At 73.6% G+C, this 110,365-nt stretch carries 109 protein-coding genes and 2 pseudogenes (1 of these 111 cut by a window edge); 54 read left to right on the forward strand and 57 right to left on the reverse strand.

The annotated features are described in order from the left end of the window. Positions 1–383: argininosuccinate synthase domain-containing protein (locus ACZ50K_RS28905; protein WP_468908262.1), on the reverse strand; the 383-nt coding region annotated here is incomplete at its 3' end. Between the two features lie 500 nt (positions 384–883). Here ACZ50K_RS28905 and ACZ50K_RS28910 point away from each other — a divergent pair. Continuing rightward, positions 884–1,675, forward strand: coding sequence for a CAP domain-containing protein (locus ACZ50K_RS28910; RefSeq protein WP_468908263.1), 792 nt, complete (start codon positions 884–886; stop codon positions 1,673–1,675). Between the two features lie 51 nt (positions 1,676–1,726). Here the strand turns inward: ACZ50K_RS28910 and ACZ50K_RS28915 are convergent, their stop codons facing one another. Beyond that, positions 1,727–2,428 (reverse strand): GAP family protein, encoded by a 702-nt coding sequence (locus ACZ50K_RS28915; protein WP_468908265.1) that lies wholly within the window; start codon positions 2,426–2,428, stop codon positions 1,727–1,729. A 212-nt stretch (positions 2,429–2,640) separates the two neighbouring features. Here ACZ50K_RS28915 and ACZ50K_RS28920 point away from each other — a divergent pair, with 212 nt between their 5' ends. Next, positions 2,641–3,282 (forward strand): hypothetical protein, encoded by a 642-nt coding sequence (locus tag ACZ50K_RS28920; RefSeq protein ID WP_468908267.1) that lies wholly within the window; start codon positions 2,641–2,643, stop codon positions 3,280–3,282. 141 nt (positions 3,283–3,423) lie between these two features. Further along, positions 3,424–4,461 (forward strand): spherulation-specific family 4 protein, encoded by a 1,038-nt coding sequence (locus ACZ50K_RS28925; RefSeq protein ID WP_468908269.1) that lies wholly within the window; start codon positions 3,424–3,426, stop codon positions 4,459–4,461. Positions 4,462–4,527: 66 nt separating this feature from the next. Here ACZ50K_RS28925 and ACZ50K_RS28930 read toward each other — a convergent pair whose 3' ends face one another. Together ACZ50K_RS28930 and ACZ50K_RS28935 are read right to left on the reverse strand one after the other, a co-directional pair. Then, positions 4,528–5,541, reverse strand: coding sequence for a hemolysin family protein (locus ACZ50K_RS28930; protein ID WP_468908271.1), 1,014 nt, complete (start codon positions 5,539–5,541; stop codon positions 4,528–4,530). Then, entirely contained in the window at positions 5,538–6,878 is a 1,341-nt protein-coding gene (locus tag ACZ50K_RS28935; protein WP_468908273.1) for a hemolysin family protein, read from the reverse strand. The genes ACZ50K_RS28930 and ACZ50K_RS28935 overlap by 4 nt, the downstream gene beginning before the upstream one ends. A 248-nt stretch (positions 6,879–7,126) precedes the next feature. Here ACZ50K_RS28935 and ACZ50K_RS28940 point away from each other — a divergent pair, with 248 nt between their 5' ends. The 4 genes from ACZ50K_RS28940 (at position 7,127) to ACZ50K_RS28955 (ending at position 11,694) form a co-directional block, all read left to right on the forward strand. Next, complete coding sequence (locus ACZ50K_RS28940) at positions 7,127–7,582, forward strand: tellurite resistance TerB family protein (RefSeq protein ID WP_468908274.1); 456 nt, start codon at positions 7,127–7,129, stop codon at positions 7,580–7,582. Between the two features lie 106 nt (positions 7,583–7,688). Beyond that, positions 7,689–9,752, forward strand: coding sequence for a PE-PGRS family protein (locus ACZ50K_RS28945; protein WP_468908276.1), 2,064 nt, complete (start codon positions 7,689–7,691; stop codon positions 9,750–9,752). Between the two features lie 284 nt (positions 9,753–10,036). Next, a complete protein-coding gene (locus ACZ50K_RS28950; protein ID WP_468908277.1) occupies positions 10,037–10,240 on the forward strand; it encodes a cold-shock protein in 204 nt (67 codons plus the stop codon). Between the two features lie 158 nt (positions 10,241–10,398). After that, entirely contained in the window at positions 10,399–11,694 is a 1,296-nt protein-coding gene (locus ACZ50K_RS28955; RefSeq protein WP_468908279.1) for a sulfite oxidase, read from the forward strand. Between the two features lie 22 nt (positions 11,695–11,716). Here ACZ50K_RS28955 and ACZ50K_RS28960 read toward each other — a convergent pair whose 3' ends face one another. Further along, complete coding sequence (locus ACZ50K_RS28960) at positions 11,717–13,861, reverse strand: MMPL family transporter (protein ID WP_468908281.1); 2,145 nt, start codon at positions 13,859–13,861, stop codon at positions 11,717–11,719. 108 nt (positions 13,862–13,969) lie between these two features. Here ACZ50K_RS28960 and ACZ50K_RS28965 point away from each other — a divergent pair, with 108 nt between their 5' ends. Then, entirely contained in the window at positions 13,970–14,695 is a 726-nt protein-coding gene (locus ACZ50K_RS28965) for a TetR family transcriptional regulator (protein ID WP_468908283.1), read from the forward strand. Continuing rightward, the gene (locus ACZ50K_RS28970; protein ID WP_468908285.1) at positions 14,692–15,468 is read left to right on the forward strand and encodes an LmeA family phospholipid-binding protein; all 777 of its coding nucleotides are present in this window, start codon (positions 14,692–14,694) and stop codon (positions 15,466–15,468) included. Before ACZ50K_RS28965 ends, ACZ50K_RS28970 begins: the two co-directional genes overlap by 4 nt. 64 nt (positions 15,469–15,532) lie before the next feature. Here ACZ50K_RS28970 and ACZ50K_RS28975 read toward each other — a convergent pair whose 3' ends face one another. The 5 genes from ACZ50K_RS28975 to ACZ50K_RS28995 all read right to left on the reverse strand — a co-directional run bounded on the left by ACZ50K_RS28975 (position 15,533) and on the right by ACZ50K_RS28995 (position 19,708). Continuing rightward, positions 15,533–15,850 carry an SH3 domain-containing protein gene (locus ACZ50K_RS28975; protein ID WP_468908287.1) on the reverse strand — a complete coding sequence of 106 codons (318 nt, stop codon included), beginning with the start codon at positions 15,848–15,850 and terminating at the stop codon, positions 15,533–15,535. Positions 15,851–15,985: 135 nt separating this feature from the next. Then, positions 15,986–16,129, reverse strand: coding sequence for a hypothetical protein (locus ACZ50K_RS28980; RefSeq protein WP_468908288.1), 144 nt, complete (start codon positions 16,127–16,129; stop codon positions 15,986–15,988). A 38-nt stretch (positions 16,130–16,167) separates the two neighbouring features. Continuing rightward, positions 16,168–16,824 carry a 2OG-Fe(II) oxygenase gene (locus tag ACZ50K_RS28985; protein WP_468908290.1) on the reverse strand — a complete coding sequence of 219 codons (657 nt, stop codon included), beginning with the start codon at positions 16,822–16,824 and terminating at the stop codon, positions 16,168–16,170. A 200-nt stretch (positions 16,825–17,024) separates the two neighbouring features. Further along, entirely contained in the window at positions 17,025–19,109 is a 2,085-nt protein-coding gene (locus ACZ50K_RS28990; protein ID WP_468908292.1) for an ATP-binding protein, read from the reverse strand. Positions 19,110–19,204: 95 nt separating this feature from the next. After that, on the reverse strand, positions 19,205–19,708 hold the full coding sequence (locus ACZ50K_RS28995) for a hemerythrin domain-containing protein (protein ID WP_468908294.1): 504 nt from the start codon (positions 19,706–19,708) through the stop codon (positions 19,205–19,207). Positions 19,709–19,953: 245 nt separating this feature from the next. On the opposite strand from ACZ50K_RS28995, the gene ACZ50K_RS29000 reads away from it, so the two are divergent. Further along, positions 19,954–20,280, forward strand: a complete 327-nt coding sequence (locus ACZ50K_RS29000; RefSeq protein ID WP_468908475.1) for a PRC-barrel domain containing protein — start codon at positions 19,954–19,956, stop codon at positions 20,278–20,280. Between the two features lie 108 nt (positions 20,281–20,388). On the opposite strand, the gene ACZ50K_RS29005 is transcribed toward ACZ50K_RS29000, so the two are convergent. Continuing rightward, entirely contained in the window at positions 20,389–20,610 is a 222-nt protein-coding gene (locus ACZ50K_RS29005) for a hypothetical protein (RefSeq protein WP_468908296.1), read from the reverse strand. A gap of 354 nt (positions 20,611–20,964) precedes the next feature. Between ACZ50K_RS29005 and ACZ50K_RS29010 the strand changes: the two genes are divergently transcribed. The 9 genes from ACZ50K_RS29010 (at position 20,965) to ACZ50K_RS29050 (ending at position 27,486) form a co-directional block, all read left to right on the forward strand. Continuing rightward, positions 20,965–21,366 carry an ATP-binding protein gene (locus ACZ50K_RS29010; protein ID WP_468908298.1) on the forward strand — a complete coding sequence of 134 codons (402 nt, stop codon included), beginning with the start codon at positions 20,965–20,967 and terminating at the stop codon, positions 21,364–21,366. A gap of 177 nt (positions 21,367–21,543) precedes the next feature. Beyond that, positions 21,544–22,464, forward strand: a complete 921-nt coding sequence (locus ACZ50K_RS29015; RefSeq protein ID WP_468908300.1) for a SigB/SigF/SigG family RNA polymerase sigma factor — start codon at positions 21,544–21,546, stop codon at positions 22,462–22,464. Between the two features lie 107 nt (positions 22,465–22,571). After that, positions 22,572–22,994: an STAS domain-containing protein gene (locus ACZ50K_RS29020; protein ID WP_468908301.1), complete on the forward strand. Its 423-nt coding sequence runs from the start codon at positions 22,572–22,574 to the stop codon at positions 22,992–22,994. 59 nt (positions 22,995–23,053) lie between these two features. After that, on the forward strand, positions 23,054–23,533 hold the full coding sequence (locus ACZ50K_RS29025) for an ATP-binding protein (protein WP_468908303.1): 480 nt from the start codon (positions 23,054–23,056) through the stop codon (positions 23,531–23,533). A gap of 257 nt (positions 23,534–23,790) precedes the next feature. Further along, entirely contained in the window at positions 23,791–24,105 is a 315-nt protein-coding gene (locus ACZ50K_RS29030) for a hypothetical protein (protein WP_468908305.1), read from the forward strand. 264 nt (positions 24,106–24,369) lie between these two features. Beyond that, entirely contained in the window at positions 24,370–25,041 is a 672-nt protein-coding gene (locus ACZ50K_RS29035; protein ID WP_468908307.1) for a response regulator transcription factor, read from the forward strand. A gap of 91 nt (positions 25,042–25,132) precedes the next feature. Beyond that, positions 25,133–26,566, forward strand: coding sequence for a carotenoid oxygenase family protein (locus ACZ50K_RS29040; RefSeq protein ID WP_468908309.1), 1,434 nt, complete (start codon positions 25,133–25,135; stop codon positions 26,564–26,566). A gap of 215 nt (positions 26,567–26,781) precedes the next feature. Then, positions 26,782–26,985, forward strand: coding sequence for a cold-shock protein (locus ACZ50K_RS29045; protein ID WP_468908310.1), 204 nt, complete (start codon positions 26,782–26,784; stop codon positions 26,983–26,985). A gap of 255 nt (positions 26,986–27,240) precedes the next feature. Continuing rightward, complete coding sequence (locus tag ACZ50K_RS29050) at positions 27,241–27,486, forward strand: hypothetical protein (protein ID WP_468908312.1); 246 nt, start codon at positions 27,241–27,243, stop codon at positions 27,484–27,486. A gap of 80 nt (positions 27,487–27,566) precedes the next feature. Here ACZ50K_RS29050 and ACZ50K_RS29055 read toward each other — a convergent pair whose 3' ends face one another. After that, the gene (locus ACZ50K_RS29055) at positions 27,567–29,093 is read right to left on the reverse strand and encodes an MFS transporter (protein ID WP_468908313.1); all 1,527 of its coding nucleotides are present in this window, start codon (positions 29,091–29,093) and stop codon (positions 27,567–27,569) included. 139 nt (positions 29,094–29,232) lie between these two features. Between ACZ50K_RS29055 and ACZ50K_RS29060 the strand changes: the two genes are divergently transcribed. Both ACZ50K_RS29060 and ACZ50K_RS29065 read left to right on the forward strand, forming a co-directional pair. After that, entirely contained in the window at positions 29,233–29,682 is a 450-nt protein-coding gene (locus tag ACZ50K_RS29060) for a MarR family winged helix-turn-helix transcriptional regulator (RefSeq protein WP_468908315.1), read from the forward strand. Beyond that, positions 29,679–30,344: a HutD/Ves family protein gene (locus ACZ50K_RS29065; protein WP_468908317.1), complete on the forward strand. Its 666-nt coding sequence runs from the start codon at positions 29,679–29,681 to the stop codon at positions 30,342–30,344. Before ACZ50K_RS29060 ends, ACZ50K_RS29065 begins: the two co-directional genes overlap by 4 nt. A gap of 6 nt (positions 30,345–30,350) precedes the next feature. Here the strand turns inward: ACZ50K_RS29065 and ACZ50K_RS29070 are convergent, their stop codons facing one another. From ACZ50K_RS29070 to ACZ50K_RS29095, 6 genes are all read right to left on the reverse strand, one after another. After that, on the reverse strand, positions 30,351–31,358 hold the full coding sequence (locus tag ACZ50K_RS29070) for a BtrH N-terminal domain-containing protein (protein ID WP_468908319.1): 1,008 nt from the start codon (positions 31,356–31,358) through the stop codon (positions 30,351–30,353). 78 nt (positions 31,359–31,436) lie between these two features. Next, positions 31,437–31,868: a pyridoxamine 5'-phosphate oxidase family protein gene (locus ACZ50K_RS29075; RefSeq protein WP_468908321.1), complete on the reverse strand. Its 432-nt coding sequence runs from the start codon at positions 31,866–31,868 to the stop codon at positions 31,437–31,439. A gap of 95 nt (positions 31,869–31,963) precedes the next feature. Further along, on the reverse strand, positions 31,964–34,468 hold the full coding sequence (locus tag ACZ50K_RS29080) for a glycoside hydrolase family 3 C-terminal domain-containing protein (RefSeq protein WP_468908323.1): 2,505 nt from the start codon (positions 34,466–34,468) through the stop codon (positions 31,964–31,966). 99 nt (positions 34,469–34,567) lie between these two features. Further along, entirely contained in the window at positions 34,568–35,656 is a 1,089-nt protein-coding gene (locus ACZ50K_RS29085; RefSeq protein WP_468908476.1) for a DUF1996 domain-containing protein, read from the reverse strand. An 80-nt stretch (positions 35,657–35,736) separates the two neighbouring features. Then, on the reverse strand, positions 35,737–37,917 hold the full coding sequence (locus tag ACZ50K_RS29090) for a discoidin domain-containing protein (protein ID WP_468908325.1): 2,181 nt from the start codon (positions 37,915–37,917) through the stop codon (positions 35,737–35,739). 109 nt (positions 37,918–38,026) lie between these two features. Continuing rightward, complete coding sequence (locus tag ACZ50K_RS29095; protein WP_468908327.1) at positions 38,027–40,228, reverse strand: discoidin domain-containing protein; 2,202 nt, start codon at positions 40,226–40,228, stop codon at positions 38,027–38,029. Between the two features lie 208 nt (positions 40,229–40,436). On the opposite strand from ACZ50K_RS29095, the gene ACZ50K_RS29100 reads away from it, so the two are divergent. Next, a complete protein-coding gene (locus ACZ50K_RS29100) occupies positions 40,437–41,468 on the forward strand; it encodes a LacI family DNA-binding transcriptional regulator (RefSeq protein WP_468908329.1) in 1,032 nt (343 codons plus the stop codon). Positions 41,469–41,549: 81 nt separating this feature from the next. Here the strand turns inward: ACZ50K_RS29100 and ACZ50K_RS29105 are convergent, their stop codons facing one another. The 5 genes from ACZ50K_RS29105 to ACZ50K_RS29125 are packed head-to-tail and all read right to left on the reverse strand — an operon-like array spanning position 41,550 to position 46,282. Beyond that, a complete protein-coding gene (locus ACZ50K_RS29105) occupies positions 41,550–42,203 on the reverse strand; it encodes an HAD family hydrolase (RefSeq protein ID WP_468908331.1) in 654 nt (217 codons plus the stop codon). Next, complete coding sequence (locus ACZ50K_RS29110; RefSeq protein ID WP_468908333.1) at positions 42,200–43,300, reverse strand: ABC transporter ATP-binding protein; 1,101 nt, start codon at positions 43,298–43,300, stop codon at positions 42,200–42,202. The genes ACZ50K_RS29105 and ACZ50K_RS29110 overlap by 4 nt, the downstream gene beginning before the upstream one ends. A 5-nt stretch (positions 43,301–43,305) precedes the next feature. After that, a complete protein-coding gene (locus ACZ50K_RS29115; RefSeq protein ID WP_468908335.1) occupies positions 43,306–44,226 on the reverse strand; it encodes an ABC transporter permease in 921 nt (306 codons plus the stop codon). Continuing rightward, complete coding sequence (locus tag ACZ50K_RS29120; RefSeq protein WP_468908337.1) at positions 44,214–45,116, reverse strand: ABC transporter permease; 903 nt, start codon at positions 45,114–45,116, stop codon at positions 44,214–44,216. The genes ACZ50K_RS29115 and ACZ50K_RS29120 overlap by 13 nt, the downstream gene beginning before the upstream one ends. Further along, positions 45,116–46,282, reverse strand: a complete 1,167-nt coding sequence (locus tag ACZ50K_RS29125; protein ID WP_468908338.1) for an ABC transporter substrate-binding protein — start codon at positions 46,280–46,282, stop codon at positions 45,116–45,118. The genes ACZ50K_RS29120 and ACZ50K_RS29125 overlap by 1 nt, the downstream gene beginning before the upstream one ends. A 233-nt stretch (positions 46,283–46,515) precedes the next feature. Between ACZ50K_RS29125 and ACZ50K_RS29130 the strand changes: the two genes are divergently transcribed. Next, the gene (locus ACZ50K_RS29130; protein WP_468908340.1) at positions 46,516–47,262 is read left to right on the forward strand and encodes a GntR family transcriptional regulator; all 747 of its coding nucleotides are present in this window, start codon (positions 46,516–46,518) and stop codon (positions 47,260–47,262) included. Between the two features lie 12 nt (positions 47,263–47,274). On the opposite strand, the gene ACZ50K_RS29135 is transcribed toward ACZ50K_RS29130, so the two are convergent. The 4 genes from ACZ50K_RS29135 to ACZ50K_RS29150 are packed head-to-tail and all read right to left on the reverse strand — an operon-like array spanning position 47,275 to position 51,866. Then, entirely contained in the window at positions 47,275–48,630 is a 1,356-nt protein-coding gene (locus ACZ50K_RS29135) for a GH1 family beta-glucosidase (RefSeq protein ID WP_468908341.1), read from the reverse strand. A gap of 29 nt (positions 48,631–48,659) precedes the next feature. Then, positions 48,660–49,499: a carbohydrate ABC transporter permease gene (locus tag ACZ50K_RS29140; protein ID WP_468908478.1), complete on the reverse strand. Its 840-nt coding sequence runs from the start codon at positions 49,497–49,499 to the stop codon at positions 48,660–48,662. A gap of 40 nt (positions 49,500–49,539) precedes the next feature. After that, positions 49,540–50,535: a carbohydrate ABC transporter permease gene (locus tag ACZ50K_RS29145; protein ID WP_468908480.1), complete on the reverse strand. Its 996-nt coding sequence runs from the start codon at positions 50,533–50,535 to the stop codon at positions 49,540–49,542. Between the two features lie 14 nt (positions 50,536–50,549). After that, a complete protein-coding gene (locus ACZ50K_RS29150) occupies positions 50,550–51,866 on the reverse strand; it encodes an ABC transporter substrate-binding protein (protein ID WP_468908343.1) in 1,317 nt (438 codons plus the stop codon). A gap of 184 nt (positions 51,867–52,050) precedes the next feature. Between ACZ50K_RS29150 and ACZ50K_RS29155 the strand changes: the two genes are divergently transcribed. Continuing rightward, on the forward strand, positions 52,051–53,373 hold the full coding sequence (locus ACZ50K_RS29155) for an ROK family protein (protein WP_468908345.1): 1,323 nt from the start codon (positions 52,051–52,053) through the stop codon (positions 53,371–53,373). A 107-nt stretch (positions 53,374–53,480) separates the two neighbouring features. On the opposite strand, the pseudogene ACZ50K_RS29160 reads toward ACZ50K_RS29155, so the two are convergent. Further along, a pseudogene (locus ACZ50K_RS29160) lies at positions 53,481–53,915 on the reverse strand (TOBE domain-containing protein); the annotation flags it as partial. Between the two features lie 294 nt (positions 53,916–54,209). On the opposite strand from ACZ50K_RS29160, the gene ACZ50K_RS29165 reads away from it, so the two are divergent. The 4 genes from ACZ50K_RS29165 (at position 54,210) to ACZ50K_RS29180 (ending at position 57,755) form a co-directional block, all read left to right on the forward strand. Then, on the forward strand, positions 54,210–54,365 hold the full coding sequence (locus ACZ50K_RS29165) for a hypothetical protein (protein WP_468908347.1): 156 nt from the start codon (positions 54,210–54,212) through the stop codon (positions 54,363–54,365). 98 nt (positions 54,366–54,463) lie between these two features. Next, on the forward strand, positions 54,464–55,249 hold the full coding sequence (locus tag ACZ50K_RS29170; RefSeq protein ID WP_468908348.1) for a TSUP family transporter: 786 nt from the start codon (positions 54,464–54,466) through the stop codon (positions 55,247–55,249). A 161-nt stretch (positions 55,250–55,410) separates the two neighbouring features. Further along, positions 55,411–56,898 (forward strand): rifampin monooxygenase, encoded by a 1,488-nt coding sequence (gene rox / locus ACZ50K_RS29175; RefSeq protein ID WP_468908350.1) that lies wholly within the window; start codon positions 55,411–55,413, stop codon positions 56,896–56,898. Then, the gene (locus ACZ50K_RS29180) at positions 56,895–57,755 is read left to right on the forward strand and encodes an MBL fold metallo-hydrolase (protein WP_468908351.1); all 861 of its coding nucleotides are present in this window, start codon (positions 56,895–56,897) and stop codon (positions 57,753–57,755) included. Before rox ends, ACZ50K_RS29180 begins: the two co-directional genes overlap by 4 nt. On the opposite strand, the gene ACZ50K_RS29185 is transcribed toward ACZ50K_RS29180, so the two are convergent. Further along, positions 57,733–58,533 (reverse strand): TetR/AcrR family transcriptional regulator, encoded by an 801-nt coding sequence (locus tag ACZ50K_RS29185; RefSeq protein ID WP_468908353.1) that lies wholly within the window; start codon positions 58,531–58,533, stop codon positions 57,733–57,735. The two genes, ACZ50K_RS29180 and ACZ50K_RS29185, sit on opposite strands and share 23 nt — an antisense overlap. A gap of 154 nt (positions 58,534–58,687) precedes the next feature. Between ACZ50K_RS29185 and ACZ50K_RS29190 the strand changes: the two genes are divergently transcribed. Further along, positions 58,688–59,935: a saccharopine dehydrogenase family protein gene (locus ACZ50K_RS29190; RefSeq protein ID WP_468908355.1), complete on the forward strand. Its 1,248-nt coding sequence runs from the start codon at positions 58,688–58,690 to the stop codon at positions 59,933–59,935. Positions 59,936–59,982: 47 nt separating this feature from the next. Here the strand turns inward: ACZ50K_RS29190 and ACZ50K_RS29195 are convergent, their stop codons facing one another. Then, the gene (locus tag ACZ50K_RS29195) at positions 59,983–61,131 is read right to left on the reverse strand and encodes an epoxide hydrolase family protein (protein ID WP_468908357.1); all 1,149 of its coding nucleotides are present in this window, start codon (positions 61,129–61,131) and stop codon (positions 59,983–59,985) included. Positions 61,132–61,193: 62 nt separating this feature from the next. Here ACZ50K_RS29195 and ACZ50K_RS29200 point away from each other — a divergent pair, with 62 nt between their 5' ends. The 4 genes from ACZ50K_RS29200 (at position 61,194) to ACZ50K_RS29215 (ending at position 66,452) form a co-directional block, all read left to right on the forward strand. Next, positions 61,194–62,189 (forward strand): helix-turn-helix transcriptional regulator, encoded by a 996-nt coding sequence (locus tag ACZ50K_RS29200; RefSeq protein ID WP_468908359.1) that lies wholly within the window; start codon positions 61,194–61,196, stop codon positions 62,187–62,189. Positions 62,190–62,323: 134 nt separating this feature from the next. Continuing rightward, a complete protein-coding gene (locus ACZ50K_RS29205) occupies positions 62,324–63,064 on the forward strand; it encodes a FadR/GntR family transcriptional regulator (protein WP_468908361.1) in 741 nt (246 codons plus the stop codon). After that, on the forward strand, positions 63,061–64,515 hold the full coding sequence (locus tag ACZ50K_RS29210) for a hypothetical protein (RefSeq protein ID WP_468908363.1): 1,455 nt from the start codon (positions 63,061–63,063) through the stop codon (positions 64,513–64,515). The genes ACZ50K_RS29205 and ACZ50K_RS29210 overlap by 4 nt, the downstream gene beginning before the upstream one ends. Next, the gene (locus ACZ50K_RS29215) at positions 64,515–66,452 is read left to right on the forward strand and encodes a GMC family oxidoreductase (RefSeq protein ID WP_468908365.1); all 1,938 of its coding nucleotides are present in this window, start codon (positions 64,515–64,517) and stop codon (positions 66,450–66,452) included. The genes ACZ50K_RS29210 and ACZ50K_RS29215 overlap by 1 nt, the downstream gene beginning before the upstream one ends. A 78-nt stretch (positions 66,453–66,530) precedes the next feature. Here the strand turns inward: ACZ50K_RS29215 and ACZ50K_RS29220 are convergent, their stop codons facing one another. Continuing rightward, entirely contained in the window at positions 66,531–67,268 is a 738-nt protein-coding gene (locus ACZ50K_RS29220; protein WP_468908367.1) for a VOC family protein, read from the reverse strand. Positions 67,269–67,354: 86 nt separating this feature from the next. On the opposite strand from ACZ50K_RS29220, the gene ACZ50K_RS29225 reads away from it, so the two are divergent. Then, a complete protein-coding gene (locus ACZ50K_RS29225; RefSeq protein ID WP_468908369.1) occupies positions 67,355–68,353 on the forward strand; it encodes an SDR family oxidoreductase in 999 nt (332 codons plus the stop codon). On the opposite strand, the gene ACZ50K_RS29230 is transcribed toward ACZ50K_RS29225, so the two are convergent. The 4 genes from ACZ50K_RS29230 to ACZ50K_RS29245 form a co-directional block, all read right to left on the reverse strand. After that, a complete protein-coding gene (locus ACZ50K_RS29230) occupies positions 68,344–69,450 on the reverse strand; it encodes a helix-turn-helix transcriptional regulator (protein WP_468908371.1) in 1,107 nt (368 codons plus the stop codon). The two genes, ACZ50K_RS29225 and ACZ50K_RS29230, sit on opposite strands and share 10 nt — an antisense overlap. Positions 69,451–69,595: 145 nt before the next feature. Beyond that, positions 69,596–70,810 (reverse strand): alpha/beta hydrolase family protein, encoded by a 1,215-nt coding sequence (locus ACZ50K_RS29235; protein WP_468908373.1) that lies wholly within the window; start codon positions 70,808–70,810, stop codon positions 69,596–69,598. Positions 70,811–70,964: 154 nt separating this feature from the next. Then, a complete protein-coding gene (locus ACZ50K_RS29240) occupies positions 70,965–72,407 on the reverse strand; it encodes a cellulose binding domain-containing protein (protein WP_468908375.1) in 1,443 nt (480 codons plus the stop codon). Positions 72,408–72,479: 72 nt separating this feature from the next. Then, positions 72,480–74,039 carry a beta-N-acetylhexosaminidase gene (locus ACZ50K_RS29245; protein WP_468908377.1) on the reverse strand — a complete coding sequence of 520 codons (1,560 nt, stop codon included), beginning with the start codon at positions 74,037–74,039 and terminating at the stop codon, positions 72,480–72,482. A gap of 240 nt (positions 74,040–74,279) precedes the next feature. On the opposite strand from ACZ50K_RS29245, the gene ACZ50K_RS29250 reads away from it, so the two are divergent. Continuing rightward, entirely contained in the window at positions 74,280–75,119 is an 840-nt protein-coding gene (locus ACZ50K_RS29250; protein ID WP_468908379.1) for a GntR family transcriptional regulator, read from the forward strand. A 22-nt stretch (positions 75,120–75,141) separates the two neighbouring features. Here ACZ50K_RS29250 and ACZ50K_RS29255 read toward each other — a convergent pair whose 3' ends face one another. Further along, complete coding sequence (locus ACZ50K_RS29255; protein WP_468908381.1) at positions 75,142–76,110, reverse strand: VanZ family protein; 969 nt, start codon at positions 76,108–76,110, stop codon at positions 75,142–75,144. 128 nt (positions 76,111–76,238) lie between these two features. Here ACZ50K_RS29255 and ACZ50K_RS29260 point away from each other — a divergent pair, with 128 nt between their 5' ends. Continuing rightward, positions 76,239–76,931 carry a DUF4230 domain-containing protein gene (locus tag ACZ50K_RS29260; protein WP_468908383.1) on the forward strand — a complete coding sequence of 231 codons (693 nt, stop codon included), beginning with the start codon at positions 76,239–76,241 and terminating at the stop codon, positions 76,929–76,931. Here ACZ50K_RS29260 and ACZ50K_RS29265 read toward each other — a convergent pair. Then, positions 76,922–78,343 carry a purine-cytosine permease family protein gene (locus tag ACZ50K_RS29265; protein WP_468908385.1) on the reverse strand — a complete coding sequence of 474 codons (1,422 nt, stop codon included), beginning with the start codon at positions 78,341–78,343 and terminating at the stop codon, positions 76,922–76,924. The genes ACZ50K_RS29260 and ACZ50K_RS29265 overlap by 10 nt on opposite strands. A 72-nt stretch (positions 78,344–78,415) precedes the next feature. Here ACZ50K_RS29265 and ACZ50K_RS29270 point away from each other — a divergent pair, with 72 nt between their 5' ends. Continuing rightward, positions 78,416–79,045, forward strand: coding sequence for a TetR/AcrR family transcriptional regulator (locus ACZ50K_RS29270; protein WP_468908386.1), 630 nt, complete (start codon positions 78,416–78,418; stop codon positions 79,043–79,045). An 86-nt stretch (positions 79,046–79,131) separates the two neighbouring features. Continuing rightward, positions 79,132–80,847 carry an amidohydrolase gene (locus tag ACZ50K_RS29275; RefSeq protein WP_468908388.1) on the forward strand — a complete coding sequence of 572 codons (1,716 nt, stop codon included), beginning with the start codon at positions 79,132–79,134 and terminating at the stop codon, positions 80,845–80,847. A gap of 55 nt (positions 80,848–80,902) precedes the next feature. Here the strand turns inward: ACZ50K_RS29275 and ACZ50K_RS29280 are convergent, their stop codons facing one another. From ACZ50K_RS29280 to sigK, 6 genes are all read right to left on the reverse strand, one after another. Next, the gene (locus ACZ50K_RS29280) at positions 80,903–81,166 is read right to left on the reverse strand and encodes a hypothetical protein (protein ID WP_468908390.1); all 264 of its coding nucleotides are present in this window, start codon (positions 81,164–81,166) and stop codon (positions 80,903–80,905) included. 128 nt (positions 81,167–81,294) lie between these two features. Then, positions 81,295–83,025: an ABC-F family ATP-binding cassette domain-containing protein gene (locus ACZ50K_RS29285; protein WP_468908392.1), complete on the reverse strand. Its 1,731-nt coding sequence runs from the start codon at positions 83,023–83,025 to the stop codon at positions 81,295–81,297. Between the two features lie 324 nt (positions 83,026–83,349). Then, entirely contained in the window at positions 83,350–84,135 is a 786-nt protein-coding gene (locus tag ACZ50K_RS29290; protein WP_468908393.1) for a class I SAM-dependent methyltransferase, read from the reverse strand. Between the two features lie 252 nt (positions 84,136–84,387). After that, on the reverse strand, positions 84,388–85,074 hold the full coding sequence (locus ACZ50K_RS29295) for an alpha/beta hydrolase (protein ID WP_468908395.1): 687 nt from the start codon (positions 85,072–85,074) through the stop codon (positions 84,388–84,390). 60 nt (positions 85,075–85,134) lie between these two features. After that, positions 85,135–85,896: an anti-sigma factor gene (locus ACZ50K_RS29300; RefSeq protein WP_468908397.1), complete on the reverse strand. Its 762-nt coding sequence runs from the start codon at positions 85,894–85,896 to the stop codon at positions 85,135–85,137. Continuing rightward, positions 85,893–86,483 carry an ECF RNA polymerase sigma factor SigK gene (gene sigK / locus ACZ50K_RS29305; RefSeq protein WP_468908482.1) on the reverse strand — a complete coding sequence of 197 codons (591 nt, stop codon included), beginning with the start codon at positions 86,481–86,483 and terminating at the stop codon, positions 85,893–85,895. The genes ACZ50K_RS29300 and sigK overlap by 4 nt, the downstream gene beginning before the upstream one ends. 528 nt (positions 86,484–87,011) lie before the next feature. On the opposite strand from sigK, the gene ACZ50K_RS29310 reads away from it, so the two are divergent. The 5 genes and pseudogenes from ACZ50K_RS29310 to ACZ50K_RS29330 all read left to right on the forward strand — a co-directional run bounded on the left by ACZ50K_RS29310 (position 87,012) and on the right by ACZ50K_RS29330 (position 89,912). Beyond that, entirely contained in the window at positions 87,012–87,323 is a 312-nt protein-coding gene (locus tag ACZ50K_RS29310; RefSeq protein ID WP_468908398.1) for a hypothetical protein, read from the forward strand. After that, a complete protein-coding gene (locus ACZ50K_RS29315) occupies positions 87,320–87,982 on the forward strand; it encodes a fasciclin domain-containing protein (protein ID WP_468908400.1) in 663 nt (220 codons plus the stop codon). The genes ACZ50K_RS29310 and ACZ50K_RS29315 overlap by 4 nt, the downstream gene beginning before the upstream one ends. A 285-nt stretch (positions 87,983–88,267) precedes the next feature. Beyond that, positions 88,268–88,711, forward strand: a pseudogene (locus tag ACZ50K_RS29320) (cytochrome P450); the annotation flags it as partial. A 15-nt stretch (positions 88,712–88,726) separates the two neighbouring features. After that, on the forward strand, positions 88,727–89,368 hold the full coding sequence (locus ACZ50K_RS29325) for a TetR/AcrR family transcriptional regulator (RefSeq protein WP_468908402.1): 642 nt from the start codon (positions 88,727–88,729) through the stop codon (positions 89,366–89,368). 100 nt (positions 89,369–89,468) lie between these two features. Further along, a complete protein-coding gene (locus tag ACZ50K_RS29330; protein ID WP_468908403.1) occupies positions 89,469–89,912 on the forward strand; it encodes an SRPBCC family protein in 444 nt (147 codons plus the stop codon). 118 nt (positions 89,913–90,030) lie between these two features. On the opposite strand, the gene ACZ50K_RS29335 is transcribed toward ACZ50K_RS29330, so the two are convergent. Beyond that, on the reverse strand, positions 90,031–90,429 hold the full coding sequence (locus tag ACZ50K_RS29335) for a hypothetical protein (protein WP_468908404.1): 399 nt from the start codon (positions 90,427–90,429) through the stop codon (positions 90,031–90,033). 200 nt (positions 90,430–90,629) lie between these two features. Between ACZ50K_RS29335 and ACZ50K_RS29340 the strand changes: the two genes are divergently transcribed. Further along, on the forward strand, positions 90,630–90,884 hold the full coding sequence (locus ACZ50K_RS29340; RefSeq protein WP_468908406.1) for a hypothetical protein: 255 nt from the start codon (positions 90,630–90,632) through the stop codon (positions 90,882–90,884). 15 nt (positions 90,885–90,899) lie between these two features. Here the strand turns inward: ACZ50K_RS29340 and tsaD are convergent, their stop codons facing one another. Then, the gene (gene tsaD, locus ACZ50K_RS29345; RefSeq protein WP_468908484.1) at positions 90,900–91,958 is read right to left on the reverse strand and encodes a tRNA (adenosine(37)-N6)-threonylcarbamoyltransferase complex transferase subunit TsaD; all 1,059 of its coding nucleotides are present in this window, start codon (positions 91,956–91,958) and stop codon (positions 90,900–90,902) included. Between the two features lie 118 nt (positions 91,959–92,076). Here tsaD and ACZ50K_RS29350 point away from each other — a divergent pair, with 118 nt between their 5' ends. Next, positions 92,077–92,442: a hypothetical protein gene (locus ACZ50K_RS29350; RefSeq protein WP_468908408.1), complete on the forward strand. Its 366-nt coding sequence runs from the start codon at positions 92,077–92,079 to the stop codon at positions 92,440–92,442. On the opposite strand, the gene ACZ50K_RS29355 is transcribed toward ACZ50K_RS29350, so the two are convergent. After that, a complete protein-coding gene (locus ACZ50K_RS29355; RefSeq protein WP_468908409.1) occupies positions 92,421–93,395 on the reverse strand; it encodes an ADP-ribosylglycohydrolase family protein in 975 nt (324 codons plus the stop codon). The genes ACZ50K_RS29350 and ACZ50K_RS29355 overlap by 22 nt on opposite strands. A 186-nt stretch (positions 93,396–93,581) precedes the next feature. Between ACZ50K_RS29355 and ACZ50K_RS29360 the strand changes: the two genes are divergently transcribed. Continuing rightward, a complete protein-coding gene (locus ACZ50K_RS29360; protein ID WP_468908411.1) occupies positions 93,582–94,763 on the forward strand; it encodes a serine hydrolase domain-containing protein in 1,182 nt (393 codons plus the stop codon). 78 nt (positions 94,764–94,841) lie between these two features. Beyond that, a complete protein-coding gene (locus tag ACZ50K_RS29365) occupies positions 94,842–95,099 on the forward strand; it encodes a serine protease inhibitor (protein WP_468908413.1) in 258 nt (85 codons plus the stop codon). Positions 95,100–95,189: 90 nt separating this feature from the next. Here ACZ50K_RS29365 and ACZ50K_RS29370 read toward each other — a convergent pair whose 3' ends face one another. The 7 genes from ACZ50K_RS29370 to ACZ50K_RS29400 all read right to left on the reverse strand — a co-directional run bounded on the left by ACZ50K_RS29370 (position 95,190) and on the right by ACZ50K_RS29400 (position 102,989). Next, positions 95,190–97,172 (reverse strand): glycosyl hydrolase family 28-related protein, encoded by a 1,983-nt coding sequence (locus tag ACZ50K_RS29370; protein WP_468908414.1) that lies wholly within the window; start codon positions 97,170–97,172, stop codon positions 95,190–95,192. A 98-nt stretch (positions 97,173–97,270) separates the two neighbouring features. Then, on the reverse strand, positions 97,271–98,188 hold the full coding sequence (locus ACZ50K_RS29375; protein ID WP_468908416.1) for a DUF7916 family protein: 918 nt from the start codon (positions 98,186–98,188) through the stop codon (positions 97,271–97,273). 193 nt (positions 98,189–98,381) lie between these two features. After that, positions 98,382–99,299, reverse strand: a complete 918-nt coding sequence (bla, locus tag ACZ50K_RS29380) for a class A beta-lactamase (RefSeq protein WP_468908417.1) — start codon at positions 99,297–99,299, stop codon at positions 98,382–98,384. Between the two features lie 40 nt (positions 99,300–99,339). Then, positions 99,340–99,957, reverse strand: a complete 618-nt coding sequence (locus ACZ50K_RS29385) for a response regulator (protein WP_468908419.1) — start codon at positions 99,955–99,957, stop codon at positions 99,340–99,342. Beyond that, positions 99,954–101,228 carry a sensor histidine kinase gene (locus ACZ50K_RS29390; protein ID WP_468908420.1) on the reverse strand — a complete coding sequence of 425 codons (1,275 nt, stop codon included), beginning with the start codon at positions 101,226–101,228 and terminating at the stop codon, positions 99,954–99,956. Before ACZ50K_RS29390 ends, ACZ50K_RS29385 begins: the two co-directional genes overlap by 4 nt. Positions 101,229–101,232: 4 nt before the next feature. Next, complete coding sequence (locus ACZ50K_RS29395; protein WP_468908422.1) at positions 101,233–101,988, reverse strand: ABC transporter permease; 756 nt, start codon at positions 101,986–101,988, stop codon at positions 101,233–101,235. Beyond that, positions 101,982–102,989, reverse strand: a complete 1,008-nt coding sequence (locus ACZ50K_RS29400; protein WP_468908423.1) for an ABC transporter ATP-binding protein — start codon at positions 102,987–102,989, stop codon at positions 101,982–101,984. Before ACZ50K_RS29400 ends, ACZ50K_RS29395 begins: the two co-directional genes overlap by 7 nt. A gap of 93 nt (positions 102,990–103,082) precedes the next feature. Here ACZ50K_RS29400 and ACZ50K_RS29405 point away from each other — a divergent pair, with 93 nt between their 5' ends. Further along, positions 103,083–103,436 carry a hypothetical protein gene (locus ACZ50K_RS29405; RefSeq protein WP_468908425.1) on the forward strand — a complete coding sequence of 118 codons (354 nt, stop codon included), beginning with the start codon at positions 103,083–103,085 and terminating at the stop codon, positions 103,434–103,436. Positions 103,437–103,469: 33 nt separating this feature from the next. On the opposite strand, the gene ACZ50K_RS29410 is transcribed toward ACZ50K_RS29405, so the two are convergent. The 3 genes from ACZ50K_RS29410 to ACZ50K_RS29420 all read right to left on the reverse strand — a co-directional run bounded on the left by ACZ50K_RS29410 (position 103,470) and on the right by ACZ50K_RS29420 (position 104,899). Further along, positions 103,470–103,778 (reverse strand): hypothetical protein, encoded by a 309-nt coding sequence (locus ACZ50K_RS29410; protein ID WP_468908427.1) that lies wholly within the window; start codon positions 103,776–103,778, stop codon positions 103,470–103,472. 79 nt (positions 103,779–103,857) lie between these two features. Beyond that, positions 103,858–104,385 carry an NUDIX hydrolase family protein gene (locus ACZ50K_RS29415; protein ID WP_468908486.1) on the reverse strand — a complete coding sequence of 176 codons (528 nt, stop codon included), beginning with the start codon at positions 104,383–104,385 and terminating at the stop codon, positions 103,858–103,860. A gap of 175 nt (positions 104,386–104,560) precedes the next feature. Then, a complete protein-coding gene (locus ACZ50K_RS29420; protein WP_468908429.1) occupies positions 104,561–104,899 on the reverse strand; it encodes an avidin-fold protein in 339 nt (112 codons plus the stop codon). A gap of 250 nt (positions 104,900–105,149) precedes the next feature. On the opposite strand from ACZ50K_RS29420, the gene ACZ50K_RS29425 reads away from it, so the two are divergent. The 6 genes from ACZ50K_RS29425 to ACZ50K_RS29450 all read left to right on the forward strand — a co-directional run bounded on the left by ACZ50K_RS29425 (position 105,150) and on the right by ACZ50K_RS29450 (position 109,405). Further along, positions 105,150–105,311, forward strand: a complete 162-nt coding sequence (locus tag ACZ50K_RS29425; RefSeq protein ID WP_468908431.1) for a hypothetical protein — start codon at positions 105,150–105,152, stop codon at positions 105,309–105,311. A gap of 180 nt (positions 105,312–105,491) precedes the next feature. Next, a complete protein-coding gene (locus ACZ50K_RS29430; RefSeq protein ID WP_468908433.1) occupies positions 105,492–106,073 on the forward strand; it encodes a helix-turn-helix domain-containing protein in 582 nt (193 codons plus the stop codon). A 98-nt stretch (positions 106,074–106,171) separates the two neighbouring features. Then, the gene (locus ACZ50K_RS29435) at positions 106,172–107,083 is read left to right on the forward strand and encodes a class I SAM-dependent methyltransferase (protein ID WP_468908434.1); all 912 of its coding nucleotides are present in this window, start codon (positions 106,172–106,174) and stop codon (positions 107,081–107,083) included. A gap of 108 nt (positions 107,084–107,191) precedes the next feature. Continuing rightward, entirely contained in the window at positions 107,192–108,193 is a 1,002-nt protein-coding gene (locus ACZ50K_RS29440) for a virginiamycin B lyase family protein (RefSeq protein ID WP_468908436.1), read from the forward strand. A gap of 31 nt (positions 108,194–108,224) precedes the next feature. Then, positions 108,225–108,593 carry a hypothetical protein gene (locus ACZ50K_RS29445; protein WP_468908438.1) on the forward strand — a complete coding sequence of 123 codons (369 nt, stop codon included), beginning with the start codon at positions 108,225–108,227 and terminating at the stop codon, positions 108,591–108,593. Between the two features lie 41 nt (positions 108,594–108,634). Beyond that, complete coding sequence (locus ACZ50K_RS29450; protein ID WP_468908440.1) at positions 108,635–109,405, forward strand: class I SAM-dependent methyltransferase; 771 nt, start codon at positions 108,635–108,637, stop codon at positions 109,403–109,405. 31 nt (positions 109,406–109,436) lie between these two features. Here the strand turns inward: ACZ50K_RS29450 and ACZ50K_RS29455 are convergent, their stop codons facing one another. Beyond that, on the reverse strand, positions 109,437–110,365 hold the 3' portion of the coding sequence (locus ACZ50K_RS29455; RefSeq protein ID WP_468908442.1) for a DUF5954 family protein. 157 nt of this gene lie beyond the right edge of the window; 929 of the gene's 1,086 nt are visible here — the last part of the coding sequence; its start codon lies beyond the right edge, outside the window — the gene reads right to left on this strand; its stop codon occupies positions 109,437–109,439.

Genomic DNA, 110,365 nt, shown 5'->3' on the forward strand with positions numbered 1-110,365 from the left:
TCTCCCCAGATCTGGACGTTGTCCTCAAGCATGGCGCGGACCAGGAGGGTGCCGGTGACGGCGCGGCCCAGGGGGGTGGTGTTGAAGTAGGCGCGGCCGCCGGAGCGGATGTGGAACGCGCCGCAGGTGAGTGCGGCCAGGCCCTCTTCGACCAGTGCGGCGCGGCAGTCGACGAGGCGGGCGATCTCGGCGCCGTAGGTGTTCGCGCGGGCGGGTACGGAGGCGATGTCGGGTTCGTCGTACTGGCCGATGTCGGCGGTGTAGGTGCAGGGGACGGCGCCCTTGTCGCGCATCCAGGCGACGGCGACGGAGGTGTCGAGGCCGCCGGAGAAGGCGATGCCGACGCGTTCGCCGACGGGCAGGGAGGTGAGGACCTTAGACATAGGAAGAGTATGCATCGAACCGCATGGTCATGCAAAAGGATGTGACACGCGCATCACATGGGCCCCAGTGGTCGCCGAGGGGTCGGATGTCGGTGTGCGTACGAGCCTCTCGCGCGCGGGAAACGGTGACATGCATCACAGGGGAATCCCGGATCACGGAACCATTACGACCGCTCCCGGCTCGCCGATATGTCGAGATTTGTCGCTCGGGCGTCGACATTCCCCCTCTCCCATGAATTGCCCGTCCCGAGGAATGAGACGCCCGGCGCCAACAGGGCAGGCCAGGTTCTGTTCTGATGATCCGTCAGCAGTGTTGCGGGGGTGGGCCGCTGGGCCTCCGGCACGACCGGACCCCGTTTTCAAGTCCGGTCGCGCGGCGCCGAAGCGGAGCCGGGGGAGGTGACTTGCCAGGCCGTTGGGGGACTTCTAAGAATGGCGGCTCGCCCGGAGCCGGCGCGGCAAGGGCGCCGGCGCTTCGCAGAAACCGAGTGAGGTCCCGCATGCAGAAACACCGCAAGAACACGCGTTACCGGAAGCTGGCCATCGGCGCGGTCGCGGTCGGGATCGTGGGCATACCCACGGCCGCGATGGCATGTCTGGACTCGGACGGACCCGGCACCGGGAAGGTCAACGCCCAGCAGGACCCGCGGCCCGCGCACAGCGCCTCCCCCCTCGGCATCCGGCCCGGCGGCGAGAAGGGCCCGGAGAGCCATACGACCGGCACCGACCGCACCCCCGGCGCCCGGCCCACCTCCGGACAGGCCACCCGCGGCCCGCAGAAGCCCAAGCCGCCGGCCCCCACCCTCACCAAGAAGCCCACCAAGCCGGCCAAGCCCAAGCCGACCAAGACCACCAAGCCCAAGCCGCCGTCCCCGACGGCCACCAAGAAGCCCACCACCCCGCCCGCCCCGCCGACCGGCACGGCCGCCCAGGTGCTGGCCCTGGTCAACAAGGAGCGCGCCAAGGCCGGGTGTTCGCCGCTCAAGTCGAACGCCAAGCTGAACACCGCGGCCCAGAACCACAGCAAGGACATGGCCGCCCACGGCAACATGTCGCACACCGGCTCCGACGGCTCCAACCCCGGCCAGCGCATCACCCGCGCCGGCTACGCCTGGCGCACCTACGGCGAGAACGTCGCCTACGGCTACAGCACCCCCGAGAAGGTCATGACGGGCTGGATGAACAGCTCCGGCCACCGGGCCAACATCCTGAACTGCTCCTTCAAGGAGATCGGCATCGGCCTCGCCCAGCCGAACTACTACTGGACCCAGGTCTTCGCCGCCGCCGGCTGACCCTGACCCGCACCCCCGGCCCGCGCGCCCCCCGCCGGCCCCCCCACGCGTTCAGCCTGCCCCCATCAGCCCCTCGGCCAGCAGCAGTACGCCGATCGCGCCGATCACCCAGGCCATGACCGCCGCGGCGTGGGCCTCCAGCCACCGTTTGGCCCGGCCCAGCGGTCCCAGCACCCGGGGCCCCCACACCAGGTGCAGCAGGACCGGCAGGGCCACGGTGCTGGCGGCCCCCGCCGTGAACAGCGCCACGGCGGCGGCCGCCACCGGGGCCGAGTCCGCCGCCGACCCGATGGCCAGCCCGGCCGCCCCGGCCAGCAGGAAGATCTTCGGATTGGCCAGCGCCAGCAGGATCCCCAGCCGGAAGGCCTTGGCCGGGCCCGCCTCGCCCAGCAGCCGCATCCACCGCGGCGCCGGTTTGCCCCGCCGCACCAGCCACTGCCGGACCCCCAGCAGTACCAGGGCCGCACCCAGACCGACCCGCACCCAGTCCACCCAGGGCCGGTCCTGGGAGGCCCCCGGCACCAGACCCGCCAGTACGGTCCCCAGGGCCGCCGGAACGGCCACGCCCAGGATCCAGCCCATCAGGAAGGCGCTGCCGGTGGCCCGGCCCCGGGGCGTGAACTGCATGAACACCGCCGGGATCACGGTGAACGGGGAAACGGCGATCGCCACGGCCAGCGGCGCGATCTCGGCGATCACCGTCGGGCCCGGAACCGGGCCGGCCGCCGGCCCTGCACTCTCGCGGTCATGCACCCACTGTCCCCGCCCGCCCGTACGCCTCCGGTAAGGGACCGCGGCGGACCGCCCACCGGACACCCGCCGACCACCCGTCCGGCGGCCCACCGCCCGCTCGCCACCGGGCCCGCCGCCCCGTCCGGCCGGGACCCCGGCCGACCGCCGGAGCCGAGGATTCCCGACCCCCGGCGCGGGCGCCCCCCTTACCGCTACGGTCGTCGGGGTCCTCGGTGACCGCGACCAGACGCACCGCTTCCCGGGAGGAGTTGGGGATCATGATGTGGCGGGTGGAGGAGTTCGGGGCGTCCCACGAGGGCACGGTGGGGGTGCTGCTGGCCGACGGCGCCGAACCCGGCCCGGTGTACCTGGACCTCGGCAGCGGGTCCAACGTCCAGCAGACCTCCGACTGGGCGGTCTACGACGGCCGGCACGGCCGGCCGCGGGCCCACTCGCTGCGCGCCGCCTGCTCCTGCGGCTGGCGGGGGCACCGCCCGTACCCGCTGGACTGGGCCGGGATCGGCGAGCGCCGGCTGTACGAGGCGGAGGTGGACACCAGCGGCCCCTACGCGGACTGGGCGGAGCACTCCCGGGAGGTGGAGGCCCGCTGTGAGCCGCTGCCCGAGCGGCTGCGGGAGACCCTGGACCGGCTGGAGCGCCAGCTCGGCGAACTGTCCGTCGACGCGCCCGTGGCCACCCTGCGGGCCGTGGCGGCCCTGGAGCGGATCGTCCAGGCGGCCGGCCGGGAGGCGGCCCGGGGCACGGAGGTGGACGGGCTGGATCCGGCCGCCGTCGGCCGGGGCCTCGGACTGTCCGAGAAGGCCGCACGCGCCCGGCTGACCCGCTACGGCCGGGGCGGCGGATCCGGGCTCTGACCGCCGGGCCACCCGTCGCATGACAAGGTGATGACTCGCTTGTCTGTTCTTCCGACCGAAGCGGGGGATTCGGCCTGCCCCGGCAGGCCGCCCGTCTACTGTTCCTGAGGTCGCCCCTGCCGTCCCGCCGGAGGAACAGCCATGCCGTCCGCCAGAGCCCTGAGACCGCTGTACGCGGTCCTGCTGGTCCTCCTGCTCGCGGCCCCGGCGCCCTCCCTCACGGCCTCGGCCGACACCTCCGCCGACCACGCCGGCGCCGACCGCGCCCCGGCCCGTACGGCACGGCCGGTTCCGATCCCGGCCCCGTCGACATCCCCTTCCCCGGACTTCGTCCCCAGACCCCGGGCGGCCGGTGTCCGCGGACTGGAGATCGCGGTACCCGCCTACGTCTGGGCCGACGACGCGATGATCGCCGACCTGACCGGGCCCGGCCCCGCCCCCTCGATCGTGGTCCTCAACCCGGGGAACGGGGACCTGCCCTTCGACGGGCCCTGGCGGGCCGCCGCCGACGCCCTGCGGGCCCGTACCACCGCGACCGGCGAGCGGACCAAGATCCTCGGCTATGTGCACACCGACCACGGGAACCGCCCGGCCGCCGAGGTGAAGGCCTCCGTGGACAACTACCTGCGCACCCCGGACGGCCGGCTGCACGTGGACGGCATCTTCTTCGACGTGGTGGCCCGCGACTGCGGGCCCGGCAACTCGGTGCGCGACCACTACACGGCCCTGCGCCGCTACGTCCGGGAGGAGATGGCCCGGATCGACCCCGGTGCCGAGGACCTGGTCGTCAACAACCCGGGGACCGCCATCGCGGACTGCTTCCTGGAGCGCGGCAAGCGCACCGCCGACGTCTTCGTCACCTACGAGGACACCTACCAGCGGTACCTCGCTGGTGACGGCGGCCCCGGCGGCGACCTCCGCGCCTGGCACGGCGGCAACGTGTTCGACCATGCCACCGGCTACCGTCCCGGCGCCGAACTCGACCCGGACGGCACCGCCTTCTGGCACCTGGTGCACAACGTCCCCGACGAGGACGCCATGCGCACCATCCTGCGGACCGCCTTCGAGCGAGGCGCCGGATACGCCTACGCCACCAGCGCCACCATGCCCAACCCGTGGAACACCGGCCCCTCCTGGGCCTTCACCCGGCAGACCGTCCACGCCGCCACCCTGGGCTGACGGCCGGAGCCGGCCGGGCCCGTGCGGGCCCGGCCGGCTCCGGTGGGCCCGAAGGCCCGGACCGGCTCAGGCGGCTTCGCCGACGAGCTCCTCCAGGACGTCCTCCATGGTGACGAACCCGATGACGGCCCCCTGGTCGTCGGTGACGGCGGCCAGATGGGTACCGGCCTCCCGCATCGCGTCCATGGTGTCGTCCAGCGGGGTGTCCCGGCCGATCCGGGTCACCGTGTGCAGGGCCGAGGACGGGAACGGCGCGTTCCGGTCGGTCGCCGCCAGGGTGTCCTTGATGTGCAGGAAGCCCAGGATCTCGTCCCGCGGACCGGTGACGACCAGCCGGGAGAACCCGTGGTCGGCGGCGGTGCGCTCCAGCCCCCGCGGGGTGATCCCGGCGTCGACCGTGACGAATCCGGCGCGCGGGATCATGATCTCGCCGACCGGGCGCTTGCCGAGCTCCAGGGCGTCCCGCAGCCGCTCGCCGTCCTCCGGGGCCAGCAGGCCGGCCGCGGAGGAGTCCCGGACCAGCCGGCCGAGCTCGTCGTCGGTGAAGACCGCGCCGACCTCGTCCTTCGGTTCCACCTTGAGCAGGCGCAGCAGCGTGTTCGCGAAGGCGTTGATGCCGAACACGAACGGGCGCAGCGCCCGGGTCAGCGCCACCAGCGGCGGACCGAGCAGCAGCGCGGTCGGCACCGGCGCGGCCAGCGCGATGTTCTTCGGGACCATCTCGCCGATCAGCATGTGCAGGTACGTGGCCGCGGCCAGGGCGATGACGAACGCGATCGGGTGGACCAGCGCCTCGGGGACGCCGACCGCCGCGAACGGGGGCTCCAGCAGGTGGGCGATGGCCGGTTCGGCGACCGCGCCCAGGACCAGCGAGGACACGGTGATGCCGAGCTGGGCGGTGGCCATCATCGCGGAGAGGTGCTCCAGCGCCCACAGGGTGGTGCGGGCGCGCCGGCTGCCCTTGACGGCGGCCGGTTCGATCTGGCTGCGGCGGACCGAGATCAGGGCGAACTCGGCGCCGACGAAGAAGGCGTTGGTGATCAGGGTGAGGGCACCGATCAGCAGCTGGATCGCGGTCATCGGTCCTCCCCCCGGGTTCCGGCCGTCTCTTCGGCGGCGGCGGGCGCCGTGACCGAGACCCGGTCGGCGCGGTGGTGGTCTATGTCGAGGACGGTGAGTTCCCAGCCGTCGACGACCAGGGTGTCGGACTCGACGGGGATCCGGGCCAGCCGGGTGGCGATGAGACCGGCCAGCGTCTCGTACGGGCCCTCGGGGACGGTGAACCCGATCTCCGCGAGCTCGTCGAGGCGGACGCTGCCGTCGGCCTCCCAGACCGGCCGCCCGTTCTGCCGGGGGCCCTCGATGAGGTCGGGGACCTCGATGGGGTCGTGCTCGTCGCGGACCTCGCCGACGACCTCTTCCACGATGTCCTCGACGGTGACCACGCCGGCGGTGCCGCCGTACTCGTCGATGACCACGGCCATGGTCCTGGCCTTGCGCAGCCGGCCCAGCAGGGTGTCCACGGGCAGCGAGTGCGGCACCAGCAGGGGGGCGGTCATCAGCTCGGACACCGGGGTCACGGGCCGCTGGTCCTCGTCGAGTTCGAGGACGTCGCGGATGTGGACGGTGCCGACCACCTCGTCGAGTGAGTCGCGGTAGACGGGGAACCGGGACAGGCCGCCGGCCAGGGTCAGGTTCGCGGCATCGGCCGCGGTGGCGCGCAGTTCCAGGGCCTGGACGTCGATCCGCGGGGTCATCACGTTCTCCGCGGTGAGCTCGGCCAGGTGGAGGGTGCGGACGAACAGCTCGGCCGAGTCGGCCTCGATCACGCCCTCCCGGGCGGAGTGCCGGGCCAGGGCGACGAGCTCCTCGGGCGTACGGGCGGAGGCCAGCTCCTCGGCCGGCTCCAGCCCGAAGCGGCGCACCAGCCGGTTGGCGGTGTTGTTCAGGTGCCGGATCAGCGGGGCGAACGCGGCCGTGAAGGTGCGCTGCGGACCGGCCACCACCTTGGCGACGGCCAGCGGCCGGGAGATCGCCCAGTTCTTGGGGACCAGCTCGCCGATCACCATCAGCACCACGGTGGACAGCGCCACGCCCAGCAGGGTCGAGGTGGTGGGCACCGCGCCCGCGGGCAGGCCCACGGCTTCCAGCGGTCCGCGCAGCAGCAGGGAGACGGAGGGCTCGGCGAGCATGCCGATCACCAGCGAGGTCACCGTGATGCCCAGCTGGGCACCGGACAGCTGGAAGGTCAGCCGCTTGGCGGCCTTCAGGGCACTCTCGGCGCCCCGCTCGCCGGCCTTGGCGGCGCGTTCGAGCTCACCGCGCTCGACCGTGGTGAGCGAGAACTCTGCGGCGACGAACACCGCGCACGCCAGCGTCAGAGCCAGCGCGAGGAGCAGCAGCAGGACTTCGGTCACCGTGCCACCTCCGCTCCCGGCTCGGGGTTCTGCGGGCGGGCTGTGGCACGGCTCGTACTGGGAGGTTCACCCATTGCGGGTCCTGCACTCCATTCGCTTCTCGGCGGACTCGGGTGGTCCGGACTGCTTTTCGGTCACGGACAGTATCCGCATCCCGATGGTAAAGGGCAAGTAAATTCCCCTGCCGGTCCGGTGCTGCGGGTCTGATACGTTCTACAGCATTGTAGAAACAACTGAGGGAGAACGGTATGGCCCTGTGGGACCGCATCAAGGAATCCGCGTCGACGATGCAGGCGCAGCTCGTGGCCACCAAGCACGACCTCAAGAGCGGCGCGTTCCGGGACGCCGGCATGGCGATGTGCGCGCTGGTCGCCGCCGCCGACGGCACGATCGACCCCGCCGAGCGCCGCCGGGTGGCCCAGCTGATCGCCACCAACGAGGTGCTCGCCAACTTCGACGCCGCCGACCTCCAGCGGCGCTTCGACGCCAACCTGGAGAGGCTCGCCGCCGACTTCGACTTCGGCAAGGTCGGGGTGCTCCAGGAGATCGCCAAGGCCAGGAAGAAGCCGGCCGAGGCCCGCGCCGTCATCCAGATCGGCATCGTGATCGGCGGCGCCGACGGCGACTTCGACAAGACCGAGCAGGCCGTGGTCCGCGAGGCCTGCTACGCCCTGGGGCTGCCCCCGCACGAGTTCGACCTGTAGCGGCCCCCGCGGCGGCCGTCCCCGGGCCCGCAGGGGCCGCCACCAGGTGCGGAACCCCCTCCGGGGAGGATGGCGGTACGCACCACACGGAGGGGGACGCACGGACATGAGGGACCACGGACCGCCCCACGGCAGACCGCACCACGGCAGACCGCAGGACGGCAGACCGCGGGACGACCGGCTGCGGGACGAGGAGGGCTACCGGGAGCTGCTCGGGTCCATGGGGCTGGAACCCCTGGGCACCTGGTGGCTGCCCGGCATACGGAAGAGCGCCACGGCGGGCCGGCTCCTGGCCCGGGCGGGAACGGCGCCGGACGCTCCCGCGGCCACCGCTCCGGCCGAGGCGGCCCGGCTGCTGCTGGCCGGCGGCCGGGAGTTCCTGCTCGCGTTCGAGGGCCCGTACGCCCCGTCCGGCGGCCGGGGCCGGGCCTGGCGCCGGGTGCGGCTGGAGGCACCCGACCCGGTGGCCGCCCTCGCCGCGCTGTTCACCGCCGCCGACCCCGACCCGCGCGGTCTGCTGGCGTCCGGTGTGGACGGCGAGACCGTCGCCGGTGTCCTCGACCGCGCCGAGGGCCCCCGGCTGCTGGTGCTGACCGGGGTCGGCGCCCGGATCGAGCGGGCCGCCGAGACCGCGGCCCGGGAGGACGGGGGCCGGGCGGAGGCGGTCTGGGAGGAGTTCCTGGACGCCCCCGCCCCGGACCCCCGGGTGCTCGGCGACTGGGCCGAGGGGCTGGTCCGCAACCCGGCCACCCCCGAGGACCACCGGCGGGAGCTGCTGTCCGGCTCGCCCCGGCTGATGCGGCTCCTCCCGCCGGACGAGCGGGTGGCGGCCGCCCTGGCCCACCCCGACCCGAAGGCCGGACTCGGCGCCGCCGAGCTGGGGGAGGACCTCGGCCCGGACCACTGGGCCCGGCTGATCGCCGCGGCGGGCACCGAGCGGGAGCGGTGGCTCCTCGCGATGCTGGCCGCCGACCGCCGGGCCGAACTGCCCCCGGAGACCTGCGCCCTGCTGGCGGCCGACCCCTCGACCCGGGTGCGGGCCGAGACCGCCCGGCTGGCCGGCCTGCCGGCCGCGGTCGCCGGCGCCCTCGCCGGGGACCCCGAGGCGACCGTACGGGCGGCCGTCTGCGGAACCTCGTGGCCCCTGCTGTCGGAGGACCGCCGCCGGGCCCTGCTGGCGGACCCGGCGCCCGCCGTACGGGCCGCGGCCCTGCGGCCGCACACCGCGGACCGGCCGGTCTCCCCGGCGGAGTACGAGCGCGCGGGCTTCCCGGACTGGATCCTGGAGAGTGCTCCGCCGTCCCCCGAACTGGTGGAGAAGGTGCTCGCGGCCGGAGATCCGGACCGGCGCCGGCTGCTCGCCGGGAACCCCCGCCTCGATCCGAAGACCGTGGCCCGGCTCGCCGGGGACCCCGACGCCGGGGTGCGGCACACGGTCTCGGTCCGCGCCGACCTCACCGAGGCCCAGCGCGCCGCGATCCCGGTGGACATCGGCCGGTCCGGCACCTCCCGCACCCTGGAATGGGTGGCGGACCGGCACGGGGACCCGGAGGCCATGCGGGAGCTCGCCGCCTCCTCGCACGTCCTGGTGCGCCGCAGCGTTGCCCGGGCCCGCCGGCTGCCGCCGGACGTGGTCGGGCGGCTGGCCTGGGACCCGGACCCGGTCGTCCAGCTGTTCCTCGCCGAATCCTGCGAGGACGCCCCGGCCGAGATGCTGCTCCGCGTCTGGACCTGGTGGACCGGCAGTCTGTCCTTCCCGGGCCGTCCTCGTACGCACCCGAACTTCCCGCGCGCCGGCCTGCTGGGGTACGTGGGCGATCCGCACGGCCGGATGCGGCGGCTGGCCCTGGACGACCCGGAGTCCACTCCGGAGCTGGTCGCCCGCTTCTCCCGGGACCCGGACCCGGAGGTGCGGGGGCGGGCGGCCGAGGACCCCCGGCTTTCCGCCGCCGACGCGGCCCGGCTGGCCGAGGACCCGAGCGACACGGTCCGCGCCGCCGTGCTCGGTGCGCGCCGGCTGCCCGCGAGCGTGCTGGCGGCCTCCCTCCGGGATCCGGACACGGCCTCCCGGGCCGCCCGTAACCCGGGGATCCCGCCGCGGGTCATCGCCGGCATGGTGGCCCGGTCCCGGGGGGTGCGGGACCGGGCCGTGATCGGGGGCACCGGGTGAGGGGGTGCGCGGCGCCGCGCCCGTCCCCGGGGCGGGGCGCCGCGCGCTGCGGTTCCCTGATGTGTTCGAACGTAGCGGTGCCCGCGGTCCCCGGTGGGGGTTTCGGTGCGGCTTACGGCCTCCTTAAGGCCCCGTTGAACCGAACATGTGCGCGGAGGTCCACGACCGGCCCCTCCCGCCTTTCACATCAGGTCACGGAGCGCGTACATTCCGTCACGTGCGCCGCACGAAGGCGCGCTCGGAAGGCCGGGGGATCCCCGGCACAGAACAGAAGGATCAAGGGCATGGCAACAGGCACCGTGAAGTGGTTCAACGCGGAGAAGGGCTTCGGCTTCATCGAGCAGGACGGCGGCGGCCCCGACGTCTTCGCGCACTACAGCAACATCGCCACCCAGGGCTTCCGCGAGCTCCAGGAAGGCCAGAAGGTCACCTTCGACATCACCCAGGGCCAGAAGGGGCCGCAGGCCGAGAACATCGTGCCGTCCTGACCTGACCCCGATACCCGGGGCCCGCTCCCCACCTCGCCGGAACCACCGCGCGTTGCGGCCGCGTTGCAGGTTCGTGGCCATCATGCCGAGGAGGTTCCGGCAGGTGGGGGCGGGGTCCTACGGTCCGACGGAACATCGCGACCGAGGAGTGTCCCGCCATGCCCGTCGATCTGTCGGACGAGAGCCGCTACGACCGTGCCCGCCTGCGCCAGTGGGCGGGCGGCCGTGCCCGCTCGGCCGGAGTGGACCGCCGCGACCTGCTCCGGCTGTTCGCGGCCGGCGCCGCCGCCGGCCCGCTGGGCCTGGCGGCCGCCGACCCGGCCACCGCCGCACCCGCGGCCGTCGACGGCCCGGCCGCCGCCGCACCCGCGGCCCTCCCCGGGATCGTCAAGCCGCTGCCGCCCGAGCTGTTCACCATTCGGGGCACCAACGCCGAAACCAACTTCGCCGCCCTCGCCGGCACCGGTCCCCTCACCCCCCTCGACCGGTTCTTCGTCCGCAACCACACCACCACACCGCGCCTGGACCCCGCCGACTGGCGGCTGGAGGTCTGGGGCGACGCCCTGCGCGGCGGTCCGGTGGAGTTCTCGTACGACCGGCTGCGCGCACTGCCCGCCGTCGAGCGGACCCTGTTCATCGAATGCGCGGGCAACGGCCGCAGCTTCTACACCACCCAGCAGGGCCAGCCCGTCACCGGCACCTCCTGGACGCTCGGCGCGATCGGGGTGGCCCGCTGGCGCGGCGCCCGGCTGTCCGACGTGCTGCGCCGCGCCGGGGTCACCCGTCGTGCCGTGGACGTGCTGCCCCGCGGCCTGGACGACGAAGTGGTCGGCAACGGGGTCCGGTTGGGCCGGGTCCGGCGCCCGCTGCCCGTCTCCAAGGCGCTGGACGACGTCATCCTCGCGTACGAGATGAACGGCGAGCCGCTGCCGCCCGACCACGGCGGCCCGGTCCGGGTGGTGGTGCCCGACTGGATCGGAATCTCCTCCATCAAATGGGTCGGCGACATCGAGGTGAGCGCACAGCCGCTCTACACCCCCTGGAACACCGACCTGTACCGGCTGTTCGGCCCCGACCACCCGCCGCAGGGCAGCGCCCCGCTCACCCGGCAGACCCTCAAGAGCGCCTTCGAACTGGAGCAGGGCGCGACCGTACCGGTGCACCGGACCCGGCTGCTGACCGGCCGTTCCTGGTCGGGCGCGGCCCCCGTGCACCGGGTCGAGGTCAGCACCGACGGCGGGGACCGATGGCGGCGGGCCCGGTTCCACGACGCACCGCGCCGGGGTTCCTGGGTGCGCTGGTCGGTGCCGTGGACCCCGCGCAGCACCGGGCCGACCGCCCTGCTGGCCCGGGCCACCGACGCCACCGGCCGCACCCAGCCCGTCACCGCCGCCCACAACACCCAGGGCTACCTGTTCGACGCGGTGGTCCGGCACCCGGTCACCGTGATCTGACCGGGCCGACCGGCGGCGGGCCTCAGGCCTTCCAGTGCGGCAGCAGCCGCTCCAGCGGGCCGGGCAGCCACCAGTTGGCCCGGCCGGTCAGGAACATCACCGAGGGCACCAGCACCAGCCGGACCACGGTGGCGTCGATGATCACGCTGACCGCCAGGCCCACGGCGAGCATCTTGATGACCACCGAGGGCGAGGCGGCGAAGGACAGGAAGACCACGGTCATGATCAGTGCCGCGCCGGAGATGACCCGGCCGGTCACGGCCAGTCCGGTGCCCACGGCCCGCTGGTTGTCGCCGCCGGCGCGCCAGTCCTCGGTGATCCGGGAGAGCAGGAAGATCTCGTAGTCCATGGACAGCCCGAAGGTGATGGCGAACATCATCATCGGCACGTAGGACTCGATCGGGACCGGCTCGGACAGGCCGAGCAGTCCGTCGCCCCAGCCCCACTGGAACACCGCGACCAGCACCCCGTAGGAGGCCGCCGTGGTCGCCAGGTTGAGGAGCACCGCCTTCAGCGGGATGACCAGGCTGCGGAACACCGTCATCAGCAGCAGGAACGAGGCGAGCAGCACCAGGCCGATGATCACCGGCAGCCGTTCGGTGACCGTGTCGCGGAAGTCCAGCTGGCCCGCGGTGCTGCCGGTGAGGTAGCCGGTGGCCCCGGTGCCGCGCAGGCCGTCCGGGAGGGTGTGTTCGTTCAGGGCGGTGAACAGGGAGCCGGTGGCCGCGTCCTGCGGACCGGACGCCGGGGTCACCGTGGACAGCAGCACCTTCCCGTCGGCGCTCGGCCGCGGCGGGGAGAACCGGGCGATGCCGGGGGTGTTCCCCAGGGCCTCGCCGAGCCCGGCGCCGATCCGGTCGGCGGGCGCCCCGGCCCCGGCCAGGTCGACCACGACCAGGAACGGGCCGTTGGCGCCCGGGCCGAACCCGGGACCCCCGGCCTCGGAGATCCATGTGTAGGCGTCGCGGGTGCTGCTGCCGGCCGGGTCCGCGCCGGCGTCCACGTGCCCCAGCCGCATGCTGAACAGCGGTACGGCGCACAGGGCCAGCAGCAGCGATCCCGCGGTGAGGAACTTCAGCGGGTGGCGGGCCACCAGGGCCGCGTACCGGTGCCAGCCGTCCCCAACCCCGGAGGTCTCGGCGACCGGACGCCGCACCCGCACCCGGTCGATCCGCCGCCCCACCAGTGCGAGCGCCGCCGGTACGAGGGTGACCGCGGCGGCGGCCGTCATCACCACGGCCGTGGTCGCCGCCAGCCCGAGCTTGCCGATGAACGGGAGTCCGCAGGCGTACAGGGCGAGCAGTGCCACGCCCACGGTCATGGCGGCGACCAGGACCGCGTGCCCGCTGGTGGCGGTGGTGCGTCCGGCGGCGGCGACCGGGTCCCCGCCCTCGATCAGGTCCTGCCGGTAGCGGGTGGTCAGGAACAGGGCGTAGTCGATGCCGACCCCGAGCCCGATCATCGCGGCGAGGGTGGGCGCGGAGGTCGCGAAGGTGACGGCCCCGGCGACGATGCCGACCACGCCCAGTCCGACGCCCACGCTGATCAGTGCGGTGACCACCGGGAGCAGGGCGGCGGCGACGCTGCCGAAGGCGAGCAGCAGGACCAGCAGGGCGGCGGCCAGGCCGATGGCCTCGCTGGTGGCGTTGCCGGCCGGGGGCCGGACGATCTGCTCCAGGTCCCCGCCGTAGCCGACGCCGACTCCGGCGGCGCGGGCCGGCCCGGTGGCCTCGTCCAGGTGTCGCGTGTAGTCGTGCCCGAGGGCCTTCAGGGGTTCGTCGAAGGATATGACGGTGTAGGAGGTCCGGCCGTCCGTGCTGGTCACCGGCTCGGAGGCGGCGGTGACGTGGGGGAGGGCGGCCAGCCGGTCCACCGTGTCGCCGACCTCCTGGCGGTACCGGCCGTCCAGGGTGCCGGAGTCCACGTGGAAGACCACCTTCCCGCTGGGCGCCCCGGCGGCCGGTTCGGAGACCGCGAGCAGCTTGGCCCCGGTGTCGGTGCGGGAGCCGGGCAGGGTCACCTGGTCGCTGTAGACGGGCCCCACCGCCTGGCGGCCCGCGAAGGCGGCGCAGAGGACCAGCAGCCAGGCCCCGATCACCCACCAGGGGTGCCGGGCGCAGAAGGATCCGGTCCGGGCCAGCCGGGTGGGAGGGGGGTCGGAGGGCACGGCGACTCCAGGGGATGCGAAAAGTGTCAGGACTGACAGGTGAGGTTAGAGCAGAAGTGGCAGCGCTGCCAATTGACATGCCTGCCGGGAATGCGGAGGATGGCGGCCATGGCATCACCCGAACCCGCACCGGGCCCCGCACCGGCATCCGAACCGGGCCCCGCACCGGCATCCGCACCGGAGCCCGCGCCGGGCCACGCGCCCGCGTCCCCGCCGGAGGCCGCTCCGCCCGGGCTGCGCGAGCGCAAGAAGGAGCAGACCCGGAACGCCCTGCGCGCCTGCGCGGCCGAACTGTTCGCCGCACGCGGGTTCACCGCCACCACCGTCACCGACATCGCCGCCGCGGCGAACGTCTCGGAGCGCACCTTCTTCCGCTACTTCGAGAGCAAGGAGTCCCTGCTCCTGCCGGACAGCGCGGAACTGTTCGCCTTCATCGAGACCGCCCTGGCCGCCCGGCCGCGCGAGGAGGACCCGCTCGACGCGGTGTGCCACGCCCTGCTGGAGGCCGCGGTCCCGTTCGCCCGCAGCACCCTCACCGGACTCACCCACTCGCTGGCCGGCACCGAGGGGCAGGACCTCATCCGGTCCCGGCTGACCCAGGCCTTCGCCGAGTTCGAGGACCGGCTCACCCTGCTGGTCCTGGACCGGCTCCCAGCCGATCTGCCCGACGCCGACCTGCACGCCGGGGTCATCGCCTGCTCGGCGCTCTCCGCCGCCCGCGCCGTACTGCGCACCCAGCGGGCCCGCCGGGAAGCCGGCACGGCCGGCGACGCGGCCCCGCTCCTGCCCAAAGCCTTCGCCATCCTCGCCCGGAACGGAACTCCCGCACAGTGAAGCCCCGCCGCAAACCGCTCCTGCTGACCGCCGCCTCCCTGGTCGCGGTCATCGCCGCCGCCACCGTCACCGACAAGGTGGTGGAGAACAAGGTGGAGGACCGGGTCATATCGGCCGCGAGCTGCCGCCTGGATCCCACCGGGCCGGTCACCGCCGAACTGGACAGCCCCTTCGCCGGGCTCCAGGCCCTCACCGGCAGCATCGGAACCGTCCGGGTGAAGGCCGAGGGCGTCCGGCGCCAGGGCACCACCGTGGACGTGGAGGCCGAACTCAAGGACGTCACCGACGACGGCACCGGCAGCGGCGGGACCGCCACCGCCACCGTCCCCTACAGCGGGGTCCGGGACCGGGCCGCCGCCGAGAACAAGGGCCTGGGGGAGGGGATGACCGTGGGCAACGACGGCGGGGACCTCGTGCTCAACGGGACCGTCGGATCCCTGGGGCTGCCCGTCACCGTGCGGACCGAACTGTCCACCACCGCCGACACCCTGACCGTCACGCCCTCCACCGTCAGCGTCCTCGGCCGGGACGTCCCGGTGGACCAGCTGGCCGGCCTGCCGTTCGGCGGTGCGCTCGCCGACGGCCTGAAGCCGCGCACGGTCGCCATCGAGGACCTCCCCACCGGAGCCGCCCTGACCGGCGCGCACGCGGGCGCCGCAGGACTCGTCCTCGCCTTCAGCCTCACCGCGGACTCCCTGGGCCCCGCCGCGGACAGCACAGCGCCCTCGTCCCGGAGCAGTGCTCCGGGACGAGGGCGGTGTTCCGACCTGTGAGCGGTGCTCCGAACCGTGAGCGGGGGCCACGAGGGCCGCGGCGGCTCCGGGGGCGAAGGCTCCGTCAGCAGTAGGGGACCGGCTGGTGGTTGTGGACGAACCGGGCCGACACCCAGCCCCTGATGCCGTCCAGCCGGTACCAGACCGGGTTGCCGTCCACCCATCCGCCGCGGATCTGGCAGTCGAGCTCCACCCGCTGACCCGGCTTCAGCACCTTGACCGTGTCCGAGTAGATGGTGGCCCGCTCACGGACGTTGAGGGTGGACTTCGAGACCACCTCTCCCACCGGGTACGAGGGCGACGGCGCGGCCCACCCCGACGCGGCGGCCGGACCGATCAGCAGGCTCGCCGCCATCGTGCACACCAGTACGGTCTTCTTCATCCTCGGCCTCTTTCCTCGCGCGTCAGTGTCCGGGCACGACTATCCGCGCGGTACGGGCCGCCGCCCGCGGGACACGCCCGGGGGTCAGCCGGACGGAGTCCCCGCGAGGCCCCCCCGAGCCTCGCGGGGCCCGGCTCAGGTGGCCCGCAGCGGGTCCAGCACCCCGGCATCCGGGGCCGGCAGCTCGAACACGGCGGGCTCACGGCCGTAGCCGTGACGGTCGGCCTCCGCGGCCCGGTGCAGCAGCTCCAGCACCGGGCTGCTCTCTGACACCTCCACGGGAGCACTCCTTTCGGACGGGAAGGGTCGCGGGTCCATCAGGAGATCCAGGCGTTGACGGCGAACCGGTAGTCGCGGAACTCCCCTGACGGACACCGGATCGGCAGCACCTGGTGGTAGGCGGTCCCGGGGAACAGGATCAGCGTGTCGAAGGCCGGCTCCAGATCCCGGTGGCCGTCCGCCCGCCACGCCCGGCCCCCCTCGGCGGCCACGTCGTACAGGCGCAGCGCCCCGCCGGTGAACCGCTTGGGGCGGCGGTGGAAGTAGTAGAGGGCGGTGAGCTGGTGGACCGGGTCGAAGCCTAGTTCCCCCGCGTCGGTGTGCGCGGTGAACCCGGCGGCGTCCCCGTACGCGGTGATCTGGGTGGCCACCTTCACCCCCGGCGCCCGGATGCCGAGCACCGAGCGGGCCAGCGGCAGGCAGTTGGCCAGCGCCTGCCGGAAGAACGGGCTGTCGATGGGCAGATAGGCCGCCTGCCGGCCGTACTCGGAGGTGTCCCCGGCCAGGAACTCCGCCCGCCGGTCGACGGCGAAGGCGTGCAGTCGCTCCGCGTCGGCGGCGCCCAGGAACCCGTCGATCCGCAGGACCGGAGCGGGCACCACGACCGTCGGACGGGCCCCGCCGGAGAAGACCTCCGGGCCGACCGGGGTGTCCGCAGGGGCCGCCGGCCGCTCGTCGTTCAGGACTTCTGTCATGCCCCGCAGCCAACGCCAACGGCCGCGGGCCCGGCAGGGCGCGCACCCGGCGCACCAGGGCGTACGCCCCGGTGACGGCACCGGCCGGAACCCTCCCGTGCATCCGCGTCCCCCGGACGGTCCCGCCGGACGCCTGGCCGGGAACCCCACGGCCGGTTCCGGCCCCCCGCGCCCGGGGGAGCGGGCCGGCGCTCCCGCGGTCAGCCCGCCGGATCCTCCGGGGCCTCGTCCAGCGCCCGGGCCAGCAGCAGGGCCGGCTCCTCGCCGCCCGCGGCGTCCAGCGCCCGGTCCAGCCCGTGCTCGCCCAGCAGGGCGCGGACCGCCGCCTCGCAGTCCTCCCGTACGGCGGCCAGCTCGGGCGTGCCGCGCTGCGGGTGGCCCACCGAGCGCCAGTGGACCAGCCCGGCGGCGTAGATCCTGGCCGCCGCGGCCCCGTCCCCCTGGAGGGCGACGGCCGCGGCCAGCAGGTCGAGGCCGAGGGCGATCCCGAAGCTGTCCCCGATCCTCCGCTTGGCGAACAGCATGGCGCGGGCCCGCCGGGCCGCCCGCCCCGGCCGCTGCTGGAACAGCGCTATCAGCGACAGCTGGTACTCCAGGTAGGAGCGGGTCCAGTACTCCCCGAGGCGCACGCACTCGGCCAGCACGGTCCGGGCCTCCCGCTCGGCGTCTTCGAGGCGACCGGCACCGGTGAGGGCGAACACCGTCACCAGCCGGCAGAACATCCGGGCCTGGGACTCGAACGGCCCGCCCGGGACCTGCCGCAGGGCGCGGGCCGCCACCCGGTAGGCGAGATGGGGGTTCCCCGACATCAGATGGACCAGCCCGTTGAGATAGGCGGCCCGCAGGACTCCCTCGGGATCGGCCGCCGGGTCCGCGGCCTCGGCGCAGCGCCGGGCCAGTTCCAGGGCCCCGTCGTGATCGCCCTGGAGCAGCAGGGTCACCCCGAGCGCCCACAGCGCCTGCCGACGGGCCGGCCCGACCTCCGCCGGCCCGCCCTCCGCCGACCCGCTCTCCTGCCCGTCGTCCAGACAGCGCTCCAGATAGGCCCGGGCCTCATGGAGATGACCGGTGCACGCCCAGAAGAACCCGAGCCGGCCGGCCTGCTCCACCGCCCGCTCCGGGGCGGTCGCCATCAGATGCTCCAGCGCCGCGCACTGGTCGGCGTGGGACTCCTCTACCCTGGTGTACCCCGCCACCTGCCCCGGTCCCAGCCAGTCCCGTTCCGCCCGCGCGGCGAGCTCGCCGAAGTGGGCGGCGTGCCGGTCCGCCGAGGATCCTCGTTCCCCCAGCTCGGAGAGCCACATCCGGCCGTAGTCCCGCAGCGGCTGCAGCAGCCGGTACCGGTCCCCGGAGCGGGTCAGCACGGACTTGCGGGCCAGCGACTCCAGCAGCGCCGGGATCCGCGCCGCGTCCAGCGGGCCGCCGGCGCACACGGACACCGCGTCGGACCGGTCGAACGGCGCGCGGAACTCGGTCAGCCGGGCCCACAGCAGCCGCTCCGGCGGATCGCACAGCTCATGGCTCCAGCCCATGGCGGTCCACAGGCTCCGGTGGTGGCCGGGACGCCCCGCCGGCCCGGCCGCACCCGGCGACCGCAGCGGATCCTCCGCGGGCCGGGTCCGCAACCGGGCCGCGAGATCCGCGGCCCCGTCGTGCGCCAGCCGGACGGCGGCCAGCTCCAGCGCCAGCGGCAGCCCGTCCAGCATCCGGCAGATCTCGGCCGCCGCGGTCCGCTCGGCCGGCCCCGGCCGGACCGCTCCGGCGGCGACCGCCCGGTCCCGCAGCAGCTCCAGTGCCACCCCGTCGGCCAACGGGCCCACGGCCAGGACGTGTTCACCGGGCAGTCCGAGCGGCTCACGGCTGGTGGCCAGCACCCTCAGCCCGGGCGCCGTGGTCAGCAGGTCCGCGACCAGGTCGGCGACCGCGTCGATCAGGTGCTCGCAGGAGTCGAGGACCAGCAGGGTCGGCCGTCCGGCCAGCCAGCGGCACAGCCCCTCCAGGGGCATGTCGGGCCGGTGGTCGGAGTATCCGACGGCGTCGGAGACGGCCGCCACCAGCAGCCGCTGGTCCTGCAACGGCCAGAGGTGCGCCCAGCACACGGCGGGACCGCCGCCGCCCCCGGTCGGGGTCACTGCGATCGCCCGGAGGGCCAGCCGGGACTTGCCGACCCCGGCCGGGCCGGTCACCGTGGTCAGCCGGTGCGCCGCGAGCGCTGCCCGGAGCTCCGCGGTCTCGGCCTCCCGGCCGATGAAGGTCGTCGCCGCTTCGGGAAGATGGGAGATCACCAGAGCATTCTCGACCCTCATCGGCCCCGGCGCACCGGAATGGCAACCGCGTTCGGTCCGACCGCCGTCAACCGGCCGGTATCGGCCGGCCGCCGTCAACGACCCAGGAGCGCACGCACGTTCGCGATCCGGCCGCAGTCGGCGTCGAGCTGCCGTCCGCGCTCGGCCCAGAACGCCGCCCCCAGTTCGGCCCGGCGTTCGTCGGGCACGTTCTCCCGGGCCCCGTTCAGGATGGTCCGCTCCTCCTCGTCCAGGTGGTGGGTGACCGCCTTGACGAGCTCCTCCAACTTCTCGTCCCAGGCCTCGGATCCGACCTCCTCCACCTCCAGCAGGGCGAGCAGTGCCTCGTTGCCCTCGGCGTGCTCCTCCGTACCGTGGTCCACCTCGTCGTCGTCCACGTTCTTGAAGCGCTTCAGCGCCCCGTACACCTCGGCCTCCTCCGCCTCGCCGTGGGCGACGAGCAGCGCGGAGAACTCCGTCAGCGCGCCCGCGCGGTCCGCCTCCACGCTCCGCATCCGGCGGAAGAGCTCCTCCATCGTCCGGTGGTCCTTGAGGATCAAAGCGACGACGTCCTGGTTCTGCTGCCGGTCCTCGGCCATGCCCGTCTCCTCCTCGATGCGATTCCTCCGTCCCCCGGCGCCTGCTCACCCGGGGGCCGTCCAAACATCCGGGGTGTGTGGGCTCGCGGTGCCGGGGCAGGCGCGGAACACGGCAGACCGTACGGGGGCGGCCGGGAAGCGCCACCGCCCCCGCCGACCCGAGGAGTTGTTCCCGCGTGACCGAACACGTCGAGCGTGCTGAGCATGTCGAGCCCGTATGGGGCTATCGGACGACCGCCGGACGGATGACGGACATCGACCTGACGGGTTTCCGGGTCGAGGCGGCCGACGGCGGCATCGGCAAGGTGGACAAGCACTCGGACGAGGTGGACGACTGCCACCTGGTGGTGGACACCGGCGTCTGGATCTTCGGCAAGGAGGTGCTGCTGCCCGCCGGCACGGTGACCCGGATCGACCCGGACAACCGGACCGTCCATGTGAGCTGCACCAGGGAGCAGGTCAAGGACGCGCCCGAGTTCCACCGGGACCGCCATCTCGGCGACCCGGGATACCGGGAGGAGCTGGTCGGCTACTACTACGGCCCGGGCTTCTTCGGCGGCCGCATCATCTGAACCGTTCGAACCGTTCGAACCGGCTGAACCCTCCGCACCGTCCGACTCCGCCGTGGACGGGACCGTCCCGGTCCCGTCCACGGCGGAGTCGCCGGTCCGTGCCGCCGGTTACGGGCGGAGGTCCCGGCGCGTCTCGTCGACGACCGGGAGCGCCGCGGCGGTGCGGCGGCGCTTGAAGACGCTCGAATAGACCGCGAGACCGATGGCCCCGCACACCATCATGATCACGCCGACGACGTCCAGGTTGACCCCGTCCATCGTCCAGTCGCTCGCGAACGTGAGGATCGCACCCACCGCGATGAGCACGATGCAACCGGCTATGCCTCCCATGGATTTCGCCTCCGAAGTAGGGGCGGCCGCATGGGGCTGCGGCCACGTAGAGGCGCGGCTACCCCCGACCGGCCCACGGAAACGGTGCGGACGGCGGTGTGTTCCTCACCCGTACGGGGGCGGTTCGGCGGGGCTTGAACGCGGCCGGGCCGGGCACGCGGGCGGTATGACCTTCCCGATGGCCGACCCGCTCCCCGCCCTGTCTCCCGCCGTCCTCGCGGTGCTGCTGGCCTGCCGGCCGCCGCCCGGAGTTCGGACTTCGGCCCCGTACGGGACCGCCGGGGATAGGATGTGAGGCCTTATGCCCAACCCCGACGGCGCATGACGGGCGCGAGGAATGGGGGACGCCCCGAGATGACGCACGGCGCAGCACGCGAGCTGACGGCGGCGCGTGCCCGTGAGGAGGCCCTGGCCTTCCTCGACCGGCACGGCCTGTCCGGCGCACCCCACCAGGTGGAGGACCTGCTGCTGGTGACCTCCGAGCTGGTCACCAACGCCACCCGGCACGGCGGCGGGGTCGTCGGGTTCCGTCTCGCGCGCGCCGACCGGGGAGTGTCGGTGGAGGTCGAGGACCGGAGCCGGACGGTCCCGGTGGACGTCGGCTCGCCGGCCTGGCAGCCGGGCGGATTCGGCTGGCCGCTGGTGACCACCCTCGCCGAGCGGGTCGAGGTGCGACTGCACCCCGCCGGGAAGACGATCACGGCGACCGTCGTGTGCGGGGACGAGGACGGTCCGGAGGGCCCGGACACCGTCTGAAAGTCGGGATGTGGGAGTCGTCACCCCCATTTCTTTGTCCGCTATGTCCCACCTGATGATGGATTGCCGGGTGGCACTTCGGCATGGTGAGAAAAAATTACGGCACAGGTTGTGTAGCCGCCCGGAAGGCGGGCAAGCGAGGCGACGTCAGTCATCCGTCGCGAGGGAAGGTCCCCCATGTCTCGCTCTGCCGCAGTCGTAGCCCCCGTCCGCCGGACCGGCACGGAGTCCGTGCCGAACGCGGGCGCCTCCGAGAGGCCGTCCGAGACCCTGCCGTACATCACCGACGCGCGGGAAGTCGCGCCCGCCGACGCCAGGGCGCTGTCCCGGCTCTTCCTGGAGCGGCTCCAGTGCCTGGAAGAGGGCACCCGGGAGTACCAGTACACCCGCAACACGCTCATCGAGATGAACGTCTCGCTGGTGCGCTTCGCCGCCCGTCGTTTCCAGGGCCGGTCCTCCGGGGGCGGCAGGACGCCGACCGAGGACATCGTCCAGGTCGGCATCATCGGACTCATCAAGGCCATCGACCGGTTCGACCCGGAGCGGGAGGTCGAGTTCGTCACCCTCGCGCTCCCCTTCATCACCGGTGAGATCAAGCGCTACTTCCGCGACACCACCTGGGCCGTCCACGTGCCCCGGCGCCTCCAGGAGCTGCGGACCGACCTGGCCAAGAGCCAGGAGGGCCTCACCGACCTGCTCGGCCGGGCGCCGAGCGTCAAGGAGCTCGCCGCCGACCTCGACCTCACCGAGGACCAGGTGATCGAGGGGCTGATCGCGGCCAACGGCTACACCAGCGACTCCCTGGACGCGGCCGCCGAGTCCGAGGAAGCGGCCTCGACCGCCCGCAGGACCCGGTCCCTCGCCGACACCATGGGCGACGTCGACCCGGCCATGGAGCTCTTCGAGGACTTCCACACCCTGGCCCCGCTGCTGGCCGAGCTCACCGAGCGCGACCGCTGGATCCTTCAGATGCGCTTCGGCCAGGAGCAGACCCAGGCGGAGATCGGCGCGGCCCTGGGCATCTCCCAGATGCAGGTGTCCCGGATCCTCTCCCGGACCCTCGCCCGGCTCCGCGCCGGCATGCTCGACGAGTCCTAGACAAGGATCCGGCCGCAGGTCACCGGCCGCCAGGACCCGCCGCGTCCGTCGCCTGTAGAGTCGAACATGCCGGACCGAAGTGCGACCGCTGCGACAGAAGGACAGACGTGGGAACTGGGTACCCGGAACACGCGGACGCGGAGGGCGGGACGGGAGCCGTCGGCGGGTCCGACGGCGCCTCCCGCGCTCCGAGAACGTCGGCGGACCTCCGCACCGGGGGAGAGGGCGTGGTGATCTGCGCGCTCAGCGGAGACCTCGACCTCGACGGCCTGGACTCCGTGCGCCCCACCCTGGTGGAAGCGCTGCGGAACCGCCCGGCCCTGCTGGTCGTGGACGTGGAGAACCTGGGCTTCTGCGACTCCTCCGGGCTCAACCTGCTGCTGAACCTTCGCCTGGACGCCCAGGAGGCCGGGGCGGAACTCCGGCTGGCGGCCCCCACCAGACAGCTGGAGCGGCTCCTTCACATCACCGGCGCGGGCGACATCCTCACCGTCCGTCCCACCGTCGCGGACGCGCTCTCGGCTCCGTGAGCCGGGCCGTGCCACCTGATGAGGAACGAGACAGCTCGGACGGCGGGAGCCAGGCCACAGTGAAGACCATCGGACCGGACACCGGCGACCCCGTGCCCTCCCGTCGGCCCGTGACGGTCCAGCGGCGGCGCTTCGCCCTGCGCGGCACCCGCAGGCAGGTCGCCCGCAGCCGCGAGTTCGCCCGCGAGGCCCTGGCCGACTGGGGCTGGGACGGCAACGAGACCGGCGAGGACGCCCTGGTCCTCATCTCCGAACTGGTCACCAACGCCAACCTGCACGCCGGCGGCTGCGAGGAACTCGTCCTCGCCTCCGGGGAGGTCCTCCGCGTCGAGGTGTACGACGCCGAGCGCACCCTGCCCGAGCCGCTGACCGACAGCCGCCGCGGCATGCCCGGCGGCCACGGGCTGTTCATCGTGCGCCGGCTCGCCGACCGCTGGGGAGCGGAGGCCCACGAGCACGGCAAGGTGGTCTGGGCCGAGATCGACGCCGCCCGCCTCACCGCGGACCCTTCCGAGGACCCCACCCACCCGTCCGTCTGAACTCCCCTTCACCGAAGGGGAGTCGACGGGGAGTCAAGGGCGAGCCGAGCGGGAGTCGCAGGGCGGTCGAGGGTGTCGGCCGCCCGATCCGGGGCATGCGCGGAACATGACACCCCACATGTACCTGGCCGGTCCGGCCGCCCCGCCGGGGCCCGCCTGGATCCATCTGCTCGTCATGGCCTTCGCCCTCGCCATCCTGCTGCGCAGCCTGGCCCGGCACCGCTGACCCCGTCGCGACGTACGAAGGGACCAAGGAGATGAAGAACGCACAGCTCGAAGCCGCCCGCGCCAACCTCGGCAAGGCCGTGGACGCCCTGCCCGGCGCCCCCGAGGCCGGTGCCAAGGCCCGGGAATGGGCCTCCGTGGTCGCCGGCCGGCTCAAGCACCGTACGACCCGGACCGGCCGGCTGCGGGCCCGGCTGCCGGCCCATCTGCCCGCCCGCACCAAGCCCTCCGGGACCGCCCGGGCGCTGCACACCCTGCGGACCCGCCCGGCCCTGCTCCTCGCGGCCGCCGGCCTCGCCGCCGCCGGCGCGGTCACCGCGGCCCGCCGCCGCGGCACCCGGAGCTGACACCCGGGCCCCCGGGCCGGGCTCCCGGGCCGGGGCCGCGGCGACGGCCGGGAAAGTATCGGCCAAAGAATCCCGGCGGACCCGACCGCGGATTGTCCGGGGTACCGGGGCGGGCAACAATCGAGGCCGGTACCTGCACGGCCGGCGCCCGCCCGGACGGCGGGTCGCGAGGCGCACCGCGCGCCGTGCCCGTACCCCACAGCGATCGACCGCGCCGCCCCGGCCACGCGCCGGGCGTCGCGCGGCGGGGGGAGCAGTCGCCGGATGCCCAAGGTGCTCGTGGTAGACGACCAGGTGCTCATCAGGTCCGGGCTGGTCGCCCGGCTCCGGGCCGCACCGGGCCTGGAGGTCGTCGGCGAGGCCGACAGCGGGGAGTCGGCGGTCCGGTCGGCGGCCGCCCACCACCCCGAAGTCGTCCTCATGGATGTGCGCATGCCCGGAATGGGCGGGATCGCCGCCACCGAGGAGATCATCGCGCAGAGCCCGCCGGCCTCCCCGGGCAGCCCGGGCCCGCCCAAGGTCCTCATGCTCACCACCTTCGACCTCGACGCCCACGTCCATGACGCGCTCCGGGCCGGGGCCAGCGGCTACCTCCTCAAGAACACCCCGCCGGACCGGCTGGTTTCGGCCATTCACTCGGTGCACGCCGGGGACGTGCTGTTCAGCCCGGAGGCCATCCGGGACCTGGTCGGCGCCAGCAGCCCGGACCGCCCCCCGGCCGCCCCGCACCCCGGTCTGCGCACCCTGACCCGCTGCGAGCGGGAGGTGCTCTCCCTGGTCGGGGCGGGCCTGTCCAACACCGAGATCGCCGAACGGCTGCTGCTCAGCCCGATCGCCATCAGGGCCCATGTGCACCGCTGCCTGACCAAGCTCTCCCTCCGCAACCGCGCCCAGGCCGTGCTCTTCGCCCAGGCGTCCGGCCTGGTCGCCCGCTGACCGGCAGCGGTCCGCCTGGCGGCCCGGGCCGGCCCGCGTTTCACTGGAACGGACGGGCCCCTCCGCTCCGGGGCACGTGCCGGGAGGCCCCGTGAACACGCACACACCACCCCGATTCGACCCCACCCGGGTGCCCCACCTGCTGGGTTCCTTCGCGCCGGTGTCCGAGGAGGTCGACGCGGCGGACCTGGAGGTCATCGGCGAGATCCCGGCCTCCCTGGACGGCCTCTACCTCCGCAACGGCCCCAACCCCCGCTTCACGCCCATCGGTTCGTACCTCTACCCGCTCGACGGGGACGGCATGCTGCACGGGGTCTGGCTCTCCGGGGGGCGGGCCCGCTACCGCAACCGGTTCGTGCGGACCCCGGCCCTGGAGGCCGAGGAACGGGCCGGCCGGGCCCTGTGGGGCGGCCTGGAATCGATGATCATGCCGGATGCCGGGCAGGTCGGGCCGGAGCTCGCCGGCACCTTCCGCGACCTGCCCGACATCAACGTCGTACGGCACGCAGGCCGGCTGCTGGCACTGGCCGAATCCGCCCGCCCCTTCCGGGTCGGCGCGGGCCTGGAGACCATCGGACCGGAAACCTTCGGCGGTGCCCTGCCGGCCGGCATCACCGCCCACCCCAAGACCGACCCGCTCACCGGCGAGATGGTCGCCTTCTGCTACGGCCTGGAACCGCCCTACCTCACCTGGTCGGTGATCGGCCGGGACGGGGCCGTCACCCGGGGCCCCACCCCCGTGGACGGGGTCGACGAGCCCATGATGATCCACGACATGGCCCTCACCCCCCGCCACGTGGTGCTCGTCCTCGCCCCCGCCTTCTTCGACCTGCCCGGGGCCATGGCCGGCGGCTCCTTCCTCAGCTGGCGGCCCGAACGCGGCACCGAGGTCCTGCTGATCCCGCGCGACGGCGGACCGCCCCGCCGGGCCGCCGACGAGGCCTTCTGGATGTGGCACACGGTCAACGCCTACGAGGACGGCCCCGGAGCGGACGCCCCGGTGGTCCTCGACTACGTGCAGTGGAGTCGGCTGACCGTCGGCGGACCCGCGGACGGTGCCGCCGGACCGGTCACCGGCGGCCTGGTGCGGGCCCGGGTGGATCCGGCCACCGGCACCATGACCCGCACCCCGCTGGACGATTCCCGGGTGGAGTTCCCCCGGATCGACGACCGGCTCCTCGGCCGCCCGCACCGGTACGCCGCCCTGGCCGCCGAGACCGGCCGCACCGACCTGCTGCCCGGCGAGTACGACGCCGTCCGCTGGTACGACACCGAGACCGGCGGCTCCAGGATCTGGGCGGCCGGGGACCTCTCCGTCGGCGAGCCCGTCCACGCCCCCGAACCCGGGTCGGAATCCGACGGATCCGGCTACTGGCTGACCTTCGCCACCGACCGCACCGACGGGACGAGCTGGTTCCTCGTGCTGCCCGCGGAGGACCCCGGATCCGGTCCCGTGGCCCGGGTCCGCATCCCCGTCCGGGTCCCGCTCGGGCTGCACGGATGCTGGTTGCCGACGGAGGAATGACCCGACCGGAAAGGAATCCGGACAGAAGGCTTTCACCCAATGATCGTTGCTCTCTGGTGACGCGGCGCTCCGCCGTGTAGCGTCTACGGCAGCTGTCGTGGTTCGCAGTACCTGCCCGCGCCCTGGCGTGGGCGTTTTGCTGTGCAGTGCTGGACCAGGGCGATCACCTCCGGGTCCGCGCGGTGCGGACCCGACATCGACTGAGAGGCACGATTATGGCCAGCGGAACCGTGAAGTGGTTCAACGCCGAAAAGGGTTTCGGCTTCATCCAGCAGGACGGTGGAGGCCCGGACGTCTTCGCCCACTACTCCAACATCAACTCCACCGGCTTCCGTGAGCTCCTGGAAGGCCAGGCCGTGACCTTCGACGTCACCCAGGGCCAGAAGGGCCCGCAGGCGGAGAACATCACCGTCGCCTGATCCGAGGCCGGTTCGACGGAGCCCCCGGAGCATCTGCTCCGGGGGCTCCGTCCCGTTTCCGGGCCTGCCCGCGGGAACCCGCGATGCCGAGATGCCGACTAGGCCATCCGTGGCTAGCGTGTGAGTGTGAGAGCCGCGACTGCGGGGCCCTGCCCCCGGTGGCTACGAACCTATCCGCGCCGCTGTTCTCCTGCGGCAGCGGGACCACCCCTCTCCGCTGTGAGGGCCCTGAGAGGTGGAGGAAGGGCAATTCTCATGCGTTCACAGAGAGCGAAGCGTCTTTTCGCGGCGTCCGCCGCGGGCCTGCTGCTGGCCGGTGGTGCCGCCCTCGGCACGGCCGGATCGGCATCGGCGGCAACCCCGACCCACTCCGTCAGCTATGTCACCGGCGATGACTGCGGTGGCGGCGGAGGCCACGGCGGCGGCTGGTACCACAACGGCGGCGGCTGGGACGACGATGACGACTACGGCTACGGAGGCCACGGCCACGGCGACTACTGACCGACCCCGCTGACACACGGTGCGCGGCCCCCACGGGGGAGCCGCGCACCGTGCTGTGCGGACAGCGGGCCGGAGCGGGATCAGACGGTCTTCCCCGCGGCGGCGGCGGCCGGCTGCGGCTCCGGGGCTGCCGGGGCTGCCGGGGCGGTCGCGGCGCCGGTGACCGCACGGGTGCCCGTACCGGTACCGCGCAGGCCCAGCCAGCCGATCAGCGCGACCAGGGCGAAGGCGGCGGCCCCGATCCAGAAGGTGAGGGTGAACCCGGACTCGGCGGGCAGCGCGGGCACACCGGCGGGCAGGTGCTCGATGGTCTGCGAGGCGAGGATCGTGGTGACGATCGCACTGCCGATCGCGCTGCCGGTGGACCGGGAGATCGAGTTGATGCCGTTGGCGATGCCGCTCTGGTGGTGCGGCACGTTCGCCATGATCACGGCGGGCATCGCGGCGTAGCCGAAGCTCACGGCCGCGCCGACGACCAGACCGGCCCCGATGACGGAGAGGGTGTGGCCGTGGTCCAGGGCCAGCCAGCCGAAGCCCACGGATCCCAGTGCGGCGGCCATGGCCAGGGCCACGCGCGGGCCCCGGTGGCGGACGATCTGGCCGCCGATCGGCGAGGCCAGCAGCGAGACGATCGCGCCGGGGAGCAGGAACTGGACGGAGGCGCGGAGGATGGAGGCGTCGAATCCGTAGCCGGTGAGGGCCTCGGGCATCTGCACCAGGTAGGAGACGCCCAGGAAGTTCGCGAACATCCCGAACCCGACGAGCACACCGGCGAGGTTGGCCATCAGCACCGGCCGGTGGACGAACATCCGCATGTCGACCAGGGGTTCGCGCACCTTGAGCTCGGTGAACACCCAGACGGCGGTCATCACGGCGGCGCCGGCGAAGCTGCCCAGCGTGCGGCCGGAACCCCAACCCCACTCATGGCCCTGGGAGATGGGCAGCAGCAGGAGCAGCAGGGCCAGACCGAGGGTGAGCGCGCCGAGGAAGTCGGTGCGGCCGCCGGTCTTGTGCCGGGTGGCGGGCACCAGGGTGACCACCGCCAGCAGGGCGATGACGGCGAAGCCCGTGGCCATCCAGAAGGCGTTGCGGTAGTCGGCGTCGGAGCCCGAGGTGAGCAGACCGGTCGCGACCAGCGCGAGCCCGCTGCCGAACGCCAGCGTGCCGCTGACCAGGGCCATCGCCCCGGGCAGCTTCTGCGGCCGGACCTCCTCGCGGAGCACGGACAGGGCCAGCGGGAAGATCGCGGTGGCGGCTCCCTGGAGCACTCGTCCCAGGATCAGCAGGGGCAGCGAGGTGGCCAGCGCGGCGATCACCGAACCGGCGACCATCACCCCGAGCACGGCCACCAGCGTGGGCTTCTTGCCGTGCTGGTCACCGAAGCGGCCGAGGAGCGGGGTGAAGACGGCCGCCGACAGCAGGGTCGCGGTGGTCACCCAGCTGACGTTGGCGGTCGTGGTGCCGAGGTCGTTGCGGATGAGGCCGAGGATGGGGACGGGGAGCGTCTGCATCATCGACACGACCATGGCGGCGAGGCTCAGGGCGAAGACGATGACCGTCTCGTTCCGGTGCCCGGCTGCCGGAACGGCGGGGGACTGGGTGCTCATGGGTGACAGGGCCTTCTCGGTTGCTTCAGATCGTCGATGTTTCATGTCATCAAGTAACTCGGACGACGGTAGAGGTCAATGGTTAAGGTGGTCAAGTAAAAGGTTGATAATGTCAATGTTCCTGAGTACGCTCCGAAGCATGAGCGCCCCCACCCCGCACGCCCCCGCCAAGCTCCAGCTGCTGGAGCTCCTCGCCGCCATCGGCACCGCCCAGTGGCGCGACTTCGCGGGCGCCGCCGCCGGCCACGGCCTCACCTCCACCCAGGCCAAGGTGCTCGCCCAGCTCAAGGGCCCGATGCCGATGCGCGGCCTGGCCGCCCTGCTGGTGTGCGACGCCTCGAACGTCACCGGGATCGTGGACCGGCTCGAAGCCCGCGGGCTGGTGCGCCGGGAACCCGACCCGACCGACCGCCGGGTCAAGAACGTGGTCGCCACCGAGGCCGGCCGCGAGATCATGCGCCGGGTCCGCGAGGAGATGCAGGCCACCCACAGCGCCCTCGACACCCTGGACGCCGAGGACAGCGCCACCCTGTACGCCCTGCTGGAACGCCTGCGCCCCACGATGGAACGCCAGGGGACCGCCGGATGACCCTCCGCCCGCTGCCGGCCGCCGGGCGCCCGGCGTCGGCCTGGAAGAACGGCGGGGGAGTGACACGGGAGATCGCGGCCCGCCCCGAAGGCGCCGGCACGGAGGAGTTCCTGTGGCGGGTGAGCCTCGCCGAGGTCGCCGCCGACGGCCCGTTCTCCGTCTTCCCCGGGGTGGACCGCATCCTCACCCTCGCGGAGGGGGCCGGGATGGACCTGACGGTGGGCGGCGCCCACCGTCGCGTCGACGAACCCCGCGCACCCCGGGAGTTCCCCGGGGACGCCCCCACCGACTGCCGGCTCCTGGCGGGACCGGTGGTCAACTTCAACGTGATGTACCGCAGGGACGCCGTCCGGGCCGACACCGCGGTGGTCCGCGGCCGGCTCGCGCTCACCGCCGGCCCCGACGAGACCCTCCTGGTGGTCGCCCTCGACGGAGGCGCCACCCTCACCCCCGCCCCCGGCGGGACGTCAGCCCCCGGCGGCGGCCCGGACACGTACCCGGACCCGGACGCGCAGCCGGACGTCGAACAGCCCCTGGCCCTCGGCCGTCATGACGCCGCCCTGGTCACCGGGCCGGTCACCCGGGCGCTGACCCTGACCGCCACCGGGCACACGGCGGTCGTCTTCCTGCGGACCCGGCCCACCCCCGTCACCGGCGGGTGACCCGGTTCACTTGGTCAGCGCACGGACCGCCTGCTGTTCCAGTTCGAGGCAGCGGTCCACGTGCCGGGCACAGGCCTCGAAGAGGTCACGGCGTTCCTCGGTACCGGCCTGGGGGTCGGCGGCCCGGGCCAGTGAGGCCAGTGCGGACCAGGAGCGGCCGGACTCCCGGAACAGGTCGGCCGCCTCCGGCCGGTCGGCCAGGTCGAGGAAGTCCGCGTAGAGCGGCCGGGTGCCGCCCGGGGCGGTCCATTCCCGCTCCAGGCAGGAGTGCAGCCGCCCGGTGCCGGCCCGGAAGGCCCCCGGGGAGCCGCCGAAACGGTGCTCCCAGCCCGAGTCGGTGGTGCCGTCGCGGAGCTGGGCGGCCAGCTTCTCCATCCCGGTGAAACCGAAGTTCACGTCGAACCGGTTGCCCAGCACCGGGCCGGTCAGCCGGGTGACCGTGGCGGCCACCGCACCCGCCACGTCCGGATCCGACTCGGCCGGCCCGGTGGGCACGATCAGCTGGTGCCGGCCCTTGCGGTGCGCGGTCCAGGCGGCCCCGAACTCCTCGCGGTCGATCCGGTACGGGGTCGGCGCCCCGTCCTCGATCAGCAGCTCCTCGCCCTCGTATCCGGCGATGACCACGGTGTGCGCGTCGGTGCCGGTCAGCTCGGCGTCCGGATCGGCCTCGTGCCAGGGCAGCGAGGACCGGTCCACCACGCAGAACGCGGGCTGCCCCTCGTCGAGCGCGGCCCGGACCCGGCCCCAGCGCGGCTTCATCGCGCGCGTCGCGTCGTAGGGGATCCCCAGACGGCGGAGCGCCACCTGCACCCAGGGCTCCGGGTGCGCCTGCGCCACGACGGTGGGGATCGGGGCCCGGCCCGGGTACTCGAACACGAAGTACATGAAGCCGATGCCGCCGGCCAGCCCGGCGACCAGCTCCTCCTCATGGGCGCTGCCCAGGGCATGCCGGATGAGGGAGGCCTCGCGGTGGCGTCCGGTCCCGAAGTCTTCGTACACGAGCACAGCAGTCATACGGCCAGCCTAGGCCGTCCGGCCACCGGCGGATCACCTTCGGACCACGGGCGGTGGAACGGCCCGCGGTTCCCCGGCTCAGATCCGGCCGAGGTCCGAACTCACCCAGTGCTCCGGGCGCATCCGGACCACCAGCTGTTCGCCGTGCTCCTTCTCGGCGAACTCCACATAACCGGCCACCTTCTCGGCGGGCAGGTACCGGGATGCCATCTCCACCAGGTGCTCCCGCGTCGCCTCCTCGGTCCCCACGACCGGGCCCTCGACCGACACGTACCTGATGGTCGGCTCCAGACGGTCGACCAGCAGGCTGAACCGGCCCGCCTCGCCGATCAGCCGTGCCTTGCGGGAATCCCGGCCCGTCATGATCCAGATGTCGCCGCCCGGGGCGTACTGGTACCAGATGGGGACGGTCAGCGGGGCGCGCTCCTCCGGCGCCGGAGTGCTGACGGCGATGGCCGCCACATGCGGCTCGGCGAGGAACTGCTCACGTTCGGTGCGGTCCAGGGCCATGACGTCTCCTCCGGCGTGCATCGGGAAGGCGGGTACAACGGCGTACACAGGGGCCAACGGGGCGGCGCCGCCCGCTGTTCCCGTCTTTTCGGCCATCACCCGAACGGACCTCGGGCGGCCCCGGCCCCCGGCCGGACCTCCACGGCCCCGGACCAGAGGATCTCTCCGGCCGAGCGGCCCACCATCACCCGGTACCCGCCGGGCTCGGTGCGCCAGCCGCCCCCGGCCTCCGACCAGTGCCGCAGCGCACGGGCCGGCACCTCCACCGCCGCGGTCGCCCGGCCGCCCGGGTCGGCCCGGACCGACGCATGGCCGGCGAACCAGCGGACCGGCCGCTCCACGGCCGAACCCGGGCGGGCCAGATACACCTGCACCACCTCGCGGCCGCTCCGGGCACCGGTGTTCCGCACCCGCACCCGGACCGTGAACGGCTCCCCTTCGAGGACCTCCGCCGGGACCTCGACCTCCCCGTACTCCCAACTGGTGTAGCCCAGGCCGTGACCGAACCAGTAGGCCGGTTCGCCGCCCGCCCGCAGCCAGCCGCGGTGACCGACATGGAGGCCCTCCGCGTAGTCGAGGCGCCCCTCGACCGGCCGGCAGCCGGTGACCGGGGCGTCCGTCAGACGGGCCGCCCAGGTGGTGGGGAGCCGGCCGCCGGGCTCGGCCAGCCCGAACAGGACGTCCGCGAGCCCCGAACCGGTCTCCTGCCCCGGGAACCAGCCCAGCAGCAGCGCACCCACCTCCTCCCGCCAGGGGAGCTCCACCGGCCCGCCGCTGTTCAGCACCGCCACCGTCCGCGGATTGACCGCCGCCACGGCCCGGACCAGGTCGTCCTGATGCCCTTCGAGGGCGAGGCCGGTCCGGTCGTGGCCCTCCGTCTCGGAATGCTCGGTGGTGCCGACGACCACGACCACCGCGTCGGCCGCCCGGGCCGCCGCCACCGCCTCCGCGAGGGCCGCCGCCGGCTCCCGTACGGGCGGGGCCGCCGCGAGCACGGTGGCCCGGCCGGCCCCGGGCACCAGCTCCCGCCGCGCCACCAGCAGGACCGGCCGCCCCGCCTCCAGCACCGCCCGCGCCGTGTGCAGCGGCGGGCCCACGTGCACGACGGCCGGATCATCGGTGGTGCACGGGAACTCCCCGTCCAGGACCGTCCGTTCGTCGACCGCGAGGTTCAGCCGGCCGAACCCGGCGATCCCGAGGGTCCAGGAGCCGGAGCTCTCCGGCCGCAGCAGCGCACTGATCTCCACGGTGTGCGCACCGGGCGGCACCGGCGGCTCCAGCTGGCGGCCGGACAGCCGGTGCTCCGCGTGGAGTTCCCGTCCCGCCGCGTCCAGCACCCGCAGCAGCACCCCCGGCGCCCCCGACCTCGGATCCCGGCAGCACGCGGTGTCCAGCGGGGCCGGGAGGACGTCGAGGGCCGGCCCCGGCACGTGCACGACCCGGGCCCGGCCGCGCAACCGGGCCCGGATCCCGTCCAGCGGGGTGACGACCCCCGCCGGGAACACCCCGGCGCTGCCGCCGCCCTGCACCCGGGGCGCGTCGGCGTGCGCCCCGATCACGGCCACGGTGTCCAGGGCCGTCGGGTCCAGCGGCAGCACCCCCCGGTTGTGCAGCAGCACCGAACCCGCGGCCACGGCCCGGCGCAGCAGGGCCCGGGCCTCCCGTGCGCCGGGCGCCGCGGGCCGCCGGGGCCGGGCCGGCCCGAGGGCCCCCACCCGGCCCGCCAGTCTCAGCAGCCGCCGCACCTTCTCGTCCACGGCGGCCTCCGGGACCCGGCCGTCCCGTACCGCGCCCACCAGCTCGGCCTCCCAGGGGCCCTGCGGTCCCGGCATCGCCAGATCGAGGGCGGCCAGCGCCGGACCCTCGGCGGAACGCAGCGCGCCCCAGTCCGAGACCACCACCCCGGAGAAGCCCCAGTCGCCCTTCAGCGGTTCCCGGAGCAGCGGGCTGGCCGTCATGGTGCTGCCGTTCACCCCGTTGTACCCGGCCATGACCAGCCAGACGCCGGCCTCCACGGCGGCCTCGAAGGGGGCCAGGTACACCTCGCGCAGGACCCGCTCGGAGACCCGTACGTCCAGGTGCATGCGGCCGGTCTCGGAGTCGTTGGCCACATAGTGCTTGGCGGTGGCGGCCACGCCCCCGGCCTGGATGCCGCGGATCAGCGCGGCGCCGGTCCGGCCGGTCAGCCCGGGGTCCTCGGAGAAGCACTCGAAGTGGCGTCCGCCCAGCGGGGTGCGGTGCAGGTTGAGGGTCGGGGCGAGCACCACGTCCACCCCCTTGCGGGCCGCCTCCGCGGCGAGCAGCCCGCCGAGCCGTTCGGTGAGCTCCTCGTCCCACAGCGCGCCGATCGCCGAGGCGGAGGGCAGCAGCGCGGAGGTGCGCCGTTCGTCCCAGGATTCCCCCCGGATCCCCGCCGGACCGTCGGACAGCACCATCTGCCGCAGTTCCACGGCTGGTTGGGCGGCCGTGCGCCAGGTGGTGGCGCCGGTCAGCAGCCGTACCTTCTGCACCAGGTCCAGCTTCCCCAGCAGCCGGTCCAGCGCCTCCTCGTCCGTCCCCGCTCCGTGCGTCTCCAGCCGGTCCATCCCCACCCCGTTCATGTGATCGCCCCCATCTCGCGCCCTCGCGCCGTCGTACGGGAGGGCCCGGCCGCCCCGTGGTGCGGTGGGGCGGCCGGGCCCGTGCGGTTGCCGGCCGGATCAGGGCAGCCGGTACTCCGCGTTCAGGACCGCGCCGCGCTGCGGTTGGTTCTGGTCGTAGCCGCGCGGGTCGCACTGGAGGCCGCCCACGATGCAGTGGTCGACCATGGCCTTGAGGGTGCGTTCCTCCCACGCGTTGAAGAAGTCGTAGTGGAAGGAGTAGCCGCGGCCGCTGGCCAGCCGGACCTGGCTCATGTCGCCGTTGACCGGGAAGGCCATCTTGAACTCGACCATCGGCAGGGCGACGGGATGCGAGGCCGGGCACATGTTGTCGTTGGTGCCGGGCTTGACCACCGGGTAGGACATGTGGCTCTGGTGGTCGGGCGTGTCCAGGTACTTGCCGTCCCAGCAACTGGGCGCCTGGAAACGGATGTTGAGCTGGACGTCCGGCCGGCTCGGACAGTTCGCCGGGATGTCGGTGTTGAAGAAGCTGTCACCGCACTCCCAGCCCTCCACGAACCCCTTGTGCTCGCGGAACTGCTGGGCGGTCTGCAGCGGACTGCCGACCACGTACCGCAGCCCCTTGGGGAAGGGCCGCACGCTGGTGTAGTCGGTGACCCCCGACTTGTAGTAGATCACCTGCGGTCCGGTGGGCAGGATCTTCTGGTCGCCCTTGAACAGCGAGGGCATCCAGTACGCCGACCCGTCGGCGGGCGCCTTGCAGCTGGTCGCGCCCCCGTACAGCGAGCCGGTGGTGCTGCCCGCGTTGGTGGAGGTGTTGCCCATGAACGTGTGGTCGTGGGACCGGCCGGGCTGGCCCGGGTAGACGATCGGGTCGTCCGGCGCGGTGTGCGTGACCGAGCAGTTGGCCTGGAACTCGTGGAAGTAGGCGCGCGGCGGCGTCCGGTCCGACGGGGTGACCCCGGTGACCTGGGGGACCGCCGGGATGTAGCCGTCCCCGTCGACGTCGTCGCCGGAGGCCTGGAGGGAGGCGGCCATGGTGTGCCCGCTGTGGGCGGACACGGAGGCCGCCACGGCCGGGTCGCCGCCCGGGTTCGCCGCGGTGGCGATCGTGCCGATGCCCAGGACGCTCGCCACCAGGGCGGTGCCCAGGAGGAGCGCGGAGAGCCGTTTCGGGCTGGATCTCATGGGGGATCGCATGGGGGATCTCCTGCCGGTTGTGTGAGGGGATGACCGGCTGCCGGATGGCGTCCGGCAGCCGTCGGCCGTCAGCTGTAGACGCCGAACTCGTGGAGCGAGTAGCCCCAGCCGGTGCCGCGGGCCGTGAGGTTCAGCCGCACCTGGCGGGCCGTCGCCGACACGGCGATGGTGTCGATGTCACCGTTGCCGGTCGTGGTGGAGTGGACCGTGCGCCAGTTGGTCCCGTCGTCGGACACCTGCACCTCGTAGGACCGGGCGTAGGCCGGGTCCCAGACCAGTTGCAGGGTGCGGATCGTGGTGGCGGCACCCAGGTCCACCTTGATCCACTGGGGGTCGCTCCAGTCGCTGGCCCAGCGGGTGCCCGGGTTCCCGTCGGTCGCGTTGCCCGGGGTGCAGGGGCAGTCCCCGTACGAGGCCTGGTAGGAGGAGGCGGTGGTCGGCTTGTTCAGGGCGTGGTTGGTGCCGCTGACCGGCGGGGCCACGACCTTCACCGACCTGGTCTCGATGCCCGCGTTGCCGCGGCCGTCCTCGGCCTGGACGTACACCTTCCAGACGCCGAGCTTCTCCGGGGCGGTCACCGCGAAGGTGCCGTTGCCGGTCGACCGCCACTGCGCCTCGACCAGCCGCTTGTCGCCGTTCGCGTAGTTGCCGCTGAGGAACACCTTGTACGTCAGGGGGTCGTTCTGCGGGTCCCGGACGTTCGCCCGTACGGTGAACTCGCCGCCGGCGGGCACCTGTCCGGCCTGGGTGACCGTCATGTCGCTGATCACCGGCGGGGTGTTGTCCCCGGCGGTGGAGCCGGTGTATGCCTTCTTCACCGCGTAGTACGACAGCCGCTTCAGCCCGTCGGGCAGCAGGTTGAACCAGATCCCGCCGAAGTCGTGCTCGACGCCGTAGTGGAACATCGTCGCGCCCAGGGCCACGCCCTGGTGGGCGGTGATGCAGTTCCAGGCGGTGGTGTAGCCCTCGGCGGTCTGCACGTCGGTCTTCTGCTCGGGGACGCCGTTCGCGTCGTCCGGCACCTCCCACTCGCCGGCCGGGCCCGTCTCGGTGATGATGTACGGCTTCGTGTAGCCGCCGTCCACCCAGTCCTGGCGGACCCCGCAGATGTCCCCGTAGGAGTTCATCGAGTACAGGTCGAGGTCCGGGGCGTTGCGCTTGTAGTACGGCCAGGCGCCCGTCCAGGCGTCGGTGGAGGTCACCGGGTGGTCCGGGTCGATGGCGTGGATCCGCTTGGCCACGTCGTTCACGAAGGTGGTGTAGGCGTTGCGCTGCGCCTCCAGTTCGGTGCCGCCGTAGCAGTTCTGGAGGCCGAGGACGGATTCGTTGCCGACGTTCCACATCAGCGTGGCCGGGTGCGCCTTGTAGGCCTCCACCCACTTGGCGAACTCGGTCAGCATGGTGTTCTTGTAGGCGGTGTCGGTGACGTAGTTGACGCAGCCTCCGGAGCCGGGGCCGCCGCCCGGTTGCAGCCAGAAGCCGTTGACCACCTTGATGCCGTTGGCGGCGGCGGTGTCCAGGAGGGGTTTGGTGGTGCCGTCGGTGCCCCAGGTGCGGATGGTGTTGACGCCCATGGACCGCACATCGGGCATGTAGCGCGGGGCGTCGGCCACGGACGGCCCCCAGGTCAGACCCTTGACCGTGAACGGCTGCCCGCCGACGGTCAGTTGCCAGTTGCCCTGGCTTCCGGTGACCCGCACCGCGCCCTCGCCGACCGGGGGAGTGCCGCCGGTAGTGCCGTAGACCTGGAACTCCCAGAGGGAGTAGCCGTATCCGCCGGAGCGGGCCTGGCCGTTCATCCGGACGTAGCGGCCGGTGCCGGAGACCGCCAGCTCGTCGGTGCCGCCGTCGCCGCCGGTGACGGTCCTGGCGGTGCGCCAGTCGGTTCCGTTGTCGGAGACCTGGATCTGGTAGTCCTTGCCGAACGCGGCCTCCCAGGTGAGGACGACCCGGCTGAGGGTGCGGCTCTCGCCCAGGTCGACCTGGATCCATTCGGCGTCCCGCCACTGGCTGGCCCAGCGCGTGCCGGTCAGGTTGCCGTCGAAGGCGGCCGCCGCGGAGAAGGCCTCGCCCTCGGCGGAGGAGGCGGTGGCGGTACGGCCCTGGGAGAGCAGGGTCTCGGCGGCCCCGGCGGTGGGGGCGGTGACCAGGGCGAGGGAGGAGGCGAGGAGCGCTCCGAGCGCCACGAGGGACGCGGCGCCGCCTCCGCGGCGGGGTGGGGCGGTCGGGGTGGGGGGACGGGGGGACATCGCGGCTCCTGGAATCGGTGGCGGTGGGGATCGAGCGGCTCTGTGGTGCCCCCCGGGCCGGGGGCGGGGACCGTGTCACCGGCCCGGGGGAGTGCGGGGGAGGTGGGGATCAGGGGTACGAGACGACCGTGGACGGGACGGTGGAGGTCCCGGCCGGCACCGTGGAGGCCCCGGTGTCGTTGATGACGTGGTCGTAGTGGCCGTTGCCGCCCAGCGAGACGGTCAGCAGGCTGTGGAACTTCACGCCCGGCTTGACCGGGGCCTTGAAGCCGTGGTCCTGGATGATCGTCGGGTCCACGTTGTAGTTGCAGTAGCTGCCCAGGCCCCAGGCCTCGTGGGTGGTGACGGAGTCGTCGACCCGGTAGGCGGCGTAGCCGCGGGTGGCGCCGTTCTGGATGGCGGCCTGGTTCGGGGCGTCGTAGGCCTTCTCGTTCTGGAAGAAGATGGTGCGGCCGCGCTCGCCGTACCACTCGACGTCGTACTTGTTGAAGTGCTCCACGAACAGGCCGGTGGCCAGGACGTCGTCGCCGTTGACGCGGACTCCGTAGTCGGCCCGGTTGGTCTCCCAGCCGACGCCGTCCCCGTGGTCGGCCCGCCACACCCAGGTGTGGTCGATGATGGTGTCGTCGCTGTTGACCACCATGCTGGTGGTGGCCTTGCCGGGGCCCGCCCCGCCGATCCGGATGTATACGTCCTGGACGGTGGTGGGGTTGGCCGAGTGGTCGGCGGAGGCGCCCTGGTGGCCGATCTCCAGCAGGGTGGGGGAGTTGACCGGGCCGGCGTCGATCAGGAAGCCGGCCAGCTTCACCCCGTCCACGTCGGCGACCTTCATCGCGGTCACCCCGTTGTCGGGGATGATGGTGGCGAGGCCGAGGCCGAGGACCACGGTGTCAGCCCGGTTGACGTTGATGGTCTGGTCGATGTGGTAGATGCCCGGGGTGAACAGCAGGTTCAGCCCCTGGGCCAGGGCCGCGTTGATGGTGGCCGCGGTGGCGCCGGGCTTGACCACGTAGAACCGGCTGAGCGGGATCGACTCGCCCTGCGGGGTGCCGTTCGCCCAGGTGGTGCCGCGGGCGTTGGTGCGCTTGGCCGGGGCGAACACCTTGAGCTCGGAGCCGTCCAGGTGGAGGAACGGCTTCTCGCGGGAGACCGGGGTGGTGTCCAGGGTGGTGTAGCGGGGCTCCGGGAAGCCGGTCGCCGGGGCGCCCTCCACCCCGGAGAAGGTCATGTTCCAGACGCTGTTGGTCCAGCCTCCGACCGAGCTGTCCCGGGTGTACCACTGCTGCTGGGAGTAGGGGCCCACGGTGCCGTCGATCTTGCTGTCGGCGATGTAGCCGCCGCTGGCCCAGCCGTAGCCGGCGGGCGCCAGGTTCAGGCCGCCCTTGACGTGCATCCGGCGGAAGGAGGAGGCCTGGGCGACCGCCCAGCGGTTGGTGCCGTTCGCCGGGTTCACCGCCAGGTTCTCGGCCGAACGCCAGAAGTTCTGGGTGGCGTTGCCGTTGAACCAGCCGGCGTCCACGGTCACGTCGCCGTTGAAGGTGGTGTCGTCGGGCCGCAGTCCGAGGCCGGCGATCTGGGTGTAGAAGCCGATCTGGGCGTTGATGTTCGGGTAGGTCCCGGGCTTGAAGAGGAAGGCGTGCCGGCCGGTGCCGAACTGCGCCGACTCCTGCTCCTGGAAGACCTGGTCGAGCTTGGCCTGGATGCCGGGGGTGGCGGGGTCGATGATGTGCACGTTCGGGCCGAGGTCGCCGCCGCCGGGGAGGACCGGGCCGGTGCCGCCGCCGGTGCCGCCGTACACCTGGAACTCCCAGAGCGAGTAGCCGTATCCGGTGGCGCGGGTGACGCCCTGCATGCGGACGTGGCGGGCGGTCCCGGAGATGTTCACGGTCTCGGTGCCGCCGGCGCCGGTGGTCGTGGAGTGGGCGGTGGTCCAGTCGGTGCCGTTGGCGGAGATCTCGATCCGGTAGGCCTTGGCGTAGGCGGCCTCCCAGCGCAGGACCACGCGTTCGAGCTCGGCCGGGGCGCCGAGGTCGACCTGGAGCCACTGGGCGTCGGAGGCGGCGCTCGACCACCGGCTGGAGAGGTTGCCGTCCACGGCGTCGGCCGCGGGGGTCCCGTAGTGCTCCTGGCTGGACGCGGTGACCGTCTTCCCCTGGGAGAGCAGGACCGGGGCGGCCTGGGCGGCGGGGGCGGGGGCCAGCGAGAGCAGGGTGCCGACGAGGGCGGCGGCGACCGCGGCGACGAGGCCCTTGCGGACGGGTGAGGGGCGTCGTCCGGGGGACGTGGCATCCAGGGGTATGCCGACGGGCATGTAGGGCTCCTTAACGAACCTGAAACGGGAGAGCGCTCTCCCGAGACCTTGCCCGTCACACAAACGGGCGGTCAAGAACCCTGACGCCTTTTCTTTTGTCTTTCATTAAGTCCGGAGGTCAGTGTCGAGCCCCTCACGAGGACCCCGAACGGGCCCTGCGCCGCAGGTGGTGGCCGCTTTGCGGGGGCGACCCGATAGGGTTCGGGCCATGAGCAGAAGGGGCCCGACGCTGGAGGACGTCGCGCGGGAGGCGGGGGTCTCCCGGGCCACCGTGTCCCGGGTGGTCAACGGGATCCGCAACGTCGACCCGGACATCCAGGAGCTCGTCCGGCACGCCATCGAGCAGACCGGGTACCGCCCCAACCGCGCCGCCAGGGCACTGGTCACCCACCGGACCGAAACGGTCGCGCTGGTCATCTCCGGGGCCGGGGAGGCCTTCGCCTCACGGGTCTTCACCGACCCGTTCTTCGGCCGGGTGGTCAGCGGGGTGGTCGGCCATCTGAGGGCCCACGCCACGCACCCGGTGCTGCTGGTCGCGGAGTCCGACGAGGCCCGGGAACAGGTCGTCGACTATCTCAGCCAGGGCACCGTGGACGGGGCGCTGGTGGTGTCCATCCAGGCCGCCGACCCGCTGCCCGCGATGCTGACCGCCGCCCGGATCCCGGTGGTGCTCTTCGCCCGCCCCGACCCCCCGCAGCCGGTGAGCTACGTGGACCTCGCGCACACCGACGGCGCCCGGCTCGCCGCCGAGCACCTGCTGGCCCGCGGCTGCCGGCACCTCGCGACCATCTCGGCCCCGCAGTCGATCCCGGCCGCCCGGGACCGGCTGAACGGCTTCCGGGACGCGCTCGCGGCAGCCGGCGCCGTCGCCGAGGCCGGCTCCGTACCGGTCGAGGAGGGCAATTTCACGGTGGACAGCGGGGCGGCCGCCATGGCCCGGCTGTTGTCCGAACACCCCGGGATCGACGGGGTGTTCGCGGCCAACGACCTGATGGCCCAGGGGGCCTGCCAGTACCTGCGGGAGCACGGCCGCAGGGTTCCGCAGGACGTCGCCGTCGTCGGCTTCGACGACTCCAGCGCGGCCCTGACCAGCCGCCCCGCGCTCACCACCGTCCGGCAGCCGGTGGAGGAGATGGCCGCCGCGATGGCCCGGCTTCTCTCGGAGCACATCCAGGGCAGCCGCACCCGGCCCGGGTCGATCGTCTTCGAACCCGAGCTGGTCGTCCGCGACTCGGCCTGAACCGGCCGCCGGGGCGCCGGGGCGCCGGACCCGCGGCGTGGTGCCGGGCGGCGCCGCCCGGCAGGATCCGGAACGGACGGCCTAACGGGCCAGGCAGGACCGCAGTGTGGCCGGGGTGACCCCGGTCAGCGAGTCGGCGAAGACCCGTACCGGGGACGGCGGCACCGGCAGCAGCGACGGGACCACGAGCAGCCCGCAGCCCGCGGCCTCCGCCGAGGCCGCACCGTCCGGGGAGTCCTCCACCGCCACACAGGCCCCGGGCGCCACGCCCAGCCGCTCGGCGGCCACCCGGTAGGGGTCCGGGTGCGGCTTCGTCAGCTCCGTATCGTCCGCGGACAGCGTGAAGGCGAACGGGACGTGTGCCATCGAGCCCGCCACCACCGAGTCCACGATCACCCGCGGCGAGGCGCTGACCAGCGCGAACGGCAGCCCCTCGGCCTCCAGTTCGGCGAGCAGCCGGCCCGCGCCCGGGCGCATCGGCGCGCCCGCCGCCACCCGGCGGAAGAAGCCGGCGGTCAGTGTCCGGGCCAGCTCGGCCGTGTCGCCGGTCCCGGCGGCGCGCACCAGGTGCGCGGCGGTGTCCTCCACGGCCCGGCCGACCACCTCGGGGGCGTCCGCCGGGGTCAGGGCGTATCCGAGGCCCGCCGCGACCTCCTCGGTGGTCTCCCACCACAGCACCTCGGTGTCGACGAGGGTGCCGTCCATGTCGAAGAGGACGGCGGCCAGCCCGCTCAAGAGCCGCTCCCGGCCACCACGAGGACCGGGCGTTCGGCCAGGCCCACGGTCGCCCGCGCGCCCGGCACCAGGTCGCCGGCCTCGCGGGAGGGCAGGTCGGCCTTGACCCGGGTGCCGTCGGGCAGGTCCAGGTGGAGCCGGGTCACCGAGCCGAAGAAGGAGGCGGAGGTGACGGTCGCGGTCCCCTCCGGGTCCGCGGCCACCGTGATGTTCTCGGGCCGCACCAGCACCTCCACCTCGGCGACCGGGGGCACCGGGCCGTCCACGGGGAGCCGGGAGCCGGCCGCCTCCACGGTCCCGGAGCCGGTCAGCCGTCCCGGGAGCCGGTTCATGGTGCCGACGAACTCGGCGACGAAGGGGGTGGCGGGGCGTTCGTACAGCTCGGCCGGGGCCGCGCACTGCTCCAGCCGGCCCGCGTTGAGCACGGCGACCCGGTCGGCCATGGACAGGGCCTCCTCCTGGTCGTGGGTGACGAACACGGTGGTGATGCCGAGGGAGAGCTGGAGGCGGCGGATCTCCTCGCGCAGACTGGTGCGCACCTTGGCGTCCAGTGCGGACAGCGGTTCGTCCAGCAGCAGGACGCGGGGGCGCAGGGCGAGGGCGCGGGCGAGCGCGACGCGCTGCTGCTGGCCGCCCGACATCTGGTGCGGATAGCGGTCGCCGTGGTCGGGCAGGCCGATCAGGTCGAGGAGTTCGGCGGCCCGTTCGCGGCGCTCGGCGGCGCCGACCTTGCGGACGCGCAGGCCGAAGGCGACGTTGTCGCGGGCGCTGAGGTTCGGGAAGAGGCTGTAGGACTGGAACACCATTCCGGCGTCCCGGCGGTTGGCCGGAACGCGGGTGATGTCGGCCCCGTCCAGCAGGACTTCACCCGAGTCGGGCTGCTCGAATCCGGCGACCACGCGCAGGGCGGTGGTCTTTCCGCAGCCGGACGGGCCGAGCAGGGCGACGAGTTCGCCGGGCTCGATGGTGAGGTCGAGGCCGTCGAGGGCGACGGTGGAGCCGAAGGCGCGCCGCAGGCCGCGGAACTCGACACGGGCCCCGGCGGGGGCCGATCCGGTCTCCGAGGACCTGCCGGCCTCGGGAAGGGTCAGGGACATACCGGTCAGGACTCCTTGGCGGAGGTGGGGGTACGGGAGGCGCCGGGCGTGGTGGCGGAGGCGGTTCCGGCCCGGGAGAGGAGGAGCAGCAGCAACCAGGTGATGACCAGGCTGAGCACGGAGACGGCCACCGACATCCGGGCCTGGGAGCCGGAGATGGACACGATCCACACGGCGAAGGGCTGGAAGCCGAGCAGCGAGGCGATGGTGAACTCGCCGAGGACCAGGGCCAGGGTGAGGAAGGCGGCTCCGGCGAGGGCGGCCCGCAGGTTGGGCAGCAGCACGCGCAGCACCACGTACGGCCAGCTCGCACCGCAGCTGCGGGCGGCCTCGACGAGGGTGGGCACGTCCACGGCGCGCAGTCCCGCGTCGAGCGAGCGGTAGACGAACGGCAGGGCCAGGACCGTGTACGCGAGGACCAGGACCACGGGGAAGTCCGGGTTCTGGACGGCGAGGAAGGTCTGGTAGAGCGGGGTCCTGGAGAGGTGCTCCGGGCCCCAGCGCAGCACCGTGGTGATACCGGTGACCAGGGCGATCGGCGGCACCACCAGCGGCAGCATGCACATCACCTCGACCACCGGGCGCAGTCGCGCGGATCCGACGCGTACGGCGACCAGGGCGGGCACCGCCAGCAGCAGCGACAGCAGGATGGTGGCGGCGGCGAGGCCCAGCGACAGCAGCAGGCTCTCGGTGAACCCGTCGGCGGACAGCAGCTGGGTGTACGCCGCGAAGTCGATCCCCTGGCCGGGCACGTGCACGGTGAACACGAAGGAGGCGACCAGCGGGAGGAGGAAGTAGGCGCCCGCGAGGCCGAGGACGGCTCCGCGCCAGATCCGCGGGCGGGGGCGGGAACGGAGGCGGACGCGGACCCCGGGGGAGGCGGGGGCCGGCCGGGGCGGTGCGGTGGTCGGGGTCATCGCAGCCATCGGGCGCTCCGTCGCTGGAGGGGCAGGTAGACCGCCATGACCAGGCCGGCGATCACGATCATGTCGAGGCCGAGGGCCAGGGCCACGTTCTCCTGTCCGGTGAGCACGTTGCCGGACAGCGCGTCCGCGATCTTCAGGGTGACCAGCGGGACGGAGCCGCCGACCAGGGCCGCGGCGGTGGCGTGCGCGGCGAAGGCGGTGCCGAAGAGCAGGACGAACCCGCCGAGCAGGGAGGGTGCGAGGACCGGCAGGCCGACATGGCGCCAGAACTGCACGGCGCCGGCGCCGTTGTTCTGCGCGGCCTCGCGCCACTGCGGGCGCAGCCCGTCCAGGGCGGGGACGGTGACCAGGACCATCAGGGGGATCAGGAAGTAGAGGTAGACCACGGTGAGGCCGGTGAAGGAGTAGAGGTTCCAGCCGAGACCGGTGAGGTCGGCGAGCTGGGTGACCACTCCGGAGATGCCGAGGGTGGCGATGAAGGCGAAGGCGAGGGGGACCCCGCCGAAGTTGGCGAGGACGCCGGAGGCGGTCAGTGCGGCGTTGCGCAGGGCCCCCGAGCGGGAGGTGACCACGGCCTGGGCGATCAGCACGCCGAGCAGTCCGCCGACGAGTGCGGTGAGGGCGGAGAGCTGGACGCTGCCGACCAGCGAGCCGAGGTAGGGCCCTTGGAGGGAGCGTGCGAGGTGCTCGCCGGTGAGCCGGGAGGCGCCGCTCGCCGGATCGGTGCGGGTGACCGCGCCGAATGCGATGGCACCCAGCGGGATGCCGAAGCAGAGGCCGGTGAAGGCGAGCAGGGGGAGGGCGGCCAGCCAGGTGCGGGGGCCGCGCCGCCGGCGGCGGACGGTGCCGCCGGCGGTCCCCGTCGAGTGGGGGGTGGGGGTGGCGGACATCAGCTGAGGGCCTTGTCCCACTTCTCGGCGAGGGTGGCCTTGGCCTTGTCCAGCTCGGGGGAGGCGGGGAAGGCGGGGGTACCCTGGACCTGCGGGAGCTTGGCGACCGCCGCCTTGTCGGCGGTGCCGTCCTGGGTCATGACGGGGAGGAGTACGGGGCGGGCGTAGCCCTTCAGCCACAGGTTCTGGCCCTCGGTGCTGTAGAGGAACTCCATCCACAGGCGGGAGGCCGCGGGGTGCGGGGCGTCCTTGTTGATGGCCTGGGAGTAGAACTGGGCGTAGACGCCGTCGGTGGGGATGGCGACCTTCCAGTCGACGCCCTTGCCCTTGAACTGGTCGGCGTAGCCGGCGTTCAGGTAGTCCCAGTCGATGGAGATGGGGGTCTCGCCCTTCTCCACGGTGGCCGGGGTGGACTCGACGGGGATGAAGTTGCCGCTCTTCTTCAGCTTTCCGAAGAAGTCGATGCCGGGCTGGATGTCTCCGAAGGAGCCCTTGTTGGCGAGGGCGGCCGCGTAGACGCCGCCGAAGGCGGAGCCGGACTTGGTCGGGTTGCCGTTGAGCGCCACCTTGCCCTTGTACTCGGGCTTGGCCAGGTCGGCGAAGGTGGTGGGGCAGTTGGGGATGCGGGCGGCGTCGCAGCCGATGGAGACGTAGCCGCCGTAGTCGTTGTACCAGCGGCCGTCCGCGTCCTTCTGGGCGTCCGGGATCTTGTCCCAGGCGGTGACCTTGTACGGGGCGAAGAGGTTCTCGGCCGCGCCGCTGCGGGCGAAGGCGATGCCGAGGTCCAGTACGTCGGGGGCGCGGTCCTGGCCCTTGCGGGACTTGACGGCGGCGATCTCGTCGGCGCTGGAGGCGTCCGGGTTCTCCGCGTTGATCTTGATCTTGGGGTACTTGGCCTGGAAGGCCTTCTGGATCTCGCCGTAGTTGGCCCAGTCGGCGGGCAGCGCGATGACGTTCAGCTGCCCCTCCTTCTCGGCGGCCGCGACGAGGCCCGCCATGCCGCCGAAGTCGGCGACCGAGGTGGCGGCGCCGGGGGCGGTCCTGGCCTTGCCGTCGGCCGTGGTGCCGGCGTCCTTTTCGGGTGCGGCGCCGCACGCGCTGAGCGTGGTGAGGACGGCGGCACTGAGCAGGACGGCCGCACCGCGGCGGGCGGAGGTACTGAGCACGGTCTCTCCCGGAGACAGGCACCTTCGAGGGGTACCAGGGGCACAAGGGGGACTACTGGGTTTACTTGTCTGAACAAGTTGACCCCAGTTCGCCCGTGGCCCCTGTACGGCCGGTGAACGGATCCTGTCCGCCGGTGCACGTCTTGAGGAAGAACGGAAATGGCCGGATGACGTCGTGACCCCATCCGGCGATGATGATCAACCGACAGTGAGGGGAATCGAACAGCATGGGCATGGCAACGGTGAGGTATCTGGAGATCGCGGACGCGCTGCGCCGGTCGATCCTCTCCGGTGAGTACCCGGTGGGCGCCCAACTGCCCTCCGAGAGCGATCTGGCCGCGCGCTGGTCGGCCTCCCGCGGCACCGTCCGCCAGGCCGTGGCGACGCTCGCCGCCGAAGGGCTGATCGGCTCCCGGCAGGGCGCGCGCCGGATCGTCCTGCGGCACGAGCGCAAGCACAGCTTCGGTGAGCTCAACAGCTTCGCCCAGTGGGCGGAGAACATCGGCCACCGGGCCACCAGCCGGTTCCTGTCCAGGACCCGACGCCCGGCCACGGCCGAGGAGGCGGAACGGCTCGCGCTGCCCCCGGGCACCGAGATCCTGGCCGCGCTCCGGCTGCGGCTGCTCGACGGGGAACCCACGATGGTCGAGCGGACGGCCTACGCCGACTGGGTCGCGGAGGCGGTGGAGGCGATGGCGGGGGACTGCCGTTCGGTGATGGACGGGCTGGCCGAGGACTCCGGGATCGTCGCCCACTACGGGGAGCACCTCATCGACGCGCTCTCGGCCGGCAGCGAGGACGCCCGACTGCTCGAAATCCGGCGCGGTACCCCGCTTTTGCGCCAGCGGCATGTCTCCGCGACCCGGACGGGCCGCCCGATCGAGTGGTCGGACGACCGCTACCGGGCCGGCACCGTCACCTTCAGTGTGAGCAACTCGGCAGTAGCGGCCCCCTTGGAGCGGCGGGCCGGGGACCGCTGAGCCCGAATACTCCTACGGACGCAGCTCCCGGTGGGCGCGGATGATCTCGGCGTAGCGGTGGCCGCTGCGCTTGACGGTGCGCCGCTGGGTCGGGTAGTCGACGTGGACGAGGCCGAAGCGCTTGTCGTAGCCGTAGGCCCATTCGAAGTTGTCCAGCAGCGACCATGCGTAGTATCCGGCGAGCGGGGCGCCCTGGCGGACGGCGCGGGCGCAGGCCGCCAGGTGCTGCTCCAGATAGGCGGTCCGCTCGGGGTCCTCGAAGGAGCCGTCGGGGCCGGGGGCGTCGGGGAACGCGGAGCCGTTCTCGGTGACGTAGAGCTCCCGCACCTGGTAGTCGTGGGTGAGGCGCAGCAGCAGGTGCTCGATGCCGGCGGGGTCGATCTGCCAGTCCAGCCCGGTCCGGGGCACGTCCGGGAGGCGGAGCTCACGGGCGTACGGCACGGGGCCGGCGGGGTCGTCGGCGACGGTGGCGGGGAAGTAGTAGTTCAGCCCGTGCCAGTCCAGGGGCGCGGCGATGGTGGCGAGGTCGCCGGGGTGCTCGGGGAGCTCCACCCCGTACAGCTCGCGCATGTCGGCGGGGAAGCCGCGGCCGTAGACGGGGTCCAGCCACCAGCGGTTGGTGTGGCCGTCCATCCGGACGGCGGCGGCGATGTCCTCGGGGCGGTCTGAGGCCGGGACCACGGTGCTGTGGTTGGTGACCAGGCCGATCCGGGCGCCGGGTGCGGCGGCGCGGACGGCCGCGGTGGCCAGTCCGTGGGCGAGCAGCAGGTGGTAGGAGGCGCGGACGGCGGCCGTGAGGTCGGTCAGGCCGGGGGCCATCCGGCCCTCCAGATGGCCGATCCAGGCGGAGCAGAGGGGTTCGTTGAGGGTGGCCCAGCGGGTGACCCGGTCGCCGAGCCGTTCGGTGACCACCGAGGCGTAGCGGGCGAGGTGTTCGGCGGTCTCGCGGACGGTCCAGCCGCCGCGGTCCTGGAGCGCCTGGGGGAGGTCCCAGTGGTAGAGGGTGACCGAGGGGGTGATCCCGGCGTCGAGGAGGCCGTCGACGAGCCGGTCGTAGAAGTCCAGGCCGCGGGCGTTGACCGGTCCGTCGCCGTCGGGGACGATCCGGGGCCAGGCGACGGACATCCGGTAGGCGTCGGTGCCGAGGCGCTTCATCAGGGCGATGTCCTCGGGCCAGCGGTGGTAGTGGTCGCAGGCCTCGTCCCCGTGGTCGCCGCCTGCGACCTTGCCGGGGGTGTGGGAGAAGGTGTCCCAGATGGAGGGGCCGCGGCCGTCCTCCTTGGCGGCGCCCTCGATCTGGTACGCGGACGTGGCCGTGCCCCAGGCGAAGTCGCGCGGGAAGGCCTCGAGATCAATCGGATCGGACACGGGAAACCTCTCGGGGTGCGGGATGGGGGTCACTTGACCGCGCCGGCGGTCAGCCCGGTGACCAGGTAGCGCTGGAGGAGGAGGAAGCCGGCGACCACGGGCACGCTGACGACGAGCGAGGCGGCCATCACCTGGTTCCAGTAGACGTCGTTCTGCGTGGAGTAGCCCTGGAGGCCGACGGCGAGGGTGCGGGTCTCGTCGTTGGTCATCACCGAGGCGAACAGCACCTCGCCCCAGGCGGTCATGAAGGCGTAGACGGCGACGGCGACGATGCCGGGGATGGCGGCGGGCACGATCACCCGGAACAGGGCGCCGAGCGGGCCGCAGCCGTCGACCTTGGCGGCCTCGTCGAGGTCCCTGGGCACCGAGTCGAAGTACCCGATCAGCATCCAGATGGAGAACGGCAGCGAGAACGTCAGATAGGTGAGGATCAGTCCGCCGCGCGAGCCGAAGAGCGCGATCCCGGTGGCGTTGCCGATGTTGACGTAGATCAGGAACAGCGGCAGCAGGAACAGGATGCCGGGGAACATCTGGGTGGACAGCACGGTGACGGTGAAGACCCGCTTGCCGCGGAAGGAGTACCGGCTGACCGCGTAGGCGGCGAACACGGCGATGACCACCGAGCAGACGGTGGCGGCCCCGGCCACGACGAGGGAGTTCATGAAGTAGTCGGCGAGCGGGACGGTCTTCCAGATGTCGAAGTAGGGCTCGACGGTCAGGCCCGAGGGGATCCACTGGAACTTCCCCGAGACGTCCTGGAGCGGCTTGAGCGAGCTGGAGACCATCACGTACACCGGCAGCAGCACGAAACCGGTGAGCAGGGTCAGGAAGACCCGCCTGCTCCAGAGGAAGGACCGGGGCGGGGCCAGCGGGGAACGCGGTTGCGCCCGCCGGGTGGGGGTGGAGCGCTCAGACATCGGAGGCCTTCCTTCCCCGCGAGGTGAGGGCGAGGTAGACACCGGTCACGACGAGGAGGAACAGGAGGAGCAGGACGGACATCGCCGAACCGGTGCCGAAGTTCCAGGTCTGGAACGAGGACTGGTAGATGTGGATGGAGATCAGGTCGGCGGCCTCCGGGGCGGCTTTCCCGAAGAGCACGAAGGGGGTGTTGAAGTCGTTGAAGGTCCACAGGAACAGCACCAGCACCAGCACCTGGTTCACCGGGCGCAGCGAGGGCAGGGTGATCCGGCGGATCTGCTGCCAGACCCCGGCGCCGTCGAGGGCGGCCGCCTCGTAGACCTCGCGGGGGATGTTCTGCAGCCCCGCCATCATGATCAGGAAGGCGAAGGGCCAGCCCTTCCACACCGAGACGATCAGCAGGGTGAAGAAGCTGTTCTCGCCGATCAGCCAGAACGGCGGGCTGTCGGTGAGGCCGAGCTGGTCGTGGATGACGTGGTTCACCAGGCCGTTGTCGCGCTGGAACATGAACGCCCAGGTGATGACGGCGGCGTAGACCGGCAGGGCGTAGGGGATCAGGAAGACGGTGCGCAGGAAGCCGCGGCCGCGGAAGGTCTCCTGCATGAAGATGGCGGCGGCGGTGCCGAGCAGCCAGCACAGGCCCACCGACAGCACGGTGAACAGGCAGGTGGTGACGAAGGAGCTCAGCAGCGCCTCGCCCACCGGGGCGTCGAAGTCGACGGTCAGGGCGTAGTTGTCCAGGCCGGCCCAGGGGGCGGTGCCCCAGTCCCGGATGTAGAACTGGGTCAGTTCCTTGAAGCTGACCACGATGCCGATGACCATCGGCACCAGATGGACCAGGAGTTCCAGGACGAGCGCGGGGAGCAGCAGCAGATAGGGCAGGGAGATCCGGCGGAACCGCCCGGAGCGGCGGGCGCGGGGCGCCGCTCCGGGCTGGTTCTTCCGCATCGTCCGCTTGCCCGTGCCGGGGGAGGCGGTGATGGTCATCTCGGTGTCCGTGCTCACTTCTTGGGCATCTGCTGCTGGGCCTTCTCAAGCTTGGCCTTCACGGACTCCACCGTGACCTGGCGGCCGGCCGCGGCGTCGGCGAACAGCTCCTTGACCGCGGTGCCGACCACCGTCTCGAACTGGGACTCCTCCGGCACCTGCGGGAGGGCGGCGGCACTGGTGGAGAGGGTGTCGCGGAGCACGGTCAGCGCGGGGGTGTTGAACGCGGGGTCCGTCTGGGCGGACTTGACCGGCGGGATCGATCCGTAGGCCTTGTTGAGGACCTTCTGCTCCTCGTCACCGGTCATGAACTCGACGAACTTCAGGGCGCCGTCGATGTTCTTGGTGTTCTTGAAGACGGCCATGTTGATGCCGGCGACCATGGAGTTGGTGGCCTGGCCGGTGCCGGGGGCGCCGGACTGCACGGGGGCGGGGGCGACCCCCCACTCGTCCTCCTTCATGCCCTGCGCGGCGAAGGTGGCCGAGGCGGTCTGCCACAGCACCATCGCGGTCTTGTCGTTGGCGAAGTCGCTCAGCGACTGGTTCTGGGCGTACTCGGCGTTGCCCTTGGCGACGATCTGGTGCTCGGCCATCAGGTCCACGTACTGCTTGACGGCCTTGACCGCGCCGTCGGAGGTGAAGTCGGCTTTGCCGTCGGCGGTGAAGAAGTCCGCGCCGTGCTGCTTGCCGAGGACGAACACCTGGTGGATGTTGTTGGAGAGGTTGGAGCCCTCCACGCCCAGCGCGGCCTTGCCGTCCTTGGTGAGCTTCTTGCCGACCGAGGCCAGTTCGTCCCAGGTGGCCGGCGGCTTGGTGATGCCGGCCTCGGCGAACATCTTCTTGTTGTAGTAGAGGGCGTAGGCCATCGAGTAGAGCGGGACGGCCGCCGGGTCCTGGCCCTGGACCCCGGTGGAGCCCAGCGCCGACTCCACGAACCGGTCCTTGCCGCCGATCTTCTGGAAGTTGGCGTCGTTCCAGGGCAGCAGCGCCCCGCTGGCCTGGAGCGAGGCGCTCCAGGTGTTGCCGATGTTCAGGATGTCGGGGCCCTGGCCCGAGGTGGTGGCGGTGAGGATCCGGTTGAGGAGGTCGCCCCACGGCACCACCTCCAGCTTCACCTTGATGCCGGTCTGCTTCTCGAACTTGTCGAGCTCCGGCTGGAGGACCTGCTTGTCGACCTCCAGGCTGGCGCCCTGGTTGGAGGCCCAGTAGGTGAGCGTCCTGGGCTGCTCGTTGGAGCCGGACCCGTTGTCCGAGCCGCCCCCGCAGGCGGTCGCCGCGAGGACGAGGGAGAGGGTGACGGCGCCGGCGGCGGCGGCTCTGATTCTGCGCATGGCTCCAGGGGCCTTTCCGGAAGGAAGCGGAAGCCGGCGGTGGGTTCGGGGGACGGAGTTCCGCGGTCCGTCCCGAAAACCCCACGGCTTAATTTAGGATGTGAGTTAAACCTCAAGTGAAGGGCTCGTCAAGAGCGTTCACGCGGGTATGTTGCGGGTAGCGACTTCGAGGACAGGGGACAAAGTGCGCGTACGTAGCGGGCGAACGGTGCGTGACCTGCGGCGGGAGAACCGGACCGCGGTTTTGAAACGGTTGTATTTCGACGGCCCGCTGAGCCGCTTCGAACTCGGTCCGGCCACCGGCCTCAGCTCCGGATCCGTCAGCAACGTGGTGTCCGAACTGGTCGCCGAAGGACTGGTCGAGGAAGCCGGAAGCATCGACTCCGCGGGTGGGCGCCCGCGGACCCTGCTCCGCGTCAGCCCCGACAGCGGCTACATGATCGGCGTCGACGTGGGGGAGACCCGGATCCGGATCGAGCTCTTCGACCTGGCCCTCACCGAACTCGCCCGGGTGGAAAGGCCCCTGGAGCCCGGCGGCCCCCGCCGCATCGACCGCTACGAGGTGGGCGTGGTCGTCGCCCACCTCCGCGAGGGCATCACCGAGGTCGTCGAGAGCTCCGGAATCCCCCAGGACCGGCTGCTCGGCGTCGGCATCGGCGTCCCCGGCATCGTCGCCCGGACCCCCGAGGACGGCGCCGTCGTCCACGGCCAGACCATCGGCTGGAACGCCGTCCCGCTGGAACGCATGCTCCGCGAGTCCCGACTGCTCCCCGACACCGTCCCGTACTACATCGACAACGGCGCCAAGACCCTCGGCCAGGCCGAGATGTGGTTCGGCGCCGGCCGCGGCGCGAACAACGCCGTGGTGGTGCTCTTCGGCTCCGGAGTCGGCGCCTGCGTGGTCACCGACGACATGCGCACCGGCCGGGCCGTGGAATGGGGCCACCTGACCGTACGCGTCCGGGGGCGCCGCTGCCGCTGCGGCGCCCAGGGCTGCCTGGAGGCCTACGCGGGCGCCGAGGCCCTCCTGGAGCGCTGGGCCGAGGCCGGCGGCCGCCCCCCGGCCGGCACCGACGAGGAGACCGCGCTCACCGCGATGCTCGCCGCCGCCTACCCCGCCCCCGGCCCCGACGGCACCACGCCCGGCCCGGACACCACCGCCCTCGCCGTCCTGGAGGAGACCGCCGAATACCTCGGCGCGGGCTTCGCCGACCTGATCAACCTCTTCCAGCCCGAACGCATCCTGGTCGGCGGCTGGGCCGGACTCCAGCTCGGCCCCCGCTTCCTGGACTCCGTCCGGACCTACGCCACCTCCTACGCCCTGACCTACCCGGCCGCCCACGTCCGCGTGGAGTTCGGCACCTTCGGGCCGGACGCCGTCACCGTCGGCGCCGGCATCCTGCCGCTCGCCGACTTCTTCGCCCGGGGCGGCGGCCGGACCGAACCCGGATCGGAGGAACCGCGCCCGGCCTGGCACACCGCCCTGCGGGAACGCGCCGCGCAGTGACCCGCCGGGCGGCGGGGCGGCCGGGGCGCGTTCCCGCGCGGCGGCCCGTGCGGGGGTGCGCGGCGGGCGTGCCCCGGGCCCTCGCCCAGGGCCTCGTACCCGGCCGGAGGCGGGTCCATCACCGCGAGCGGGGCCGGGGCGGGGGCCGGAGCCGGGGACCGTCCGGTCGCCCGGGCCCGGAGCCGGTCCAGTCCGCTCCGGCGGCGCGGCCGGCGGCGGCGCCCCGGGGCGGCCGGGCGCCGGGCCGCCTCCAGATCCCCCACCACGGCCGGCCGCGACCCGGTGTCCACGTGCACCAGGGCCTCGTGCCCCTGGTACTCCACGTGCTCCACGATGCAGGTCATCGCCACCTCGCCCGGCCGCGCCCCGCTCGGCCGGCCGATCCGGGCGGCCTCCGACCGCAGCCCGACGATCACCTGACGGCCCTGCTGGATCCTCGGCAACTGGTGCTCGGTGATGAGGGGTTCGGGCAGCGGAAGCCGCTGGCGGCCCAGATCGACGGTCATCCCCGCGCCCAGCGGCGCGTGCACCACGGCCTGCACGGCGGTCCAGCAGATCCTCGATGGCGAGCAGCCGTGCCGTCGCCTCCACCTGGGCCGAATGGTTCCCGAGGGCCCGAGGGCCCGAGGGCCCCAGCAGCACCAGGAACTCACCGGGCTCGACGGTGAGGGAGGTGCTGGGGGGAGGTGGTCAGATGGCCGGAACTCGACCACCGGATGAGCGGTCCTCCGGGACCCCGTCTGAGTAGGAGAGCTCATCCGCCCGCCTCCCGGACGTGCGAAGGTACTCCCCGGACGACGGGGCCGGGGGGTTCCGACGGGGGAGAGGAGTACGGCATGGACCTGTTCGACGCGGAGCTCGGCGGTCGCGACGGGGAATCGGCGGGACCCGGCGGCAGCTGCTCCTGGGTGACCGCGGTGATCATCGGGGTACTGGTCCTGCTCGCGGTACTGGTCCACCAGCTCTTCGACTGGCTGCGCGACCTGATCTGAGGAACCGGCCGAGGCGTTCGTGAACACCGTGTGACGGATCGCCCTTCCCACCCCCGACCAGCCCATACTGGTCCGATGATCTCGGGTGGGGAGGGTCCGTGGCCGATGGATGGCTGCCGGTGGCGGGACTGCTGGCCGGTCTGCTGATCTCGGTCGTCACCGCTCCGGTCGGAGTGTCCGGAGCGGTGTTCCTGCTGCCCGTCCAGCTCAGCGTGTTCGCCGTGCCGAACCCCGCGGTCACCCCGACCAACCTGCTCTACAACGTGGTGGCCGGGCCCGGAGCCCTGTGGCGGCACGCCCGGACCGGCGCCCTGCGCGGACCGCTCACCCGCCGACTGGTCGCGGGCACCCTCCCCGGAGTGGTCCTCGGTGCGGCCGTACGCGTCTTCGCCCTGCCCGGACCCGCCGTCTTCCGGCTCCTGATCGCCGCGCTCCTGCTCCCGCTCGGTCTGTGGCTCTGCGCCCGCACCCTGCGCCCGGCGCCCGAGCGGACGGCCGCCGAACCCTCCCCGCGCGCCCTCACCGCCCTCGCGCTCGCGGTCGGGACGGTCGGCGGGATCTACGGCATCGGCGGCGGCTCCCTGCTCGGCCCGATCCTGGTGGGCCGGGGCGTACCGGTCTCCCGGGTCGCCCCGGCCGCCCTCGCCGCCACGTTCGCCACCTCCGTGGTGGGCGCCACCGCCTTCGCCCTGCTGTCCCTCGCCGGCGGCACCGACGCGGCCCCCCACTGGGGTCTCGGCCTGGCCTGCGGGGCCGGCGGTCTCCTCGGCGGCTACCTCGGGGCCCGATGGCAGCCCCGGCTGCCCGAGACCGCGCTCCGGCTGCTCCTGGGAAGCCTCGCCACCGCGCTGGGCACCCTCTACGCCGTCCAGGCCCTGACCTGAGCGCGGTGCGCGCGAAACAGCGGGGAAAAACGAAGGACGAGGAGCTTCACGCGCTCCTCGCCACTCTCAAGTTATAGCGCGCAGGGGGGCTTGCGGCAAGGCCCCCCCGGATCCCGCAGAATCGGCGATCGAACCCAGGACCTGCGGAAACGAGGCTCGACTTGTTGGACGTGATCATCGTCGGTGGCGGACCGGCCGGACTGATGCTGGCCGGCGAGCTCCGGCTGGCCGGCGTGCGGGTGGCCGTACTGGAGAAGCTGACCGAACCGACCCTGGAGTCCCGCGGACAGGGACTGCACGCGCGCAGCGTCGAGATCATGGACCAGCGCGGACTCCAGGACCGGTTCCTCGCCGTCAGCGACACCTTCCGGGCCGGCGGACTCTTCGGCGGGATCGTCAAGCCCTGGCCGGAGACCCTGGACACCGCCCACCCCTACGGCATCGCCGCCCCCCAGCCGGTCACCGAGCGGCTGTTCGAGGAGCGTGCCCTGGAGCTGGGCGCCGAGATCCGCCGCGGCCACGAGGTCGTCGGACTCGACCAGGACCCGGACGGGGTGACCGTATCCCTCGCCGACGGCACCCGGCTGCGCTCCCGCTACCTCGTCGGCTGCGACGGCGGCCGCAGCACCGTACGCAAGCTGCTCGGCGTCGCCTTCCCCGGCGAACCCGCCCGGGTGGAGACCCTGCTCGGGGTGATGGAGGCCGCCGAGGACCCGGACACGATCGCCGCCGTGGTCGCGGAGGTCCACAAGACCGAGCTGCGGTTCGGGCTCGCCCCGCTCGGGGACGGGACGTACCGGGTCGTCGTGCCCGCCGACGGGGTGGCCGAGGACCGTACGACCGCCCCGACCCTGGACGAGTTCAAGGACCGGCTGCGCGCCTTCGCCGGAACCGACTTCGGCGTGCGCGCACCGCGCTGGCTCTCCCGGTTCGGCGACGCCACCCGCCAGGCCGAGCGCTACCGGGTCGGCCGGGTGCTGCTCGCCGGGGACGCCGCACACATCCACCCGCCGACCGGCGGACAGGGGCTCAACCTCGGCGTGCAGGACGTCTTCAACCTCGGCTGGAAACTGGCTGCCGAGATCAACGGCTGGGCTCCGGAAGGCCTGTTGGACACCTACCACGCCGAACGGCACCCGGTGGGCGCCGCCGTGCTCGCCAACACCCGCGCCCAGATGACCCTGCTGGGCGCCGACCCCGGCGCGGTCGCGCTGCGCGAACTGTTCTCCCGGCTGATGGACTTCGAGGAGGTCAACCGATACGTGACCGGCATCATCACCGCCGTCGACGTCCGCTACGACCTCGGCGAGGACCACCCTCTGGTCGGCCGGCGGATGCGGGACCTGGAGCTCGCCCGGGGCGGCCGCCTCTACGAGCTGATGCACGAGGGCCGGGGGCTGCTCCTCGACCGCACCGGCACCCTCTCGGTGGAGGGCTGGGCGGACCGGGTCGACCACATCGCCGACACCACGAGCACCACGGACGCCACGCACACCGGCGACGGGCCCGAGGTCCCCGCGGTGCTGCTGCGCCCCGACGGGCACGTGGCCTGGGCGGGCGGGGACCAGCGGGACCTGCGCACCCACCTGGCCCGCTGGTTCGGGCCCGCCAGCCGGCCGGTCCGGGGCGGAGGTAGATTGGGAGGGTGATCGACTTCCTCCAGGGCGCCCCGGTGGCCGGCCGTCTCGACATCGTCTGGCACGCCGGATGGCCCTCCCCGAAGCACGACCCCGCCCCGGAGATCCAGTGCCACGCCTACACGGCGGACACGGTCATCCTGCGCCAGAACAAGTCCGTGCACTACGAAGCGCCGTTCCTCTTCCTGCTGTTCGGGAACGAACGCGCCCTGCTGCTGGACACCGGGGCCTCCGCCGACGCCGACCACTTCCCGCTCCGCGAGACCGTCGACCGCCTGATCGCCGAATGGCTGGCCCGCAACCCCCGGCCCGACTACCCCCTGCTCGTTGCCCACACCCACGGCCACGGCGACCACACCGCCGCGGACGGCCAGTTCACCGGCCGACCGCACACCACCGTGGTCGGCACCGGCCTGGACGCGGTCACCCGCCACTTCGGGCTCGGGGACTGGCCGCACGGCACCGCCGAACTCGACCTCGGCGGCCGGATCCTCGACCTGATCCCCGGCCCCGGCCACCAGGAGGCCGCGCTGGTCTTCCACGACCGGCACACCGGGCTGCTGCTCACCGGGGACTCCCTCTACCCCGGACGCCTCTACATCGAGGACCGGGCCGCCTACTCGGACACCGTGGACCGGCTGCGGCGGTTCTGCGCCGACCACCCGGTCCGGCACGTGCTCGGCTGCCACATCGAGATGACCACCACGGCCGGCGAGGACTATCCGCGCGGCACCACCCACCAGCCGGACGAACCCCCGCTCCAGCTCACCCCCGGCCATCTGGACGCCCTGCGCACGGCCCTCGACGAGACGGCGGGCGCGCACGGCAGCCATCCCCGGGAGGAGTTCATCCTGGTCTACCGGGACTGACCCGTCCCACCGCCGGGCCCGTCCCACCACCGGGCCCGTCCACCCCACCGGGCTCCGCTCCACCGGGCCCGTCCGCCCGGTGCGCGGCGAGCTGCCGCTCCGCCGTGTCCAGCAGCATGTCCAGCGCCACCGGATAGGCGCTGTGCGGCATCCGGGCCGCCAGCAGCCCCGCGGTGGCCGCGATGTTCGGGAACTCCTCGGCCGGCAGGCGCGCGTACGTGGAGTCCCAGCGCTCCTCGTCCGCCGCGCGCGCCCGCTCGCTCAGCGCCAGCGGACCCGCGTCGAGGGCCGCGAAGGCCAGGCACTGGTCGATGTACGCGTGGTAGATCCGCACCGCGTCCGCGTCCGGGAACCCGGCCCCGCGCAGGCTGCCCAGGACCGCCTCGTCCGCCGCGATCTCGCGCGGCCGACCGCTCACCCGGCTCGCGGTCAGCAGGGCCGCCTGCGGATGGGCCAGGTAGGCGCCGTGGATGCGCAGCCCCAGAGTGCGCAGGTCCTCCCGCCACCGCCCGCTCGGCTCCCAGCCGGCCAGCGCCCGGCCGATCAGCTCCTCGCCGATGGCCAGGGTGAGCCCGTCCATGCCGTCGAAATAGCGGTACAGGGTGCTGGGGTCCGCCCCCAGCGCCGCCCCCAGCCGGCGGGCCGACAGGCCCGCCCCACCGTGCTCGCGCACCATCCGCAGCGCCGTCTCCACGATCAGCCGCTCGGACAGCACCGTCCCCTGCCGGGTCGGCCGCCGCCGCCGGCGGGCCTCCTCCGGCACCACGTCCTTCGCCATCGCCCGCTCCTCCCGCCCCGCTGCACCGCGCCCGGCGGGCCCGCCGCCGCCCGGGTGCTCTTATGCCAACACCATTGACCTTAACCCGGGGCCGCGGGTTCCATCGGACCCATCGGTTCCGGAGGCGCACGCCTCCCAGGGAAAGGACCTCGTCATGCGTGTTCTGCTCGTGGGTGCCGGCGGTGTGGGGAGCGCGATCACCAAGATCGCCGCCCGTCGGGACTTCTTCGACCACTTCGTCGTCGCCGACTACGACCCGGCCCGGGCCCGGGCCGCCGTCGAGGCGCTGGGCCCCGGCGAGGAACGCTTCAGCGCCTGTCGCGTAGACGCCTCCGACGAGGCGGCGGTCACCCGGCTGCTCACCGAACGCGGCTGCGACGTGCTGATGAACGCCACCGACCCGCGCTTCGTGATGCCCCTGTTCAACGCCGCGCTGGCGGCCGGCAGCCACTACCTGGACATGGCCATGTCCCTCTCCCGCCCGCATCCCGAGCGCCCGCACTCCGACTGCGGGGTCAAGCTCGGCGACGAGCAGTTCGAGCGGGCCGAGGAGTGGGAGAAGTCGGGCCGGCTGGCCCTGGTCGGCATGGGTGTGGAGCCGGGCCTCTCGGACGTCTTCGCCCGCTACGCCGCCGAGCGGCTCTTCGACGAGATCGAGGAGATCGGCATCCGCGACGGCGCCGACCTGAAGGTCGAGGGGTACGACTTCGCCCCGTCCTTCAGCATCTGGACCACGATCGAGGAGTGCCTGAACCCGCCCGTGGTGTACGAGCGCGAGCGCGGCTGGTTCACCACCGAGCCGTTCAGCGAGCCGGAGGTCTTCGACTTCCCCGAGGGCATCGGCCCGGTCGAGTGCGTGAACGTGGAGCACGAGGAGGTCCTCCTCGTCCCGCGCTGGGTGGACGCCCGGCGGGTCACCTTCAAGTACGGCCTGGGCGACGACTTCATCGGCAAGCTGAAGACCCTGCACGCGCTGGGCCTGGACTCCACCGACCGGGTCGCGGTCCGCGCCGAGGACGGCACCGAGGTCCGGGTGTCGCCCCGCGACGTGGTCGCCGCCTGCCTGCCCGACCCCGCCACCCTCGGCGCGCTGATGACCGGCAAGACCTGCGCCGGGACCTGGGTCAAGGGCACCAAGGACGGGCTGCCCCGGGAGGTGTACCTCTACCACGTGGTCGACAACCAGTGGTCCATGCGCGAGTACGGTTCCCAGGCCGTCGTCTGGCAGACCGCCGTCAACCCGGTGGTGGCCCTGGAGCTCCTGGCCACCGGCGGGTGGTCGGGCTCCGGGGTCCTGGGCCCGGAGGCCCTCCCGCCGGAGCCCTTCCTCGACCTCCTCACCGCCTACGGATCGCCGTGGGGCCTGCGGGAACAGGGCCCGGCGGCGGCACCGGACGCCTGACGGCGGGCGCCCCGCCCCGGCTGCCGGGGCGGCCGCCGGGCCCGGGGTCAGTCGCCGAGCGATCCGAAGAAGGCACGGACATCGGCGACGAACGCCTCGGGCTGCTCCAGCGAGAGGAAGTTCCCGCCCCGCTCCAGCTCGGTCCAGTGGGTGACGAGGTGGTCCCGCTCGGCGAACCGCCGGATGGCGATGTCGGTGGGCAGGGCCACCGCCACACCCGTCGGAACGGTGCCGCGCGGCTTCGGGGCCCAGGCGGACGGGTCGTGGCCCGTCTCGTAGTACAGGTTCGCCGAGGAGCCCGCCGTACCGGTGAACCAGTACACGGAGGCGTTGGTCAGCAGGCGGTCCAGGCCGACGGCGTCCTCCGGGAGCTCCGAGGCCGGATCCGTCCACTCCTTGAACTTCTCGACGATCCAGGCGAGTTGACCGACCGGCGAGTCGTGCAGTCCGTAGGACAGGGTCTGCGGGCGGGTGGACTGGATGGCGACGAACCCCATCTTGTCCTGCTGGAACTCCTCCAGCCGGGCCAGCCGCTCCTTCTCCGGCCCGGTCAGCCCGTCGAGTTCGGCGGGGTCCCCGGAGGGGAAGGTGACCAGACCGTTCACATGGGCGCCGATGACCCGGTCCGGGGCCCGCCGGCCCATCTCCAGGGCGATCCAGGCGCCGCCGCCCGTCCCCTGCACACCGTAGGAGGCGTAGCCGAGCCGCTCCATCAGCTCCACGAAAGCGCCGGCGATCCGGCCGGTGTTCCAGCCCGCCTCGCCCAGCGGGCCGGAGAAACCGGTGCCGGGGGTCGAGGTGACGACCACGTGGAAGTGCTCCGCCAGCGGCCGGACGACCTCGGCGAACTGCACGAACGAACAGGGCCAGTCGTGCATCAGGAGCAGGGGCACCGCCTGCGGGTCCCGCGAACGCAGGTGCAGGAAGTGGATGTTCTGGCCGTCGATCAGGGTGGTGAACTGCGGGTACTCGTTGAGCTCCGCCTCCGCCGCGCGCCAGTCGAAGCCGTCCGCCCAGTACTCCACCAGTCCCTTGAGGTACTCGGTGGGCACCCCGCGGCTCCAGCCGGTACCGGGGATCTCGCCACCCCAGCGGGTGCGGGCCAGCCGCTCCCGAAGATCGTCCAACTCGGCCTGCGGGACATCGATGCGGAAGGGATTGATCCGGGCGTCCGTGGTGCTGCTGTTGTCGTCCATGGAAGAAACACTATTCTCGATATAGGCACATCCGGTTCCTAAACGACCGACAGACTGAGCCCATGTCCGATACCGCCGTACGACTGCTGAGACTCCTCTCCCTGCTCCAGAGCCCGAGGGACTGGCCGGGATCCGAACTGGCCGAGCGCCTCGGGGTCAGCGGCCGCACCGTCCGCAACGACGTCGACCGGCTCCGCGAACTCGGCTACCCGGTCGACGCCACACGCGGCTCCACCGGCGGCTACCGCCTCGGAGCCGGCGCGGCCATGCCCCCGCTGCTGCTGGACGACGAGGAGGCCGTCGCGGTGACGGTGGCCCTGCGCACGGCGGCACAGGGAGCTGTCCCCGGCACCGAGGAGACCGCGCTACGGGCCCTCGGCAAGCTGGAACAGGTCCTGCCGCCGAGGCTTCGGCGCCGAGTCCGGGCCCTCGCCGCGTACACCGTGGCCGTGCCCGCCGACCGGCCCGCCCCGGCCGTCACCGCCGAGGTGCTGACCGTCCTGGTGTCCGCCTGCCGCGACCGCGAGCGGCTGCGCTTCGACTACCTGGACCACACGGGAACACCCACCCGCCGCATGGTGGAGCCCCACCGCGCCGTCAACTGGGGGCGGCGCTGGTACCTGCTGGCCTGGGACGTGGAACGGGCGGACTGGCGCACCTTCCGGGCCGACCGGATCCGCCCCCGCACCCCCACCGGACCCCGCTTCCCGCCACGGGAGGGCCCACCCGGCGGCGCAGCCGCCCATGTCGCGCGGCGGGTGTCCGGCGCGGCCTGGCGGCACCACGCCCGGGTCACCGTGCACGCCCCGGCGGCCGAGGTGATCGAACGGATCAACCCCGCCGTCGGCACGGTGGAGGCGGTCGACGCCGACCACTGCGTGCTGGTCACGGGCGCCGACACGGTGGAGAGCCTGGCCGTCCATCTCGGCCTGCTCGACCTCGACTTCGAGGTCACCGGCCCCGCCGAACTGGTCGCCCACCTCCGCCGCCTCGCCGACCGCTACGCCCGCTCCACACCACCGTCCCTGCCTTCCCCTCCGTCGTCGGCCGCGTCGTAGGCCGTCCGGTGCCTCCCCGTGCGGGGGCGGCAGAAGGCTTGACCGCCATCCGGCGCCGGTGGTTCAGTGGCTGAGCCACTGCACCACTGCACCACTGCACCACTGGATCGCTGGATCGCTGTCGGGGAGGTCGTGTGGAGCCGTTGCCGCGCGGGACGATCGTGGACGCGCTGGAGGACCGGCTGCGGGAGGGAATCCTCACCGGCCGCCACGGGAAAGGCAGTTACCTGCCGCCGGAGCGCAAGCTCGCCGACCGGTACGGGGTCACCCGGAACACCCTGAAGCACGCCTTCGAGCGGCTGGTCCAGGCCGGACTGCTGGAGACCCGGCACGGGGTCGGCACCCGGGTCCGCGACTACCTCCGCCTCGGCGGGGCCGAACTGCTGCCCGCGCTCGTCCGGCACGTCCCGGGCTGGCCCGCCGAGCTCTTCGAAGCCCGGCGCGGCATCGGCGCGTTGATCGCCTCCCGCGCGGCGGTCCGCGCCACCGGCCCCCAGGTCGTCGAACTCCGCGCCCTGCTGGCGGCGCTCGGCGGGGCGGCCGGCGGCGAGGAGGCGCAGCTGGTCGATGCCGAGGTGCACCGGGCGCTCGCCCGGGCCACCGGCAACCGGGTGTACGTCCTGCTCACCAACACGCTCTTCAGCGCCTATCTGCCGGTCCGGGCCGCCCTGGTGGCGCCCTTCACCGACGCCTCCGCCGCGCACGCGCGGCTGCTCCCCGTCGTGGAGGCGGTCGCCGCCCATGAGCCGGCGGCGGCACACGCCGCCGCCGAGGCCTACCTCACCGAAACGGAACGGATCATGCTCGACGCACTCGACGCACTCGACGCACTTGGTGAACTCAGTGGCCCCGGGCAGCGGGGAGGCGGCCGATGAGCGCCGCCCGGGGCACCCGCTTCACCGAGACCATGCTCGGCACGGTCCGGCTCGACGGCGAACACGCCGACCGCCCCTTCCGTCTGGACCTGCGGGTCACCGCCGAACGGATCCTCGACCCCCGGCGCACCACGCACGCCCGGCTGGCCGGGCGGGTCCGGATAGCCGGCCGGGCGGATGACCCGGCGGCCGAAGGGACCATGGAGATATCGCCGTTCGCCCGCCGCCGCATCCGCTACCGGCTCGCGTTCCTCCTGGACGGCCGCCGACTGGAACTCGACGGATGGAAGTCGATCTCCCCCCGGCACCCGCTGACCTCCATGACCGTCCTGCCCTGCCTGCTCACCGCCGACGGCGAACGCGTCGGCGCGGGCACCCTGCGGTTCCCGCTGACCACCGGCCTGCTGCCGTTCCTCGCCGGCTTCCGGTTTCCCCGGCGGGAGGATTCGAACCCGCTCATGGCACCCCGCTGGAAGGGCGAGCCAGGCCGGACCGAGGTCTGGTACACCACCCTCACCGATCCGGAGACCGGCACCGGAGTCTGGATCCACCACGAGCTGACCGCACCCGCCGACGGATCCGAGGCCCGGGCCCACGGCTGGGCCGCCGTCTTCCCGCCGGACGGCCCGGTGGAACACGTACGCTTCGGCCCCGCCCCCTGGCCCCCCGGAACCGACACCGACATCGGAACCGGGATCGGGACCAGCACCGGGACCAGCACCGGGACCGCCGAGGGCACCGGCTACCGGGCGGCCGGCACCCAGGCCGGCCCCGGCCGGATCACCGGCTCCGCCGGATCCTTCAGCTGGGACCTCACCGAACGACCCACCGGCGCCCCGCTCTACACCTTCCCCCGCTGGTCCTGGCGCCGCCCCCTGCTGCCCGCCGCCCAGATCCTGCCGGCGGCCACCGCCTCCTACGACGGGCACCTCAGCCACGGCGGACGGAAACTGCTGCTGCGGGACGCCCCCGGGGCCTCGGCCAGGATCTACGGCCACGGCAATGCCCGGCGCTGGTGCTGGCTGCACGCGGACCTCGGCGGCGGAGACGTCCTGGAGGTCGTCGCCGCGGTCTCCATGCGCCCGGGTCTGCGCCGGCTGCCCCCGATGGTCTTCCTGCGGCTGCGCCGCGACGGCCGTACCTGGCCGCGCCGGCCCGAACGCAGCGCCGTCGGCTGGGCGGGCGCCGGCCGCTTCCGGGCCCGGCTGGGGCACCCCACCTGGACGGTGACCGGCCGGGCCGGTCTGCGCCGCATCCGGGTGGAGGTCCACCTGCCCGCCGAGCACACCCTGACCCTGGACTACCAGGACCCGGACGGCACCCCCGCCGTCTGCCACAACAGCGAACGGGCGGATGCCGTGGTGCGGTGGGAACGCTGGTGGGGCCGCTGGCGCCCGGAAGCCGACTGGCGGCTCGACGGCACCGCCCACGCCGAACACGGCCACCGCTGATGGCCGCCCCCACGAGGAACGCCGCCCACGCGCACCAGAGCCATGGGCAGCAGACCGCCCCGGGTCCCTACGCCGGACTGGTGGCGGCGCTGCTCGCCGCCGACCGGGCGGACGGCTGGACGGCCCGGGTGCCGGGACGGCTGGAAGCCGTGCTCGCCTCGATGCCCGGGCCGGCCCGCGCCGGATACCGTGCGGCGGCGGCCGCCGTCGACGGGTACGCGCTGGCGCGCACCGGCCGACGGCTCGCCGCCCTGGACGCGGAGGCCCGGGAGTCGGTCCTCGCCGCCCTGGCCGCCCGGCCGGCCGTGCTGCCGCTTCTGGACGTCCTCAAGGTGCCCGTCCTCCTGGCGGCGGGCACCGAACGGATGCTCGGCGAGGGCGACGGCGACGGCGAGGGCCGCACCCGCGGCCTGGGGTTCGCCCCGCCCGCGGACCCGCCCCTGGACTGCGTCCCGGCCGCGCACTGGCCGGCCCGGTCCACCGCCGACGCCGTGGTGATCGGCTCCGGTGCGGGCGGGGCCATCGCCGCCCGCACCCTGGCCCGGGCCGGAATGAGCGTGGTCGTCCTCGAAGAGGGACACCACCACTCCACCACCTCCTTCGGCCGCCGCACCCCGCTGGACCGCTTCGGCGAGCTGTACCGGGACGGCGGCGCCACCCTCGCCGTCGGCAGCCCGCCGCTGGTCGTCCCGGTCGGCCGGGCCGTCGGCGGCACCACCGTGGTCAACGCCGGCACCTGCTACCGGACCCCCGACCGGGTCCTGCGCCGCTGGAGCTCCGAGCACGGCTTCCAGCTGGCCGACGGCTTCGGCCCGTACCTCGACGAGGTCGAACGGACCCTGAAGGTGGCCACCCAGCCCGTCGAGGTCCTCGGCGAGAACGGGCGGCTCGCGCTCCTCGGCGCCGAACGGCTCGGCTGGGCCGCGGCCCCGCTCCGGCGCAACGCGCCCGGCTGCAAGGGGTCCTGCCAGTGCGTGGTCGGCTGCCCCAACGGGGCCAAGCAGAGCGTCCAGCTGTCCGTACTGCCCGACGCCTGCGCGGCCGGCGCCCGGATCGTCACCGGGGCGCGGGCCCTGCGGATCCTCGTCGACCCGGACCCGCCGGGCGGCGGCCGGCCCCGGGCGGCCGGGGTGCTCGTCCGCCGCCCCGACGGCGGCGAGTTCGAGATCCTCAGCCCGACCGTGGTGGTCGCCGCCGGAGCCCTCCAGTCCCCGCAACTGCTACGGCGCTCCGGCCTGGGCGGCCATCCCGGCATCGGCCGCAACCTCAGCGTGCACCCCGCCACCAGCGTGGCCGGGCGGTTCCCGCACGAAGTGACCGCCTGGGAAGGGGTGCTGCAGAGCACCGGCGTCGAGGAACTGCACCCGCAGGGCGTCCTCATCGAAGCCACCGCCACACCCCCGGGCATGGGCAGCTTCGTCCTGCCCGGGGTGGGGCGGGAACTCCGTACGGAACTGGAGGGCGCGGGCCGGCTGGCCACCCTCGGCGCGATGATCGCCGACCGCCCCTCCGGCCGGGTCCTGGGCCGCGACCGCACCCTCATCCGCTACACCCTGGACCCCCGCGACGCGGGCCGCCTCATGACGGCCGTACGGGCCATGGGCCGGCTGCTCTTCGCGGCCGGAGCCGAGGAGGTCCTCACCGGAGTCCCCGAGGCCCCGCGCGCCCGGTCACTCGCCGAACTGGACGGGCTGCTGGCCGGGATCACCGCGCGCCGGCTGCACCTCTCGGCCTTCCACCCCACCGGCACCATCGCCGCGGGCGCCGACCCGCAACGCGCCCCCGCCGACCCGCTGGGCCGGCTCCGCGGCATCGACGGCGTACTGATCGCCGACGGCTCCGTCCTCCCCGCCTGCCCCGAGGTCAACCCCCAACTGTCCATCATGGCCGCCGCCCTGACCATCACCGAAACCCACACCCGCACCCCCCGGCCGTAGCCACACTCGCCCGGCTGGGGCTGGTGCACCGGTTGGTGCGGGGGACCGCCCCGGCCGGGTGGGGGCCGGGGGCCGGGGTCAGCGGGGGGTGAGGACGCAGAACTCGTTGCCCTCGGGGTCGGCGAGGACCGTCCACGGCACGTCGCCCTGGCCCAGGTCCACATCGACGGCGCCGAGCGCCCGCAGCCGCTCCGCCTCGGCCGGCTGGTCGTCGCCCGGGTAGGGGCGGAGATCGAGGTGCACCCGGTTCTGCGCCGTCTTCTGGTCGGGCGTGCGGATGAACTCCAGGTACGGGCCCACCCCCTTGGAGGAGCGCAGCACCGCCTGCTCCCCGGTCGCCGAGTGCACGGTCCAGTCCATGGCCGCGCCCCAGAACCGGGCCATGGCCTCAGGATCGGCGCAGTCGACCACCACCGCGGCCACCGGCCCGGTGTCCCGGTAGACCTCCCGGGGTTCCAGTACGCAGAACTCGTTGCCCTCGGGGTCGGCGAGGACGGTCCAGGGGACATCGCCCTGGCCCACGTCGGCGCGGGTCGCGCCGAGCGCCAGCAGACGGGCGACCAGTTCCGCCTGATGGGCCGCCGAGGTGCTCGCGAGGTCGAGGTGCACCCGGTTCTTCACCGTCTTGGGCTCCGGGACCCGCACCACGTCGATGTAGAGGGCGGAGGGGTCCGGGTATTCCAGCCCCTCGGGTTCCACATTGGTCACCCCCGGTGCCTCGCTGTCGAGTCCCCAGCCGAGGACCTCCGCCCAGAACCGCCCGACCACCGTGTCGTCGAGGGCGTTCATCGCAATCTGAACCAGCCGTGTCGCCATGTCGCCGACCCTATCCCCACCGAGGACCGTGCACCGAGAATAAAAGGGTGACGGGAACTGTCACCTTTGGGTCCCATCGTGGAGGGATGGAACAGCACACGGACACCCACAACACGGACACCCACAACACGGACACCCACAACACGGACACTCGCAACACCCATCCCCTCACCGGTCGGATCGCGCTCGTGGCCGGGGCCACCCGCGGGGCCGGCCGGGCCCTCGCCGTCGAGCTCGGCCGGGCCGGGGCCACCGTCTACGTCACCGGCCGCACCACCCGGGAGCGGGTCAGCGAGGTCGGCCGGGCCACCGAGACCATCGAGGAGAGCGCGGAGCTGGTCACCGCGGCCGGCGGCACCGGAATCGCCGTCCCCACCGACCACCTGGACGAGGAGCAGGTGCGGGCCCTGGCGGAGCGGATCGACCGCGAGCACGGCCGGCTCGACATCCTCGTCAACGACCTGTGGGGCGGCGAACACCTCCTCGTCGCCTCCCTCTTCGGGAAGATGAAGAGCTGGGACACCCCCCTCGCCGACGGCCTGCGGATCCTGGATCTCGGGGTGCGCTCGCACGTGATCACCGCCGCGCTGCTCCTCCCGCTCCTGATCCGCTCCGAGGCCCCCCTGCACGTGGAGGTCACCGACGGCACCGCCGCCACCAACCGCCGCTACCGCGAGAACCTCTACTACGACCTCGCCAAGAACGCGCCCATCCGGATGGCCTTCGGACTGGGCGAGGAGATCGCCGAGTACGGCGGTACGGCCGTGGCCGTCAGCCCTGGCTTCCTGCGCTCGGAGCAGATGCTCGCCCACTTCGGGGTGACCGAGGAGAACTGGCGCGACGCGGTGGCCCAGGAGCCGGACTTCGCCATCGCCGAGTCCCCGTACTACCTGGCCCGCGGGGTCGCCGCGCTCGCCGCCGACCCGGACCGGGCCGCCCGCTGGAACGGCGGCTCCACCTCCAGCGGGGAACTCGCCCGGATCTACGGGATCCGGGACACGGACGGCAGCCGGCCGGACGCCTGGGCGTACTTCGAGGAGGTCCGGTTCGGCGGGAAGCCCGGTACCCCCGACGACTACCGCTGACCCACGCCCCCGGGACCGGTCCCGGCAACGGGTTCGGGTCCGGGCCCGTACAGGGCGGCCAGTGCCTGCGCGTGCTCGCGGAACCGCGCGCGCAGGCCCTCCGGGGCCAGCACCTCCACCTCCGCGCCCAGTTCGCTCAGCTGGGCGAAGGCCACGTCCTGGGATTCCACCGGCAGCCGGAGCGTCACGCGCCCGGCGGAGTCCGGCTCGGACGCCGATTCCATGGCCTCGGCGATCCCGGCCGAGTCCGCGACGGCGGGCAGCCGCCGCAGCCCGGGCCCGCTCAGCCGCAGGGTGACGGTAGTGCGCAGCAGGGCCCGGGCGAAGGCGGCGGAGTGCGCCCGCCAGTGCGCGGCGAGGTCGAAGGAGAGGTCGCGGACGAAGGGCCGGTCGCCGTCCGCTGCGGGGGAGAGGGCGGTGACCCGGTCGACGCGGTAGGTCCGCCAGGCGCCTACGTCGGGATCCCCGGTCCCGGTCCCGTTGTCTGCACCGGTCCCGGGCGCGGGCGGATCGCCCGGGACGCGGCCGACCACGTACCAGACACCGGCCTTCAGGACGAGGCCGTACGGTTCCAGCAGGCGGGTGACCGTACGCGGCGGAGCCCCGTCCCGGCCCGGCCGGGCGTAGGACAGCCGTACCGGCCGGTCCGCCCACACGGCGCGGGCCAGCTCCGGCAGCAGCTCGGGAGCGGAGGGTTCGCGGAACCAGGCCGGGGCGTCGAGGTGGAAGCGGTGCGCCGAGGACTCGGCGGCGGCGCGCAGTGAGGGCAGCAGGGTGGCCGTGAGTTTCAGCCGGGCCGTGTCCGCGGCGTCGGCGAGCCCGAGGTCGCGCAGGGCGGTGGGCAGGCCGGAGAGGTAGAGGGTCTCCGCCTCGGTGGGGCGGAGCGTGGTGAGGCGGGTCCGGTAGCCAGGGGCCAGGTGGTAGCCGCCGGTCCGGCCGCGTTCGGCGCGGACGGGCACGCCCGCGTCCTGGAGGGACTGGGCGTCCCGGATCACGGTCCGCTCCGACACCTCCAGCTCCCGGGCGAGGGCGGCGGCGGTCAGCCCCGGGCTCGACTGGATGAGCAGGGCCATACGGATCAGACGGGCGGCACGCATGCCCCCAGCATCCCGGACGGCCCCGGCCCCCGGGCGCGGGCGCCGGGGACCGGGGCGGTCGAGCGTGTCGAACGACGGGACCGGACGGGACGGCTCGGCGCGGGCGCCCCGACGGCTACGGCCTCAGGGGCCTTCGGCGCCCGCCTCAGGGCCGGTGGAAGCGGACCTCCGGATAGGCCGGGCCGGGGCCGTCCAGCAGGGGCCGGGGGAGGCCCCGAAGGTGCCGGTCGAAGAAGGCCGTGACATGGGCGCGGGTGACGGCCAGCGCCCGCCGGGCCGGGATCTCCCCGGCCGGCAGCCCGAAGTGCTCCTGGAGCACCGGTCCGTCGGAGAAGGAGAAGTGGTCGGAGCCGGCCACCGTCAGCCAGCGCTTCCAGCCGCCGAGCGCCGCCCAGGTGGTGTCCCAAGTGGTGTCCTCGCCGCCCGGCCGGTGCACCTCGTCGTCGGTGCCGAGCATCAGGAACGGGCGTCCGCCCAGCCCGCCGGACGGCAGCACGTCCCAGAAGGAGCCGTCCATGTTCACCCCGGCGTCGATCCGCCGGTCCGCGAGCATCGCCGTGGCCGCACTGGCCCCGCCGATCGAGTGCCCGGCCATGCCGATCCGGGAGCGGTCGATGGATCCGGCGTACTTCCAGGCGGCCCGGGGGCCCGTCAACCGGTCCAGGAGGAACCGGGTGTCCGCGCTGCGGGTGGCCGTCACCACCGTGCCGGACACACCTCCCTCGCCCACCGCCGTGCAGGCCGCGCAGGTGAGGACCCGGCCGCCCGGGAAGGCCGTTCCGGAGCTCTCGTAGGCGTGGTCGACGGAGGCGACGACATAGCCGCGCGAGGAGAGTTCCTCGGCGAGGGCGGTGAGGGTGAACCGCGGCACCCCGAACCCCGGGGAGAGCACCACCAGCGGATGCCGGCCGGGCGCGGGCCGGACGTCCGCGGCCCGGTGGGTACGGATCCCGGCCACCTGCCCGGCGGCCTCCGGGTCCGTCACGCCGACCTCGGCGACCAGCAGCCGGGCCTCCTCGGCGGTGGCGTACGGCACGGTCGGCGCCGGTGCGTGGCGTGCCGCCGGGTAGGTCATGGTGACCATCAGCTCGCGGCCGTCGGCGGTGGGCGTCCACGGGTCGGTCCGGGAACCGTCGACCAGGTGCAGCACCGAACTCCCCACCGCATACGGCCCGGTGGGCGCCGGCAGCCGCGGCCCGGCGGCCACCCCGGTGGACGCGGCGACGGCGGAGACGGCTGAAGCGGAAGCGGTGGTGGCAGAAGCGGTGGAGGCGGATGCGGTGGAGGCGGTGGTGGCCGCCGGTAAGGCGATCGCGGAGGCGAGTAGGGCGGCCGTGGCCGCCCGGGTCAGTTTGGACATGCCCAGAAGCTACGGTCCGCCCCCGCCCGCCGCGTCAGCCCCCGGGCGAACATCCAACCCCCCGCCGTACGCCGCGAGTCGCAAGCCGGCGTACCCCCTGGGTCGGGCACCCCGGCCGGCCGCCGGGCCGGCCGGGTGGCCGGCCCGGTGGGGGTCAGTTGGCCGGGACCTCGTCCCGGAAGGTGGTGCCGGCGCTGCGGAAGGCGTTCACCTTGGCCGTGACCTGGGCGGGGGTGAGGACCTGGTCCTTCACGTGCAGGACGTAGTCCACGCGCTGGTCGTAGGCCCGGGGCGCCGACCCCGGCTGGCCATTGAGGTCGATCAGCCACTGGTTGAAGTTGATGGACATGGGGCGCTCGGGCAGGTAGCGGGCGTCGTGGGTGCCGAAGTGCTGACCGTCCACGTAGTAGGTGATGGCGTGGTCGTCGATGGTCAGCACCAGGTCGTGCCAGCCGGCGTAGCTGGTGCGGACCTCGGAGTGCTGGTTGACGGCCTCCCAGGGGTCCGGGCGGTAGGTCTCCCAGGAGGTGGTGTAGAGGATGTTCGCCGGTTCGCCCCAGCCGCCGTTGGGGAGGTACTCGAAGTCGTACTCGGCGTAGTCGTCGGCCATCGGGGCCTTGAGGTCGTTGATGGTGAAGAAGGTCTGGACGAGGTGGTCGCCGTCCGGGCCGTACTTGGGGGCGTCGGAGAACTTCACCCGGGCCGCGTAGGTGCCGTTCTTGAACTTGGAGGCCTGGGTCAGGACTTCGGTGTGCCTGGTGCTCTCGCCGGTGCCCGCGGTGGAGGTCTCCAGGTTCATCACCGTGCTCCCGGACTCCTGGAGGAAGGTGACGTTCTGCGGGGCCCAGGTGGCGCCGGGGACGCCCGGTCCGCCCGCGTTGGAGCGGACGCTCCAGCCGTGCGCGGCGATCGCCGGGTCGGTGTGCGAGGTGTAGGAGAAGTCGTCGAACAGGGTGGCGCCCGAGGGGCCGGGGTCGGTCGGTGTCGGGGTGGGGCCGGTGGGCGTCGGTGTCGGGTCCGGGTCGGGGGTGTTGCCGCCGGGGGCGGTGCCCCACACCGTGGTCCCGGCCAGCTGGGCGGTCACCTTGGGGGAGTCCGCGTAGGAGGTGCGGGCGGCGTCGAAGGAGTAGTCGTCGGACTGGACGAGGGTCTGCCAGTCGGCCCGGTGGAAGCGCAGCTGCATGTCGCCGGTGTCCGCCCCGGGGGCGAGCGACCCGGCTCCGGCGGTGAACCCGATCTCCAGATAGCGGTCGGCGGTGGCGGTGGGGGTCGCCAGGGTGCCGAAGGTCCCGGTGATGTTGGCGCAGCCCTTGACCGCCCAGGAGCAGGCGAACCGGTACTGGACGGAGGGGCCGTCGGCCTTGAAGTAGTAGCGGATCCGGACCTGGCTCAGGGGCACGGCGGTGGTTCCGCTGTTGACCACCTTGAACCAGGGCTCGACCTGGTCCGCGGTGGCCCCGGCGGCACTGGTCCGGTACTGGACCTTCACGGAGTCGGCGGCCGCGCTGGCCGGCAGCGCGGTCAGGGCGGCCGAGCCGAGTCCCGCGGTGAGGGCGAGGGCCAGGACGGCGGCCGTCCGGCGGCTGGGGGTGCGCATGGGGCGTTCCTCTCGGGTGGGGGGATCACGGGAGTGCACGGGAGATCACGTGGATCGCGTGGACCACGTGGATCACGGGGTGAGGAGGCTGTGCGGTGCGTGGGCGCGCACGCCGAGGGCGGCGAGCCGGATCCGGTGCCGGTCGAGCCGGTCCCGGAAGTCGGGCCGGTCGCGGTGCGGGGACCAGGCGGTTTCCGCGAGGGCGCAGAGGCGGGGGAAGGCGAGGTATTCCAGCTGGGCGGGGGTGCTCGCGTACTCGGTCCACAGCTGGGCCTGGGTGCCGAGGACCCGGCGGGCGGCCTCCGGTTCCCAGTGGGCGGGTGCCGGGTCGTGGTCGTAGACGGTGTCGAGGTCGAGGACGCCGTCCTGGCCCGGGGGTTCGGCGGGATCGGTGGACTGCGGGTAGTCGAGGTAGGTGGAACGGTACGGGGTCATGATCACGTCATGGCCGCGGAGCGCCGCCCGGCGGCCGTGCTCGGCGTCCCGCCAGGCCAGCACCGTGAAATCGGTGGGGAGTTCGGCCCCGTTGTCGGTCCAGCCGAGGGGGCGCCGGCCGAGCGAGCGGAGGTGTGCGCCGACCCGGCCCATGAACCAGCCGTGCAGGGATCCGGTTTCCGGCAGCCCCTCGGCGGCGGCCCGGGCGCGGGCCGGGGGCGAGTCCGCCCATTCGGTCCGCGGGCATTCGTCGCCGCCGAGGTGGACGTAGGGGGAGGGGAACACGTCCGTGACCTCGTCCAGGACGGTGCGGCAGAAGGAGAGGGCCGCGTCGTGGACCCCGAGGATGTTCTCGCAGACCCCCCAGCGGGTCCAGGTGTCCAGCCGGGTGCCCGGCCGGTTGCCGAGGTGGGGGTAGGCGGCGAGGGCGGCCCGGGTGTGGCCCGGCATCTCGATCTCGGGGACCACCATGATCCCGCGCCGGGCGGCGTACGCCACCAGGCCGACGAGCTCGGCGCGTGTGTAACTGCCCTGGTGGGGCCTGCCGTCCCCCTCGCTCTCCCGGCGCCGCCCACCGATCTCGGTGAGCAGCGGATACGCGGGGACCGGCATCCGCCAGCCCTGGTCGTCCGTGAGGTGGAGGTGCAGCACATTGAGGTGGTGCAGGGCGAGCAGATCGACGAACCGTCGCAGATAGCCGATGGGTTGGAAGTGGCGGGCCACGTCCAGCATCGCGCCGCGCCAGGCGAACCGCGGCCGGTCGGTGATCCGTACGCAGGGCACGGACCATTCCGCGCGCCGGGCCGGTCCGGCCGCCAGCGCGGCGGGCGGCAGCAGCTGGCGCAGGGTCTGCACGGCGTGCAGCAGCCCGGCCGGGCGGGCCGCGCGGAGCACCACGGTGTCGGGGGTGACGGTCAGCGAGTAGCCCTCGTCGCCCAGCGGTCCGGGCGGTCCGGGCGGCCCGGGATCGGCGGGCGCGGGATCGGCGGGGTCGAGGAGCAGCCGGAGCCGGCCGTCGGAACGCGGTGGCAGCGGCAACCCCGTCGCCGGGGCGAGCAGTTCGCGCAGCAGTACGGCGGCGTCCTCGGCGCCCGGCCCGGCGTACAGGGCGGTGCCGGCGTCGAGGGTGAACCGGCCCGGCCGCCGGACGACGGATTCGGGGCGGGGGAGGAGCGCGAGCGTGGAGCGGCCGGTCATCCGGAGGTCCTCACCTGGTCGGCATGCGGACGGGACGGGACAGGACGGGGGTGCGGGCGGAGTGGACCTGACCAATTGGCAAGGTGGTCAGGTCGGTGGCAAGAAGGTGACATGCCTCGGTCAGGCCGTCAACCCCGTCCGCACAGCGGAAGTTCCGTCCGGACCTCGCGGGAACCGGCGCCGAATGCTTAGATGCACATGACCAGTTGGACAGACGTCCTGATGAGAGGAGGCCGGGCCGTGCCCAAGGACCTCGCCGTGCCGGGTTCCGTGCTCAAGCGGGAACGGGTCCGCGAGCACCTCCTCGGTCTGATCGACCTCAGACGGCCGGGGGACGCGATCCCCTCCGAACGCACCCTGTGCGCCGAGCTGGAGGTCTCCCGCCCCACCCTGCGGGCGGCGGTGGACGAACTCGTCGCCACCGGACTGCTCGTACGCGAACACGGACGCGGGATGTTCGTCGCCCCCGACAAGATCACCCAGGAGCTGGCCTCCGAGGAGACGCCGTTCGCCGTCCGCCAGGCGTCCGGCCACTGGTCCAGCAGGGTGCTGGAGCACTCGACCGTCCCGGCCGGAGCCCGGATCGGGCGCCGGCTGCGCATCTCGCCGAGCGCGGGACTGCTCTACGTGGCCCGGCTCCGCCTGGTCGACGGCGCCCCGATGGCCATCGAGCACCTGCACATCCCGGCGGACCTGGTGCCCGCCCTGTCACCGGCCGAGCTGGAGGTGGGCGATCTGTACGAGCACCTGCGCGACCACCACGGGGTCTACGTGCACGAGGCCCAGCAGTCCATCGAGCCGACCGTGGTCAACGAGGCGGAGGCCGGGCTGCTGGACGTCCCGCTGCTGTCGCCCGCCCTGCTGATCGAGCGGCTGACCACCGACTCCACGGGCCGCCCGGTGGAGTACGTGCACTCCGTCTACCGCGGCGACCGCTACCGGATCGTCTCCCGGCTGGCGCTCGGGTCGGTGCCCGGGGTGCGGGCGGCCGGACACCATCCGGGGATCCCGCCCGGCGACCTGGGCCGCCGGGGCATCATCACCTCCACCACCTCCGGGGACATCCACACCAGCGCCTGATCCCCGCCGGTGGGTTCACGCTTCAGCGGTGCCGCCGGGTCCACCGGGCGATACCGCGACGGGCGGCGCGCCCGGCCCCGAAACCGGCCGAGGCGGCGGCCACCGGCGCGGGCGCCGGACCCGCCGCGCCCGCCGGTGCCGTCACCGGTGCCGTTGCCGGGGCGGCCACCGGGCCGGCGGCCGGGGACGCCGCCGGAGTGCGGCGGGTCCAGCGGTGCCACCAGTGGCGGCGCCGCGGGTGGACGGCCCGTCCCATCCGGCGGCCCAGCAGCAGATATCCGAGCAGGGCGCCCGTGGTGTTGAGGATGACGTCGTCCACGTCGAAGGCCCGCCCGCTGACCAGGGCGCCCTGGACCAGCTCCACCAGGGTCATCACCACCGCGGTCGGCACCGCCACCCGCAGCAGGCCCCGGGTCTGCGGCAGCAGCACCGGCAGCAGGATGCCGAAGGGCACGCCGAGCAGCAGGTTGCCGCCGAGCTGCTTGGCCGCGTCCCGGACCGAGTTCCCGTCGAGATAGGCGTTGATGGAGGCGCCGGGGGTGACGTTGCTGTGCACCAGGTCCACCGAGGCCGCCGAGGGTTCCAGGGTGACCCGGGCCAGCGCGATGCTGAACGCCACCGTTCCCACGAACGCGGCGAGCATCGCGAGCGCCCGCAGGAACGGCCCCACCGGCGGGCGCCCGGGCTCCGCGGGGTCGGCCACCCGCACCCGGCCCGCGGGCTCCACGGGTGCCACCGGCGCCACGGGGCTCGCGGGCTCCGAGGTCCGCACCGGCCCGGAGGTCTTCGCGGTCTCCGCCGCCTCCGCGGCCTTCACGCTGCCGGCCGCCTCCGCCTCCTCGGCCGGCCGCGCGGGCTTCGCCGACCGCAGAGCCCGCAACGCCTTCGCCGCCCTGCCGGTGGTCCCGGCCGCCTTCTCCGCCTTCGCGTGCTGCACGGTGTCTGTGGTGCCTACGGTGCCTGCGGGGTCCGCGGGGTTCGTCCGGGCCATCGGTCACTCCTTCTCGCGCCTGCTCGCGCCGCTCGGATCCTGGCGGCGCGTGTACCCCGGTACAGGCCTTCCACGCGCCGCCGTCCGGCACGGGTAGTGACCATGGACTGACGGGGCATCCGACAGGCATGGACACCCAAGAGCAAGAGACGGCGCCCGCCGCCGCACCGGATCCCGCACCGCGCCGGCGGGGCCGGCGCCGGGCCGCCCAGATCGCCGTCGCCCTGGTGACGGTCCTCGTGCTGCTCCTGCTGGCCGGCCGGTTCCTCGCCCTGCCCGGCCTGGGCGACCTCTTCGGCAGCACCACCCAGGACCGCACCGGACCCGCCGTGCTGAAGTCGCTGCGCGACATGAGCCGTTTCGAGGGCGCGGCCGGCGACTACCAGGTGGTCGTGGACCTGGAGCGGGACGCCAAGCTGCTCCCCGACGCCATCCGGGGGACCCGCACCCTCTACGTGGGCGCCGGTTCGGTGTCCGCGTACGTGGACCTGGGCGGGCTCGACGACCGGGCGGTGACGGTCAACGCCGACCGGACCGAGGCGGTCCTGAGGCTCCCGCACGCGGTGCTCGGCAGCCCGGCCCTGGACGCGGAGCGCTCGTACGCCGTCTCCAAGCAGCGCGGTCTGCTGGACCGGCTCGGCGACCTGTTCTCCGACAACCCGGCCGGCGAACAGGCGGTCCAGAAGCTCGCCGTGAAACGGATCGCCGACGCCGCCAAGGACGGCGGGCTCACCCAGCGCGCCGAGCGCAACACCGCCTCCGTCCTGGAGGGCCTGCTGAAGTCCCTCGGTTTTGACCGGGTGACGGTCACCTACGCCTGAGGCCGGAGGGCGCCGGGGCGCGGCATCAGCGTGGCGTAGAGGGCGGCCGACACGAGCATGCCGGCGGGCAGCGAGAGGTCGAGGCCGTCCAGGGCCCGGGCCACCGGTCCGGTGTAGACGCTGTTGACGCACAGGGCGGCCGCGAGGCTTCCGGCCGTCAGGGCCGCCGCCCCGGCCGGGTTGACGCCGCCGGTGTACCAGTACGCGCTCGCGCGGCTCTCGTCCGCGAGCGCGGCACCGTCGTAGCGGTTGCGGCGGAGCAGCAGATCGGTGGCGTAGACGGCGGTGGCCGGGCCGAGCACGATGACGGTCAGCTGGAGGACGGTGCCGACGGTGTCGAGGAAGTCGGAGACCAGCAGGGCGTACAGGGTGAGGGCGACGGCGGCGGCCCCGTCGATGAGCACGCTCAGGGAGCGGCGGACGCGGACCCCGACCGCCTGGAGCGCCAGCCCCGCGCTGTAGGCGGTCAAGGCGTTGATGGCGATGGTGCCGAGCACGAGGGAGAGCAGGAACACCGGGCCGAACCAGCCGGGCAGCAGCCCCTGGAGCGCGTGCTGCGGATCCGTCATGTCGACCGCGGTCGCCGCGAGGGCGCCCAGCGAGCAGACCAGCACGCTGGGCAGGAAGCCGCCCAGCGCGGTCCAGCCCGCGACGGCCCGGGGAGAGGTGTCGCGGGGCAGGTAGCGGGAGAAGTCGGCACTGGTGGTGTACGACAGCGGGCCCGCGGCGATCAGGCCGACGCCGGCGGTCATGGTCGCCCAGAGCGCGGTGCCGTGGAGCGGGACGCCGGGGGAGTACGAGAGGTCGGCGTGCCGCAGCACTCCCACGGCGAGGACCGCGAAGACGGCGGTGAGGGCCAGGGTGATCGGCAGGTACAGCCGGACGATCATGGCGTGTCCGAACACGCTGATGGTCAGGGTGAGTCCGGCGATCGCGACGACCAGGGCGGTCTTGGCCGCGCTGCCGGTCGGCAGGCCGGCCCGCTCGAACAGGGCGACGGCGGCGGCCGAGGCGGCGGCCAGGTTGAGCGCGAAGTAGCAGACGGAGACGGTCCAGCCGAGGAGCGCGTTGTTCACCCGGTTGCCGAGCACCCCGTACATGGTGCGGGTGATCACCTCGCTCGGTGCGCCGGCGGCCGGGCCGGAGACGGCGAGCAGCCCGGTGAGCCCCCAGAACAGGTTCCCCGCGACGATCACGGCGAGGGCCTGCGCCAGGCCGAGGCCCATCAGGACCAGGGCCGCGCCGATCACCAGGCTCAGGTAGTTGACGTTGGCCGCGGCCCAGACGGCGAAGAGTTCGCGGGGGCGGCCGTGGCGTTCCCCGTCGGGGATCGGATCGATGCCGTGGCGCTCGATGCGGGCCGGTCCGCCGGCGTCCGCCGGGGTGCTCGGTTCGTGAAACGCGGAAGCCATGTCCAGCCCCTCCAGGTGGTGGGCGTACCCGCCTGCTTGCTTATTGGTCGCACACTCAATAGCATTCGGGGTATGTCGTCAAGCACCCAGCGCAAGCGGATCCGCAAGTCACCGGCCGACCGTCGGGCGGAGATCGTCGGGGCCGCCGCCGCGGTCGCCCTGACCGAGGGGCTCGAATGCATCACCCTGCGGCACATCGCCGAGCTGCTTGAGGTCCGGCCCGGACTGGTCAGCCACTACTTCCCGGCGGTGGAGGACCTCGTCGCCGAGGCCTTCGGCACCGCGGCCACCGCCGAACTCGACCGGCTCCTCCCGGCCGACCGGGACGGGAACACCCCACTGCGCCACCTCGCGCGGTTCTTCGCCGCCGCGACGGGCCCGGCGTACGACGACATCAGCCGCCTCTGGATCAACGCACGGCACCTCAGCCGCTACCGGCCGGTGCTCCGCGAGCGGGTGCGGGAACAGGAGGCCGCCTGGCGCGGCCGGCTGACCGCACTGATCGGGGACGGTGTCGGGGCGGGGGAGTTCCGGACGGCGGACCCCCACACGACCGCCGTCCACATCCTGGTGGTCCTCGACGGCCTGGCCGCCCACGCCAACACCACCACGGACGCCCGCCCCGCCCTCCTCACCGACCTGCCCCGCACCACCGCCGAACGCGAACTCGCCCTCGCCCCGCTCGCATTGGCCCTGCCCTGACCGGTCCCACGGTCCCCACCGAACGTCCCCGACGGCCCCCCGCCGGGCCGTTCACCCGTCACCCGCCACCCGCCCAGGGAGTCCTCGTGCGCACCGATCTCGTCCTCCTGTCCGGCCGTCTGCTCGACCCGGCCGGCGGGGGCTTCCTGCCCGAGACCGCCATGGCCCTGGCCGGCGGCCGGATCTCCGCGCTGGGTGAGGACCGGGAGATCCGCGCGCTCGCGGACCCCGCGACCACCGTCATCGACCTCAAGGGCGCCGTGGTCACCCCCGGACTGACCGACGGACACCTCCACCCGGTGTCCGGCGCCGAACTGACCCACGGCCTGGACCTGTCCGGCTGCACCGACCTGCACCGGCTGCGCGAGACCCTGGCCGGTGCGGTCGCCGCGCTGCCGCCCGGCGGCTGGCTGCACGGCTGGGGCCTGGACCCGAACGCCTTCGGCGGACTGCCGGTCGGCACCGCCGCCCTCGGACCCGTACTGGACGGAGTCCCCGCACTCCTCCAGCTCTTCGACGCCCACTCGATGCTGGCCAGCCCGCGCGCCCTCGAACTCGCCGGAGTCGACGGCCCCCGCAGCTTCGCCCAGGCCGCCGAGATCGTGTGCGACGAGACCGGCCGGCCCACCGGGATGCTGCTGGAGGACGCCGCCTGCGAACTCGTCGAACGCGCCGCCCCGCAGCCCACGCACGCCGAACGCCGCGCCCGGCTCGCCACCGCCCTCCGGGCCATGGCGGCGGCCGGACTCACCGGCGGCCACGCCATGGACGCCAACGGCGACTCCCTCGCCCTCTACGCGGAACTCGAAGCAGCCGGCGAACTCCCGCTCCGGCTCCGCGTCGCCCCCTGGTGCCAGCCCGGAACCGACGAGGAGGCGCTGCGCGCACTCATCGGACAGCAGGGCACCGGCGGCGACCTCTGGCAGGTCCGGGGCGTCAAGCTCTTCATGGACGGCACCATCGACAACGGGACGGCCTGGCTGGAACACCCCGACTGCCACGGCGAGTCCACCCACGCCTTCTGGCCCGACCCGGAGGACTACGCCCGGGTCGTCGCCGCACTCCACCGCGCGGGCGTGCCCACCGCCACCCACGCCATCGGGGACGCCGCCGTACGGCACGCCCTGGACTCGATCGCCCGCGCCGCCCGGCAGGGCCACGACGGCGGAGCCGGACCGGGCACGGGCATCGGCACGGGCACCGGCACGGACACCCGCACCGGCACAGGCATCGGCAACGGCATGGGAACCGGCCGGGCGCCCAGGCACCGGATCGAGCACATCGAGACCGTCCCGGACGACACCCTGGCCCGGTTCGCCGGACTCGGCGTCGTGGCCTCCATGCAGCCCACCCACTGCTGCGACTACACCCGCGCCGACCACACCGACAACTGGTCGGTCCGGCTGGGCGAGGAACGCGCCGCCCGGGCCTGGCGCTGCCGGGACCTCTGGGACGCCGGAGCCACCGTGGTCCTCGGCTCGGACTGGCCCATCGCCCCGTACCAGCCGCTGGGCGTGATGGCCGGGGCCCGCCACCGCCGCCCCGGCCGGGACCTCACCCAGCCCCCGCACGGCCCCGAGCAGGCACTGACCGGCCTCGAAGCCCTCCAGGGCATGACCCTCAACCCGGCCCGCGCGGCGGGTGAGGAGCTCCTCGCCGGCCGGCTCGCGGTGGGCCGGCGAGCCGACCTCACGGTCTTCGCGGACAGCCCGGTCACCACCGCGGCCACCGACCTGCCCGACCTCCCGGTCCTGCTCACCGTGCTGGCCGGCCGCCCCACCCACCGCGCCCCGCAGCTGTGACCGCGGCGGGGCCGGTCCGCACCCACCGCGCCCCGCAACGGTGACCGCGGCGGGATCAGTCCCCGCCGCCACCCCCGCCCCCGCTGCTGCTCCCGCCGCCGCTGCTGCTCCCGCCGCCGCAGGAGGAGCCCCCACCGCAGGAGGAACCCCCGCCGCAGAAGAAGCCGCTGCTGCCGGAGCTGCTGCCGTGACGGGAACCGCCGCCCCACCCGCCGCTGTCCCGGTGCTTCCTCTTGGCGTCGGAGGAGCCGATCGAACTGACGGTGCCGATGCAGAACGCCAGCAGTGTGATGAAGCCAGCGACCGCGAAGAACGTCATGGTGTCCCCCCGAACAGTCCGGATCACGCGTGTGCCGTGCGCCGCGTGTGCCGAAACGATGCCCGTCAGGCGGAGCCGGGCCAACCACACTTGAGCAACTCCAGAGCTTGGGAAGCGGAGGGCCCGACTCAGCGCTCCACCGGGCGCTCCACCGGCCGCCCCGCCGACAGGTCCAGGCGCTCCCCCGGGAAGGACTCCCGGAGCACACGGTCATGGCTGACCAGCACGATCGCGCCCGGATAGTGCGACAGCGCCTCCTGGAACTCCTCGGTCAGCGCGGGCGCGAGGTGGTTCGTCGGCTCGTCCAGCACCAGCAGACCGGTGGGCCGGGACACCAGCCGGCCCAGCTCGATCCGCCGGAGCTGGCCCGCCGACAGCCCGGCCGCCGGGAGCGGCAGGTCCGCCGCCCGGAACAGGCCCATGGCCAGCAGCTCCTCCGCGTACTCCCGGGGGTCGCCGGGGCGGCCGGCCGCGTAGGCGGCCAGCAGGGTGGTCCCCGGAGCGGCGGGCAGCGGCACCGGATCCTGGGGCAGATAGCCGACCGGCGCCCGGACCAGGACCCGGCCCGCGTCGGCCCGCCGCACCCCCGCCAGCAGACGCAGCAGGGTCGTCTTGCCGGCCCCGTTGGGCCCCGACACCAGCAGCCGGCCGCCCGCCGGCACCCTGAGCGAAGGCACCCGCAGCCGATCCCCGACCACCGCGCCCGCCACCTCGACCACGTACGGGGCCGGAGCCTCGACCGCGTACGGGCCCGGCGCCCCGGCCGGGGCGGTGCGCGGTGGGTCCGCCGGGCAGGTGCGCGGCACCGCCGTGAACCGGAGCGGCTCCGCGGGGGCGGGCACCGGATGGGCCCGCAGGTGTTCCAGCCGGGCCCGGGCCGCCCGGACCCGGCCCGACAGCTTGGCCTCGGAGGACCGCCGGTGCTTCCCGAAGCCCTGCCGCGGATCGCTCCCGGTGCCCGCGAGACGGCCGCCCGCCGACTCCACCAGCGCCTCGGCGCGGGCCGTCTCCTCCCGCCACTCCCGGTGCTCCTGGGCCAGCCGGCGCCGTTCGGCCGCGCGGGCGGCCAGGTAGCCGTCCCAGCCGTCGCCGTAACGGCGTACGGACCGGGTGTCCGCGTCCACCTCCAACACCGTGGCGGCGAACTCCCGCAGGAACGCCCGGTCGTGGCTGACCACCAGCGCCGTGCCCCGGTGGTGGTCCAGCCGTCGGCGCAGCCAGTCGACGGCCGCGGCGTCGAGGTGGTTCGTGGGCTCGTCCAGGAGGAGCAGTTCGGCGCCCGCGCACAGCGTGCCGGCCAGGGCCAGCCGGGAGCGTTCGCCGCCCGACAGGGTGCCCAGGGGCCGCTCCCGGGCGATCCCGCCGATCCCGAGCCCGTCGAGGGCGGCGGCGACCCGGGCGTCCGCCTCGTACCCGCCGCGGTCGGCGAAGGCCTCGGCCAGCCGCCCGTAGCGGGTGAGCTCCTCCTCCGTCGCACCGCCGAGACCCTCCTCGGCCTCCCTCAGCGCGCGCTCCAGCGCGCGCAGTTCTGTGAGGTCGGCGTCGATGGCGTCCTGGACGGTGGCCGTGGGCGGAAGCCCGGAGGTCTGGGCGAGATGGGCGGTGCCGCCCGGCGCGTGGAGGGTGATCTCCCCCTCGTCGGGGGTGTCCAGACCGGCGAGCAGACGGACCAGGGTGGACTTGCCGGATCCGTTCTCCCCGACGACCGCGACCCGTTCGCCGGGCCGGACGGTGAACGAGACCCGGTCCAGGACGGGACGGACCCCGAAGGCCTTGGACAGCCCGCGGACCGCGAGCTGCGACCGGGACCGGGACCGGGACGATTGGGGTGACGGGTGCTGAGGGGCGCGCACGCGCATGGCTCTGACTTCCCTGACAGGAGGCGGCGGCCGGCCCGGACTGTGGGGCCGTGGGCCGCGAGGGGCACGGGACACGTCGTGGGAACGCGCGGCGTCACGGGAGGACCCGGACCCGGTGCGTCACCCGCTCCCGGCGATCAGAGGAAGAAATGGAAACTGCCCATACCCCCACCGTAACCCGCGTCCCCGCTCCCGGTCACCGGGTTTCCGGGCCCGCCGTCACCGCGTTCCACGGCACCGTCACGGACGGGTACCAGCCCCGGGAGGACCCGCGGAACGACGGCCGACCCGAGCACCCGCCCCGTCCGGCGCCGACTCACCCGTTCACTCCTTGGTGCCCGTGACGATGAGGAACGGCGGGTGGAGGGTCTCGGCCGGGGCCGGGCCCGGCAGCAGCGAGGAGTTGGCGAGCACGGGCTCCCGCACGGTCAGGTCGGTGAACCCCGCCCCGGCGAGCACGTCGACGTAGGTCTGGCGGGGCCAGTGGCGGACGAGGAGTTGAAGGGCCGGGCGGCCGTCCGGCTGGTCCAGCAGGATCCGGCGGTGGTCGCCCGGACGGTAGAGGCGGCCGGGTTCGCCGTTGCGGAATCCGGCGAAGCGGATGCCGGTGGTGATCGGGTTGGTGTCCAGTACGGCGTAGCGGGCGCCGGGCCGCAGGACCCGGTGGACCGCGGCCGCGATCCGGTGCAGCAGGGGCAGTTCGGGGACGTTCACGAAGAGGTGGCAGGACAGGGCCGCGTCCATCGAATCGGCTTCGAGGAAGGGGAGTTCGCCGAGGTCCTCGGCCCGCCGGTAGTCGATGCGGGGGTGCGGGCGGCGGCTGCGGGCGATCTCCAGCGCGGCGGCTGACGGCTCGGTCGCCACCACACGGGTCTCCTCGCAGAGTGCCACGATCCTGGCGGCGGCCTTGCCGGGACCGCAGCCGTGGTCGAGGACGCTGCGGACGGCCGGCGTGCCGATGCCCAGGGCCCGGAAGGCGGCGGGGTGGCCGAGCACCCGCTCCGAGATGTCGTCATGGGCCTCGTAGGCCTCATAAGCCTCGTATGCCTCGTACGCCTCGGGTGCGTTGAGGTCCTCGGCCGTGGTGTGGCGGGGGGCACTGGTCGTCATCGGGTGGCACCTTTCCGGCCGCGACGGGGGTGGGTTCCGTTGTTGTCACGCGCCGTCGCCGATGATCCACTTCCGGCGGCCGGGCCGCCGCCGCCCCGCACCGCCCCGCCGGATCGCCGAATCCCCCCGAAGGCCGCCATCCACACAGGTCAGGGCGGTGTGCGGGGCCTTCCGGCCGATCGGTCGACCTGCTCCGAACCGCCGACTCCCTCCGCAGATCGGGTGAACGCCGAAGCGGCCCCGACCTCCCTCTCAACGGTCCGTCAGACCCAGCAGATCGGCGGTGAACTCGGCGGTCAGCCGGTGCCAGCGGCCGGCGTCGCGGAGCATCGCGTGGGCGCCGCCGGACATCGGAACGCCCGTCGCGCGGGCCCCGGCCTGCCGCGCCCGCGCCAGGTACGCCCAGGTGGCCGCGGCACTGGTGACCCGGTCCCGTTCGTCGTGCAGCGCGATCACCGTACGGTCGCGGAGGTGCGCGACGGGCTCTCCCGGCGGGCACCAGGGGGCCAGGGCGACCACGCCCCGCACCTGGGGGTCGGCGGCGGCGCGGAGGGCGGCGCGGGCACCCATCGAATGCCCGACGAGGACGACGGGCACCCCGCCGGCGAGCTCCCGCAGCTCCGCTAGGGCCCGCCGGGCGTCCTCGACCGGATGGGCATGGTCGCCGTTCCAGCCGCGGTGGCGGTAGCGGACGTGCGCGACCAGGACCCCGTCGTCCTCGGTGTGCCGCAGGATGGCGCGGGCGAAGGGCCGCATCCGCAGGCCGGGCAGGTTCGCCCGGGTCGGGGGCCCGGTCGCCTCGGCCCGGCCCCCGTGCAGCAGCAGGACCGCGGCCGAGGCGGTGTGCGGCGGCCGGTGCCGGCGGACGGGATCGAGGGCGGGCGGGAGTCCGGTGATGCCGGTGCTGACGGTGTCGTCGTCCTGCGCGTCCACGCTCATCCGGAGCTCCTTCGGTGACCGCGGTGGATGGGTGAGGGGGAGGCCGGCGGCCCGGACCCCTCAGATGGGGGGCAGGGGCAGGACCAGCAGCGGATCGGTGGTCGGTCGGGAGGAGCCGCCGGCCGGCTCCAGGGTGAGGCCGACCCCGTTCGCCCCGGCGGTGTCGCCCGACAGGATGACCGTACCGTCCCCGCGGACGAGTCCGGCGGGCTGCATGGTCCCGTCGTGGTCCAGCCACAGCTGATAGGTGCGGCCCGGGCCCGCCGCGGGCATCCCGCTGGCGATGAACACCACCTTGCCCAACTGCTTGGAGGCAACCACCGTGGTCGTCGCCCCGTTCCCGGCCCGCCCGTGCACCGGACGGGCGTCCGGGGCCGCGAGCACGGCGCTCAGCTCGTCCAGCCGCTGCTCGCTCAGCGCGGCACGGCGTACCGCCTCCTGGCCCTCCTGGTGCTGCCATACGGCGACACCGCCCAGGGTCACGGCGGCGGCCAGACTGGCGGCGACGGCGAACCCCGCCGCCCGGCGACGCCCCGCCGACCGCCAGGACACCGGCGCACCGGCCACCGTGGCCAGCCGGGGAGGAAGCTGCCGGACCCCGTCCAGCCGGGCCATCACCTGCCCCTTCACGGCCGCGGGCGGCTGCAGCGCGGTGGCCCCGGCCAGTCGGGCGGCCGTGGCCTGGAACTCGGCGGTCTCCGCCCGGCAGGCCTCGCAGCCGGCCAGGTGCGCGGCGAACAGCTCGCGCTCCTGCCCGTCCAGGGCATTGAGGGCGTAGGCGGCGGCGAGGGCGTGCGGATCGTCGGCGTGCTGCTGCTTCATGCGGTCACCCCCATGCAGTCGCGCAGCCGGATCAGCCCGTCGCGCATACGGGTCTTCACGGTCGGGAGCGGGACGTGCAGGGCCGCGGCGACCTCGGGGTAGTTCAGGCCCCCGTAGTAGGCCAGGGTCACCGCCTGGCGCTGGAGCTCGGTCAGACCGCGCAGACAGCGGCGCACCTGCTCGCTCTCCAGCCGGGTCTCCACCTGCTCGGTGACCTCGTCGAAGGGCCGCTGGCCCTCGCGGGCCGCGGAGGCGTGCTCCCGGTCGGTGGCGGCCTGCGCGGAACGCACCCGGTCCACGGCCCGGCGGTGGGCGATGGTCGCGGCCCAGGTCCGGACGCTGCCGGCGGCCGACCGGTAGCGGGCCGCCTGCCGCCACAGGTCGATCATCACCTCCTGGGTCACCTCCTCGGACTGGGAACGGTCCCGGACCACCTTCAGGACGATCCCGTAGACCAGGGGCGCGAGGGCGTCGTAGAGCCCGGAGAAGGCCCGCTTGTCCCCGTGGGCGACCCGGTCCATCAGCGCCGCCAGGTCCTCTCCCGTCCCGGGCGCGGGAGCCCCGCCGAAGGGCACGGGGTGACTCATCGGCCGCCCTCCGGCCGGGCCGACGACCTGGAGCAGCGGTCGGCCGCGGCCGGCCGGGAGGGGGATGTCCATCGCATGGCTGTCCTTCGCTGTCACGGTGACCAGGCCCGCCGCCCCGGGCGGTGCCGGACACGATCCGGGGAGTGCGTCTACTGGGGGTTCGTAGCGGACGCACGTACGGATGGGCACGCCCATCACCCCCGTGTCCCCCGGTACCCCCCCCTTCGGTCCAACCACGCTGGCCCCTGGCCCCGTGCCCCGCCAGGGGCTGGGCCTGCGCCCCGGCCCTGCCGATGGGCCCGGCCAGTGGCGCTCGGGCTCGGCCGGCGTCTGGACTCGTGGCTGCCGCCGGCCCGCACGGGGTCGGGGTTCGGCCGAGGTGTTCGGACGCCGCCGTCGCTGTCGGGTGCTCTGGGGACCGGCTGGGCCCCGGATCTGGTGCCGCCCGACCCCCGGGCTCGGCGTCAACCGGTGGGTGGATGTCATCTGATCGGGTGACTGACCCATCCGGGCCGGGGCGAGCGCCGAATGACCCATGTGAGCATCCTCCGTGAGCGCCTCGACCGGGAGACCGCCGGCCTCGTGTCCGGACCGCCGTCCGGGCGCGGCGACGCCGGCGCGGCGGTGGCGTACGACGTGACGCCGTCGCGGCCGCGGTCGCGCGAGTTCGTGCTCCGGAGTTTCGGCGAGCGCGGTACGGCCGGGCTTCGGACCGGTGGTCCCACCGACACCGGTACCGCCGTGCTCGCCGCGCCTGTCTTCCAACTGTCCTGTTCTGCAACGCATTTGGCACCTGGTCGGCATGTCCAGGTCTTTATCGAGGAGAAGTTCCCGTCATGAGCAACGCCCTGAAGTTCCGCCGTACCGCCGTTGCCGTCGCCGCCGCGGCCGTTCTGCCCTTCGCCCTCGCCGCCTGCTCCTCGGACTCGGGCAGCTCCGAGGACACCGCCGCCTCCGCCTCCGCCGACCCCTCGGGTGGTTCCATGAACCAGGCGCCCACCGCGAGCAGTGACGCGGCCATGGGCGACGCCCCGTTCGGCCCGGCCTGTGCCGGCGTACCGAAGGACGGCGCGGGCTCCTTCGACGGCATGGCCAAGGACCCGGTCGCCACGGCCGCTTCCAACAACCCGGCGCTGTCCACCCTGGTCGCCGCGGTCAAGCAGGCCGGCCTCGTCGACACCCTGAACAACGCCAAGGACATCACGGTCTTCGCGCCGACCAACGACGCCTTCGCGAAGATCCCGAAGGCCGACCTCGACAAGGTCCTCGCCGACAAGGCCATGCTGACCAAGATCCTCACCTACCACGTGGTCGGCGAGCGGCTCACCCCCGCGCAGCTGGAGAAGGGCAACTTCGAGACCCTGGAGAAGGGCATGGTCACCACCTCCGGCTCCGGCGAGTCCTACAAGGTGAACGACTCGTCGAACGTGGTCTGCGGCAACGTCAAGACCGCCAACGCCAACGTGTACATCGTGGACACCGTCCTCATGCCGAAGTAGCCCCGTAGGCCATAGGTCATAGGCCATAGGCCGTACGAACGCCGCACCGCCCCCGCGCCCGCCGAAAGGCCCGCACGGGGGCGGCGCCCTGCCCGGCCAGCGGGCCCGCCGGTCACAGACACTCCCCGCCGCCCGTGACACCACTCGAACATCCTGACCGACAACCACGCCTGGCAGGCGGAGCCGGTGCACGGCTTCACCGGCAATCTGTCCGGCGACCCGGAGTGCGCGGCGGACGGTGTACGGGCGCAGGCCGAGGGGTCGACCTGCTGTCCACGCTCTGCACCGCCGAGGTTGGAGGCCGTACGCCGGGACCGTACGCTCATCGACCGGGCGTTCGCGGAGACCCTCCGCCACACCCCGCCCGTGCACATGATCATGCGTCAGGCCGCCACCGACGTCCCGCTCAGCGGGGAAACGGTCCCGGCCGGGGCCGTGGTCACCTCTCTGATCGGGGCGGCCAACCGGGACCCCGGGCGCCACGAGGACCCGGACCGGTTCGACCTCTTCCGCGAGGACCTGACGGCGGCCACCGCCTTCTCCGCCGCCGCCGACCACCAGGCGTTCGCCCTCGGCCGGCACTTCTGCGTCGGCGCGCTGCTGGCCAAGGCGGAGGTGGAGATCGCCACGAACCAGTTGCTCGACGCGATGCCGGACCTCCGGCCGTCGGCGCGAGCGGGGGCCGAGAACGGTGTTATCGTCCCCTGGCCTCGTCTTCACGGGCCGTGAACGAGGGGACCGTGCATGCGCGTGGTGGTGGCAGGACCGGGTGACAGCGGGCTGTTCGGCCGTACCCAGGCGCTCGGCCCGGAGGCGCTCCGGGCCGGACTGCTGGACCTGGCGGCCCAGCTGCTGGCCGCCGAAGGGCCGGCCGCGCTGACCATGCGGCGGATCGCGACAGCCGCCGGATGCTCGACCACCGTGCTGTACCGGCAGTTCGGGGCCAAGGACGGCATCGCCGAGGCCCTCTACCTGGAGGGCTTCGACCGGCTCCGACGCCGGCTGGAGGCGGTCCCCGCGGACGGCCCGCCGGCCGAGCGGCTCGCCGCGCTCGGCCGGGCGTACCGCGAGAACGCCCTGGCCGAACGCAACCTGTACCAGGTCATGTTCGCCCGCCTCATCCCCGGTTTCACCCCCACCGACCGGGCCCGCGAGGCCGCCGCCGCCGGCCTCGGCGCACTGCGGGAGGCCGTACGGGGCTGCGCCGACGCCGGAGCGTTCCGCGAGGGCGCCGACCCCGACGAGGTGACCGACGCCATCTGGGCGGCCGCCCACGGGGCGATCAGCCTGGAGCTCGGCGGCCACCTCGACGAGGCGACCGCGGAACACCGCTACCGGTCCGTCACCACGGCCGTGGTCGCGGCCTTCCTGCGCACCGGGTCATGAAGCGGGCGGACGGGGGCAAGGGCGCCAGGGGGAGAGCCTCCCCGGTACGGCCGGCGCGACGCACGTCCGCCGGCCGCCGCGAACAGGAAGGAAGACCTCCGTGACGCAGGCCGAGGAGTCGGTCGAGGTGGGCGTCCCCGTGCGCGCCGCCTACGAGCAGTGGACCCGGTTCGAGACGTTCCCGCACTTCATGGAGGGAGTGACCCGGATCGACCAGCGCACCGAGACGATGACCCACTGGGTGGCCGATGTCGACGGTGTGGAGCGGGAGTTCGAGGCGGAGATCACCGAGCAGATCCCCGACGAACGGATCGCCTGGACGGCGCTGGGCGGCGAGGTCGGGCATGCCGGCGCCGTCACCTTCCACCCCTTGGACGAGTCGAGGACCCGGGTGGCCCTCCGACTCGACACCGGGCAGACGGACCAGGAGTCCGGCTTCGCCCGACTCAGGATCGCCGCCGACCTGAACCGCTTCAAGGAGTACATGGAGAGCCGGGGCGGGGGCGGCGGTTCCGCCGGTGAGGACTGGCGCGAAGAGCTCTGAGAGCCCTGAGTGCTCTGAGAGCACTGACCGTATCGACCGAGACCGTTTCGGGGGTGGACCCCGAAACGGTCTCGGCGAAACGGTCTCGACCAGCTCGACTGGTGCTCGACCAACTCGACTAGTGGGTGCCGTGGTCCGGCAGCAGGGGAGTGATCCTGGCGGCGTGCAGGGTGAGCCGCTCGATGCGCGTCTCGTGGTTCGCCGCGGTCGTACTGGCACCGTGCAGGCCCGCCGGTCCGGCCTCGGCCAGCTCCCAGGTCGTGATCACTTCCCGGCCGGTGGCGTCCGTCTCCTCGATGGTCACGGGGAGCGGACGGTCGGGTTCCTCGGCGAGGGCCCAGGCGGCCGCCTTCGGCGTATCGGTCAGCACGCATCCGGTGAGGGTCACCGTGAGCTGCTGGCCGGGCAGGCCGCCGTCTCCCTGGGGCCCGAGCCCCTGGGCTTCCTCACAGGTGAAGCGTTCTCCTTCGACGGTGGCGCGGAACTGTGCGGGGCGGTTCATGGTGAAGTCGTCCATGGCACCCGCCTGCCCGCGCCCCGGCCCCCTATGCGGGACCGCTTCCCGCCTGATCGAGAGGCCGTACGCGGGTGATTGCGGGTGGGGGAACCGGGCAGACGCGCCCCCGACGGCGCCCGCCGTCGCCCGCTTCCGTCCCCCACCCGACCGCCGTCCCCGACCCCCGTCCCCGATCCCGTCCCGTCGAAGGAGAGGCCGTCGTGCCCAGTACCCCCGAGCCGGAGCTCCCCGCCCCCGTACCGGAGAATCCCCATGCGGTCACCCCGGACCTGCCGCCGCGCGGCCCGGCCGCTCCCGACATCACGGCCGGCCCGGCCGAGGAGGACCCGGCCGAGGAGGATCCGCCCCGGGCCGATGAGACCGATGCCGATACCGATACCGATACCGACGCCCGTGCCGCCGGTGATCAGGACGGCGGGACCGCCACTCCCGAGCCGCAGGAACCCACCGACTGAGTCCGTCGCGCGAGGTCAGCCGGCCCGGGCCGGGGTGCGGGCGACGGGGTGGAGGGCGGCGTACTCCAGGGGGGCCGAGGGGTCGATGGACACGTCGAGGCGGGCGGGCTCGGCGCCGGCCCGTACCAGGAGGTCGCCGACGGCGGCGATCATCGCCCCGTTGTCGGTGCACAGGGTCATCGCCGGTACCCGCAGTTCCACCCCGGCGGCCGCGCACCGCTCCTCGGCCAGCGCCCGGACCCGAGAGTTCGCGGCCACCCCGCCGACGACGACCAGGGTCCGTACCCCGTACTCGGCGCAGGCGGCCAGTGCCTTGCGGGTCAGCACGTCGGCGACGGCCTCCTGGAGGGAGGCGGCGCCGTCCGCCAAGGGGATCTCCTCGCCGTGGAGCCGGTGCTGCTCCGCCCAGCGGGCGGCGGCCGTCTTGAGCCCCGAGAAGGAGAACGCGTACGGGGCGTCCCCGGGGCGGGCGAGCGGCCGGGGGAAGGCCACGGCGCGGCGGTCGCCGCCCCGCGCCGCACGGTCGATCGCGGGGCCTCCCGGGTAGGGGAGCCCGAAGACCCGGGCCACCTTGTCGAAGCACTCCCCGGCGGCGTCGTCGACGGTGTCGCCGAGGTGGAGGATCGGATCGCGGACGAGATCGCGCACCAGCAGCAGCGAGGTGTGCCCGCCGGAGACGATCAGCACCACGCACGGGTCGGGCAGCGGCCCGTGCTCCAGGGTGTCGGCGGCCACGTGTCCGGCCAGGTGGTGCACCCCGTAGAGCGGTACTCCGGCGGCGTAGGCCAGGGTCTTGGCGCCGGCCAGACCGACCTGGAGCGCACCGGAGAGGCCGGGGCCGGTGGTGACCGCGACGGCATCGATGTCCGAGATCCGCAGACCCGCCCGGTCCAGGGCCTCGCGGACCACGGGGTCGAAGGAGTGCAGGTGGGCGCGGGCCGCGATCTCCGGCACGACGCCGCCGAACCGGGCGTGCTCGTCCATGCTCGACGCGACCACATGGGCGAGCAGCCGCCCGCCCGACACGATCCCGGCCCCGGTCTCGTCACACGAGGACTCGATGCCCAGCACCACGGGAGACCCCACCACGACCTCTTTCGCATACATCCAGCAGTTGCAAACTATGTGCAACAAGATACGGCTTCTTCCCGGGTTCCGGCGCCGGGCCCCTCCGTCGGCGTACCCTCCCGGAATGGAACGCGCTGAGGTCCTCAAGCGAGTCATCGGCATCCTCACGGAGGCACAGGAGATCCGCCGGGCGGCGGAGGCCGGGGAGGAGGACGACGGCCCCGATCTCGAATCGAGGGTGGTCACCCAGCTGTTGAACGAGATGCTGCCCTCGATCAGGGTCCCCGCCGACGCCACGCCCCAGGAAGTGGCGCATGTGGTCGCCACCGCGCTGGGACCCGCCCTGCAGACCATGGTGGCCGGCTTCAGCCTGGCCTTCACCAGCCTCGCCATGGAACACGACAGCGGACGCACCGGCACCAGCTCCGTCGAGGTCCTCCGGACCCTGGCCCTCCAGGTGGAGGCGGGCTACTTCGACGGATCCCCCTGAGCCCCCGGAAGCTGCGAACCCCGCGCGAGCCGTTCGGCCAGACGCCCGAGCTCCTCGGCGTCCAGGACCCGGCCGCCGAACCCCGGCAGCGGTACGTGCAGGGGCGCCGTCCACGCCTCGGGCACGGCCGCACGCCCGTACACCGCCCCGGCCAGTGCCCCGGTCACCGCCGCGACGGTATCGGTGTCCCCGCCCAGGTCCACGGCCGCCCGAACGGCCCCCGCGAACGTGCCGGTGGTCCGCAGCGCCCACACCGCCGAGCCGAGGCAGGGCCAGACGGCCCCGTTGAACTCGGTGGCCAGGTCCGGGTGCCAGTCGGCGGCCAGCATCCGGGCGTACCGTGCGCGATGAGCCGGGTGCACGGCCTCCAGCGTGCCCGGCAGGGCCGCCAGCGGGTCGTCCCCGTCGAGGGCCACCCGTACGAGCTCGTGCAGGACGGCGGTGCCCTCCCATGCGGCCCGGTCGCCGTGGGTGAGGGCCGCGATCCTCCGGGCGGCATCCATGGTCGCCGTCCGCCCGGCCGGGGCGAAGTACACCGCCGAGGTGGCCGCCCGCATCAGCGAACCGTTCCCCGCCGCCCGCGCGTTGACCTGGAAGTGCAGGGCGGCGGCCAGCTCCCAGCCCTCCCCGTTGGTGAGTACGTCCTCCGTCTGGAGTCCGATGTCCTTCGGGCCGGCCGCGGCCCACCGCTGGAACCTGGCGAAGATGTCGGCGAGTTCGAGCCCGCCGTGTTCCAGCAGGGACTCGCCGACCAGGACCGCCATCTGGGTGTCGTCGGTGGCCTCGCCGGGATCCCAGCCGCCACCGGCGCCCATCTCCACTCCCCGGGCGCTCAGTTGACCCGCGAGGCCGAACTCGTACGGGGCGCCGAGGGCGTCCCCGGCTGCGGAGCCGACCACCGCCCCGACGGCGCGATCGAGTCGGGTGGTCTGTCCGGTCCGTGGGGCCTTCACCGGGCCAGACTAGCCGGAGCGGACCCTCAGGGCCGGCGGGCGGGGGCCCTAGGGGTTGTCCTCCAGGCGGGGGGCGGAAGTCTCGGGGGTGGTCTCGTCGGTGCAGAGGATTCGCCGGCCGGGCTTGATCAACAGGATGGTGGCTGTCCCGATCGCCTTCCACCGGAAGAAGCAGGAGCCACCACCTTGAGCCAGTCCCGTAGCCGTATCCGTACCCGTATCCGTGCCCGTAGTGCCGTCGCCGTCGCCGTGCTCGCGGCCCTCGCGCTGGGGCCGCTCGCCCAGACGGCCATCGCGGCGCCCGGTATCGCCGCCCCGGCCGCCGTGCCAGCCGTGGCCGCCGTCTCCGTAGGGCCCGATACCGCCGCCCTGGAGCGTGCCCTGGTCGGGATCCCCGACGGGGACGTCTCGGCGGCCCTGGTCCGGGTCGGCGGCGACGGCAGGTGGCTCGGGCGGGCCGGGGTCCGGGACCTCAGGACCTCGGCGCCGGCCCTGGAGGACGCCCGGTTCCGGGCCGGTTCCACGACCAAGGTGGTCACCGCGTCCATCGTGCTCCAGCTGGTGGCGGAGGGCCGGGTGGCCCTCGACGCGCCGGTCACCCGCTATCTGCCCGGACTGCTGCCCGCTTCCTTCGTCGAGCCCCCGACCGTACGGCAGTTGCTCACCTACACCAGCGGCCTTCAGCCCGGCGCCGCCCTGGGGGCGACCACGGAGGAGATGTTCGCCCACCGGTACGAGACGCTCACGCCCCGGCAGGTGGTCGCCGCCTCGGTGGCGAAGGGGCCCGCCCGTGCGCCGGGCGAGCGGCAGGTGTACCAGAACATCGACTACACGGTCCTCGGCCTGCTGATCGAGAAGGTCACCGGGGACCGCTACGCGCACCAGGCGCAGCAGCGGATCTTCCGCCCCCTGGGAATGCGGCACACCGGGTTCCCGTCCGGCGGCGACCCGCGGATCCACGGACCGCACCACCGGGCCTACGCGGACATCGGCGGACGGACCGAGGACGTCACCGAGTGGAACATGTCGGACCGGTGGGCGGCCGGCGACATGATCAGCACCACCGCCGACATGGAGCGGCTGCTGGTCGGCCTGTTCCGGGGCCGGGTGGTCCCCGGCCCGCTGCTGGACCAGATGCTGACGGTGCCGGCCGTGGACGGGGCCCAGTACGGTATGGCGCTTCAGCGGTTCGTCCACCAGGGGACCGAGATCTGGGGCAAGACGGGCTCCCGGCCCGGCTACCACACCGTGATGGCGGCGACCCGGGATCTCTCCCGGACGGTGGTGTACTCGGTGAACGCCAAGAGTGCCCGTGAGGACGGGTTCCCGCTGGTCGCACGGTTCGCGCTGCCCGCCTTCAACCGGTAGCGGCCGGTAGTCGACCGCCCGGGCGGGTAGGAGCGCCAGGACGCCGTAGGGCGCGACAGGAGAGGAGTGCGTACGAGTATGGACGCGACGGGTGAGACGGGTGAGACGGGGGAGCGGAACGCCGGCGGGGGGCGGGCGGCCGGGAAGCGGCGGTGGCCCGAGTTGGTCGGGGTTCCCGCGGCGGTGGCGGTCGAGGCCATCCAGCGGGAGAACCCGCAGCTGAAGGCGGTCGTCGTCGCGGAGGACGCGATGGTGATCCTGAACTTCGACGAGCGCCGGGTCTGGGTCCGGGTGGACGAGGACGATGCCGTGGTCCAGGTCCCCACGGTCGGATGAGCACAGCCGAAGCCTGCTGGGACTCCGCCCCGCCCCCACCCGGCAGGAGGCGGGGCGGTGGGGCGGGGCGGGGCGGCGGCGGGACCGGACCTACCAGGGCGCGGGTGCCGGCGGGGGAACCACCGGCGGGCGGTCGTCGCAGGTGATGGTGTTGGGCAGTTCCCAGGCGGCGAGCCAGGGGCCGGTGGTGCCGCCCCCGTCGTTGCCGCCGAGGTCGTGGAGCGCGAACTCCGATCCGGTGGAGGGGAAGTTGAAGGATCCGCAGTTGTTGACGCCGACCGCCCCGACGTTGCGCGCGTCGACGTTCTCGAAGCTCGCGGAGCCGGCCGCCCGTGCGCTGACCACCGAGGTTCCGGTGCCGTCCACCCGGGTGTCCTTGAAGTGCACGTTCTCGATGCGGTACTTGTCCTTCACCGGCCAGTCCGTGACCAGCATGATCGCGTTGTAGGTGCTGTCCAGGAAGTGGCTGCCGGTGACCTGGATGTCGGCCGAGTCGATGCTGCGGTCCAGGGCGTAGAACCAGATGGCGCCCAGCCCGATGTTCCAGTTGAGTTCGTACGTACCGGACCGGACCGTGGTGTTGTCCGTGAACCGCAGGCTGCCGGTGAAGGGTTCGGCGCCGAACCGGGCGCCGACGTGCAGGGCGCTGCCCTCACGGACCGGGTCGGCGACCAGGTTGGCGGAGACGGTGGTGTCGGTGCCGCCGTATATGGCGATGCCGTTGGCCAGGGTGGGGCTCTGGACGGTGTTGTGGTCGATGGTGTTGCGGGCGTCGGCGGTCTTCTCCGACCAGAGGGCGAGGCCGTCGTCACCGGTGCCGCGGACGAAGTTGTCGCGGACCAGGGAGTCGGTGACCCCGGTGTGCAGGTTGAGGCCGTCGGCGATCTGGTCCGTGATGACGTTGCGGGTGACCTTGACGTTCCGCATCGGGCCGTCGAACCAGATGCCCACCTTGGTGTGGTGCAGGTACATGCGGTCCACGGTGGAGTCGCTCATGGCCCCGCCGATGGCGTTGACCTGGTCGGTGTCCACCCGCTCCCGGACGTCCCCCTCGATGGCGAACCGGGAGAGGTGGACGTTGCGGGAGCCGCCGTCCGCGGCCTCCTTGCCGTAGAAGCCGACCCCCTTGCCCCGCACGGTGGTGTACCAGCTGCCGGCTCCGGTGATCGTCACGTCGTCCACGACGATGTGCCGGTCCACCCGGTAGGTGCCGGGCGGCAGGTAGACCGGGATCCGGTGGGCGCGGGCGAAGGCGATGGCCCGGTCGATGGCGCCGGCCGCGTCCCGGCGGCCGGTCGGGTCGGCGCCGAACAGCAGGGCGTTGGCCGCGACCGGCTCCACGTGCGGGGCTCCGACCAGCTCCGAGTCCAGCAGGTCGATCACGGTCCAGGCGGCCGGTGAACCGGCCGGCACGGTGAGTCGGACCTTCTCCCCGGCCCGGTGCTTCCTGCCGAGCAGCAGACGCTGTTCGTCGTACATGTGGTGCGGCCGGAACGGCTTGGTGATCACCGGGGCCGGGGTGGTGGCGGCCGGTACACAGGCGCACTCGGTGATCCACCAGTCGGGGTGCAGCAGATCGGCCTGCGGATCGTTGGTGAACGGGTACTGGTTGTACAGCCAGGAGAACTGCGAGGTCAGCGTCATGGTCCGGCGCTCGCCCTGCCGGCCGCCCACCGTCACGTCGAGGGGGGCCGTGATCCCGCCCCCGCCCGGTGCGTCGGGGAGGCTGTACCGCACGGTGAGGGCGTCGGCCGCGGCCGGCAGCGTGAACTCCACGTACTGGCCGGGCGTCAGGCGCACCGCCCGCCGCCCGGAGGCCTCGGCGGGCAGCGTGTAGGCGGTGCGGTCCGGGCCGATCACGGTGCCGGAGGTGACGGCGTTCTCGGCCTCCTGCTCCAGGAACCCGACCCGGGCCCCGCGGCCCTCCACCAGCGCGGGGTCGAGGGCGGCACGGGTCACGACGGGCCCGGCGCCCGGCGCGGGCCCGGGCTGGGCGGAGGAGGGGGGTACCAGCCCGAGGAGTGCGGAAGCGGTGATCGCCGCCAGTACGGCGGCCGTTCTTCTAGGGGGCATGGCCGGGACAGTAGGGCTGCGCGCAGGAATCCGGCAAGACTCATGCGTCGAATATTCGTCCTGCTGTCAGATTTTTGCGGCCACTTGTTTCCCCTCGATCATCCGCAGTCGGGTGCGTACGCTGACCGGCCCGGGGTGGACGACATGCGGTTCCAGGTGTGCCGTCGGCCGCGGATCGCCACCGAGTAGGCGTACATGAGCTCCGGGTCGCACATGCCGGGGATGTAGGAGTCGCCGAAGTGGTGGGCGTCGAAGCCCGCCTCCTTCGCGTTCAGGGCGAGTTGCGGGACCACGTCGGCGTGCGAGCCCTCCTGGCTGGTGCCGATGGCCCCCATGACGATCGCGCCCGCCTCCTGGACGGCGGCGACCGCGGCGGCGGCCAGCTCCCGGGTCACCCCGGGCAGGGTGCCGGGCAGCGGGGCGACCACGCCGTCCGCCCCGGCGTCGACCAGGGCGGTGAGCCGGGCGGGGGTGAGCCGCTCGGGGCAGCCGGCGTGGTGCATCTTGCCCGACCACAGGGCCGCGTCGTCCCCCAGGCCCGCCCGCAGCTCCTCGGTGACCCGCGCCATCCCGTCGTACGTCCCGCCCGTGCCGGGGTTGGCCGTGATGCACAGCATGGCGGCCCCCATGTCGGTCAGCCGCCGGGCGTTCAGCGGGGTGGCGCGGCGGATCTCCGGTACGTCGCCGGGCTCCAGGTTCACACCCACCGGGCGGCCGATCAGCCGCGCCAGGTCGGTGAAGGAGGTGAAGGTGCCGAGACCGGGCATGACCAGGCGTTCCCCGTCCCAGGCCCGTTCGATGAGGTTGAGGATCACCAGGTCGGCGCCGAAGGCCGCCACCAGCTCGGCGTTGTGGATGCCGCGGCCGTCCGGGTGCGGGGACAGTGCCGCCCGCTCGGCGAACACCTCGGCCACCATGGTGCGGCCTTCGGCGGCGGCCACCGCACGGGTCAGCTCACGGCCGCGCAGGGCGGCGAGGGCGTCGCGGTCGAGGTCGAGGATGCGCTGCGTGGTCATGCCTTCGACCCTAGGTGCCCGGGAGGCCGCTCCCGGGCCGCCGTCGGGCCCCCGCCGGGGAGTCCTTGGTCCCGGCTTCGCCGGAACCGCCGGGCCCGGCGGTAACAGGCTAGGCGACCCCGACCCCGACCCCGACCCCGACCCCGCCCCGGGCGGACCGGCCGGGGCGGGGTCGGGGCCGCATCCGATCAGGTCAGGTCAGGGCGTTCGCCAGGAGGGCGGCCGTGCGGCGGATCAGGTTGTCGTCCCGGGTGGCCGACTCCTCCGGCATGGTGCTGAGGACGGACAGGACCAGGGGCGGGCGCCCGGGCGGCCAGGCGATGCCCGTGTTGTTGTTGGTCCCGTACGATCCGGCGCCGGTCTTGTCCGCGACCGCCCAGTCGCGCGGCAGGCCCGCGCGCAGCCGCCGGTCGCTGGTGGTGTTGGCGAGCAGCCATCGGGTGAGCCGCCGCCGGTCGCCGGGTTCCAGCGCGTCCCCCAGGACCAGGCGCGCGTACGTCAGTCCGATGGCGCGCGGGCTGGTGGTGTCGGTCAGCCGGCCGGGTTCGGCCGAGTTGAGCTCCGGTTCCCACCGGTCCAGGCGGGTCCGGCGGTCGCCGGCGGAACGGCAGAAGGCCGTGATCGCCGTGGGCCCGCCCAGCTCGCGGAGCAGCAGGTTCCCGGCCGTGTTGTCGCTCTGGGCGATGGCGGCGGAGCAGAGCTGGTCCACCGTCAGACCGCCGGCGATGTTCTCCGGGAGTCCGGTGATCGAGCCGCCGCCCGCCCGCTCCACGTCCTGGGCCGTGTAGTGGATCCGCCGGGCCAGGAAGCTCCCGTCGTGATCGAGGTCGCGCAGGACGGCCGCGGCCGCCACGGTCTTGAACAGCGAACATTGGGGGAAGGCCTCGTCGGCACGGTGGCGGATGGTGCGGCCGGTGCCCGTGTCGTACGCGTACACGCCCAGGCGCGCCCCGTACTCCGCCTCCAGTGCGGTCAGTTGCCCGCCGAGGCCGCCCCGGGGGCGGTCGGGGGCGGCGGCGCGGGCGGTGCCGGCCGGCAGTAACGAGGCCAGGGCGGCCCCGGTCCCCGCGGCCAGCACGGCCCGTCGGGAACCCGTCGGGGGTGTGGTCATGGTGTCTCCTCGGGTCGTACGGATCGTTGCACGGTCGGGGTCAGAGCCAGCCCTTGGCGCGGGCCGTGGCCACCGCCTCCGCGCGGTTGCGGGCCGCCAGCTTCTGGATCGCCGTCGACAGGTAGTTGCGGACCGTGCCGGGGGAGAGGTGCAGCGAGGCCGCCAGTTCCGCGTTGGTGGCCCCGAACTCGGCCGCCCGCAGGACCTCCCGCTCCCGGTCCGTCAGCGGGTTCGCCCCCTCGGCGAGGGCGGCCGCCGCGAGTGTCGGGTCGATGACCCGCTCGCCCGCCAGGACCTTGCGGACCGCCTCCGCCAGCTGGGCCGCCGGCGCGTCCTTCACCAGGAACGCCGAGGCGCCCGCCTCCATCGCGCCCCGCAGATAGCCGGGCCGGCCGAAGGTGGTCAGGACGACCACGCGGACGGCCGGGAGCTCGGCCCGCAGCTCCGCCGCGGCCTCGATGCCCGTCAAACCGGGCATCTCGATGTCCAGCAGGGCCACGTCCACCTCGTGCGCCCGGGCCGCCGCCACCACCTCGTCGCCGCGCGCCACCTGCGCCCGTACCTCGATGTCCGGCTCCAGGCCGAGCAGCGCGGCCAGGGCTTCGCGGACCATGGACTGGTCCTCCGCCAGGAGGACCCGGATCGGGCGTGCGCTCATGAGGAAGATCCTAGGGGGACCCGGGCGACCAGCCGGAAGCCGGTCCGGCCCGGGGCCGGACCCGCCGACAGGCTCCCGCCGACCGCCTCCAGGCGTTCCGTCAGTCCGGTGAGCCCGTTGCCGCGCTCGGCCGGACCGCCCGCGCCGGGGCCGGTACCGATGCCCAGCTCCACACCCAGGTCCACACCCAGGTCCACCCCCATGGCGGCGGCGGTGCGGCCGCCGCCCCCGTCGTCCGTCACGGTCAGTTCCGCGTAGCGTCCCGCCAGTGTCTGCCGGTCGGTCAGGGTCACCGTGCACCGTTTGGCGCCGCTGTGCCGGACCACATTGGTGACGGCCTCGCGCAGACACCAGGCCAGGGCCGATTCGGCTTCCTCCGTGAGCCCCTCCGCAAGCCCCTCGAAGATCTCGTCGGAGGTGCCCGCCAGGTCGCCGACGATGCCCGCCGCCGCCAACGCCGTACGGGCGCCCGCGAGTTCGCCGGGCAGGGTGGGCCTGCGGTATCCGCTGACGGCCTCCCGCACGTCCACCAGCGCCTGCCGGCTGACCTGCTCGATGTCCGCCACCTGCCGGGCGGCGGCCTCCGGGTCGGCCGGCAGCATCCGTCCGGCCAGCTCGCTCTTCAGGGTGATCAGCGACAGCGAGTGCCCGAGCAGGTCGTGCAGGTCCCGGGCCATCCGCAGCCGCTCCTCGTTGGCCGCCAGCTGCGCCACCGTGGCCCGCGCCTCCCGCAGCTCCAACGTGGTCCGGATCATGGCCCGGATGCCGATCATCGCGAATCCGCCCATCAGCGCCGGGATCAGCAGCCCCGCCAGATACGCGGTCCCGCGCGGGACCGCGGCGGCCGTGACCGCCAGCAGGGCGGTGGTGCCGGGGACGGTCCAGCGGGAGATCCGCGGCGGCAGCGCGGCCCCCGAGGCGATCGCCACGTACACGAACAGCACCAGCCATTCGCGGCCCAGGCACAGTGACAGGACCGTCGCCTGCGCGGCCAGCACCGCCACCGAGAACAGCACCCGGCGCACCGCCGTCTGCTCGGCGGTCCGGAAGACCAGCAGCAGGTACCAGCCGACGAAGGCCAGCAGCCCCAGGCCGCCCAGGACCCGGGCCCCGGTGCTGTGCCCGCCGCTGACCAGGTCGGTGACGGGGGCACTCAGATAGAACAGCCAGACGCTGATCCACAGCCCCTTCACCACCTTCTGGCGGCGGTTCTCGGGCGTTCTGCCGACCCCGGGGAAGCCCCGGTCCCGGTCTTCCTGCGTCAGCGCCACGGGTTCACGCCTTCAGTGAGTCCTTGCGGTACAGCCAGGCGGCGGCACCGGTGAACAGTACGAAGTAACCGAGCAGCAGTGCCACGTCCTTGGCGTGCGGCGCGCCGCCCAGCTCGATCGCCTGGCCCAGACCCGCGTAGGCGTGGGTGGGCAGCCAGCCCGCCACGGTCTGCAACCACTGCGGGAAGTTGGCGGTGGGCATCCACAGGCCGCCGAGGATGGACAGACCGAAGTAGACGAGCATCGTCAGCGGACGCGCGGTGTCCCCGCTCGCCAGATAGCCGATGGCCACGCCCAGCGCCGCGAAGACCAGGCTGCCCGACCAGATCGCACCGGTGAGGGCGAACCACTGCCAGGCCTCGAAACGTACGTCCTTCACTCCCGCGGCCACCGCGAACACCACCAGGATGGCGGGCAGCGACAGCACCCCCGCGCTGGCGGTCTTGGCGAGGACGTAGCCGCGCCCCGGCAGCGCGGTCAGCCGCAGCTGGCGCACCCAGCCCTTCTCCCGCTCCTTGGCTATCCGCTCGCCGTTGCCCATCAGCACGGCGGTGAGGGCGCCGAACGAGGCCATCGCGACCATGTAGAAGGCGGGCATGGTCAGTTCGGTGCCCATCACCTTGGTGGTGCCGTCCAGGGTGCCGCCGAGCATCAGGAAGAGGGCGGCCGGATAGAGCACGGTGAAGAACAGGTACTTCTTGTTGCGCAGGGACCGGGTGATCTCCAGCCGCACGAGGGCCAGGGAGGAACGGTTCAGCATGCGGAGGCCTCCTGGGTGAGGGCGATGAAGGCCTGTTCCAGGCCGAGGCCCGCGACCTCCAGGTTGCGGGGGCGGACCCCGAGCGCGTACAGGGCGTGGACGGTCTCGTCCGCGTCGGCGGACCGCAAACGGACGGTGGTGCCGTGCCGCTCGAAGGCCGTGAGGTGGGGGAGGGCGCGCAGCGCCCGCTCCCCGAAGGCCAGGTGGTCGGAGTCCGCGTCGAGGTCGAAGGCGATCCTGCGGGCGCCGGCCCGGGCCTTGATCTCGGCGGCGGTGCCGTCCGCCAGCAGCCTGCCCTGGTTGAGGACCAGCACCCGGTCGGCGATGGCGTCCGCCTCCTCCAGGTAGTGGGTGGCGAACAGCACGGTGCGGCCCTGGGCGGCCTGCTCGCGCATGGTGGCCCAGAAGGCCTGGCGGGAGGTCACGTCCATGCCGGTGGTCGGCTCGTCGAGCACGATCAGATCGCAGTGGCCTGCGGTGGCGAGGGCGAAGCGGACCCGCTGCTCCTGGCCGCCGGAGAGCTTGTTGACCATGCGTCCGGCGATCCCGGCGATCCCGGCCCGGTCCAGCACCTCCTCCACCGGCCGGGGCCACGGGTGCAGGGCGCAGCCGAGCGCCACGAGTTCGCGTACGGTCACGTCCTCCATCAGGCCGCCGCTCTGTAGCATCGCGCCCACCCGGCCGCTCGTGACGGCCTCGCGCGGGCTGGTGCCGAACAGCCGGACGGAACCGCTGTCGGCGGGGCGCAGGCCCAGCAGGAGGTCGAGGGTGGAGGACTTCCCGGCGCCGTTGGGGCCGAGGAGCGCGACGGTCTCCCCCGGGTAGAGGGAGAGGGAGAGCCCGTCGACCGCCCGGACCGCCCCGTAGCTCTTGGTGACGTTCTCGAAGCTCACCACCGCGCCGGTGCCGGTGGTGCCGGTGGTGGGGGAGGGGTCGGTGTGGGTGTGGGTGCCGTTACCGGGGGCGGGCCGCGGGGCGTGTGCCGCGGTGGTCGTCTTCATGGCTCAAGGTTCCCCGTCACGGGGTCCCGGGCGGCAGTGTCGGCCGTCGTGGGTGCCGTATGACGGATGTCATGCCGGAGGCCTGACGGACGGTTGCGGACGGCCGCGGCCGGAGCGGCACTCACCGCCGCCGGCACCGGCCCGGCCGCCGCGGCGGACATCAGCGCCCAGGCGGCGTCGGCCGCCCAGGCGTCGCAGTCGACCCAGTCGACCCAGTCGAACCAGTCGGTCTCGTTCCCGCCGGGGACCCAGTTCAAGGGCCGCACCCACGTGCCCGGTGTGGGCGGGGAACTGCTGGTCACCTTCAGCGTGGCCAGGATGGACGCCCCGGCCACCAACGACGTCCCGGCCATCGACATCGCCGAGGCCCTCACCGAACTCGCGGAATCCCGCGGCTGGGCGCCCATCACCTTCTACGGGACGCCCGCCCCGGCGCCCCTCACCTGAGCCCGGCGGGACCCGCCCCTCGCCCGGCTTCGGTCAGCGGGGGGCGGACCGCTGCCGCCGGGCGGTGAGCTGCCCCTGCGCGTAGGCGTCGGTGTCCGGTGAGTAGGGGCCGCCGTGGTCGAGGAGGAGCTCGGTGATGCGCCGCCACTCCGCAACTTCCGCGCGGGTCCGCCCGTCCGCCGAGTCCAGGTCGCCCGCGGCCTCTTCGGCGGCCTCCAGCGCCTCGGAGGCCTCGTGGTGCGCCATGCCGGTGGCCCGCCGGCGTACCAGGTCGCGCGCGGCCCGCTCGCCGGGGAGCGGCTCGTGGGGCGCTTCGTCCTCCGGTGCGATTCCCTGACTCATGGGTGCTGCGCCCTCCGTCCGTGGTCCGGTCCGGGGCCGTTTCCGGCCGCCACTGCGCTGGTGCCCGCTGTCCGGGATCTCAGTACACGTGGCCGGCGTGCGCCAGCGCCTGCCTCAGCAGGACCCCGTGGCCGCCCGCCATCTCGCTCTGCACGGCGACGGAGGCCGCCTCCTGGGGGCTGAACCAGACCAGGTCCAGGGCGTCTTGGCGGGGACGGCAGTCGCCGGCCACCGGGACGATGTAGGCGAGGGACACCGCGTGCTGGCGCGGATCGTGGTACGAGGTGACCCCGGCGGTGGGGAAGTACTCGGCGACGGTGAACGGCTGCAGCGAGGCCGGGACCCTGGGCAGGGCCACCGGTCCGAGGTCCTTCTCCAGGTGGCGCAGCAGCGCGTCGCGCACCCGCTCGTGGTGCAGGACGCGGCCGGACACCAGGGTCCGGCTGACCGTTCCGTCCGGACCGATGCGCAGCAGCAGCCCGACGCTGGTGACTTCGCCGCTGTCGTCCACTCGTACGGGCACGGCCTCGACGTACAGGATCGGCATCCGGGCCCTGGCCATTTCCAGCTCATCGGTGCTCAGCCAGCCGGGCGTGGTTTCGGTCATGTCAGACATTGCTTGATCATACTTTCCGGGAGCCGCGATGCGTGCGCATCCGGGCATCGTAGGGGCAGCCCGCGCCCAACGCCCCGATGGAACACGCCGACCGCCCGCCCGGATCCGTCACCTCGCCTGCCGGAACGCGCCGTTGACCGGCCAGGTCGGGCCGGGTCAGGTCAGATCAGATCAGGGACTCCACCCGGCTGGTGCCGCTGCCCTCCCGTGACTCCCAGGTCCAGGTCTCCTCCAGGCGGACGCGGCCGTCGGGGAGTTCGACCACCAGGGAGACGCAGTGGCCGGAGGCCGTCGTCCCGTCGGTGCGGAGCTGGACGTAGCGGAAGTCGAGGGTGTCGTCCGCCCGGGTGCCGACCAGGTGCCCCCGGACCACGTCCCCGCCGGAGTACTCGGCCCAGACCTGCCCGTCCCGCTCGTGGTAGGTGAACCGGGTCTGCAGGCCGACCTGGCCCGCCGCCTGGTCGGCCACGGGGGCGAGGACGAGACCGTCGATCGAGCGTGCCATGGGGATACCTCCTGGAGCCCGGCGCCAGGACCCGGGACTGTGGCCGGTCGGCCCCGCGGGAACAGTGGGACCGGTGGGAACGGCGGGAACGGCGGGAACCGTCCGGGCCACCCTAGGAGGTCCCGGCGCACCGGGTCCGGGCGGCTCCCGTCCGGTGGGCCCGACCGTTCGGTCCGAGGGCTCGGCCCATCCGGCGGGTCCTCGGCCGCGAATCGTTCACGAAGGGGAAGTGCGGGAGGAGGTGGCCGGGATGGACGGGACGGCGGAGATGACCGACGAGGAGTTCGAGCTGCTCATCGCCGCGGCCCGGGCGGAGGCGCGGCGGATCACCTTCTCCGCACCGGACTCGGCGGACGACGCCGAGTACGCCTTCCACACCCAGCATGCGGAATTCGGAGCCGCGGCCCACTGAGGCCCCCGCCGGAATGTCCGGAACTACCTCTGTCATATGCCTATCGCGGGGCCGGGTGCCAGGTCTACGGTGACGCCACCGGACCATCCCGGGCCGGCGTTCCTCCCGGCTCCCCACGGGGGGAACGCCGTACTTCCCGCTGTTCGCGGTGGCGAACAATACTTGCGGTCGACGCATACCATGGTGCCCGTGACGCAAGACGACGAAGAGCTCGACAGCCTGGTGCGCAAACGGATCAGGGCCCTGCGGCTGGCCCAGGGCTGGTCCCTGGCCGATCTGGCGGCCCGCGCCCACATCAGCCAGTCCACCCTCAGCCGGATCGAGAACGGCGGACGCCGGCTGGCCCTGGACCAGCTGGTCGCCATCGGCAAGGCACTGGACACCTCATTGGACCAGCTGGTCGAGACCGCCTCCGGCGACATCGTCACCAATCCGGTGATCGACGCGGCCCACGGGCGGATGCGGTGGACGATGAAGGCGGAGCCCGGCATGAGCGTGGTCCGCCAGCGGCTCACCAACCCGCCGCCCGACAGCCCCTCGCGGATGCGCGCCCATCCGGGCCGCGAATGGCTCGTCGTCCTGTCCGGCACCGCCGTGCTGCTCCTGGGGAACCGGCGCGTCCGGGTGGAGACCAACCAGGCGGTGGAGTTCCCCACGATGCTCCCGCACGCCATCGGGGCCGAGGGCGGGCCCTGCGAGCTCCTCGGGATCTTCGACCGGGACGCCCGCCGCGGTCACCAGCGGGGAGAGGAGGAGGACTGACCCCCGGTATTGCGCCGCCGGCATCCCGGCGGACCATCTGTTTGCGCAGACAGGGAATCATGATGCCGGAACGGCACGGCCTGTCTAGCGTGGCCGACATGACCCACACCCCGCACGCCGCGCACACCCCTCACCCCTCGCACAGCCACGATCAGGCCGAGCTCCTCGACCTGGACGCGGAGGTGCTCGCCGAGCACACCCGGTCCATCACCGCATGGCTGCCCCTCGCCACGCCCCCGCGCCACATCGTGGACCTCGGATCCGGCACCGGAGCCGGCACCTTCGCCCTGCTGGAACGCTTCCCCGGGGCCCGGGTGACCGCCGTGGACAGCTCGGCCGCCCATCTGGACCGGCTCCGGGAGAAGGCCGAGGCCCTCGGTCTGGCCGACCGGGTCCACACCGTGTCCGCCGATCTCGACGCTGACTGGCCCGAGCCGGGCCCGTCCGGCGGATCCGCCCCGGGCCGCCCCGAGCTCGTCTGGGCCTCCGCCTCCCTGCACCACATGGCCGACCCCGACCGCACCCTGCGCCAGGTCCACGAGCTGCTCGCACCCGGCGGCCTCCTCGCCGTCGTCGAGCTGGCCGGCTTCCCGCGCTTCCTGCCCCCGACCGCCCCCGAGGAACGCCCGGGCCTGGAAGAGCGCGCCCACGCCGCGCTCGCGCACCACCACGCCGAACACCTGCCGCACCGCGGCGCCGACTGGGGGACCAAACTGACCGCCGCCGGCTTCACCGTGGAGGCCGAGCGCACGGTGACCGTGGACATCGACGGCTCGGGCGGTCCTGCCGGTACGGGCGACCCGGCCGGTACGGACGGCACGGCGGCGGTCGGCCGGTACGCGCTCAGCAGCTTGCGGCGACTGCGCGGCGGCGCCGCCGACACCCTGACCGCCGAGGACCTCCACGCCCTCGACGCACTGCTCGACACCGAGGGCCCGCGGAGCATCCTGCGCCGGAGCGACCTCGCGGTCCGCACCGAGCGGAGCGTCTGGGCCGCCCGCCGGGCCTGATCCGGCCGACGGCGTGGGTCCGGCGAGATCCGCAGGGGACGGCCTAGGGTCGGCGGGACCAGCCCGGCACGCCCCACGGCCGGCCCTTCCGGAACAGGCAGGTGAGTCGTGGCACGCAGCAGCAGGTCCGAATCCTCCGCACCCGAGCCCCCGGCCCGGACCGGGACCTATACCCGCACCCGCACCCGGCCCCGGCCCCGGCCCGGGGCCGCGCACCGGATCTCCCGCCGCCTCGGCGCCCTGGCCGGACTGCTGCTCCTCTGCGCGCTGCCCGCCGGCCCGGTGGGCGCGGCCCAGCCCGACGACGTACGCCCGCACACCGTCCCGCCGCTCTACGTCTCCGACTACGGCGACAACCGCGTGGTCACCCTGCCCGACGAAGAGGACGGCGGACAGCACACGCTCCCGCTGGACGGCCTGCTCCGTCCGACCGGCCTCGCCTGGGACCGGGCCGGCCGGCTGTACGTCTCCGACACCGGCAACAACCGGGTGCTGCGTTCCGCCGCCGACGGCAGCGGACAGACCACCGTCCCCACCGAGGGACTCTCCCGCCCCCTGGGGCTCGCCGTCGACGGGGCCGGCGACCTCTTCATCGCCGACAGCTTCAACGACCGGGTGGTCAAGGTGCCCGCCGACGGCGGCGGCCAGACCACCGTCCCCACCAGCGGTCTGCTGCACCCCTGGGGCCTCGCCCTGGAACCCGACGGCGACCTCTACGTCTCCGACTTCGTCAACGACCGGGTGGTGAAGGTGCCCGCGGACGGCGGCGGTCAGACGACCGTCCCCACCACCGGACTCTCCCAGCCCACCGGACTGGCCCTGGACGGGGCCGGCGACCTCTACGTCTCCGACAGCGGCAACAACCGGGTGGTGCGGATCTCCGCCGCCACCGGCACCCAGACCACCGTGCCCACCACCGGCCTGAGCAGCCCCCTCGGCCTCGCCCTCGACCGGCACGGCGACCTCTACGTGGCCGACGGCTTCAACGACCGCGTCCTGCGGATCCGTCTCGCCGACGGCACCCAGACCACCCTGCCCTCCACCGGCCTCAACACCCCCACCGGCCTCGCCTTCCCGCCGACCACCGCACGTCCCGGCGAGGCACGTTGAGCCATCCGTACCAGGCCGGAAGACTGGGGGGATGACTGCTCCTCCACGTGACCGGGGCCTCGGCCGCGGTGTCGCCCAGCTCATCCCCCAGGGGCCCGCGGACCCCGTCCAGCAGGCCGAGGCCGCCCTGCTGGGACTGGCCACGGTCCCCGTCCAGGCGGCCGTCCTCCAGGCCGCGCTCGTCCTGCTGGAGGCCACGGCCTGCCAGTCCGAGGACGGCCCGCTGCGCGCCGTCGCCGAACGCACCGCCGGACACCTCCGCTCCGCGCTCGCCCCGCAGCGCACCACCCCGTCCGCCCAGGGCCACGCGCCGATGCCGGCCGCCGTCTCCAGCGCCTGGTTCGCGGCCCCCCGGCAGCCGCTGGAGGAGTACGCGGCGGAGTACGGCCGCCCCGACTAGCGCGGGGCGGCGGCGGCCCGGCGCGTGCCAGGATGGCCGGTATGACCGGTCGCGCACTCAGCTTCGGAACGATCGCGGAAACCTACGAACGGTTCCGGCCGGGCTATCCCCCGGAACTCTTCGACCTGGTGGCCCGGTACGCGGGCGGTCCGCCGCGGACCGCCCTGGAGATCGGCGCCGGGACCGGCAAGGCGACCCGGCTGTTCGCCGGGCGCGGGGTCGAGGTCACCGCGACCGAACCGGACGCGGACATGCTCGCCGAGCTCCGCAAGCACGTGCCGGCGACCGTCCGCACCCGGCGGGCCGCCTTCGAGGACCTGCGGCCCGGCCGGACGTACGGGCTGGTCTACGCGGCGGCCGCGCTCCACTGGACGGCCCCGGACGGCCGCTGGCCGAAGGTGGCCGCACTGCTGGAGCCGGACGGGGTCTTCGCCTCCTTCGGCGGGCCGCTGCATCTGGCCGACCCGGCCGTGGCGGAGGCCGTCCGCGAGGCCCGGGCACCGTTCCTGGAGAGCGACGAGGTCCCCTCCCCGGACGGCACGTCCCCGGAGGAACCGATGCAGTGGCCGGGCACCGAACTCCTGCGCTCCGAGTGGTTCACCGACGTCCGCCAGACGCCGATCGAACGGCGGTTCACGCTCACCGCCGCCGACTACCTCGGCCAGCTCTCCACCGTCTCCGCCTATCTGACGCTGCCCGACCGGATCCGTGCGGAGGCCTTCGACCGGATCCGGACGGCCCTGCCGGAGACGGTCGAGATCAGCGCGGACCTCACCGTCCACCTCGCCCGCCGGTCCTCCGCCGCCCCCTGAGGAAGCTCGGGAGCCTGGGCTCCTTGCGGGCTCAGTTCCGGGGGATCACCTGGCCGTCCTCGTCCAGCGGCAGATGGATCCGGGTGGGCTCCTGGGTGTTCACGTCCGAGGGCCGCGGGCACTCCGGCCCGTCCGCCCCCCAGCGCAGCAGCCGCCGGGTGCGGGCCACCTGGTACACGACCCCCTCGAACTCCAGCCGGTCCACCCGGCCCACCCGCAGCCGGTCGGAAGCCGCCGCGTACGGGGCGAGCTCCGGATCCGGCGGGCCCTCCGCCGCCCCGCCCGCCTCCCGCCAGGACCGGGCGTCCGACTCGGGGCCCGCGTCCAGCGGGATCAGCCCGCGCATCCGGGGCCACGCCCAGGTCAGGGCGAAGTCCAGGGCCGCGCGGGCCGCGTGCGGGGTGGCCTGCGGACCGGTGACCGGCTCCCAGCCGGTCCCGGTCCGCTCCACCACGGTGAACGTCGGCGGCAGCAGCAGCACATCGGGATGGGTGTCCAGGGCCCGCAGCGCCTCGGCGCGCACATCGTCCGGGAACCGGTCGCCGGAGTACGCCAGATCGCGCATCGCCAGCCGCTCCCGGGCCTGTGCCGGGGTCAGGGGCGCGTCCGGATCGAGCAGCAGCCCGTCGTCGATGTCCGGCCCCTTCGAGGTCCGGGACCAGTCCGGGACCAGCGGTTCCGGGTCGGTCGGGCGCGGGCCCTCCATCCCGCCCGCGCCGACGCCCGCGTACTCCTCGCCGCGGACCACCCGGTAGTGGGTGCCGTCCACGTCCAGCCGGTCCACCCGCTCGGTCTCCAGCCGGGCGACCGCCGCCAGCAGGGCGCGCCGCTCGGAGCGGCTCACGGGCTGCTCCTTCGCACGGAACCACAGCAGCGAGTTCAGGGTGTCCCGGGCCTGCTGCGGACAGCCCGAGGTCACCGAGATCACCGTCAGCCACGGCTGCCCGTCTCCGGCACGCC

The organism is Streptomyces sp. NPDC033845 (genome assembly GCF_055576225.1).

Coding starts and splice junctions, on each gene's coding strand:
- ACZ50K_RS28910 (WP_468908263.1), top strand. CDS start 884: ATGCAGAAACACCGCAAGAACACGCGTTACCGGAAGCTGGCCATCGGC.
- ACZ50K_RS28925 (WP_468908269.1), top strand. CDS start 3,424: ATGCCGTCCGCCAGAGCCCTGAGACCGCTGTACGCGGTCCTGCTGGTC.
- ACZ50K_RS28930 (WP_468908271.1), bottom strand. CDS start 5,541: ATGACCGCGATCCAGCTGCTGATCGGTGCCCTCACCCTGATCACCAAC.
- ACZ50K_RS28940 (WP_468908274.1), top strand. CDS start 7,127: ATGGCCCTGTGGGACCGCATCAAGGAATCCGCGTCGACGATGCAGGCG.
- ACZ50K_RS28945 (WP_468908276.1), top strand. CDS start 7,689: ATGAGGGACCACGGACCGCCCCACGGCAGACCGCACCACGGCAGACCG.
- ACZ50K_RS28950 (WP_468908277.1), top strand. CDS start 10,037: ATGGCAACAGGCACCGTGAAGTGGTTCAACGCGGAGAAGGGCTTCGGC.
- ACZ50K_RS28955 (WP_468908279.1), top strand. CDS start 10,399: ATGCCCGTCGATCTGTCGGACGAGAGCCGCTACGACCGTGCCCGCCTG.
- ACZ50K_RS28965 (WP_468908283.1), top strand. CDS start 13,970: ATGGCATCACCCGAACCCGCACCGGGCCCCGCACCGGCATCCGAACCG.
- ACZ50K_RS28975 (WP_468908287.1), bottom strand. CDS start 15,850: ATGAAGAAGACCGTACTGGTGTGCACGATGGCGGCGAGCCTGCTGATC.
- ACZ50K_RS28985 (WP_468908290.1), bottom strand. CDS start 16,824: ATGACAGAAGTCCTGAACGACGAGCGGCCGGCGGCCCCTGCGGACACC.
- ACZ50K_RS28995 (WP_468908294.1), bottom strand. CDS start 19,708: ATGGCCGAGGACCGGCAGCAGAACCAGGACGTCGTCGCTTTGATCCTC.
- ACZ50K_RS29000 (WP_468908475.1), top strand. CDS start 19,954: ATGACGGACATCGACCTGACGGGTTTCCGGGTCGAGGCGGCCGACGGC.
- ACZ50K_RS29005 (WP_468908296.1), bottom strand. CDS start 20,610: ATGGGAGGCATAGCCGGTTGCATCGTGCTCATCGCGGTGGGTGCGATC.
- ACZ50K_RS29010 (WP_468908298.1), top strand. CDS start 20,965: ATGACGCACGGCGCAGCACGCGAGCTGACGGCGGCGCGTGCCCGTGAG.
- ACZ50K_RS29015 (WP_468908300.1), top strand. CDS start 21,544: ATGTCTCGCTCTGCCGCAGTCGTAGCCCCCGTCCGCCGGACCGGCACG.
- ACZ50K_RS29030 (WP_468908305.1), top strand. CDS start 23,791: ATGAAGAACGCACAGCTCGAAGCCGCCCGCGCCAACCTCGGCAAGGCC.
- ACZ50K_RS29035 (WP_468908307.1), top strand. CDS start 24,370: ATGCCCAAGGTGCTCGTGGTAGACGACCAGGTGCTCATCAGGTCCGGG.
- ACZ50K_RS29045 (WP_468908310.1), top strand. CDS start 26,782: ATGGCCAGCGGAACCGTGAAGTGGTTCAACGCCGAAAAGGGTTTCGGC.
- ACZ50K_RS29050 (WP_468908312.1), top strand. CDS start 27,241: ATGCGTTCACAGAGAGCGAAGCGTCTTTTCGCGGCGTCCGCCGCGGGC.
- ACZ50K_RS29055 (WP_468908313.1), bottom strand. CDS start 29,093: ATGAGCACCCAGTCCCCCGCCGTTCCGGCAGCCGGGCACCGGAACGAG.
- ACZ50K_RS29060 (WP_468908315.1), top strand. CDS start 29,233: ATGAGCGCCCCCACCCCGCACGCCCCCGCCAAGCTCCAGCTGCTGGAG.
- ACZ50K_RS29065 (WP_468908317.1), top strand. CDS start 29,679: ATGACCCTCCGCCCGCTGCCGGCCGCCGGGCGCCCGGCGTCGGCCTGG.
- ACZ50K_RS29070 (WP_468908319.1), bottom strand. CDS start 31,358: ATGACTGCTGTGCTCGTGTACGAAGACTTCGGGACCGGACGCCACCGC.
- ACZ50K_RS29075 (WP_468908321.1), bottom strand. CDS start 31,868: ATGGCCCTGGACCGCACCGAACGTGAGCAGTTCCTCGCCGAGCCGCAT.
- ACZ50K_RS29080 (WP_468908323.1), bottom strand. CDS start 34,468: ATGAACGGGGTGGGGATGGACCGGCTGGAGACGCACGGAGCGGGGACG.
- ACZ50K_RS29085 (WP_468908476.1), bottom strand. CDS start 35,656: ATGAGATCCAGCCCGAAACGGCTCTCCGCGCTCCTCCTGGGCACCGCC.
- ACZ50K_RS29090 (WP_468908325.1), bottom strand. CDS start 37,917: ATGTCCCCCCGTCCCCCCACCCCGACCGCCCCACCCCGCCGCGGAGGC.
- ACZ50K_RS29095 (WP_468908327.1), bottom strand. CDS start 40,228: ATGCCCGTCGGCATACCCCTGGATGCCACGTCCCCCGGACGACGCCCC.
- ACZ50K_RS29100 (WP_468908329.1), top strand. CDS start 40,437: ATGAGCAGAAGGGGCCCGACGCTGGAGGACGTCGCGCGGGAGGCGGGG.
- ACZ50K_RS29110 (WP_468908333.1), bottom strand. CDS start 43,300: ATGTCCCTGACCCTTCCCGAGGCCGGCAGGTCCTCGGAGACCGGATCG.
- ACZ50K_RS29115 (WP_468908335.1), bottom strand. CDS start 44,226: ATGGCTGCGATGACCCCGACCACCGCACCGCCCCGGCCGGCCCCCGCC.
- ACZ50K_RS29120 (WP_468908337.1), bottom strand. CDS start 45,116: ATGTCCGCCACCCCCACCCCCCACTCGACGGGGACCGCCGGCGGCACC.
- ACZ50K_RS29130 (WP_468908340.1), top strand. CDS start 46,516: ATGGCAACGGTGAGGTATCTGGAGATCGCGGACGCGCTGCGCCGGTCG.
- ACZ50K_RS29145 (WP_468908480.1), bottom strand. CDS start 50,535: ATGACCATCACCGCCTCCCCCGGCACGGGCAAGCGGACGATGCGGAAG.
- ACZ50K_RS29150 (WP_468908343.1), bottom strand. CDS start 51,866: ATGCGCAGAATCAGAGCCGCCGCCGCCGGCGCCGTCACCCTCTCCCTC.
- ACZ50K_RS29165 (WP_468908347.1), top strand. CDS start 54,210: ATGGACCTGTTCGACGCGGAGCTCGGCGGTCGCGACGGGGAATCGGCG.
- ACZ50K_RS29185 (WP_468908353.1), bottom strand. CDS start 58,533: ATGGCGAAGGACGTGGTGCCGGAGGAGGCCCGCCGGCGGCGGCGGCCG.
- ACZ50K_RS29190 (WP_468908355.1), top strand. CDS start 58,688: ATGCGTGTTCTGCTCGTGGGTGCCGGCGGTGTGGGGAGCGCGATCACC.
- ACZ50K_RS29195 (WP_468908357.1), bottom strand. CDS start 61,131: ATGGACGACAACAGCAGCACCACGGACGCCCGGATCAATCCCTTCCGC.
- ACZ50K_RS29200 (WP_468908359.1), top strand. CDS start 61,194: ATGTCCGATACCGCCGTACGACTGCTGAGACTCCTCTCCCTGCTCCAG.
- ACZ50K_RS29210 (WP_468908363.1), top strand. CDS start 63,061: ATGAGCGCCGCCCGGGGCACCCGCTTCACCGAGACCATGCTCGGCACG.
- ACZ50K_RS29215 (WP_468908365.1), top strand. CDS start 64,515: ATGGCCGCCCCCACGAGGAACGCCGCCCACGCGCACCAGAGCCATGGG.
- ACZ50K_RS29220 (WP_468908367.1), bottom strand. CDS start 67,268: ATGGCGACACGGCTGGTTCAGATTGCGATGAACGCCCTCGACGACACG.
- ACZ50K_RS29225 (WP_468908369.1), top strand. CDS start 67,355: ATGGAACAGCACACGGACACCCACAACACGGACACCCACAACACGGAC.
- ACZ50K_RS29230 (WP_468908371.1), bottom strand. CDS start 69,450: ATGCGTGCCGCCCGTCTGATCCGTATGGCCCTGCTCATCCAGTCGAGC.
- ACZ50K_RS29235 (WP_468908373.1), bottom strand. CDS start 70,810: ATGTCCAAACTGACCCGGGCGGCCACGGCCGCCCTACTCGCCTCCGCG.
- ACZ50K_RS29240 (WP_468908375.1), bottom strand. CDS start 72,407: ATGCGCACCCCCAGCCGCCGGACGGCCGCCGTCCTGGCCCTCGCCCTC.
- ACZ50K_RS29245 (WP_468908377.1), bottom strand. CDS start 74,039: ATGACCGGCCGCTCCACGCTCGCGCTCCTCCCCCGCCCCGAATCCGTC.
- ACZ50K_RS29255 (WP_468908381.1), bottom strand. CDS start 76,110: ATGGCCCGGACGAACCCCGCGGACCCCGCAGGCACCGTAGGCACCACA.
- ACZ50K_RS29260 (WP_468908383.1), top strand. CDS start 76,239: ATGGACACCCAAGAGCAAGAGACGGCGCCCGCCGCCGCACCGGATCCC.
- ACZ50K_RS29265 (WP_468908385.1), bottom strand. CDS start 78,343: ATGGCTTCCGCGTTTCACGAACCGAGCACCCCGGCGGACGCCGGCGGA.
- ACZ50K_RS29270 (WP_468908386.1), top strand. CDS start 78,416: ATGTCGTCAAGCACCCAGCGCAAGCGGATCCGCAAGTCACCGGCCGAC.
- ACZ50K_RS29280 (WP_468908390.1), bottom strand. CDS start 81,166: ATGACGTTCTTCGCGGTCGCTGGCTTCATCACACTGCTGGCGTTCTGC.
- ACZ50K_RS29285 (WP_468908392.1), bottom strand. CDS start 83,025: ATGCGCGTGCGCGCCCCTCAGCACCCGTCACCCCAATCGTCCCGGTCC.
- ACZ50K_RS29290 (WP_468908393.1), bottom strand. CDS start 84,135: ATGACGACCAGTGCCCCCCGCCACACCACGGCCGAGGACCTCAACGCA.
- ACZ50K_RS29295 (WP_468908395.1), bottom strand. CDS start 85,074: ATGAGCGTGGACGCGCAGGACGACGACACCGTCAGCACCGGCATCACC.
- ACZ50K_RS29300 (WP_468908397.1), bottom strand. CDS start 85,896: ATGAAGCAGCAGCACGCCGACGATCCGCACGCCCTCGCCGCCGCCTAC.
- sigK (WP_468908482.1), bottom strand. CDS start 86,483: ATGAGTCACCCCGTGCCCTTCGGCGGGGCTCCCGCGCCCGGGACGGGA.
- ACZ50K_RS29310 (WP_468908398.1), top strand. CDS start 87,012: ATGACCCATGTGAGCATCCTCCGTGAGCGCCTCGACCGGGAGACCGCC.
- ACZ50K_RS29315 (WP_468908400.1), top strand. CDS start 87,320: ATGAGCAACGCCCTGAAGTTCCGCCGTACCGCCGTTGCCGTCGCCGCC.
- ACZ50K_RS29325 (WP_468908402.1), top strand. CDS start 88,727: ATGCGCGTGGTGGTGGCAGGACCGGGTGACAGCGGGCTGTTCGGCCGT.
- ACZ50K_RS29335 (WP_468908404.1), bottom strand. CDS start 90,429: ATGGACGACTTCACCATGAACCGCCCCGCACAGTTCCGCGCCACCGTC.
- ACZ50K_RS29350 (WP_468908408.1), top strand. CDS start 92,077: ATGGAACGCGCTGAGGTCCTCAAGCGAGTCATCGGCATCCTCACGGAG.
- ACZ50K_RS29365 (WP_468908413.1), top strand. CDS start 94,842: ATGGACGCGACGGGTGAGACGGGTGAGACGGGGGAGCGGAACGCCGGC.
- ACZ50K_RS29370 (WP_468908414.1), bottom strand. CDS start 97,172: ATGCCCCCTAGAAGAACGGCCGCCGTACTGGCGGCGATCACCGCTTCC.
- ACZ50K_RS29375 (WP_468908416.1), bottom strand. CDS start 98,188: ATGACCACGCAGCGCATCCTCGACCTCGACCGCGACGCCCTCGCCGCC.
- bla (WP_468908417.1), bottom strand. CDS start 99,299: ATGACCACACCCCCGACGGGTTCCCGACGGGCCGTGCTGGCCGCGGGG.
- ACZ50K_RS29385 (WP_468908419.1), bottom strand. CDS start 99,957: ATGAGCGCACGCCCGATCCGGGTCCTCCTGGCGGAGGACCAGTCCATG.
- ACZ50K_RS29395 (WP_468908422.1), bottom strand. CDS start 101,988: ATGCTGAACCGTTCCTCCCTGGCCCTCGTGCGGCTGGAGATCACCCGG.
- ACZ50K_RS29400 (WP_468908423.1), bottom strand. CDS start 102,989: ATGAAGACGACCACCGCGGCACACGCCCCGCGGCCCGCCCCCGGTAAC.
- ACZ50K_RS29410 (WP_468908427.1), bottom strand. CDS start 103,778: ATGAGTCAGGGAATCGCACCGGAGGACGAAGCGCCCCACGAGCCGCTC.
- ACZ50K_RS29415 (WP_468908486.1), bottom strand. CDS start 104,385: ATGACCGAAACCACGCCCGGCTGGCTGAGCACCGATGAGCTGGAAATG.
- ACZ50K_RS29420 (WP_468908429.1), bottom strand. CDS start 104,899: ATGGCACGCTCGATCGACGGTCTCGTCCTCGCCCCCGTGGCCGACCAG.
- ACZ50K_RS29425 (WP_468908431.1), top strand. CDS start 105,150: ATGGACGGGACGGCGGAGATGACCGACGAGGAGTTCGAGCTGCTCATC.
- ACZ50K_RS29430 (WP_468908433.1), top strand. CDS start 105,492: ATGGTGCCCGTGACGCAAGACGACGAAGAGCTCGACAGCCTGGTGCGC.
- ACZ50K_RS29435 (WP_468908434.1), top strand. CDS start 106,172: ATGACCCACACCCCGCACGCCGCGCACACCCCTCACCCCTCGCACAGC.
- ACZ50K_RS29445 (WP_468908438.1), top strand. CDS start 108,225: ATGACTGCTCCTCCACGTGACCGGGGCCTCGGCCGCGGTGTCGCCCAG.
- ACZ50K_RS29450 (WP_468908440.1), top strand. CDS start 108,635: ATGACCGGTCGCGCACTCAGCTTCGGAACGATCGCGGAAACCTACGAA.